Source organism: Mongoliitalea lutea (genome assembly GCF_014652135.1).
In the GTDB taxonomy this organism is placed as follows: Bacteria; Bacteroidota; Bacteroidia; order Cytophagales; family Cyclobacteriaceae; genus Mongoliitalea; species Mongoliitalea lutea.
The window spans coordinates 1-115,343 of the sequence record NZ_BMYF01000011.1 but is presented as its reverse complement, the minus strand read 5'-3'; the positions used below and the strand labels follow the sequence as shown (position 1 = coordinate 115,343).

The window sequence follows — 115,343 nt, the reverse complement described above, 5'->3', positions numbered from 1 at the left end:
CAGTTCTAGAATAAGGCGTACTAATAAATCCTGATTCAAACCTCCATTTCTCAGAATACTGGTAAGCCACATTGAGACCCGCAGGAAATAAAGGGCCACCACCTCCTCTGGTAAAGAGGTATTGATACGAGTCTTCATATTGCCGTAACTCGGATCTTCTTGTAAATTCAAATCCCAAAGCCCACTTCCCTTGTGCAAGGGAGGCGGCATGGGATGACAGAATTAGAAGCATACAAAGTAGACCTCGGTTATCCATCGAATTTCGTTGATATTTGTATTTCACGTGTGGTTGATCCATCTCTTACAAAGTGGCAGCTTTCACTATTTTTAATCTTTACATTTTTAGCTGGCTTCCATTTTGGCTTACACAATCTTTTTGGCTTTTGGCCGGGCTTGGTCGGTATTGGATTTTGACCATTTCTTTCGCGAAAATCATTCGCTGGCTCACACCAATTCGTGATTCCACCCTGTAATAAAGATTGAAGATTATTGGATATTCCTATTTGAGCCGTTATAATTCCGAAACCAAGTTTGGCATTTCTCTCATCGTTAAATCTCAAATAACCATTTCCGTATAGCCATTGGTCAATTTTAATTGGCATATATAATTTATCTGGAAGACCTGGCGTCCCATCTGGTATAGGATAATAAATATTTGCCCTAACGGAAACCGATATCTGATCTGCTTTGTAGCGCCACCAAGCACCAAGTGTTCGCCTTTGATATTTGGTCTCAAATCCACCAGTCGCATGGGTTATATAGTTCGTAGACCACACCTTAACCTTCATCCTTCGTTTATCTTTCACTCCATGGGTTTGTATAATCCTTACGCCGCCATTCCATTTGTTATTTGGGTGAATGTATTGAGTTCTATTGGAAGCCTTATTACAGCCTGGATAATCAAAAAGGGCAGGGCTCCAAGGAACCATACGGGCATTGGTTTGATTAAGGCTCATTTCTTCATAATCATAATCATCACCATGCAACGCCAAACCAAAAATAAAAATCCCAGGCTCTAGCTCATAAAAGGGATCCTCATCAAAATCATGACTGGCATAAATGGCATCGATTGCTTCTTCTGTAGTGGATAGCAGTAATTGCTCAACCCGGTCGGTAAAGTAATCATCATAGACCCAAGTACCAAACTCGGTATATCTGACAACTTTCCCATCGATCATTACTTCTCGTTTTTCATTTACTATGGAGGCAGTAAAATCATCCACGATGATCGGATCTTCTTCCACGTCTTCGTCCAATACCCGAAGCAAAGATGGATTTCTCTCTGCCAATTCCTCGTTTTTTTGACGGAGAGACACAAACTGTCCTTCAAAAAAGACCAATTCTTCGCCTGGCTTGTCGGCATTTTTTTCGACAAAGTCCGAAAAGCTCACAAGGTTGGCAAAGGAGATTCTTCCACTAGGATCTAGGACAGGTGGTAGTACCTGATAGGTGACATCCTCCTGTAATGAAGCCAACTCAGGGCCTTCCCTAAACTCCTGACATGAACCGAGGGCTAGTAATGTTCCCATTAAAAAAACACCTATGAAAAGTCTAACATTTTGAAGGTGTTGAGCTACAAAAACATTCGAATGTAATGTTTTGTAATGTTTTGTAATGTTTTGTAATGTTTCTCATAATTATTATGGATTATAGTTAATACTGCATTTCACGGAAACCCAAAAATTAAAGTTTTAAAATTTGTTAAAAAATTAAGGCCATTCCAGAAATAATTTTAATTGCACATTATCAGGATTTTTTGTTCTATAAATCAAGCTTTTTGAAGCATTTTATTTTGCCAAAAATCTAATAGTATGGCAAGTAAATTGCACTCCATGTTAAGATTCAGCTTGCTAATGCACCTCTATTATTATCTTTCTTCTTGGCGGCTTTGCACCTTTGCGTGACTCCACCTTTACGTCTTCTTACCTTTGTGCCCATAAAAAAAGGGCATTTACTCTCGTAAATACCCCTTTGTCTGATTTTTTAATAAACTATTGCTTGATCTCAATTACTTTAAACTCTGTTCTACGGTTGACCTGATGCTCTTCTTCTGTACGAGCATTTGGTATGATCAATTGCTGTTTACCATAACCTTTGGCTACCAACCTATCTGCATCAATACCTTTGGATACTAGGTAAGCCACCGCAGATTCTGCTCTTCGTTGAGATAGACTGTTATTATAAGCATCGCTAGCACGATCATCTGTATGCGAACTCAATTCAATTCGAATCGCAGGATTATCTTTTAAGATCTGCACCAGTTTATCCAATTCAAGTGCTGCATCAGGTCTGATTTCTGCCCTATCCAAATCATAATAGATATTTTCCAATACAATCGAACGCTCCAAGATCAATGGGTCTAACACAATCGTAGTATCCAAGGTGATATTGGTTACCTCTTGAATCAAATCTTCTGGTCGTGGAGTTTTTCCTCGGGTATCGTAGGTAATACTCTTAGAGAAATAGCCAGACTTACTCGCTATGATGGTAAAGTTAGCATCTGGAGCCAGTGTAAATCTCAGTCGGCCATTTTGGTTGGAGAAATCTCCGCCCAGGTTTTTATTGGCAGCGTCATACAACACAACTCTTGCTTGTGGCAAGGTAGCGGTTGTTCCATCATCTTTATTTTCAAGTGTCGTGACATTGAGCAAGACATTGACAATTTTTGGTTTCGGAGTTTTGTCTTCAAACACATAAATATCATCATCTCCAAGACCTCCATCTCTATCCGAACTTAAGAAGCCTTCGGTAGGATACTTGGTGAAAAAGATTCCAAAGTCATCTTTTATTGTGTTAATGTTTGAGCCCAAATTCTTCACATCCCAGCCTTTATCCGTTCGCTCCGCTACAAATAAATCCAATTTTCCAAACCCTGGATGGCCATCCGAAGCAAAAAATAATTTTCCATCAGGAGCTAGGTATGGGAACATTTCATTTCCAGGAGTATTGATCTGAGGGCCTAGATTCTTGGCATTTCCAAAATCACCATTCGCCAATCGAGTAGCTACATACAAATCTAATCCTCCTTGCCCATCAGGTCTATTGGATGCAAAATAAAGTTCAGAGCCGTCTGGACTAATCATGGGTGTGGTATTGTGCCAAAACTCATCCTCATTCACCGGCATCCAAATGGGCTGTGTAAAACCTCCTCCTCTGAAATACGATGCAAATAGTTGAACCTCTGGAAGGTCTTTATTCGAAGTTGAATTGCCTCTTGCGTATACAATGGTGTTACCATCAGGAGTCATAGTCAACGCCGCTTGATTCAGACCTTCTTCATTTCTAAACTCCGGTAAAGCCTGTACATTTTGTACATCTACTCGAGTGCCTTCGATGCGAGTCCTGAATAATTTGTGGTAAGGTGTGCCAGTACCTTTATAAACTGCTGAACTTTGCCTTCCAGAAGTGAAATACAAAAAGCCACTATTGACAAATGGGGCATAGTCAGCCTGTGGGGTATTGAGCAGTCTGTAATTTTCTAATTCTATGTAAGGGTAATAATCCTCTATGGCCTCAATCTCGTCAAGGTTTTTTAGATCTAGTGCCAATAACTTTTGATGATTATCATCTAAGGTCAAATCCCGAGCTTTTTCAAACGCTTCACGTGCACCTTCATAGTCACCTACACTTTTTCTAGCTCTCCCAAGCTTATACAAATTATCAAAAGACTCTTCCTGTTCAACTAGCTTTTCATAGTAAGGAATCGCTTGTTCGATGCGGTTGGAAAGACGATAACTTTCTGCTACGTATAGATTAGCTGCGGCATTGTCAGGGTCTTTTTCCAAAACCTTAGTATAGGTATTTAAGGCTACTTGATATTCACCTGCCGAATACTGATTCAATCCTTTTTGCATGACAGAGGTGCAGGATGAAACTACCAAAAACAGTAGCAGACTGTAAAACAGGTTTATTGCCTTCATTGATTGCTTGAGATTTTTCGCAGGACTAAATATAAAACATAATTTATAATTAATTCGAGAAGTATTTGTTTAGCCAACTATCTTTTGCTCTAATCAACCATTGCTTACCCAAATCTTCCTTTGTTTTAACGAGCGGATTCAAGATAAGGGTTTCAGAAGTTAGCATTCCTTCCTGAATGTGACTTTTTATTTGAAACGCTGAAGTAACCGCGAGATTATCTGCACCAACCTGATAAGAAACTTTTCCTTGATCCAATAGATTGACTCCAAATCTATCTTCTATTTCTTTCAAGGTACGAACTGAGCTATCTATCGAACAACCACTTGCTCCTAGCCTACTCTCATCCACACTCATGACTATAACTTGATCAAAGAAAATTTCAAAAGAAGTAGGCATCATCGCACCATGAGTATTCCACTGGGCACAAAAAGACTCCAAACGACTCGAAATCCAAGCTGATTCCTCAGGTGTAAACTTTCTATCTGCCTGATATACCCATACCCGAGCGTGTTTAGGCATCTGTTCAAATTCCAAATACATAGTAATAGTGTAATAATTTGCTAAAATAAGCTGATTTTGGGGAAAATAGTTCTTGGTTTGAAAAGTCCACAGTCAACAGACGCTTGGCAACGGTTTCGTTTAGAGTAAAGAAAACGCTATCTTTTTATAATTTAAGTCAACTGTTGCGTCCGCTGCGTTCATTCTTGGCGCCGTTCCGTGAACTCTTTTTTGAAAAAAATGAAGGTGAAGAGAAACTTTGCGTCAGCAAACAACCTGTGTAAATCTGTAAGTATCTTGATTTTTTATCTGTGTTTATATCCAAAAATTATTTTAATCTTGTTTCTGCGTCTAAGAGCGTAGCCCGTAAACATCATAAGTAAAAATCCCATGATTCCTTTCTTTATCAATCAGCCAAGCAACCAAATACCCGAATCCACAACAACAAAAATCCTTCGAGAGCATGAGGCTTTCGGTTATCACCAAAGCTTGCCTATGTATGCAGCTACTCCAATGCTAGCCTTACCATATTTGGCAAAAAAGATGGGGGTTGGGCAAATCTTTATCAAAGATGAAGGACAACGGTTTGGTTTGAAAGCATTTAAAGCCCTGGGTGCTTCTTTTGCTATCCATAAAATCTTACAGGCAAATCCACGTATTCAAACTTTTTGTACAGCTACAGATGGGAATCATGGGAGAGCGGTAGCTTGGGCTGCAATAATTGCTGGTAAGGAATCCGTCATTCTTTTCCCAAAAGATACCACCCCTAAGCGCATACAAGCGATCGAAGCAGAAGGAGCTACAGTCATTCAAATCAACGGCACTTATGACGATGCCTGTGTAGAAGCAGAAAAGCTTAGTCAGGAAAATCACTGGACCTTGGTCCAGGATACAGCTTGGGAAGGATACGAGGAAATCCCCGCTTACATCATGGCAGGTTATCTAACCCACTTCAAAGAACTGGAAGATAGCATTCATCCATTACCTGATGCTTCGATAGACTATGTGTTTTTACAGGCAGGGGTAGGAAGCTGGGCAGCATCCGGCATTTATTACTATCTCAGCCGCTACGGGATAAGGAAGCCAAAAATTGTGTTGGTAGAACCATTGGAAGCCAATGGCTTATGGGCTTCTTTTCATGCAGGAAAAAGAATCCGACCTGATTGCTCCTTTGAAACGATCATGGCTGGCCTCAACTGTGGATTGCCATCCTTGAGTGCTTGGAAAATCATTCAGTCCGGGGCAGATGCCTGCCTATGCATTCCTGATGTGTATGCCCAACAAGCAATGAGACTACTTTATCATCCCTCTGAAACTGACCCTCGAATCATTGCTGGAGAATCTGGAGCTGCTGGTTTGGCAGGCTTGCTCGCCTTAATAGAAGATCCTATTTATAAGGAGTTGAAAAGCAACCTAGGGATCTCAAGCAAAAGCAGGATTTTATTCTTCAACACAGAAGCAGACACAGATACCGACAGTTTTGATACCATCGTGGGTCTCTAGTGATTTTTTAAAAACCAAGCAACATACTGTTCAATCTGAGTTCCTAGGTAGTAGGGCAAATTGAGTAGTTTGTAGGATTTACCTGCGGGAGTTTTTGTTTCTTCCACGTCCAATTTTCCTGCATATATCCGAATCGCATAGCTGTGGTTTGCTGCATCTACGAATTGATGCAATGATCTCAGAGAGCCTGTTGCACCTGATTTGATTTCGATAGGAATTAATTTGCCCTCATAAGGATACACCAAATCTACCTCTGCACTAGATTGATTTTTCTCACGTGTCCAAAAATTAGGTTTTTGGTCTGTTAAATCCTGTATGGAAATTATTTCTTGCGTAACCAAGTGCGGTATCAGCGCACCCTTGAATGCAGCACTTAATTCCTCCATTTTCAATAGTTGCCCTTGAATTCCTAAAGAATAATTGACTAAACCCGTGTCTAAGAATTGAAGTCTTGGAGATTTTTTTACATCTGACTGTACTGGGGGTATCAAGTCTGTAGTGGGATAAATCAATCGGATGATTTTTGCATCATCCAACATTCTAAAGCATTCCCCAACCTCCCGAGATTTATAATTGGAGTTTCCAAAGCCTTGAAATTTAACTCGTTTATCAAGAGATAGAGGAGCAGTATTCATGATATGCTTGATAACTCTAACTTCTGAATCGTTAGATGCATATTTTTCCACATCATTTTTATAAGTTCCCCAGATACTTTCATAGACTGCAATCAAATCAGATAGGCTTTTCTTTTCAATATCTATTTTCACTACTTCGGGCATGCCTCCAATAATCGCATATCGATGAAACAACTCCATCAATAATTTATGAGCGATTGGTTTGACTGGACTGGTTTTCAGCTGTTCTACCATTGCTTCTTGGCCCGTGGCTTCCAAATACTCCTGAAAATTCAAAGGATGCAGGTATAAAAATTGGACTCTACCAACAGGAAAACTGGAAACTTGCTTGATTACAAATTCTAACAAAGAGCCAGCTGCTATCACATGTAAATCAGGAAACTCCTCATAAAAATAGCGCAATAAATGAATGGCCTTCGGTGACTCTTGGATTTCATCTAGAAAAAGAAGGGTGTTAGGTAGCGCACCTATAGACAGGTTTTGAGCCAAAAAAATAGATTCTACTATATCCTGTACTTGATTAAAATCTTCAAAAAAAGATTTGTCCGATGGTTTTTCAAGGTTTAAAGATATAAAATGAGGGTATCTAGCAGCAAAACTTTTGACCAAAGTAGTTTTACCCACCTGTCTTGCTCCTCTTAGTAACAATGGCTTTCTATTGGAAGAAAGTTTCCATTCTAGCAATTTATTGAATATCTGTCTATTAAACCCCATTAATTGAATTATTTGTCACAAAGTAAGGGTATTTTTTTTACTTTTATGTAACAAAATAAGGGTAAATATTTGATTTATGTGTAATAGAATAAGGGTAAATTTAACCAAATCATGTAACAGAATAAGGGCAAACACCTTGATCAGAGATAAAAAAACCCGGCAGGTTTTGAAAATCTGCCGGGTTTAAACCTACTGTAGAAGATTAAATCCCCATATCCTTGGCGATCATTTCTGCCAAATCGTAGACCTTAACATCGTGTTCGCGCTCTTTATTTTTCACACCATCAGTCATCATGGTCAAGCAAAATGGACAACCCACAGCAATCGCTGATGCACCTGTCGCTAATGCCTCTTCTGTACGCTCGATGTTGATGTCTTTTTTGCCATTTTCGGGCTCCTTAAACATCTGTGCACCACCAGCGCCACAACACAAACCTTTGGTACGGCAACGCTTCATTTCTACGAGCTCTACATCCAAGGCTTTTATTACATCTCTTGGTGCTTCATAGACATCATTGGCACGGCCCAAGTAGCAGGAATCGTGGAAGGTGATTTTCTTACCTTTAAATTCGCCCCCACCTTGCAAAACAACTTTCCCTTTGTTGATCAATTCCTGTAAAAATTGGGAATGGTGGATGACATCATAGGTACCACCTAGAGCAGGATATTCGTTTTTAATGGTATTGAAGCAGTGGGGACAGGCAGTTACTACCTTTTTTACCTCATAGCCATTCATTACCTGAATATTGGCAACAGCTTGCATTTGGAATAGAAATTCATTTCCAGCCCTTCTTGCAGGATCTCCCGTACAAGCTTCTTCAGGCCCAAGTACGGCGAAGCTCACGCCTACTTTATTTAATATTTTGACAAACGCCTGAGTAACGGCTTTGTATCGATCATCAAAAGAACCGGCACATCCTACCCAAAACAAGATTTCAGGACTTTCTCCAGAAGCGGCCATCTCGGCCATAGTTGGAACTTTATATGTTGACATTATTTAGACTTTTAGAGTTTAGACTTGCCTGCTACAAGCAGGGATGAGAAGCGAGACAACAAAGACGAGAAACAAGAAATTAGAATACACTTTCTAATCTCTCGCTTCTAAACTTTCGCATCTATTTAACTTCTTCACTTTTCACTTGATCTGCCCAGTTGAACCGATCGGTTGGAGCAAATTTCCATGGAGAGAAGGAGGTTTCCATATTTTGGAACATGGCATTCCACTGAGCAGGAGTACCTGATTCTTCCATGGCCACATACCTTCTCATTTGAAGAATGATAGATAATGGGTCGATATTGACAGGACAGGCTTCCACGCAGGCATTGCAGGAAGTACATGCATTGATCTCCTCTTTGGTAATGTAATCTCCCAATAAGGATTTTCCATCTTCCAAGCCAGGACCTCCTGCATCTATACTCTTACCCACTTCATCCGCACGATCTCTGACATCCATCATGATCTTGCGAGGGGAAAGTTTTTTACCGGTGAGATTGGCTGGACATTCAGAGGTACAGCGACCACACTCGGTACAGCTATAAGCATTCATCACATTGACCCAGCTCAGATCGTTGATATCCTTAGCACCGAATCTTCCGATTTCAGCAGGCGGCTCAGCGCTTGCTTCGCTCGCGATTCCCAGCATCATATTCACCTCATTGGTAACCTCATCCATATTTTGCATTTCACCTTTTGGCTTCAGGTTGGAGTACCAAGTATTTGGAAAAGCAAGGAAGATATGTAAATGCTTGGAATAAGTCACATAAATCGCAAAACCCAAAATACCTACGATGTGAAACCACCAAGCAAAACGTTCGATTGCAATCAGGGCTGCGTCACTCATATTGGCAAATAGTGGCTGAATCAGGCTACTAAATACCAAGCCATTTAATAAGGTATATTTTTCTACTCCACGCTCAGCTAGCAATTGATCGGTAGCATTCATGGTCAGGATGGCAAACATTAAGATGATCTCAATCACCAAAATTAAGTTGGCATCCATGGCCGGCCAGCCTTTCATTTCTGGTTTGGTGAAGCGCTCTACTTTCATCACGTTTCGACGGATCAAGAAAGCCACACAAGAAACCAATACAGCGATTGCCAAAAATTCAAAGACATTCATGGCAACTCCGTAGGCAGCCCCTAAGAAAGGAGCAAATATTCTATGAGAACCAGTTAGACCATCGATGATGAATTCAAGCACTTCAAGATTTATCACCGCAAAGGCAACATAAATCAAAAGGTGAAGGAAAGCAGGCACAAATCGCTTGAACATTTTTTGCTGTCCAAAAGCGACGAGTAACATGGTTTTCCATCGCTTGTCCGACTGATCATTTCGGGTTTCTTTTTTACCCAAGAAGATGTTTCGGCGCAGAAATGATACACGTTTATACAAAATGTACCCAGCTGCACCCAAAATCAGGACAAAAAGGAGTTGAGGTAAAATACTCATATTGTTTGTTTTAGCGTTTTTTGAATGGGTTTATAGTAAATTTTTTATTGAAATGATTTGCAAGAAAACTTCTTATTCCTACCTTTGCATCACTTTATCAGACGGTGATGTAGCTCAGCTGGTAGAGCATCGGACTGAAAATCCGTGAGTCGGTGGTTCGAGTCCACTCATCACCACGAGTCCCGAAGCAATTCGGGACTTTTTTTATTTCTAGACCTTTAGTATTTTCTTCTTTACTAATCTTCATTTCTATTGCAATTAACCCTCGCAAAATACAAAATAGTCTGCTTGCATACTATTTTTTCTTTTTAATTTAAATTCATTCTAAGTTGGAGATTTTTTCGCATTTTTCTGTAACATTTCTGCTTCCCATGCATCATCTACCCGAATGAAGTCATTTTTTGAAACACATATCTGGCCTTTAAAGAGCAAGCTCTATCGAATGGCATATCTCTGGGTCAAGGACCGAGAGGTTGCAAACGATGTGTTGCAGCAAGTTTTCGAAAAAGCTTGGGTCAGGAAAAATGACTTAGAAAGTATGGATAACCCCACAGCATGGATGGTTAAGGCCTTAAAGAATGAAAGCTTGCAGCATTTTCGCTCCACAAGGAAAATTGATCCTTTGGGAGATTTGGACCTAGCGGATGCGACTAAAACCGATGAAGAAGAAAGTGTCGATAGAATGCAGCAGGTTTTGAGGTTTTTGGAAAAACTTCCGGAAAAGCAACGGGAAGTATTCCACCTCCGGGAAGTAGAGGGATTGGCGTATGAGGAAATAGCCAGTTACTTGGAAATAAGTTTAGACCAGGTAAAGGTCAATTTATTCAGAGCACGACAGCAGTTGAAAGTCTATTTAATTGGAAAGAAATGAAAGAGCACATAGATAATTTATTGGAAAAATATTGGGAGGGGGAAAGCACTTTAGAAGAAGAAAAAGAACTGAGATTTCTATTGAGCGAGGTACAAGGTTATGAGTCAGCCAAGGAGTTTTTCCTGGGAATCTCTGAGTTATCTCAATTGGAAGGAAAAGAACCTGTAAAGCCTATAGTAACCTTACCTTTTTGGAAAAGAACTTGGCTGGGTTATGCTGCAAGTTTAGCCTTATTCGTAAGTATCGCTTTTGTAGTTTTTCAACATCAGCAACAAAAAGCCAAACAAGAGGCCTACGAGCAGGTAGTGGCCGCTTTATCTCTCATCCAAGAAAATATGCAAAAAGGAAGTGAAAGCATGGAGGTTTTGCGCGAACTGCGCCATTTACAGACTCCAATTAATTTGTTTGACATTGAACAATGAAACGTATGAAAAAATATTTCTTTACCATTTTCTGCCTTTTCCTTATAGGATCAGCGCAGGCGCAAGATGATGCAATCGTCAAGTTCTTTTCCAAATACATGGAAGATGATCGATTTTCCAGAGTGTACATCAGCCCTAAAATGATGCAAATGGCAGGTGGGTTTTTGAAGTCTGAAAAAGTTTCTGACCAAGAAGCGAAAGACCTTGGGGAGTTGATCTCTAAAATCCGTGGTATCCGGATCTTATCTGCTGATAAGGTCAATGGGAAAACATTTTACCAAGAAGCGATGAGCACCCTGACAAAAAACAAGTATGAGGACCTTATGGATATCCAAGAAAAAGATTCCAGTGTAAAATTCATGGTGCGAGAGGAAAATGGAAGAGTCCGAGAATTGTTGATGATCTCAGGTTCGAGAGAAAGTTTCACCTTACTCAGTATGCTAGGAAGTTTTACGTATCAAGATCTCAATATCTTGGCAGACAAAACAAGTATTCCTGGCATGGAGAAGTATAAAGGGAAATAATCTCGAAATAAAATGAAAATAAAAATCAAGTCTATGAAAAATAAAGTGATTTTACTGTTTTCCATCACATTGATGGCTTTTACAACAGCTATCAAAGGTCAAAACAATCCTTATGAAGCGATCAATAATGAACTTCCTACTCCTGTTGAGGTCAGTGTACTTTGGCCTTGGGAAGATGGAACTTCACTTTTAGGGTTTAAAAATGCTCAAATGAAGGTTTCATACAAAATTGAGTTTAGTGAAAAAGAAAACTCCAACTTGATCATTGATTTCAACAAATTTGATAATATGCAATCTGCTACGTTCTCAAAGAATGAGGTTTCTGGAAAATTCCTTTTGGATAAGCTTAATCAGTCATTGGGGAATGATTTCAATCCAGTTTTTGAACAAATCAAAGGAGAGACGATATACTACATGTTGTCCAATGAAAATGTCCAAGGAGATGATTTATATTTTTTAGCTACAGGAAAAGAGACATATGAGCTATTGTATTTCAAATACAAGCGAAATACAAAAGACAGCAAAAAGCTACAATTTCAATTGAAAGAAATTTTAAACGACTAAACCCAATTATTATGAAAAAACAACTTATCCTAATAGCTCTTTTTTGCGGACTGGCAAGTCAGGGCTTTGCTCAGAGCAAATCAGTAGATGCATTGTTCCAAAAGCATAAATCTAACCCTGAGTTTTTCCACTTGGACCTTGGAGGAAGCTTTATGAATTTGGCTAAAGGGCTCAATATCCAATTAAATGATGATGGGGCTGATATCTTATCGAATTCGATAGATCGGATAAAAATGTTTAAACTTCCTACATCCGCAGCCGCCAGTGAATTTAAGGCACTTGCCAAATCTTTAGAAAGGGAGAATTTTGAGCTTCTAATGGAGGCAGGACAAAAATCCAACGCCGTCCAACTCTACTCCAAAGGGTCAAAGCAGATTAAAGATGTGGTGGTATTGGTAAGTGGAGAAAAAGGTGACTATATGGTTTTTGAACTACTTGGAGACTTTAATTCCAAATCCCTTGCTGCTCTTAGTAAAAGCTTTTAGCAATACACATTTTGCTACCTGTAGCGATAAAGCGTAAAGAATGTCCATGCATAATTTTCTGCGCCTGAACGACCTTTCTCCAAATCACTAGTTGGATGAAAGTTCGCTCAGGCATGTTTTTTTGATGAACAAAGAAGTATGTATCAATTGATTTTTGAGATAAAAAAGACAAACCAAGTATAAACATGAGAAAAAAAATTTTCTTTGGTTTTTGTGTTACAAGTTGGCAAAACTTTTCTCAGGAAACCGATTGCGGAAAAAGAGAATGTGTATTTTTTATTTTTCAATAATAACATTATATTTTTGTCATATCGGCAACAAATAAACATTTTTATTGAAATATTTGCATTTAACTGAAACTTGTACCAACTTTGTATCGTTGTCGCAAAGTGAAAGTCGACGAATCATCCCAAATAACCCGCCCCAATCCTGGGTAGAGGGGTATGTTTTCAAAGAGAATTTCTTAAACCTATTAAACTATCATTAAAATGAAAAAAATGTATTCATTGGTATTTGCCATGCTGATTAGTATGGTGAGTATCGCAGCAAATGGTCCTATTGACCGTGAGAAAGGTACTGTTTCTCTTAGAGAAATAGAAAAAGGTAAACTACAGTTATTGTACGGTGAGAATGCTAGCAGCACATTGGTAGTAAGAATCTATGACGAAAACCGTGTCATGCTTCAAAGAGATGTCATCAATGCCAAGCAGGCATTTGCTAAATACTATGACTTCTCCAAATTGGCATCTGGAATATATAAAGTAGAGGTATTTGAAGGTACTGAACTGGTGAACTCTACATTGGTAGACACTACTCCAAAGGTTTCTAAGCCTGTAATTTTCTCTAAAGTTGAGCGTACAGATTATAATCAATTCAAGCTTTTAGTGAACCCATTGCTTCCTTCCAATATGTCAGTATATGTGTTTGAAAACGACAAACTGATACATGAGGAGCGTCTAGCGGATACACATGGATTCCAAAAGCTTTACAAGATTCAGCGTTTGAACCCTAGAGCAAAGATTGAATTCTTGGTAAAATCAGATGATGGATTCTCTGAATTGATTGCTGTGAAATAATCTTGTGAAGAAAGTTTACTATGTTAATGAAGGCCTCGATTGATTTCGGGGCTTTTTTTTACATAAACAAATCTAATGTATGCTATTGAAATGTTTGATAATCAGTATGAAACCATAAAATATCTAAGCCGTAAGTGATAGTCCATAACCAACTATTCAGGTATACATTCTTTGGATTGTGCACCCGTCAGCAAATTTCCAAACCAACTAAACTTATACAATTATGAAAACTATTGCTCTTCTTATTTGTGCTTTATTTATCAGTGCGCCTATGGTTGTAGCTGATGATGACAAGTTGAATGTACGCATGGTACCAAATGTTACGGCAAAAAGTGCTCAACCTGTGGTATTCTCTCAATTGGAAAAAGTAGACTTTAATCAATTTCGGTTGAAAGTAAATACTTTATTACCCAAAGACATGACTGTTCATGTGTATAAAAATGACAAATTGGTCCATGAATACACAGTAGAAGAAAGTACCGGATTTTTAAAGAGATACAAAATAAAGGGGGTTAATTCGAGAATTAAGATTGAGGTAATCCTGAAATCAGAAGATGGGTTCGCTCAGAGGTTACGACTCTAGTTTAATTGAAAACCCATTTAAAAAATGAACCCTACATCTACTATTTATTTTCACATCTATTCGGATGACGGATTCTATAAAATTGTAAAAGCCAACTAAAAAAAGGCTGTCTCTTTTAAATGGAGACAGCCTTTTTCATTATATGAAGAATTTTAAGCGAATGACTTCTTTCTCTGTAAGGAATCTATACCTTCCTCTTGGTAAATCTTTTTTGTCCAAACCGGCATACATTACCCGGTCAAGTGCGACTACCTCATAGCCCAAGTGAGCAAATATTCTGCGGACGATCCTATTTTTTCCAACGTGAATCTCCAAACCTAAAATAGTTCTGTCCTTGGATAGCACTTGCATATCATCTACCTGCACTTCTCCATCTTCCAACATCAAACCTGCCAAAATAGCTTCTTCGTCACCTTTGGTGATAGGTTTGTCCAAGGTTACCTGATAGATCTTTTTGATCTGATTGGAAGGATGGGAAAGCTTAGCTGCTAATTCTCCATCATTGGTGAAAAGTAGTAACCCTGTAGTGTTTCTATCGAGTCTGCCTACGGGAAACATTCGCTCGTCACAGGCATTTGCTACCAAGTGCATCACTGTCTTACGCTCCATTGGGTCATCTGTGGTCGTGATGAAATCCTTAGGCTTGTTTAATAGCAAATACACAGGTTTTTCGGGATTAATACTTTTGCCATTGTAAGTAACGCGATCTGTTAAGGCTACTTTATAACCCATTTCAGTCACTACTTGGCCATTCACCTTAATCTCTCCTTTGGTAATCAGCTCATCTGCTTCCCTTCTGCTACAAATACCGGAGTTAGAGATATACTTATTCAGGCGGATTGCATCTGTGTTTTTCTGCTTATTATGATTCTTTTCTAAGCGCTCAAAGTTGTATTCAGGCCTCTCAGCAGGAGCATCTTTTTCAAATGGATTTTTGAATTTTTTTTTTCTTGGACGATCTGATGAACCACTTTCTTTTGGTACCCAGTCGAAAACTGGCTTCTCATCTTTTCCTCTTCCTCTATAAACAGCTTTGCCTTCTGGTTTGGCATCATCCGAATTTTTGGAAAAAGCAGGCTTGTCAAAAGAGGTTTTTCGCTCATTGGGTTTAGGATAGCCTTTTCCTTCGCTTCTGCCAAATGTCCTTTTGTCATCAGGCTTATCAGAAGCTCTTGAATCCGTCTTTTTATGATAGCTTTTGCTTTCTTCACCTCTTCGGTCTGAAGATTTACCATACGGTTTTTTATCCCCTGACTTTCCGTAAGGTTTGTCCTCTTTGGAAAACTTCCCGAATGTTGAATTTTCTTTCTTAGGTGATTTAGAATAGGAATCTCTTTGTCCTTCGTTTTTCGTCTTAAAAAATGGCTTTTCGTCTCCTCTGTCAGGTCTTTTGGATCCTGAATCCTCTTTTTGAAAACGTGTATCTGTAGTCTTCTTTCTAGAATAGCTACCGCTTTCTGTTTTTGGGCCTCTTTTACCCTGACCACCACCTGATGGCCTTCTGTTATTATCTCTTTTCATATAGATGCAGCATCTCTGCTGGATTAATTTAACCCCTTCACTCTCAATAACAAGCATATCTGGCAAAGGGATTGCAAAGGTAGATAAAATGTTTGGATTAATTCAATTTGTTGTAAAATGCTTGGACAGCTGCTCTTACAGAACCGTGTGTCAGCAATGCTTCTTTGGCTACGCCTTCGTCCAAACCAGTAGCTTCCATGATCATTTTGGTTCCTCTTTTCACGAGTTTCTCATTTGATAGCTGCATATCTACCATTTTATTCCCTTTGACCCTACCTAGCTTGATCATCACTGTGGTAGAAATCATATTCAAAACGAGCTTCTGGGCAGTTCCAGCTTTCATTCGAGTACTCCCTGTTACAAATTCTGGTCCTACCACAACTTCTATAGGAATCTCAACTGCTGCGGCCAGTGGTGTATGGTAATTACAGGTAATGCAAGCGGTCAATAAACCCGCATTTCTTGCTTCCTGTACGCCTCCAATCACATAGGGTGTGGTACCTGAAGCAGCTATTCCTACAATCGTATCATAGGGATTGAAGCCAAAAGACTGAATATCCAGCCATGCTTGCTTGGAATCATCTTCTGCGTTTTCCACGGCTTTGCGAATCGCAGAATCTCCACCGGCAATGATGCCAACTACCCAATCGTGAGGGACCCCATATGTGGGAGGACATTCAGAAGCATCCAGTATTCCTAACCTTCCACTTGTACCTGCACCGATATAAAATAGCCTACCACCTTTTTCCATCCTAGGAACTACCAGTCCAACCAATTGCTCGATAGATGGGATTGCTTTTTCTATTGCGATAGGTACTTTATGGTCTTCACGATTGATATTTTGTAGCAATTCGGAAATCTCCATTTGCTCTAAATTATCATAGTAGGAAGCACTTTCAGTTGTATTCATAATAGTTGTTGATGATATAAGGCGAGGCCCGAAATGGGTCCTTCCAAAATTAAATTCACGTGTATATCGTGGTCATATGCAGCACTTCGTAAGATGTCACTGTTATAAAATGCTATTGATCCCACAAAATTAGCAGGCTTCTTTTTGTAGTCATCGTACTTCATGATATGTTTTTTGAAAAACTCCACGAAAGCCTGATAATAGAGCATGTAGCAATAAGGCTCATGCTTATGTTCAGTGATAAATCTACAAAAACTCGCCATGTATCTTCCTGGAAACGGCCTTTGATACACATGTTCAATGATTTGTGCATTATCCAATTGAAACTTTTCCAAAACCAAATCTCTGATTTTTTTTGGCATTTCTTCATGGATAAAATCTGCCAAAAACCGCTTACCAATATAGGCTCCTCCCCCCTCATCACCCAAAATGTATCCGGGTGCCGGCCTTTTGGCTATAATCAATTCCCCATCATAATCACAAGAGTTAGATCCAGTACCTAGAATACAGGCTATTCCAGCTCTGCTACCACAAGTAGCGCGAGCAGCAGCCATCAAATCATGGTCCACAACGATTGCTGCTCTTTTGAAAATACTTCTCAAAGCAGCCTCCACTTGCTGCCTATTTTTATGGGAAGTACACCCAGCACCGTAGTAATAAATGATTTCGACTTCTTCACTTAAATTCATTAAAAAATCCACCTGTAGTTCTTGGGCCATTTCTTCAGAAGTCTGATAATTAGGGTTAAAGCCAATTCCTCGAAACTGGGAGATTTCTTTCTCCTTTGTAATCAGTCTCCAATCAGTTTTGCTGGCACCACTATCTGCAATCAATATCATATTAACTGTCCAATCGGTTCAAATTTGAGAAAAACATTTGCTGTATGTGGTGCATCTTCCAATTCTTCCGTCAAATCTTGTCCTGCCCAATGCTCATAGTGTTTGCCATTTTTCCATAAGCGTGAGATACTCACATCATAAATTATTCCTTTGTATGCAACCCAAATTTCTGGTTTATCTTGGCCATTTCTAAGGGCTAATTGCTGTTTGGTATACCCTTTCATCAAAATAGTTTCAGTTGGGCATTGATCCATCGCTCAGGAATTTCTCCCTTTTGAGCTGTTTGATAATCCAAATAACTACACGGGATAATGTGATTCCTGTCGTATTTATTTTCTGTGTGGAATGGAACTTCCATCCACCACTTTTCACTGCGCTTACTTTTATAGAACACTATAAATGCAGGATTATCATCCAAAGATACGGTATATTTTATATAGTCCGAACTTGCAAAGCTCAGGGAGTCTCTACGTTCGTAAAAACCATCTATGAAATACCAAATCATGGTAGCGATAACCGAAGCGGTTTTATTGCGGGCATCATCATAATATGGCTGATATCCGTAAATCCCTATGGAGGAAAGTTTTTCATTCATCCCGGCAAAGCGACATAACTGACAAGCATCTTCTCCTGAAAGTCCAAAAGGTTGTGCATCATACGCCCCAGGAGCATCAGAGGACTGAATAGCAGTCACGTCTATACTTAACATGTCTGCATTTCTTATGACAGGTTCTACTTCTTTGAAATTTCCTTTTAACAATCCCAATCTCAAATGTTCGAAGTTTAACTTTTCCAATGCATTCGTCAACTCTTTGTCTACCAAAAAACTTTGATAGGCCAAATGACTGTAGTTGAAGAGGTAATTGGGCTGATGAAGAATAATGCTTTGGGAGTGACAATCAGCCATTGCTCCCTCATCCTCCATGTCAATTTTGGCATCAACAGTAACTACACTTATAAGTTTTTCTAATGCTTCATATGCTAAATACTGACCAAAATCCAAGTCATGAGAACCCCCAAAAAATATGGGTAGAATTTGTTGACTCATCAAAAAAGCGCCCACTTCTTTGATCAACTGTATGGTGTCCTTATATGATGCACCATTTTTTAGATTCCCTAAATCAGCAATTTTGTATAGGCCATCCCCTTTTTTAAGCGCATAAAGCTTTTCCCGAATCTCGAAAACAGCAGCCTCCATACTGTCACCTTTTGCTACACCTCTTTTTTCAGTCAAACCAATGAGTGCCAGCTGTATCCCTCGCAAATCTGGGAAAATTTCCTGATGCAGTTGAATGGATTTTACAAATGCGTTATTGGCATAAGATACATTGAAAAAAGACTCTGAAATGGGATCAAAATATTCGGATAGATTCATATATAGGGGGACATAAGTCCAAAATAAATAAAAAATACAGTGAAATAAAAAAGTCCCGCCAAAACGGGACTTTTTGTTGATTAACCACCGAAGTCGTCAAATCGTATATTTTCTTGAGGTATTCCCAAGTCATCCAACATTTTAAGAACTGCCGCGTTCATCAATGGAGGGCCGCAAAGGTAAAACTCAATTTCATCTGGATCTTCATGATGTTTTAGGTAGTTATCCCATAAGATTTGGTGAATAAAACCTACATACCCGTCTCCATTATCATCCAAGGATTTCTTTACGTTCCAATTATCTTCTGGAAGGGGCTCTGACAATCCAATGTAGAACTTGAAGTTAGGGAAGTCCTTTTCAATATTTCTAAAATCAGGAAGGTAGAACAATTCTTTTTTGGAACGACCACCATACCAGTAAGAAACTTTTCTATCGGATTTTTCTGTATGGAACAAGTGGAAGATATGAGATCTTAAAGGAGCCATACCAGCACCACCACCAATGTAGATCATCTCTCTTTGGGTAGGATTGATGTGGAATTCTCCGTAAGGTCCAGAAATAGTAACTTTATCACCTGGTTTCTGAGAGAATACATAAGAAGAACAAATACCTGGATTGACATCCATCCACTTATTATTGGCTCTATCCCATGGTGGCGTAGCAATACGGATTGTCAACATGACAATATTACCTTCTGCTGGGTGATTAGCCATGGAATACGCTCGGAATATTTCCTCATCATTTTTCATTACTAGATCCCACATCTGGTATTTATCCCACTCTTCTTTGTACACATCTTGCTTGTGACCCAAGTCAGGATGTGGAGTGATATCAATATCTTTGAAGTTAACAGTTACCGGAGGAACGTCAACCTGAATGTAACCTCCTGGTTCGAAATGTAGGGTTTCACCTTCTGGTAGCTTTACAACAAATTCCTTGATAAAGGTAGATACGTTGTAGTTGGAAACAACTTCACACTGCCATTTTTTGATACCAAAGATTTCATCAGGGATACGGATTTTCATATCCTGCTTCACCTTTACTTGGCAGGTAAGTCTAACTTTTTCTTGCTTTTCTGCTCTGCTTAGGTGACCTTCTTCAGTTGGAAGTACTTCTCCTCCTCCATCTTCAATCACACATTTACACATGGCACATGTACCACCTCCTCCACACGCAGAAGGAAGAAAAACCTTGTTATTGCTCAATGTGTTTAGCAATGTCGAACCAGCTGCTGTAATAATTTCCTTCTCACCATTGATAAGGATTTTTACATCGCCAGAGGCAACAAGCTTAGATTGGGCAAACAACAAAAGGAAAACGAGTAGCAAGATAATAATCGTAAATGCTACAATCGAAGTAATAATTACTGAACCCATTTAATGTTAATTTAACTTTTTTATTTTCAGTACAACCCCAAATTTGGGAACACAAATATATTTACTAAATCCATTAAACCGACCTTTTCAAGGTTAAATTTGTGTTTTTATGGATTTTAAAGTCTTAACGGATATCTCCATTAATTGTTGAGTAAATTGAGCAAAGTTGTCAATCTGTTTTTCAACTGCCTTCTATCGATGATGAAATCCAAGAATCCATGCTCTAGTACAAACTCTGAGCTTTGAAATCCTTTTGGTAAATCTTTCCCAATAGTCTCACGGATAACACGAGGACCTGCAAATCCAATCAAAGCCTCTGGCTCGGCAATATTAAAGTCCCCCAACATCGCATAAGATGCTGTCACCCCCCCAGTAGTAGGGTCGGTCAATAAAGAAATGTACGGAATACCTGCTTTATCTAAAAGTGCCAATTTTGCAGAAGTTTTAGCCATTTGCATCAAGCTAAACCCTGCCTCCATCATTCGGGCACCACCAGACTTGGAAATCATCAAAAATGGTATCTTATTTTTCAAAGAATGATCAATAGCGCGAGCAATTTTTTCACCAACCACAGAACCCATAGAACCACCAATAAAACCAAAGTCCATACAAGCAACAACAATATCCAACCCATTCATTTTACCATAGGCGGTACGGACAGCGTCATTTAACTCTGACTTTTTGATGCTGGCCTCCACTCGTGAGCTATATGGTTTTGTGTCCACAAACTTCAACGGGTCTCCGGACTTCATATTCGCATCCAATTCGGTAAATTTATTGTTGTCAAAAAGTATCTCGAAGTATTCTTTGGATCCAATCTTTACATGAAAATCATCATCAGGACACACATAAGAGTTGTTTTTGAGTTCTCGTGTATGGATAATGTTGCCTTGAGGAGTTTTAAACCAAAGTCCATCAGGAGCATCTTTTTTGTCTTCGGTAGAAGTCTTGATGCCTTTATCTGTTCTTTTAAACCAAGCCATAATTTCTTTTTTTGGGCTGAAATTTCCACTTCAGGGACTACAAATTTAAAGGTATATTCCATTAAATAAAATTCACCCTGAAATATGGATACAAATCGTCCAACGTAGAACCCTAAAAAAAGATGGATTTCATGGGGAAATTAAAGTTTCAATGGAAAATAAAAGAAAGTGTATCCAAAGTGGATTTTTGAAATATATTTTCTGAATTTTAGCTGACAATCAACCCCAATATTCACCATGGCGCTCAGCACCTTATTAGTTGTATCAGGAATCATCCTTTTGGCTGCATACTTTACATATGGAAAATATGTGTACAAAAAATTTAAGTTGAATGATGACAGACCTTCCCCAGCGCATACGTACCAAGATGGGGTAGATTACATTCCGAGCAAACCAATTGTAGTATTAGGACATCATTTTGCATCCATTGCAGGTGCTGGCCCGATTGTGGGACCTATCATTGCGGTTACTTTTGGCTGGGTACCGGCGGTTATCTGGATTTTGGTAGGAGGGATTTTCTTCGGTGCAGTGCACGATTTAGGAAGTTTGGCAGCCTCTTTAAGAAATCAAGGAAAATCAATCGGGGTAATTATCCAAAACAACATCGGGAAAAAAGGGAAGCAGCTGTTTATTTTGTTCAGCTTCTCCACGCTAATATTGATTATAGGAGTATTTGCGGATATCATTGCCAAGACTTTTGTCAATAATCCCGGCGTAGCATCCGCATCAATTCTATTTATTTTACTAGCTGTCAGTTTTGGGTTAGTCAATAAACTCGTTGGCAATAGTAAAAAAGCATTTATCCTCATCTCCGTCATAGGAGTGGTGCTGATGTATTATTTTGTGTATTTGGGAATGCAGCTGCCTTTTGAGTTGGGCTACCAGACATGGGTATATATTTTATTGGCTTATGCATTTGTAGCATCAGTGGCCCCTGTGTCCATGTTGCTACAACCAAGGGATTATTTGAACAGCTTTTTGTTGTATGGATTAATTTTGGCAGCTGTCGTTGGTGTATTTATTGCCAACCCTGAAATCACCATGAGTACAGAGGTGTACATTACAGCAGATAATTTGGGGTACTTGTTCCCAGTATTGTTCGTGACTATTGCTTGTGGAGCAATTTCCGGTTTTCACTCATTGGTTGCCTCGGGCACTACATCCAAGCAATTGGACAAAGAAAGTGATGCAAAAGTGGTCGGATTTGGAGGCATGTTGATCGAGTCTTTTTTGGCGATTATTTCTGTGGGAGCAGTAATTGTCCTGAGCAGAGCTGAATACCTAGAGCGATTAGGCCAGGAAGGCCCTGTACCACTTTTTGCCAGCGGATTAGGAGCAATGATTGCTTCTATGGGTATTCCAGAGAGTTTTGCAGTAGGTTTTGTAGCGTTAACGGTATCTGCCTTTGCATTGACTACCTTGGATACCTGTACCCGATTGGCACGCTTTACCTTGCAGGAGTATTTCGATGATATCAAAAGTCCAACTGCATTGAAATTATCTCAAAACAGATACCTTTCTACGTCCATTGTGGTCATCCTTTCTGTGATGCTTTTGGCTTCGGGAAGCTTTACTACTTTATGGCCTATTTTCGGCTCGGCTAATCAATTATTAGCAGCCTTGGCACTATTGACAATTGCGGTATGGCTAATCCGACAAAAGGTCAATGCTACTTTCGTTACCATTCCCATGTTTTTTATGTTTACCGTCACCTTGACCTCGCTGGGGTTGTTTGCTTGGAAGAATTTTCAGTCAGAAGTCTATGTATTGGCCATAATAGCAAGTTTATTGTTTTTACTTTCTATTGCGCTGATTACGCTAGCATCAAGAAGTTTGAGAAAAGAATTGGAACCAAGCGAGTTGGTGAAATAAAAAAGCCTGAGAAAAATCCTCAGGCTGATAAAAAAATCCCTATGATCTTCCATCCTATTCATCTATTCCATCTGATTTTGCCCTAGCGACAGCATAATTACCTACTTTTTCACCTTGTATGGTACCTTCTACTGCATCAAAGCGGTAATGAATTCCCCCATATAATCTAGACATGGCAGCCTCTTCAGCCCACACACGGAATTGTTGGGCTTGGGTTGGGAAAAAATGTGCCAAAACTTCTGCTCCAGCAGCAGAAAATGTACTATGACCGGAAGTGTAAGCTGGGAAATTAGGAGTACCGAGTATTGTTCTGAAATTTCGAATGGTCTCTACAGGTCTTGGATAGTGATAATAATACTTGATGTCCCAACATGCCACACCGGCATCCATGATGGCTGTATTCATATAAGCAAAGACTCTTGCAGCTCGGAGTGGATTTAGTTTGGCTTGAACAATGGATAGCTTAGCAAACTTATTCCAATGACCTGGCGGAGTATATGATCCCAACCCATCTTCCCACCAATTGGCAATCCTGCGCTGATCCAAGGTCATGTGTCTGGCAAATCGCTCCAGCTCACGCACATCTGCCTCAAACTCAGCTGAGCCAATTGCAGGAGGAGGTGGTGATCTTACTTCTTCTACGGTTGGGACATGCCACATTTTTACTTGACCAAATAAAGGAGTGAGTCCAACAGGACGTTGAGGCACTTCGGTGTTTTGCCACTTCCAGCCAAAGCGCTCAAAAGCGGCATTGGCGATGGAATCAGATACTGGCTTAGATGCTTGAGCTCGTGCCATGCCATCTATTGAAGCACGCATTTTCGCTAATTTGACTACTTCATCACCCAAATACACTCCAGCTTCTAGATCACTTGGAACATTAATCCCTGCGTGAAGCATACTTTGCAAGTGTTGCTGATAGTGATTTTCCAAAACCTGAGCCTCTAAAGGAAACATGAGCGTTAAGATTTCCTTGGAAACCTTAGCAATGACTGCTCCATGAGAAGGGTATGATGGTAGTCCATTCTCTGGATATGCCGATTTTATTGATGAGTCTTGAACGGATGGCCCCATTCTTTTGAATTGAAACTTATATTTCCAAGCGAGAATCAATCCATCATATTGAGCAACACTCAAGTATGCCAGCATTCTACTGGTGTAAGGAGGATGAGCAAAAGGAAAGGCAGGAGGACCGACTGGATTCGCTGGATTGGGCAAGGTGTAAGTGCCATCAGCATTTGGCCCTGGAATCAAATTATACTTAGCGGCCATCTCCAAAGCTATTTCATTCCAACGGATTACAGGATTACTAGTCCAATACTCAACTGCTTTTCTTTCAGCGCTTGTTAAGGTACTGGTCAAGTTTTTTACATCTTTTAATTCTTGCTTGTAGGCAGGTGAGTTGACCGATAGTGGAGCTGCTAGTTGAATTTCTGACGGGTCGATTACTAAAATCGTGGACCAAGTCCCGCCATCTTCATCAACACTACTGAATTCGTAGGACTCAAAGTCATAAAACCGGGGAGTTTCTTCCAAACATGCTTGTAGCCCCACTACCAGCAACATTAAAATGGTAATTTGTATAGTAAATTTTTTCATAACACTTCAGATTTAATACGCCTTAAACTGATAGGTCAAACCTAAACCCATGGTTGCTGCCTTTCCAACATTCCGTCCAGAAACTGTTTGATTGAAGTAGGCAATTGCTCCAAAGCCTCGATCAGCTTTGATGTAATATTGAGCCCAAAAGCCCACTTGGCTCACTTCCATTTTATTGGTGGGTTGTGGGCGGTTGTAAGAGCGAATATCATCACCCGTCAGGCAATTCAAACTCATGTAGGTTGCTTCCAAGCGCAACCGGTTTTCAAGGGTCCAATACCCAATGGCTCCTTGAATATTTACAGCATTGGGTACATTCATAAACGGAGAATAGACTGCCCCATCTTGGTAATAAAAGTCCCGTTCGATTTGAGTTTGCCCTCTCCAGAGATAGGCAGTAGCCAATCGAAAGACCAATCCATTATCCATTTTATAGCCAGTGATGGCGCGCATCCCGATTTCCGGAGCTCCCGCACCAATACTAAAAGGCATATAATCTGACAAATAGGATCCAACTGGGTTACTTAGGTGTGTATTGGTGAGAAAAAGTAATCTTCCGGCTCCCACTCGTTGTTGGAGCCAATCTACTTTGACCGATACACTTAAATCCTGCAAGTCAGCTTGTCCAACCTGTGTGCCTCCAGATGCTTCTGTTTGAATGTAGGGAAGACTGGCAATGATGTTCACCTTTTTTGAGATTCCCATGGCCACCATAGGCATCAACATTTGTCTGGTAAATGTGCCGATGTTGGCATTTTCACGGAAATAATCTCCTTCCCAATAGCGGTTCCAGGAACCATGTTCACCCAGTACCGCTACACATAATTCCCCTTTGGGCATCATGATTTCGTCGAAGGGCATTTGAGCAAAAGAAGGGGAAATACAACTAATATATAAACATGTCAGTATGAAGCCTGACCGGTAAAATTGATTCATGATACATAGGTTTAGTCAATAATATGCTAGAGACTGTTCAAACCTTTTCCATCAAAGTACCTATGAGGTCCCAGTGATAGATGATTTTGTGAGCAATTAGGAAACTGCAAGAACATCTAGCGAAAGCCTCTGATTAGTCTTTTCGAAAATCTGTTGGTTTGTTAATACCTCTAGAAGAAAATGCATGCTTTGAAATCATCGTCTATATACTCTCATAGGAGTAAAGTCCAAGGTCTTGTAGCCATGTATAAAATTATCAAAGCGCCGAAACAAAAAATTATGCTTCCGGAGGAGGGGTGTTAATGTTGAGAAATTGAAAATCATAAGTCGAAAAAATAAACCCTATTGTTGATGTTAATTCCTTCAATAAAACAGGTGCTATCAACTTGTAAATCTCTGTTGGTTGATAGTCTTTCACAAATGATTTGGAAAGTAGAGAATTGGAGCTACCATCAGGAAAATCATCCTGAACCAATGAATTTACCCACTGTTTGATGGTGGATTGGAGATTAGATTTAGCTGTATCGGGCACATAAATTACCTGAAGCGTATCTTTGGTATACCGTTGTTTGATCGCTCGATAGAGTTGCCCATCTTTTTCAAAGACGGTATTCGTTGCTCTAAACTGCTCCTCATCCGCCATGTAAGGCAAAGAAAGAGGGATTTCCATCATTCGTTCCTGCAGATATCCTTGCGGCTCTCCATAGATGGTCTCTACCCAATTTTTTTCGATTTGAATATTGAAAGAATAATACGCCACATAGTACCCAAAATGGTACAATGCAAAACAGCAAAGAAGCAATATGGCACTGAGTTTTTTCAATATTTCGGAATTCGAAATGAAATGTAAGCAAATATTTTGTGAAAATAAAAATTGAGGTAATTCTTTAAAACATTTATTCCCGTTAACAATAGTTAAACTATACCTTTCAATTTTTGATGAAAATTTCAATCATGTTTTGGATCAGGAAATCCCTGAACTCACTAAAACAGGAATACCAAAATATTTTATGAGAGGAGATGCGTTGTGGATGTATATCAATGTATAGGATAAACTTGGGTTTATCCAGATTTGGCTGTAATTATGAATAATTCTTCTTAAATTCTAACCTCAACTCTTATCCTTATTCTTCAACTGCTTTTCCTTCAATTTAGCTTGATCCTCTCCTGTGATGGTACTACGTAAACCCGAAAATATCAACTTCCACCAATAATTAAAAATTGACTTATGAGGTTGTCGAAGAAAATAGACCTCCCCCTCTCGTAACTTTCCCTTTTTGGTAGGATTGGAATCCCGGATTACAAGTTTATTTGCCAAAAATGACCCAATTTTCCTCCATAGATTATTATCTACTTGAAAATCCTGATTGAGCAATTGCAATTCCAAATCATCAAATCTGGCTATCAAATCCCCTGTTCCTTCATATTCATTCCCTGCTATGTTGAAATCCAAGCGCTGAATAAAGCCCGAACGGATACTTGCCTTAGCTTCGGGTTCTATAATATTATTCAGTGATGTCAAAGGCTGATTTCTTAGCGTCCCTCTCATGGTAAAGCGTCCATCAGGATGTACCAAATCATAACGGATCACCGCATTCAAAGCGCCCTGCCCCATGAGTTTGGCATTGGCATCCAAGGTCAACCAATTATTCTCTCCTCTTTTTTCAGGAATATTCGACAAATTTTGGATAGTTCCATTGAGTTCGGAAAAAAACAGGCTTCCAGACCTAGGAGCTGCATTGTCAGGACGCTCTTCGATGATGATTTTGCCATTTTCAATCATCACATGTTCGATATGAAAAGGCTGTGCAAGTTCGGATAATACAGCATGGATCAATTGGGGTCGTTTTTGAAGATTTTCGGTCTTTCGCTTATCCAAAAACGTTTCCAGAATCAAGCCCGTTGCTTTCACCGTGTCGACTTCGATGATGCTTTCTTTGAAGAACTTATGGAAATTAAATCCCTCTAAATCAAGAGCCAGCGAATCCAGGTGAATCCAAGCCTTTCGCTCACCAAATAAGCCTGTGTACGCATATTTACCCAACTTATGCAATAGACCCGCATAGCCAATAGAGAAATGCTGATCTCTTGTATCCAGCTCAATCGCATTGGCTACCAAGTATTGTCGGTAATCATCCAAATGAAGTTCAATCCCTTCGATGGTCCCATGGATATCTTTGACAGAAAAGAGTGATTTGGGATTTTCTATATCTTCTTTCGTAAGCTGAAATTCATGCATGCGCAAATCCAAATCTGTCAAGCCAAGTCGAATAGAATCTATTTCATTATTGTAAGCACGGATGGAGAGGTCTTGCAAATCAAAATAGTCCACTTGAATCAATTCGTAATCCTTTGGAGCATCTTTTTTCTTATCCTTCTTCTGCGCTTGTTGGGTTTGAGCAGCGACAATCAAGGAGTCAAGAGGCGGAGTAAATGAGCGTATTGAAACACCATGCAATAGCGCAGTGTCTACCTGAATGCTATTCTGAAACAAAAAAGCATTCCACTTAAATCCTGTTACTTGTAGCCTATTGATATCAGCAGTAATAACCGTTCTTCCCTTATCCAACTCTTGTGATTGTCCAATACGAATACTGTCGATGGTCAGGTAAGTCCCGGCATAGTTGTAATCCAAGACAATGTTCCCAAAACTAATCTCATGCCCATAAAAGGTATTGGTTCGGGTAAACATATTGGTGACAATCCGATCGGCATTTTCATTCAAATACCAAGTGATCAACCAAGGAATTCCCCTCGCTGCAAAACCCAGCAATAAGGCTATAGCCAGTATAAAAATCAGGAGCTTACGTTTCATAAGAAAATATCTTTCCTAAGGTAACTAAAAAATGGATATTATTTGATAGTTGGATAATGGGATATTGGGGGGCGTATCAAGAAACCTTGCGCTCGTGGCGATAATCGTAGCAGCCTTGGCATGAACTAGTAATTTGAAATAAATGGAAATATTGGGCTGTGGTACCAAATACCAATTTGCCTCAGCAAAGCATCTGTGGTAATCTGTGAAGATCAGTGGCTAAAATAGATATTGATTGATAGTTGGATAATGGGATATTGGAGGGCGTATCAGAAAACCGTTTCGCTCGTGGCGATAATCGTGGCAGGCGTAGCGTGAACTTATTTTTTGAAATAAGGTGGAACTAATGGATGATGTTGTTCAATAACAATTTGCGGCAGCAAAGTATCTGTGTTCATCTGTGAAGATCAGTGGCTAAAATAGATATTGATTGATAGTTAGATATTGATGGATATTGGGGGGCGTTTCGAGAAACCGTTGCGCTCGTTGCGAAAATCGTAGCGGCCGTAGCGTGAACTAGTATTTTGAAATAAATGGAAATATTGGGTTGTGGTAACAAATACCAATTTGCGTCAGCAATGTATCTGTGTTCATCTGTGAAAATCAGTGGCTAAAAAGGATATTGATTGATAATTAGATAATAGGATATTGGAGGGCGTATAAAAAAACCCTTGCGCTCGTGGCGATAATCGTGGCGGTCGTGGCGTGAGCCTTTAAATGAATACAATTTGAGGTGAAAAAGACATTTTTTGCACTTTAATAATGCATTTTTTTTACTTTTTTGCACTTTTACAGTGCGTTTTTTCTATATTTACACAACTAGATTGCCATGGAAACATTATTTCAATACTCAAATAAACTAATATCTGAAGTAAGTGTGGAGTTTGTTCGCCATGCTTACAATTCTATCAATTGGAACAACCGAATGCTTGGCGTAATTGGTCCAAGGGGTGTTGGTAAAACAACACTGCTATTACAATACATAAAAAACAATCTTTCCCTGAAAGAAACACTATATGTCACAGCAGAGGATTTCTACTTTGCCAACAATCGCTTGATTGATGTAGCGAGTGAATTTGTCAAATGGGGAGGTAAGCACCTTTTTATTGACGAAATACATAAATATCCAGATTGGTCAAATGAATTGAAGCTGCTTTACGACTATCATCCTGATTTGAAAATAGTATTTTCAGGCTCTTCCGTGTTAGATATAAAAAAAGGAAGTGCCGACTTAAGCAGAAGGGCTGTCATGTTTTATATGCAAGGATTATCATTCAGAGAATATCTAGCTTTCGCCTACCAGCTACGGATAAGACCTTATACATTGGAAGAAATTCTAGCAAACAAATTACAGCTAAAAGACATCCCACATCCGCTGCCCTTATTTCAAGAGTACTTAAAAAAAGGATACTATCCATTTGCAGCCGAAGAGAGCTTTCAAATAAAACTAATGCAAGTAGTCAACCAGACCTTGGAAGTAGACATCCCTAGCTTTGCAAATATGAATGTCTCTACAGGAAGAAAGTTGAAGCAACTAATGGCGATAGTAGCCGAAAGTGTCCCTTTTAAACCTAATATGAGCAAGATTGCTGAGTTATTGTCAATTTCACGGAATAATGTGGGAGATTATTTCCTCTACATGGAAGAGGCAGGTATGATTATGCAAGCCCGCAATCCAACAGAAGGAATAAGAGCCCTAGGAAAAGTAGAAAAAATCTATCTTGAAAACCCCAATCTTGTTTTTAGTTTGGCTAATCAACACCAAGATAAAGGAAACCTCCGGGAAACATTTTTCATGAATCAGCTTAAAGTAACCCATGCAATCACTTCTTCTCCCATAGCAGATTTTAGAGTTGATGGTATAGACTTTGAAATTGGAGGAAAAAACAAAAGTGGCAAACAATTAAGTCAATCAAAAAATGGATATCTTGTAAAAGACGATATAGAAACAGGTTATCTCAATACCATTCCATTATGGAATTTCGGTTTTTTATACTAGTCTTATTACGTATAGAAATAGATATTGATCGATATTTGGATAATGGGATATTGGAGGGCCTATCAAAAAAACCGTTGCGCTCGTTGCGAAAATCGTAGCGGCCGTGGCGTGAACTTTTTTTCTTGAAATAAGGTGGAAATAATGTTGAAATAAGGTGGAAATAATGTTGAAATAAAAGGAAATATTGGGTTGTGGTAACAAATACCAATTTGCGTCAGCAATGTATCTGTGGTAATCTGTGAAGATCCGTGTCGAAAAAAGATAGTGGTCCATATATCAATTCCTCCTGGCAAATCTAACCGCAGAGAACACAAAGATAAGCGCTGAGAGCGCAGAGTGGGTTGCTAGACTTTGGGTACTTTGCGTGATCTTGGCTTCTTTGCGGTTAAATTATGTGAAGAGTAAATGGATATTATTGAATACTTGGATATTGGAGGGCGTATCAAAAAAAACCTTGCGCTCGTGGCGATAATCGTAGCGGCCGTAGTGTGAACTAGTATTTTGAAATAAATGGAAATATTGGGCTGTGGTACCAGATACCAATTTGCGTCAGCAATGTATCTGTGTTCATCTGTGAAGATCCGTGTCGAAAAAAGATAGTGGTCCATATATCAATTCCTCANAAGATAAGCGCTGAGAGCGCAGAGTGGGTTGCTAGACTTTGGGTACTTTGCGTGATCTTGGCTTCTTTGCGGTTAAATTATGTGAAGAGTAAATGGATATTATTGAATACTTGGATATTGGGGGGCGTATCAAAAAACCTTGCGCTCGTGGCGGTAATCGTAGCGGTCGTAGCGTGAACCTTTATTTTTTGAAATAAGGTGGAAATAATGTTAAATAAATGGAAATATTGGGCTGTGGTAACAAATACCAATTTGCGTCAGCAAAGCATCTGTGAAAATCAGTGGCTAAAAAAGATAGTGGCAAGACATCAAACGGGCAGAAGGATGGTGTAGGTCTTGCCTTTGGAGACATTCAGTTTCGTGGAGCGAAGCCATGGGTTGTGGATTTTTAAATCCTTGTAGCTGCTACCGTGTTTGATCGCCCAATCTGCCAAGTTAGGAATGGAAGAATCCACCGTCAATTCTCTAAACGTCGGACGGTTGTACAACTCCTTTGAAGGAATATCAAATCCATACCGACTAGGATGCTCAAAAAGCTCCTTAAATGCCACAATCCTGAAAATGTAGCGGCTCGTCTCCTCATTCAGCCACAAGTCATAATAATTGTTGTGACGCTGCTCGTTCTTCCGTTTAGAAAGGCCGGAAATTCCCATATTGTAACTCGCGGCCACAGAAGTCCAATTCCCAAAACTCGCATAGGCTTTCTTCAAATACTTGCAGGCAGCTACGGTAGACTTTTCCAAGTGGTAGCGTTCATCTACATCAGCAGAAACCTCCAGATTATATTCTTTGGCCGTCGCATCCATAAACTGCCAAAATCCACGCGCTCCAGCCGGAGATACCACATTCAGCAAATTGGATTCCGCCATCGCTAGGTATTTGAAGTCCTCAGGAACACCATTTTCTTTCAAAATCTTCTCAATAGTCGGCAGAAATTTATTAGCCCGCTTCATCAACAAAATAGCATTGGACTCCCAATAGGCATTCACATAAATCTCCCGTTCAAAGCGCTCCCGAACCTCTGGGTCTTTCAAGGGAAGTTCTTCACTTGCGAAATTTACTTTATCCGGCAGGGAAAAAATATTCACCCGCTTATCGGGAATGGTTATCCGTATTTGATTTCCATCACTCGTATTCACCGTAAACTGTGGCTGCTTAGAAGCCTCTTCCAAGAGCTTAAACTGAAAAAGCACTACCCCTATGAGTAGTGCGATCAAGGTATAAATCACTATAAGATGAAATCGCTGCAAGCTTAATAATTTGGTGTCAGTAAATACTTGGAATAGAAATCATCAATCACCTTCACAGCTTCTACTGCATCATCTACCACATAAAACAAATCCAAATCCGGCTCAGAAATGTATTTATAATCTTCCAAAAGGGTCTTCTTAATCCAGTCAATCAATCCTCCCCAAAACTCTCTTCCAACCAATACGATTGGGAAACGGCCGATTTTGATGGTTTGGATCAAGGTCAATGCTTCGAATAATTCATCCAAGGTTCCAAATCCACCAGGCAACACGACAAATCCTTGGGAATATTTCGTAAACATCACCTTTCGCACAAAGAAGTAATCAAACATGATCATCTTGTCCGGGTCAATGTAGATATTTCCTTTGGCTTCAAAAGGTAGCTTGATACACAAACCAACGGACTTACCATTCTCCGAATTAGCTCCTTTGTTGGCTGCTTCCATGATACCAGGGCCACCGCCAGTGATCACTCCGTAACCATGACGCACCAATTTAGCCGAAATCTCTTCTGCCATGAGGTAATGCGGATGGTCAGCTGGGGTACGTGCCGAACCAAATACCGAAACGCACGGACCAATTTTACCAAGCTTCTCAAAACCCTCTACAAATTCGCTGATTACCTTAAAAATTACCCAAGAGTCCTGACTCTTGATTTCATTCCAATCACGCTCTTTGAACGCTTTACGTATTTTTTCTTCTCTCTTCTCCTCAAAATTCTCAAATCTGCTACTCATAGATATATTTTTTATGTTCAAATGTATAAAAATTCCTTGAATTCGTTGAAACCTCCATCTATTGACGGATTATTGAACGATTTTAGTTTTTAAAAGTTCGAATTTAGAAGTTTTTGAAGAACATCGAATTAAAAACAAACCGAAAAAAACCAGAGACTCTATAGTGTTATTTTTCATTACTTATGAAATCAAACCTTATGACATTAAAATACATATAATCCTCATTGTAGTTTTTATGGTATTCATTATTCATAGATAAATATAATCCATCCTTTCCAACAAAAGCTCTGTAAGAATCCACCTCAAAATCAGGAAATTCAGTTTCTCCTAAATACTTAAACTTTTCATTGAATACCAATATCTTAAAATTGGGACGAACCACATGTAATTCATCAATGGGTAATGGGTAGATTTCAGGGTCCGCAGGCAAGTCAAAAAACCGTTCCGATAGAAAATAATATATTTACTATCACCGACTAAATTAAGAAACCTCAAATAAACATCTCTCATGAAGTTTTTATAGGTGTTTTTTGCTGAATGTCTAAAAGTACCCTAATCCTGAAAGGAATAATTGGGTTTAAATATCTTGAAGATCTTTTAAAAATATACTTTCAAAGTAGGCTTCTGGGTAAAGCTGAAACTTTTCAAGACTTGCGTATGAGCTAAGGTTCTTTGTTGCCACCATGATCATGGTCGAAAAGTCTTCAGCCTCTTTCATCCGCTTATGTAGAACTTTAACCTAGAGGTTGAGTATTAATGCCACCCAAATATGGATTTTGAACCCCTTCTCACTGTCCGCCAAAAATATCTGTTTGAACTGTCCCTCTTTTCAAAGCAGGAATAGCGTGTATTAAATTGTTAAGGGGTTAAAAATTGATTTTCAAAAGTGAGTTGGAATGATTGGTTACTGACCAAATCCAATATATGTAGTCTACCGTTGCCTACATTTGAATTGGTATAGACTATTTTACTACTATCCGGTGACCATTCGGCACTATATGCGTTGCTTAATAGCATTGATTTTCTTTTTTCTGCAAGAAATAGAAGAAATGTCCTTACTATTGTATCGGGGCCATCTCCATTTGCGGTAAATAAAATCCGGTCTTTTCCGGTGGAAATTCTTAAATAACCCAGATAATGAAATGGATCTGAAAGTAGACCCAAAAGGTTTGTTTGCTCAGAAGTAACGTCTATTTTAAGGAGGTCGAATCGGATTGATCCTTTTCCATCCGGAACACCTCTATAAGAAATAATTTCATTCTCGTTATACCATTGAGGATCTCCAATATTTCCCGAATAAACTTGGCGGATTTCTTTTGTTTGCGAATCAAGAATCCAAATACCTTGAACTGAAGCTTTTTCAGGAGAAGTGTAACTTCTCCTGTATACTAAATTACTCGAAAAGCCTTCGAAGTTTGGTGAAAAATTTCTCCCTTCAAAGGTCAGTTGTTCTGAGCTGTCACCTTCCAATTCGGTGATCCAGATTTGGGCACCAAGGGAATAAGCAAGCCATTTGGAATCAGGGCTCCAGGCAGGATTTTGTCCACCGGGTATCCAAAAAGTGTTTTCACTGCCATCAGGCCTAATCCTGTAAATCCCTGTATAGTCGGTTCGGCTGTCCACATGATAATAGGCGATCCATTTGCCATCCGGGCTCCAGGAAGGTTCATAGTCAATCACTTCAAAATTAATGCATCCATCAATACATATAGGATCTTCCTCCAATACATTTGTGCAACAGATTAGCAGGCTAATAAAAATTACTATCCCAATTGAAAGGGTATATTTTTTATAAATCAAATATGCTTTGGATAATCCCATGGCAACTGAATTTTTGTGAGACCCATTAAAGAGGTACTTTTAAAATTAATTAAACTAATATAGTAATTAATTTAAAAAAAATAAATTCTAATTTTTTTTGATGAACTATTACTATCCAATGGGATCTTTATATTTTCAACTATCTGGTATGAAATAGAGATTTATCTGTACTGGTTTTAGATTCACAAGACAAAAAAATAACCGAGAGCAAACCTAAAAAAATATTTTTATATCAGGTTTCTGCATGATTCAAGTTCTTTACATTTAAAATTACAGAAGAATCACCCCCAAATAAAAAAACAGGGTACCTCAAACTATTTCATTTCAACTTATTTACAAAAGAAAAAATTTATTCAATTTAGCTGTACGAGGCGAGAGCCAAAATTTTGATAGTGGGTAATTTTTCTACCGACGATTATTGGAAGTGGGTTAAAACCCACACTCCTAAGTGGCTTACTATTCCGGCCAATGTGTTAAAACCCATGGCAATTGATTGGTTCTACATACGTATTTTTTCTCCAACCTGTTAGCTTTCCTGGATTTTTAGTAGGTTAAAACCTACAAAAGAGGAATGCTTTTTAAAGAACAATTCTTGTATTTACACGCCCTTAAATTATTTCGCCGCATAGCATAGCTCTTCATTTGGGGAAGGTATCAACTTTATCTCGCACTAACGTAATTTGTCTGCCGTAACAAATTCATCCTTCTCTCCTCATTCTTCATCCTTTCTATTTTCTTCATTTACCGATTTTCGGACGAGACTTTATTTCATCCTTCCTCCCTCATCCTTCATCCTTTCTATTTCATTTTTCTCGCTTCTCATCTCTTGCTCCTGCTTGCAGCAGGCAAGTCTAAACTCTCGCTTCTCGCCTCTCACCTCTCCTCTTCTCCCTCAATAAACTGTCGCTGAATCTCATCCTCTTGCTCAACTACCGCTGATTTTTGGTTCTCCTCCTCTTTGAAAAACCTACCTTGGAAAATTAAAATGATAGCTACTCCTACAAAAATGGAAGCATCTGCAATATTAAAAATCGGCCATAAGGCAGTATAACTACCACCCACGAATGGAATCCAAGTTGGCAGATAACCTTCCCAAATATCGATGTAAAACATGTCGATTACTTGTCCATGAAACCAAGGAGTTGGTGCATTAAAGGGCGCATTATTGAACCAAACACCGTAAAAAATACTGTCTATCAGGTTACCAATAGCCCCTCCCAAAATCATGGAGATACAGACGATATACAACGCATGCATTTTTTTCTCAATGATGCTGTAGAGGTAGTAGCCAATCCCAAACATCGCTACCAAACGGAAACTTGTCAACAATAGCTTACCGTATTCATGACCTATCTGCATACCAAAGGCCATGCCTGGATTGGTAGTGTAGTGCAATTTAAACCAATCTCCAAAGACTTTGATCTGTCCAGGTGTGCCAAAATCCATTTGGTAATGGACAATCAACTTCACCACTTGGTCAAGCACAATTACGAGTAAGGCTATGCCAAAATATTTTAAATACTTCATGGATTTCAATTGAAAGCTACAGATTTAAGGATTTTTTGCCAATCCCCCAATCTGTAGCCTTGATTTATTTGTGTTAAGCTTTGGTAACCTTTACCTGTAATTCGAAATCATCCATATCCAGTGCTATCGCACCCTCCACTTGGTCTCTGACTTCCAACGTCAAAGCTTGGGTTTCGGTTTGGATATAGCCAGCAAAGTTTTGAATCGCCGCGTCGGTGAGTGCTTCCTGTTTGCCTACTTGGATGTGAACCTTATCCTGCACTTCCAATCCCATGTCTTTTCGGAGATTCTGAACGCGGTTGACCAAATCTCTGGCAATCCCTTCCTGCTTCAATTCTTCAGTTAAGGTAATGTCCAATGCCACAGTCAAACCTTCGTCCGTAGCAACTGACCAACCTGGAATATCCTCGGAACTGATCAATACTTCTTCCAATAACAATTCGATCTCTTCTCCATCTGCAGGAACCATAATCTTGCCCTGCTTTTCGATGGTATTGATTTCTTCTTGTCCCCAGGATTTGATAGCCGCAACGACAAATCGCATTTTTGGTCCCAACTTTTTACCCAACACAGGTAAATTAGGCTTGGCATTCTTCACCAAGATACCGGAAGTATCGTCGATGTATTCTACCATCTTAATATTCACCTCAGACTTTATCAATTCCTCCACGTGCATGATCTGACGCTTGGTCTGCTCATTCAAGACAGGAATCATGATGCGCTGCAAAGGCTGTCGTACCTTGATGCCGATGTCTTTGTTTTTTCTCAAGGAATGTACCAAGGAACTGATGCGCTGTGCCATATCCATGCTGGCTTCCAATTCTTGATCAATCAAGTCACTTGCTACCGACTTCCAGTCCGTCAAATGAACCGACTCTAACGCATCGCTGGTGGATGCCGTCAGATTTTTGTACAACCAATCTGCATAGAAAGGCGCAAAAGAAGACATCAACTGTGTGATGCTCAATAAGCATTCGTACAAGGTCTCGTATGCTGCCTGCTTATCCTCATTCATCTCCCCTCTCCAGAATCGTTTCCTGGCTAGGCGAACGTACCAGTTGGACAAGTGATCCACGGTAAAGTTCATGATCGCACGGGTAGCTTTGGTGGCATCGTAATTGTCCATCGCACCTTCTACTTCTGCAATCAAGGACTGCAACTTGGAAATGATCCACTGATCCAATTCTGCACGCTTAGCTACAGGGATGGAGGCATTTGTGTCGTAGACAAAAGCATCCAAATTCGCATACAGCGCAAAGAAGTTATAGGTGTTTTGAAGCGTACCGAAGAATCTGCGCTGCACCTCCACGACACCATCCAAATTGAATTTCAAATTATCCCAAGGGTTGGCATTGCTGAGCATATACCAACGCAAAGCATCCGGTCCGTATTCTTTCAAGGTCTTGAACGGATCAATCGCATTGCCCAATCGCTTGGACATTTTGTTGCCGTTTTTATCCAACACCAGACCATTGGCAATCACATTTTTGAATGCTACCGAGTCAAAGAGCATTCCTGCAATCGCATGCAAGGTAAAGAACCAGCCTCTTGTTTGGTCCACACCTTCGGCGATGTAATCTGCTGGATAGTTGGCTTGGAAGATGTCTTGATTTTCGAATGGATAATGCCACTGCGCATACGGCATGGCACCCGAGTCAAACCAAACGTCAATCAAATCCGGCTCTCGGAACATTTTCTCTCCCGTAGAAGAAACCAAGACCACATCATCCACATAGGGCCTATGCAAGTCCATTTCTTTGCCTTCCCAAGGAGATTTTTCCATCACACCAGCAGCTATGGCTTTGTCCATCTCGGCTTGCAACTCCGGTACGGAACCAATGCACTTTTCTTCCAAACCATCTTCTGTTCTCCAGATCGGCAGGGGAGTTCCCCAGAATCGGGAACGGCTCAGGTTCCAATCCACGAGATTTTCCAACCAGTTTCCAAAACGACCCGTACCGGTAGCTTCAGGTTTCCAGTTAATGGTCTTGTTGAGGGCTACCAACTTATCCTTGTAGGCGGTAGTTTTGATAAACCAGCTTTCCAAAGGATAATACAAGATTGGCTTATCCGTTCTCCAGCAATGCGGGTAGCTGTGTTCGTATTTTTCGACCTTGAAGGCCTTGTTTTCATTCTTTAAAATGATGGAAATGATGACATCCGTATTCTTGTATTCCTTGTTGGATTCATCATCATTGGTGTAATTTTTTACAAAGAAATCATCCGGACCAAACTCCTTGTGGGCGCTGATTGCGTGTTCCTTCATTTTAGCAGCTAAATATGTGCCTACTACAGACAAAAATTTACCCTGCTTATCCACCACAGGAATTTCGTTGCCTGCTTCATCTTTTACAAAAACGCCCGGAATGTTATTTTGCACCAAGGTACGGAAGTCATCTGCACCAAAAGCTTTAGCCAAGTGAACGATACCCGTGCCATCTTCCGTAGTCACATAATCACCTACAACTACAGTAAAAGCAGGATAAGGAAGGTTCAATTCTGCAATTGGGAATAACTGTTCATATTCCAGCCCAAGTAAATCCTTTCCTTTGAACTCCTCCACGATTTGGTAAGGAATCAATTTGTCTCCGCCTTTAAAATCCTCCAATGCCAAATCTGCTGCCTTTGGGTTGAAATAGGCGCTCATTCTGGCTTTTGCCAAAATTGCAAACATCGGCTCGAAGGTATAGGGATTGAAGGTTTGGACCTTGACGTAATCCAGGTTTTCTCCCACTGCAAGGGCAGAGTTGGACGGTAAGGTCCAAGGAGTAGTCGTCCAAGCCAGGATATAGGTATTTTCCTGATTTTTGAGTTTAAACTGCGCCGTGATGGAGGTATCCTTCACATCCCGGTAGCAGCCCGGCTGATTGAGTTCGTGCGAACTCAGCCCTGTACCCGCAGCAGGAGAGTAGGGCTGAATGGTGTAGCCTTTGTACAACAAGTCTTTTTTGTACAATTGCTGCAAGAGGTACCACAGGGATTCGATATAGTTGGCCTCAAAGGTGATGTATGGATCATCCAAATCCACCCAATAGCCGATTTTTTCGGTCAGGTCATCCCATTCATTTTTGAAACGCATGACCGTCTCACGGCATTTGCGGTTGTATTCCTCTACGGTGATTTTCTTGCCGATATCTTCCTTGGTGATGCCCAATTCCTTTTCTACCTGCAATTCTACCGGCAAGCCGTGCGTATCCCATCCTCCTTTACGCTTTACTTGGAAGCCTTTCAAGGTTTTGTATCGACAAAAAATATCCTTCAAGGTACGGGCCATCACATGGTGAATGCCAGGCGTACCATTAGCAGAAGGTGGTCCTTCAAAAAAAGTGAAGGTTTCTGCCCCTTGTCGTTGGGTGACAGACTTGTTGAATATGTCGTTTTCTTTCCAGTATTGGAGGATACTTTCTCCTATCTGTGGATAATCTACTTGCTTAAACTCCTGGTATTTTTTCACAGTCTTCTATAGCTTGATGGGGATTGGCCCCAGGATAATTATAATTTAAACCCGCAAAGGATTGGACAAGCCTTTGACACAGCCGCAATTGGTGCAGTATAACACTCGAATGCGGGCACAAAGTTAAGAGATTTTACAGGATTGGAGAGAAATTATTGGGAATTGTGAGGAGAAGCGGTTGCAATAGAGAAAAATAAAGAAATTAATCAAAGCCCCCACAAGCTAACTCCAAATAACTCCTTGACTTTGGTTCTGTTTTTTAGAAATTCTTGGTAAACCAACGGATCATCCAAGACTAACCTTGTTCCGTTACAGAAATATTGAGATTGGTTGGTAGAACTCATTAAAGAAGATTGAAACTCTATGACTTCTTCTGAATTATACCTATAGAGAATAACAGCACTTTGTGGGATATTTTTTATTGATTCGAAACGTGTTTTGAACCATGGCATCTTTTCTAATGATTCAATATCTCCACATTTCATGCTTGTAATATCTTCTGAGTTATCCACACATGAAACTATTAGCATAATGATTGCAATTGAAATTACCTTTAAAAGTCTAATCTTTGGATATTTTTGATTATTTGAATTAAATTTTTCATACTTCATAAAACAAGGTGCCATAATTCAACTATATAAATCTTAGTATAATATCCAAATATCACAAATCCACAATATGCTTGACCTCAACAAGTTGGATAAAATTTTACTTTTCCAAGCCCCAAAAACCAAACATTATTCTAAAGCCTTAGGTCACCCCCCCCTTAAAAACAAACTAATTGATAAGCATTAATTCATTTTTCGGAATTAAAAACTTTTTTCATAGTTTTTTGAAAAAATTTTGGGTGCAATTTTTACTGGTTAGAAAAAAAAGCCTGCTTTTCCTGAGGTTGGCTAACGAACACAGATAAATAGGATTTTCAATCCTGTCTGTCTTTAAGGAAAAAGAATTACAAATTCTTTCTATCTATACTCGAAATTAAAAATTTCGAGTAGCGGCTCCTCGGCCTAAAAGGTAGGAATATCTTAGAAATGGGTACAGCACATTTCATGATGTAGCGAGTATGAATGCCGGGCCTGAAAGGCACGAATAGGGATTATTGACATTTAGCTGAGTCAAAAGAAATGTTTTATAGGTTGTAAGTTTAATTCTAAAGAAATTGACTTTAGGTGGAAGACATGCTTGAACCTATGGAGAAAAAATTAAAGGGGAACTACAACAGTTCCCCCTTCTTCTAAAAATTTGAATTAGACTTTAATCAATCAGAATTTGTTCTCTTATTAATTCCCCATCCACCATTACATGGATAAAGTAAACACCCTTTTTCAGGCTTCTGACATCGAAAACAATTTTTGAACCTTCCCTATAACCTTTGGCCATTTCCCTACCTTCTGAATTTAGCAAGGTGGCGGACTCAATAGCTGGTGCATCTTCCTTAGAAACATCTGCTGTGACAGGCATCATTTCTATATTTAAGATATCACTGGTAGGATTAGGATAAGCTACCATAGCAAAAGAGCTTGGGCACCCCCATGTCTGTCTCGTTAGGAAGAAATTGTAGTTGGCACCTTGTCCACAAGAATTGGAAGCCCTTGCGGAGATAGTAATGGACGACATGTGGGACGGAAAAGTAAAGTCCATCGTATTGTTTCCGATCCAATGAGGAACACCCGAAGGAACTGTCCAGGTGGCTGTTCCTACATTTCCACCGACAGGAGTGACATTTAGAAAATGGTTGCCCGGACATAAGGATACATTCTGACTTGGAAAAACAGGCTGATTGTTAACCCCCATATTGGTTATATGGGGCGTGCCGACCCATACCGTTCGGGAGGACGAAGCTGTACCACAACCATTGGTGATATTGGCAGTGATTGTTATTGGTCCATTATAATTGTTGAGACGTGTGGCTGATCCGGTGGAACTGTTAATGCTTAAGCCTGATGGATTAGATGATACCCACGAAACGGTGGAACCTGTCGGTAAAGTGCCCACAGAAAATCCACCTGTCATTTAATTCTTCGAAGCTTTAACTACAATCACCTGATTAAATAACCATTGCTTGATAAAGTCAGCCATATTAAAGTCTGCCCGACATCTATTAATTTGAAGTTCATGTTCTAAAGCTTTTCGATAGGTAACCTTGATTGGATAATTCTTTATCAAGGAATCGGGATAATATAAGAATTCAGGAAAGTAGGCTGAACCACCGGAATACCTGAATTCATGCTCCGGTATAGTGTAAAGCGGCCTATTTGGATTAAGCCCAACTGGCGCAGGCATTGTGAATTTCTTAGGGGAAAGGCTGTAAGTGGCAATGGTATCAGAAAAATCGTTGGAAATGATCACATAGCCAACCCTATACTGATGATTGATGGTACAGGGATTAAATCCAACTATAAAACCATCCATTTCAAATGTTTCAAAGTCCTCTTTTTCTACACAGGCCAATTGAATCAAAAAGACAAGTACCATAAACACGTATTTCAAGAAACGATTTTGGATATTTTTGATTATTTGAATTAAATTTTTCATACTTCATAAAACAAGGTGCCATAATTCAACTGTATAAATCTCAGTATAATATCCAAATATCACAAATCCACAATATGCTTGACCTCAACAAGTTGGATAAAATTTTACTTTTCCAAGCCCCAAAAACCAAACATTATTCTAAAGCCTTAGGTCACCCCCCCCTTAAAAACAAACTAATTGATAAGCATTAATTCATTTTTCGGAATTAAAAACTTTTTTCATAGTTTTTTGAAAAAATTTTGGGTGCAATTTTAACCACCTACTTCTTTCCAACAAACCGATAAGTAATCCCCAATTGAAGGGCAAGATTCCTATATCGGATTTCATCCTGAATATCATAAGTGATGGATGCAGCCAACGTATTGGTCCAATAGTCATGAGGATGGTCAGAACGGAGGTAGGTGGCTGAAAGGTTCATGGTTAGATTTTTAGATAATTTAGGCTCAGAAAAACCGAAGAAGTGAGATGATAGGTCAAGTGAAATCCAAGACTATAACCCAATTCGGCCTGCCCTCCTTCATTTTTGAGAAATCCCTGAAATCTCCTAGGACTAGAGCCTGATGGAACTGGTTCCAGCGATGGAGCGATAGAAATTGCATTGAATTGAGCAACCGGTACAGCCAATCCACCGGAAAAGCCTAATTCGATTTTTTCGAAGATTTTTGTTTGAGAAAAAGAAACAACTGAGATGATGAAAATTAGGATTATTGTTAAGAATATTTTTTTCATTTTGTTAGCTTGTAAGATATCCCACCTGATGCAGTAAATACTGTAAAATTTATTTCATCCTTAATTTCAAAATTTCGTGACCCCACTAGGGGCACAGTCCAATACTCGTGGCTATGGTCTGATGTTAAATATTTAAATTTAAGATTAATTCCGATTCTATTCGAGATGGATTTTTCTATTCCAACACCCAATCCGTATAGGAGTGCGGGTAACTTATCAGGGACAGAACGCTCTGCAAAAGAAGCAGGACGCAAAATTGTAATTGGCCCGGGGGAGTCAAATGTCCAAGTGTAAAATGGAAAAACCATATGATTAACTCCTACATATGCCTCGCCAAAAAAGGACCAGGCCCCTATGACTTTACGATAGCCAAAACCACCATACCAACCATTAGCTTGATAATTTTCTGATTCGAGCGAACCCAAAATCTGAAATTCATTCCCAAATGAATCCGCTCTGTCCTGTAAATTAGCTACAAAATAGTCCTCCTGCGGGCTAACATCTACTGGGTTTGTAAACCTTGAATAGTTAAGTGAGAAATAAAATGAGGGAGAAATAGTGTATGCTAGAGTTATACCTAAACTGGCTCCGGTTTGAGCCTGCCCTCCTTCCTTCTTTACAAATCCTCTAAATTCTCGATATGGATTTTCCTGATTAAAATTTTGATCCAAGGAGGGCTCAACGGATGAATTGGAAAATGCTCCTATAGGAATACTTGAGCCTACTTCAATTTCCAGCCGAAACTTATTTAGTAGTTCCTGTTGAGAAAAACAGGTAGTATTTACTAAATAATAAAATCCAAGAAGCAAATAAATCTTATTCATATTTTATCAATCTAGATTCCAAAATCCATCATGCCCGCAATTTTGGGCATTGATTTTTATTGCCAGGAAAACTAAAAATAAAATGAAAAGCAGCTTCTTTATAAAATAAAATTTTAACTAACTTACTAATAAAATATTTGTCATCAAACTGATTTCCAGCTTTTTTTGGAACAAAAATTACTTTCAAAATTTATCTCACCCAATGACTTGGGGAAATTTTCAAAATTGGTTAAAAATTAGACAATGACCCATGCAGAACGACTGATCATTGAAACGTATTCCGAGCTTTTGTGAAGTTTAAGCATAAAAAAAAATTAGCGCTTGTAGAACGTTTTACGAAATCTATAAGTAAAGTTGGAAAGTCTAAAGTAAAACGAATAATTACTTAATCATTTGGTTTAGATGATAATGAACTCATGTCCTACCTCAAGCCATTCCTCAATTTCAAAATAATGGACTCGGGATTGAATAAATCTGAAAATGATCCCGCTAACTCAGCTTTAGCTAGACAAAATTTATAAAACCACCTACCTCTTTCCAACAAACCGATAACCAATCCCCAATTGAAGGGCAAGATTCCTATATCGGATTTCATCCTGAATATCATAAATGATGGATGCAGCCAACGTATTGGTCCAATAGTCATGAGGATGGTCAGAACGGAGGTAGGTGCTTGCAAACCTTACCTCAATCCATTCCTCAATTTCAAAATTATAGACTCGGGATTGGGTGAATCTGCAAACTTGCCTGATAATTCTACATATACATCCTTATAGATTCCCTTAGCCCTCGGTATAAAGTACTTTGAAAAATAAATGGGGTAAATTTTTAATTCGCTCATGTCAAACGAAGTTACATGGTAGAACCCATCCTGTCCGCTTCGATAAATCAATAGACATTTGTTTTCATCTAGTAGCTCAACATTGATGATTCTATCTTCAGTAGTCAATGGAAGGACGCCTTGAAAAATCTTTTGTGTACTGCCTGGATTATAAAAGTAAAATCTCCTCTTTTCTTTGTCTATCAATACGATAGTAGCATCCTTAAAATGATGCCCTGTTGGGAATAGACCAAGGTGATATCAGGTCTATCTATCAAAGACCTGTACAAGGTGTCCTGCCTGAATGCATCAAATACCAACTCTTGCGCAAAAAGGCTATTTACGGTCAAAAATATGTTTAACAGTTGTAAACGAGTCATTCACCCGAGCTACCTTTTGTTGACTTCTATCCAAAATAAAATAGTCTCCCTCAAATTCTCTTACAGGTGCATCTATGGTGTAGACACCCAAGGATTCAAAAAGATCAATGCTGACATAGGTCAGACTCTTATCTGTACCTTCTGATGAAGGTTCATTTGTAGAACATGCAGAAATAATTAAGACAAAGACAAAATATACAATGTTACGCATCACACTTTCTAAATTTTAATCAACCCATCCTTTTTTCTTCTATCCAATTCAATAAAAATTTTATCCCTGCAATTTTAAAAATTATTTTTAAATTTGCAGGGATGATAGAGCGATTTATTTATACAGAATTTGAGTTTTCGGTATCCAATTTTCCGGTAACGGGAATTATTGGGCCAAGGCAGGTAGGAAAAACTACCCTAGCAAAAAACTTTGCTTACCAAAAACCTTTTGTTTATTTGGATTTAGAGAAGCTGTCAGACATCAACAAACTCAATGACCCCGAGCTATTCTTTAATTCTATCGCAGACCATACGGTAATACTGGATGAGATTCAACACAAACCCGAGTTATTTCCTTTGATACGATCATTGGTGGACGAACATCGTGTGCCAGGGAGATTTATAATTTTGGGTTCTGCATCTCCCGAACTGCTAAAGCAATCTTCCGAAAGCTTGGCTGGTAGGATAAATTATATGGAAATGTTTCCCCTTAACCTGCTAGAGTTGGACAACACCGTTTCGCAAGAAGATTTATGGGTTTATGGGGGATTTCCAGAACCGATTTTAAATGGAGGAAAAAAATTTATCCAACGCTGGTATAGGAGTTTCATCAATAGCTACATACAGCGGGACTTACCATCACTTGGACTTCCTGCCGACCCTAGTATTTCTAGACAATTGATGGTAATGATGGCTTCTATCAATGGCTCTACGCTTAACTACAGCATGTTGGCCAAGTCTCTTGGTCTTAGCATGCCCACTGTCAAAACCTACTTGAGCTATTTTGTCAATGCATTTCTAGTTACCGAACTTCCAGCTTGGTATGTAAATATTCGAAAGCGGCTGGTGAAATCTCCCAAGCTTTATTTGAGAGACAGTGGTATGTTACATTACCTACTGGGTATCAATGATAGAGATTCCCTTTTTGGAAATATCGCTGTTGGTGCTTCATGGGAATCATTTGTGATTCATCAGGTTCGGTCTGTGCTGCACATTGATGATGAAATCTATTACTACAGAACTCAAGATGGTGCTGAAATAGACCTTTTGATTCGTAGAGAGAACCGATGGTTTGCAGCAGCGGAGATCAAGCTTAGTCTTTCTCCCAAACTGACCAAGGGAAGTTATCTTGCTATGGATGACCTTGGGATTACTAAGCTATTTGTCATAACACCTGGAGAAAGCCGATACTTCTATGAATCAACTATTGAAGTCGTCGGATTGAAGGATTTTCTTTTGGTAATAACAAATTAATCTTCAATTATTAGATTTTGCACACTTTTGAGACGCTTAGGCAAAAAGAATTTCAACGCCCCACGGAATTGCCTGTCAACTATCTAATATTCAGCTTTTCAACAAAACTTTCTCCGTAATCGAAGAATTCATTAAATTTAACGATTATAATCGCTGATTTTATATAATTTTTGCGATTTCAGGAGGGTAGGATAGAAATATCATAAAAATTGGTAGCTTTAAAGTTGCCATTACATTTCCCAAAACCACCTTCTCAAATGAAAAAATCTATCCTCCACCCAGACCATCGCCAAGAACTACTAGACAGAGTTGTCAAGCTTGAAGCAGGAGACCAAGGGCATTGGGGAAGTATGCAGGTGGAGGAGATGCTGGCACATGCTCGGGAGGTAGCGGCGGCGGTATTGAAATCGCCCAAACCTGAGAAGAAAGCAAACTTCAAGCAGGTGCTAGGCAAATACTACTTTTTTTATTTCAAAAAAGAATTTCCCAAGCTGGTCAAAGGACCTAAGCGCTTTGATATGAAAGGGAAAGTGGATCAGGGAAAATTTCAAGAAGAAAAGCAAGGCTTACTCGATACCCTACAAGCCTTCGGGAGCATCAGCCACCAACTCCAAGGCTTTCATCCCTTCTTTGGACCGCTCAGTCACAAGGAGTGGGGGATACTGGTTTGGAAACATACCGATCATCATTTGAGGCAATTCGGAGTGTAGGGGGTTCTCGCGGAAGGCGCGGAAGACACGGAAAAATAGAAAGGAAAATTCAGGGTTGATTTGGGGGAGGAGACTTCCTTGGATTATGGAACAAAAGGGGCGTAGCCATGTGATCTTCGTAGAAAGGTCAACATCCGAAGACCTTTCAGGGGCGTAGCCCTGTGATCTTCGTAGCAAGAATGGAGGTTTGGAATAAGAGGGGCGCTAGCCCTGATATCTTGAGGGGCATCCGGGTGATTTTTTTTGACACCGATTGGAAATAGGATTATCACAGATTGTCACAGATATTTTTTGCTATCGCAAAGTTGGAGCTAGCTCGCAGAAGGCGCGGAAGACACGGAAAAATTGGAAGGAAAATTCAGGATTGTTTTTGGGGAGGAAGCATCCTTGGAGTATGTAACGAAAGGGGCGTAGCCCTGTGATCTTCGTAGAAATATTAACATCTGATGACCTTTCAGGGGCGTTAGCCCTGTGATCTTCGTAGTAAGCATTGAACGTTAGCAATTAGAGGGGCGTAGCCCTGATGTTTTAACTATTTCCGGATTGGTTTTTTGACAAAGATTGGGAATGTGATGATCGCGGATTGAAACAGATAGGTTTGTTGTCGCAAAGTGGGGGTTGGCTCGCGGAAAGCGCTGAAGACGCGGAAAAATTGGAAGGAAAATTCAGGATTGATTTCAGGGAAGAAGCGTCCTTGGAGCATGGAACAAAAGGGGCGTAGCCCTGATATCCTCGTAGAAATATTAACATCTGATGACCTTTCAGGGGCGTAGCCCTGTGATCTTCGTAGCAAGAATGAAGGTTTGGAATAAGAGGGGCGATAGCCCTGATATCTTAAGGGCCATCCGGGTGATTTTTTGGACACAGATTGGAAATGGGATTATTGCAGATTTACACAGATAGGTTTGCTGACGCAAAGTGGGGGTTGGCTCGCGGAAGGCGCGGAAGACACGGAAAATAGGAAGAAAAATTTAGGATTGATTTTAGAAAGGATACATGCTTAGTGGAAGTATCAAAAGGGGCGTAGCCCTGATTTCTTCGTAGCAAGAACGAAGGTTTGGAATAAGAGGGGCGATAGCCCTGATATCTTGAGGGCCATCCGGGTGATTTTTTGGACACAGATTGGAAATAGGATTATCGCAGATTTACACAGATAAGTTTGCTGTCGCAAAGTGGGGGTGGCTCGCGGAAGGCACGGAAGGCACTAAAAAATGAAAGGAAAAGTCGGGGAAGATTTTGGGGGTTGAAAACATGCATAGTGGAAGCATCAAAAGGGGTGTAGCCCTGATATCTTCGTAGAAAGAATAGAGGGTTGGAATAAAAGGGGCGATAGCCCTGGTATCTTAATCTTTGGTAACAATCGCCGGTTTCCTTCATAAAAGTGTGTAATTGAACATTTTTTTCCCTTTGAAAAAGTGTGGCAAGCTACATTTTAATGAAGAAAAAGTAATAATGGCATTTGGAAAGTTGAAAATTTTATGCCGATGTCAAAGAAAACCTACTAAAATAAATTTGATTTAAAACCCATATCAATCCAATACAGCTCAATTTGAAGATACATACCTAAATCCAAAGAAAAATCATTTTTTTAGGTTTTCAGCTCAAGTTTTGGGGGCTTTATCACCTTTTCTTGTTCCGGTTTTTAAATTTATTTTCATTTGTTCTCATACCAACTTGAAAAGCTATGATTCGATTATTAATTATATCTGACTTAATACTATTGATGGTCTTAATTTCCAGTATTGCCTGTGGGCAAGTGATTGATTTAGATGAAGAGCAGGAATCATTAACTCAAGATAAATTTGAAAAAAGCACCATGTACTATATAAGTCCGGGAGATTTTGGATATCAATTAGGTTTGAGAAATATGTATAACTTGATCGAAAGCTCTTTGGAAATAGAGCCAAATGACTTTTCAAGATTCGTAGGATTTGGAATGGGGTTGAAAAGGAAGGCCATGTACTATAATTTTTATGCAGCTTTCCAACCATTTACCAGTCCTATAGTCAAAACTTCAGGAACTCTTCGAACAGTTGCTGATTTTTCTACGGTTTTTGCTGAAATCACCGCAGGCAGGGCAATAATTTCAACTGACCGACATAACGTTGTTTTAAAGGGTGGTTTAGGCCTTTTTGGTAATGAGATACAGGTAAGACGATTTACCACTGACAGTTTTGATCTAAATAGAATTGGAATTGGGCAAGGGACTGCGTGGCCTTTATTGGAGCACTATTCAGGTACTTATGATATCGCTTTGGAGCTTATCCCCCATCCTGTCAGGACCTTGGCAGTAATGGCAAGTTTTCAATTGGGGTATAAAGGCAGTATTGGTTCACCCAATTGGATGAGTCCAGATGCATTTTTGTTCAATAGTATTTCAGATAGGATTAGCATGGTTTATTTGAGAATGTCATTGGTAATTTCCAGACAATATTGATACGGTCATGTTAGGGTTTTTGATCACACTTTTGCTTTTTCCATCTGATTTTGTTTTTTCTAATGAAAAGCTAATCAGACAAAATCAGGAAGAATATGCATCTATTGTTATATATGTTAAGTCAGGAAGACAACTGGCTGTTATAGATATATTGTTTGATGATGTTCCAGTAATTTCAACCTTGCCCAAAAACACATATTTTTTAATAAAGCATCGTCCAGGAAAAGTGTCTTTGAAAACAAAAGGAAGGATGTGGCGCAATTTAATTGAAGAAAGAGATTATAGCCTTACTTTGGAGGCTGGGAATACTTATTACCTTGAAGCAAAAATGGAGTATCAAGTTTTGATGACATCGCTTCATCTTGTTCGAAAATCTTCCCAGGTTGGTGCCAAAGAAACAAATAATATGAGAGGTGAAATTATAGACCTCACAAAGAGCAATTAGTAATGGAGAATAAAGGATTGGCTGTGAAAATAATTATGCCGGTAGGAATACTCTTGTTTCTTGGAGTACTGGCATACTGGCTGTTCCGGATTTTTCAGCTCATCCAAGTGGAGATGTCCACCGGGGAAGAGAACTATTTCGGAAACCTACAGGTGTTTCTTCTTAGCTGGTTAGCCGTTTTCTTTTTGGTCAATTTTCTGGCTTGGGCCAATTTTAAATTTCTCTTCCTGAATTGGAAAGAAGGAAACATACCTTGGTATTTGTTTTGGGGACTTGAGCTTTTGCTGTTAATGGTGTTTTTCGAATTTCTACAATGGACGGTCATGTATGAGGAAGAGATTTTGAAAGATAACCTGATCCTCACAGGGGTTATCGCACTTTATTTTCTTGCCATTACTTGGTTTTTTGACTTGATGTATACTAGGAGAAAACAGGCCGAACTGATACAGCAGAAAGAAAAGGCTGAGCTGAACCTTTTGCAGTCACAGCTCAATCCCCACTTCCTTTTCAATGCCCTGAATTCGACTTACAGTTCCGCAATCCAGGAAGAAAGTCCGCATACCGCCGCTCAGATTCTTCAGCTTTCGGACTTAATGAGGTTCGCTTTGGAAAAATCCAAGAAGGATTTTATCAGCATAGAGGAAGAACTTGATTTTGTGGATAAGTACATCAGGATTCAGAAAAATAGGTTTGGAAGTACGGGAGAAGAGTTAATGGATATAGAGATCAATTGGGATGGTTTTCCTGTGGATATCAGTCCCATGCTGGTACAGCCATTTTTGGAAAATGCATTCAAATTTTCTGAATTTGGTCCGGGTAATCAGAATGGTAAAATCTTTGTCAGGATCTCGGTGGAAGAAGGGGAGTTATCCATTCATATTGAAAATACTTACCTTAAAGGACAGCTTAGGGTTAATAAAGGCACTGGAAATGGAATTGACCTGGTCAAAAAGAGGCTGAAGAGCCTGTACCCGGGAAAACACAGTCTGGCAGTAAAGGATACCGGAAGGGTGTTCACAGTTTTGATGAAAATAAATTTAAAAAAATGACATGTTGATAAATGCTATTGCGATAGACGACGAACTTCCAGCTATAGGAATCATCAAGAGCTATGTGGATAAAGTCCCTTTTATCCGATTGGTCGAGAGTTTTACCGATCCAAAGGAAGGATTGGAGTATATTTATTCCCATCAGCCCGACCTGGTATTTTTGGATATCAATATGCCAGGAATAAAGGGTACTGAGCTGGCCAAGATCATTCAGCCATTTGGTAAAAGTTTTATTTTTACGACGGCCTATTCCGAGTTTGCCCTTCAGGGCTATGAATTGCAGGCCTTGGACTATCTATTGAAGCCCTTCTCTTTCGAAAGGTTCCTGACTTCACTCAACCGGGCTTATCAGGAAATTGTGAGGAAAAAAGGGGAAGAGACCAGTGTTTTCTTTAAAGACAGTTATGATTGGATCAGGGTGAATATCAGCGAGCTTAAGTATGTCAAATCCGATGGTAATCTCTTGTTTATCCACACTAAAACCGGGAGTCTTAGTACGAGGATGACCATGCAGGAATTGATTGCCATACTCCCATCAGATACCTTCATGAGGATTCACAAATCTTGGGTTGTCAATCTCAATGCAATAGAGAAACTGGAAAAGCATCAGGTCTGGATTGAGGGGGATGCGGTTCCTTTGGCCAATAATTACAGGGAAATGGTGGAAAAGAGACTATTGAGAAAATGATAATCATATCATTGATAAAATCTCGCTGTTTCATATTGCTTCGCAAAAGATTTATTAGTGAAGACCATTGAGGGTTGATACTTAATATACCTTATTCCTTTGTGCCTCCGTGCCTTTGTGGCCTCCTTATTCAAAGTTAAATTTTGCTTCTTTTTTCAACTCCACAATCACCACTCCATTTTTTCCTTCTTCTCCATAAAGCTCCCAAGCCGAACTGCCTTTGATAACCGAGACACTATTGATATTGGTTGGATCTAGACCTTCAATAGACGAAACTTTCTTCTCTTTACCTCCAAAACGCACGACATATAAAGGTTGATTTTCATTGGCTGATGAAATGTAGACCGTACTCTTTCTTGTCTGAGCAGCAGATTTTTTGGTACCCTCCACCACAACTCCACGCATACTTGTTGTAGACTTCGGTACTTTGTTAAGAATATTTAATTCAGCCTGCTGGCTTTCTGTGAGTTCATTTTTGATCGCTACCAGCGTTTTGAATTGCTTCTTTTTCAGCTGATTTTCTAGAGCTAGGATGCGCTCCAACTGTTTTTCTACAGCAGCCTCATCCACTTTGGTAGCTGCAAGCATAATTTTCAATTGGGCATTTGCATCATCCAAATCCCATTTTAAATTCCTAAAATTACCCGCTTCCGAACTATGAATTGCCTTGATCTTTTCGGCCTGTTTATCTGTCAGGCCAATGAGCGAGCGGTTACTCATCACCAAATCTGCAGAATACAGATTTTCTTTAAATACATCCTGCGCATGGCTTTGAGCAATGATCAGAAAAAGGGCTACCGCGATTACATATTTCATAGATTCGATTGTTTTAAAATTCGGTTAATAAGGAACTACTCGGTGCTTCCCATACATCAAGCGTGGAAGTCGTCTCAATGATGAATTCTTGCTCTTGGTTGGCATGTTCGATTAATTGGATGATAATGAGGTCTTTTTCCAAGCCAGTTTCCATAGTTGAAGGTTTGAGTAAGAAAAACCCAATCACAAGTACTGCTGCCATCCCAAAGGGGAACAGTTTCCAAGGATTCAAGCGATGCTGTTGACAGATGTCGATATGGGGAATGACCAAATCCTCGTCTTTTTTCTTCCATTCCGAAAAAAAACGCTTCAATTCATCATCTTCCGGTAGGATGCGATTATTCATATGCTTTCTTTTCTAAAATCCATGTTTTAAGACTTTTCTTTGCTCGATCATAATGGGTGCGCACAGTACCAATGTGCAATCCCATCACCTCAGCTGCTTTTTCCAGAGTAAGTTCATGGTAAAATACCAGCGTCAACACTTCCCGTTGTTGGGCGGGAAGCCGGAGCATCAATTGCTCATGATTCAATTGAGTTTCTTCGATTTCTTCTGCAACGATGTCCATTCCATCTTCCAACATTTGCATGGGTATATCCTTTCGATTATGCTCCCATGCAGTGTATCGGATAAGGGAGAAAAGCCAGGTTTTTACAGAAGAATGTCCATTAAACACCGCTTTCCCTTCCAGAATTTTCAGGTATACCTGTTGCAACACATCTTGGGCTCTAGCATCCTGAAAATGGCAACATTGTCTTGCCCATCGGTAGGCATCGGCATGCTGTTCTTTGATCAGTGTTTCCAGTTGCTTGGGCTTCATATACCTCTTAGTGAAGAAATCGAGAGATTATATGACAAGGTGAAAAAGATTTTTTAAAAATTTGGTTTAAGTCAAATCAAAATTCAATTCGAGGTATTTTGGAAACGATTCCGTGGAATATTCGCATCGCTTAAGAAAAATGATATTTTACAGAGTAACTTAGAAATATCTCTAACCCAAATAATCCCATAGACAAATGAAAGCAATAATTGTTGTTTCAATACTTATAGGTTACTCTACTATTTGCTTCGCCCAAAGGACAGAAACTATCAGGCTTTGGGATAGAAAAGCACCATTTACAACTATTCAAGTCGAGGAAGACATTTACAACGAACGCAATTATGTACAGACAGTAGCTCATCCAGAAGTTACTGTTTATTTCCCCAACGAAAATACTGCCAATGGAAGAGCACTATTGGTAATCCCAGGCGGTGGCTATGCTAATTTGGCCTTCAATCATGAAGGAAATCACATCGGAAAATTTTACAGCGAACATGGCTATGTGGTCGCAGTCCTCAAATACCGCTTGCCAGACCCTTCTTACATGGATGAACCCTGGATTGTACCTCTGACAGATGCTCAACAAGCGATCAAAGTTATACGCAGGAATGCTGAAAACTGGAAAATAGACCCAGAGAAGGTTGGTGTAGTGGGATTTTCTGCGGGAGGTCATTTGGCTTCTTCCTTGGCCGTACACGGAAGCAAAGAAGAAGGTACTCACCCAAACTTTAACATTCTGATTTATCCCGTCATCACCATGGACGACGGCTTAGCCCATCAAGGCTCGCGTACACGGCTTCTGAGAAGCAAATTGGGTAGCGAGTGGGAAGTTTTCCACTCCAACGAAAAACACGTAAATGCGAGCACTCCTCCTGCATTTATGGTACACAGTTGGGACGATCAATCTGTAGTAGTAGAAAACTCTATAATCTATGCGAAAGCCTTAGCTTCCCATGGCACTAAAGTAGAACTTCATCTATTCGAAAAAGGAGGACACGGATTCGGCATGGGTAAAGCAGATGTACATGGTACTGTTGCACAATGGCCTAAATTGAGTTTGGCTTGGATGGAGGAATTCTTTAAAACCAATTGACCTTCAAGCAATACGAAAAGAGAATAGCCCCATTTCTTAAAAAAAGGAAGGGGCTAAACTTTTTTACTTGCACCAACAAAATAATTATTGCTGAATCACCTCCACATTTCTGAACATAAAGGAATTGTCACTTACCCTCAAGGGCATCCCGCTTGTAGTTGAAACTCCACTTACTACAACTTTCTTGGTAAGATTGTAGGGATATTTTTCATGAAAAGAACTGTCGGTAAAATCCCTGTTGAAGTTGGTAAAGATAGCTGGGCCCTGGTAGCCCGCTGGATGTGCCCGATCGTCAATGTGCAAGTTTTCGATGATAATTTTTTCGGGCATAAAGCAGGTATATCCAAAGTCATGCTGACCAGAATTGGCACCTCCAAAAAGACTGGCATTCGCAGGCCGACCTGCATCAGGCACAAATACTGTGTTTTTTATGTGCATTTCCCCTTCCCAAGTGCTACCATAATCCTGCCGCAAATTGATCAGGCTCCGGGCATTTACAGTGGAGTTTTCCAATAGAAAAACTCCACTGCCTATTGCATTGATTCCTTGATGGCCCAACGTTGAATTACGGATGGTAGCATTGTATACACCCATATGGGCATCGAAACGGGAAAAAACACAATTATCCAATACTAAGTTTTTGCTGTAATTGGAAGCCATGAGACCCCAATAGGTGCGATCATTGATATCATTGCTCTGGGTACAATTGATAAGAGAAACATGAAGCGCCCGATTGATCGTGACATCATATGTTCCTTTACCAACCTCTACCCCACCTGTACCCATCACCCTAAAAACCTTGTGACCGGTAAAAACGGAATTTTTTATTGTAACAAAAGCAGCTTCAGCAATATTTACAAAACCTGAATAGGGGGCTCCCTGATCGCTTTCCCCTTCAATGAAATGTCTGATTCCATCTATCTCCACATGGGAGCGGCGAATGGCAATTCCTCGATTGAAATAAGGATGACTTGCCTCCAAATTATTTGCTAGGGTTGTAAAAGTTCCGCCCCGAATTTTTAGCAATTTTTCATCTATCGGCATTGCTTTTATGCTGCTGATGGCATCAAAATCCCAGATAATAGGTGTATCTTCTCGCAACATCCCCTCCTTATCCACCAAAAAAATATCTTTTTTTTGATATCCATTATTCTGATTACCTCCATATCGGATATATTGGCGAACACTGCTATCAGTCACAGTTACGATACTTGGACCGGAGAAATTTGCTGATATCTGTGTCTGAAATCTTTTGAGCGATGAAACTCCAGGGATATCAACAGCTTTTTGTTCGGATTTAACGAGGAAGATAAAACTCCGGTGGTCCTCCACGTTCCTATCGTCAATGATAAATTTGGCTGTTCCAAAATCGGTGTCTGTCTGAATAATGGCCGTCAAATTTTTGCCTCCTATATAATACTCAGCTCCATCTTCTGCTTGCACAGGCAAGCCTTCTTGATTGGCAAAGGTATGTGCTCGGACTATAGCAGGCAAATCATCTGTTTTCCCATCTCCAACAGCTCCAAAGTCACGGTAATTGACCACTCCTTTTTCTAAAATTTTGATATAATCAATAGCTGATTCAGGCCTAAACAGATGCTCTCTTGTATCCTTATGAAGTATATCATAGGTATTTAAGAGACTCACTAAAAGTAATCCTGCTAATAAGGACAAAAGATGCTTCATGGTTAATGGGTTTGGGTTTAGCTAACGTACCATATTCAGGTTAAAGGCATAAAAGAAAAACTGAGCTTCAGTTTTTCCTGATGTATATTCGCACACCCGAATTTCAATGGAAATGCCTGCAAGCCTGGTGAAAAATTATAAACCCGATAATCTTCAGAAGACGCAATCAACGGAATATTAGACTGAACCGTAAGAGTACCATTTTTACTGTGACATTTGAACGAATTTGAATCTAGACTTACAACATCATCAGAAGAACAAACAACAGGAAAAATGTACTGAAGTCTACCTTCTAAATGGGCAATATCTGTCGAAATTTCTATCCAAAAATCCTTTTCCGTGACCAAATATTCAACTTTTACAGTAGGTGAGCCTTCATTAGGGACTTCTTGTTGGCCATTGACCAGTTTAGAAAAGGCTGTTATATGCAGTAAATCGGGACTTTCTTTTGAAACTAAGTTGGCGTTTAAATCAGAAATATTCCGATAAACTTTGCCTTCACGTTGCACCAATTCCAACCTTGGAGTCAGATTCATAAAATTGGACAACTTCTTTTCATCCAGCATATTGAATTTCTCCCAGCGCTGATATTCCGTCATACTCGCTGCACTGATAAATCCCTGATTAGTATGGTACAAAACTGTCAAAGCACCTCCACTCGCTTGCCCGTTGATTTCTGTTTTATAAGGCACAGCATAGGCACTGACCGTTCCTCTCCAAGGGCCTTTGGCAAATAAAATGGTGTTAATATCTTCAAATTGTTTCAATCCATCTGCCTTTTCTCTAGGTAATAAGAACTGACCACTTGGAATCTCAGGCTTGGATAAATAAAGAAGGTTAGCCAATGACTTGGCATGATTGAAGGTATGGTGGACTGAAGGATCAACTCCCGCCAAATATTCATGCGGACCTGCATACAGCAACTGATCAAATGTAGAAGCCTCCAATGCCTGAAGATTTCTGTAAACTGCCTCTGCAAAAACAGGTTCTTGATCAGCAAGAATGTAATAGCCTGGATGACATCCGTCGGATGTTCTACTTCCCCAGTAGGTCCATTTGAAACTTCTGGTACCCCAACTGTTATCCCAAGTACCGTTTGGTAGCATAAACTCCAAATGCACTCGCATGGAATGAATGGCTTTATCCAGTAATTCTTGATTTCCTACAGTCTTGGCATACAGGGCCATAGCTGGAAGGCTTTCTTCCACATTATATCCAAGGTCTACAGGGAATTGTCCAGAAGGATGCCTTTCGCGTCCGCCTTCTCCAAAAAATAAGCCTTCTGGAGTAAAATATGACATCAGGTCATTTGCCAGTTCTGCCGCACGATGGATGTATTTTTCTTCTTCAAATAGCTTTCCTAAATGATAAAAAACCCATATACCCGTTGCTGGGTAATTGATATTTCCAAAGCTGATGGTCAAAGTTTCATAGAGATAATCGGCAGCCCGCTTCAACTGTTTTTTCCAATCATCAACTGTCTCTTCTCCGAGCAAATCAGCATAATGATTAATCGCCTCCACCTTAGTCATGGCAGCAAAAACCGTGATTCCCTTCCAACTATTTGGTAAATTAGGATTGTTAAACCAACAACCTAATTCCTCTGACCAGCAGTTATGCTGCTCCCAGGCATATACATCTTTAGCTGCTCGGATATATTTGGGGTCATTGCTGTACTTGGCCATCCATAAGAAAGGAACAATCGCATCTGCGCATCTGCCTTGGTAAGCTTCATCCCCAGGGCTGTAAATTCCCCCATGGGTGATAGGATTTTCGGGGCTGTGAGTTTGATTGGCCAGTAAACCCTCACACCATTTTTCCAATAAGGATGTGCTTAGCTGCCTTATTTGTTGGTCCAATCCGCTAGCTTGCTTAGTTTCGCATGCCCCCAATAAGGATGGGAATAAGAGAATAGATGAACCTCCTAGAATACTCCTTTCGATAAAATCCCGTCTATTCATGTATCCTTAGATTAGATCAAACACCCTTGGCAACCAAAGCGTCAAGTCAGGCCATAAAGTAATGACCACCAAGCCCAGGATCATCGCAATAAAGAAGGGAACTAAAGGTTTGACGATTTTTTGAATACTCAGACCAGATACTTGAACCCCGAGAAATAAGACCGAACCAACCGGAGGCGTACATAAACCAATACACAAATTCAAAATCATGATAATCCCAAAATGTACCGGATCTACTCCTAAAGCCGTCACAATTGGTAAGAATATGGGAGTGAAAATCAATACAGCAGGCGTCATATCCATGAAAATCCCTACAAAGAGTAGAATGAGATTAATCATCAGGAGGATTACAAAAATATTATCACTCAAGCTCAACAAAGAAGCGGAAATGGATTGGGGAATATCCTCGCTTGACATCACCCATGACATACTCATGGAAGTCGCAACCAGTAACATCACGATGGCTGTAGTCTCTGAGGACTTCAACAAAATGGCAGGCACATCTTTCACTTTGAGTTCCTTGTAGAAAAAAGACAATACCAATGTGTAAACCACTGCAATAGCGGACGCTTCGGTAGCCGTAAATACACCAGCCACAATTCCACCAATAACTACAAATAGGAGCATCAAAGACGGTAAAGCCCTCCAAAACTTACTGTTCAATTCTCCCCAGCTAGTCGTCTCTCCTTTGGGTAGCTTATGTTTTTTGATAAAAATTGCAGCTGTGCCCATCAAGACCAAACCAATAAAGATTCCAGGGATGTATCCTGCTACAAATAGAGCGGCAATTGATACCCCTCCAGATGCCAAAGAATATACAATCAGCACATTGGAAGGAGGAATGATCAACCCGGTAGTTGATGATGTAATGTTGACAGCTGCCCCCAAGCCTTTAGGATAGCCTTCAGCATCCATCCGCTTTCCTAAAATACCTCCGATAGCAGAAACAGCCGCAGCGGCCGAACCCGCAATCGCTCCAAAGAGCATGGCCGCTATCACATTCACATACAATAATCCACCGGGCAATTTACCAGTCATGGCTTTAGCCAAATCAATCAGCCGCTGAGCGATGCCTCCCCTATTCATGACTTCTCCTGCCAACACAAAAAATGGAATCGCCAGTAAAGCAAAACTATCCAAACTCGTCCCCATCCGTTGGGCAATGGTAGTTGCTGAGGGCATGGATTCTACTGTTACCAAAAGGGTAAGAAAGCTGGATATCCCCAAACTCCAAGCTACCGGAACTCCTAGAATCATTAAGGTCACAAAGGACAATACCAAGATCAAAATACTGGTCCATTCCATAGCTTATGCAGTTTTGCTGGTTAATAGGGTTTGAATTTGAAGGGCTTGATAAAACACTACCAGCAAGCCACTGAACGGAATGATAGCGTATACATAGGCTAGGGGCACCTGTAAGGTCGCGGATTTTTGGCCTAATAAAAAGGTGATGTAAACTAAGTTAGCACCACCAACGATCATCACCACCAAAGCAAAAACCAAAACCGCAGCAGCGATAAACAAGAGTAGACGCTGTTTGCTTGTCCCTTCTAGTTTGTTGGGCAAGATGTCAATCGCTAAGTGCTGATTTTGTCCAGCTACATAGGCTGAACCCAACATTCCCAACCAAATCAACATGTATCGGGATAATTCGTCGGTAAAAGAGCTGGGGTTTTGTAAAACATACCTGGAAACGACTTGCCAAGTCACATTTAGGACCATTGCTGCCATCAAAAGCATGAGCGCTAGTCCTATGACTTTATCCAATTTTTGTTTCATCGATATAAGGTTTTATGGTTGTGGGTTTATGGTTAATTTTTTCTGTGGCTTTACTTGACAAGCTATTTTCTGACAGCCCGAATACGCTCTACCAGTTGATAGACTTCGGGATTATTTTGTCTTACAGACTCATACAAACTTAGCACTGCTTCCCGAAACGGTGTCTGATCAGGATAACTGATGATTACACCAGCTTTTTCCATTTCTCGCAGGGATTCTTCTACTGATTTTTCCCACAACTGATATTGATAGACAGCTGATTCATCCGCAGCTTCCTGGAGCCATTCCTTTTCTTGATCGGTCAACAAATTCCAGACCTTGGTACTGATGACAACTACATCTGGAACAGCTGTATGCTCATTGATAGAATAATATTTACAAACTTCATAATGACGAGAGGTGTACAAACTTGGAGGATTGTTCTCGGCTCCATCTACGATTCCCTGCTGCAAGGCTGTATATAATTCTCCATAAGAAACGGGCGTAGGAGAACTGCCGAAACTCTTAATCATATTGATCGCCATATTACTTTCTAACGTTCGGATTTTGAGCCCTTTGATATCATCTAGCGTTTCTACAGGCTTTTGCTTGGTATAAAAACTACGCTTGCCAGCATCGTAATAACACAGACCACGCAACCAAAACTGTTCTCCTTCCAACAACAATTCCTTTCCTACTTCACCTTTCAAAACCAAATCCCTATGGTCATCATCTTCAAAAATATACGGCATAGAAAACACCTGTATGCGTGGAGCAAAACTTTCCAAGGTGGCTGCTGAAACCTTTGTCATTCCCAAGCTGCCTATTTGAAGCAACTCTACTAATTCGCGCTCGGTTCCTAATTGGGCATTTGGATAAACTTTGATTTCCAATTGCCCATTGGATTTTTCCCGCACCAAATCAGCCATGTAGACCATTGCTTCATGTACTGGATGTGTTACTCCTAAGCCATGACCCAATTTGATTATTCGCTCACTTCGCTGACCTGTACAGGTCATAAAAAGTGGGATGTAAAGAATTGCCAACCAGTTATTCCACTTACTCATTTGCTAACTTCTTGAATGATTGTCAATGCATTTCTAATACTTGCTTGTAAGGAAACCATATCATTATCCATAATCCACTGAGGGTTGATCAATTGAGACCCCATACCTACACAATGAACACCAGCATCAAACCAAGCTGCCAGATTTTCTTGGGTGGGTTCTACACCACCGGTCGGCATTAATTTGATATCAGGAATTACCGAAAGCACCGCTTTGATAAAACCTGGTCCTAACAAGTTTCCTGGGAAAGCTTTTACCAAAGTTGCTCCCAAACTTTTGCCCTGAAACACTTCGGTCACAGTAGCGCATCCAGGAATCCAAAACACTTGATTGAAATTGCAATAACTGGCCACTTCCGAAACCAGGGCAGGTGATACTATAAAATCAGCTCCCATCAAATGGAATTTTTCAGCATCCGCCGCTGTAAGAATGGTCCCAATACCCAACAACAAATCTGGGTATTGTTCAGCATGTTGTTTCAAAGCCTGAAAAACTTCCGATGCTTCTGCTGTTCTATTGGTAAATTCAAAAACGCGTACTCCCGCTTCGTAAGAAGCATCGAGTACGCGTTTGGATGCATCGATTGAGGCATGGCTAAAAACAGGAATCATTCCTGCATTTCCCATTTGAGCGACAATCCGATTGGTATCCATCATAGTTGTATAGGTTTGAGAGAACATTGGTTAATTTTATCTGAGAAGTTTGCCTACCTGATTACCTGTCACCAATCCATGTACTTCTTCCAAAGATACCAAATTGGCATCTCCAGGAATTCCATGTTTTAAGACAGATGCTGCAAGGGCAAATTCTAAAGCATCCTGGTCTTGCATGTGTAGTAAGCCATAAATCAGCCCGGCCATATATGCATCCCCACCGCCGATTCTATCGACAATCTGTTGCATATCATAGGATTTGGAAGTAAGCAGCTCTTGACCATTCCATAAAATAGCACTTAACTGATTATGGTTAGATGAGATAGTTTCTCTTTCAGTCGTACTGATATAAGCAATAGAAGGATAATCACGCTTCGCAAGATGACAGGCTTCGACATATTCAGAGGCTTGAATATCCATGCAGTTTTCAAAATCTGTGAGGCCGGCAATCACCACATCCGCATATCGTATCAATTCAGGCATGATTTCCAATGGACTCTTGCCATAGTTCCATAGATTACGCCGGTAATTGATGTCAGCACTTACTTTTACTCCGTGCTTTTTTGCTGCTTGAAGTGCCTTCAAAAGAAAATCAGCAGCAGCCTGCGAAAGGGCTGGAGTAATGCCTGTCCAATGAAACCAAGCTGCGTCCTGAAATACCATATCCCAATCGACTTCTAAAGCATCCCAATTTGAAAACGCAGAATCAAAGCGATCATAGATGATTTTGGATGCGCGGTGCATCACCCCATTTTCAAGGTAATACAGACCTAATCTTCCATCTTGTTCATAGACATGGGTACAATCCACTTGGTGTTTACGTAAATAGTTTTTTACAGCAAGGCCTAAATCATGCGCAGGTAGAGCCGTCACGTGTTGTGCGGGTTGACCCCAATGGGCCAAAGAAATGGCTACATTAGCCTCCGCTCCTCCAAAGTGAACCTGAAATTGCGCTGCCTGCACAAAGCGCTCATGCCCGGGCGTAGAAAGCCTCATCATGATTTCTCCTATGGTGATGATTTTATTGCGCATGCCGATTGGTTTGTTTAATTGTTGAAATTACTGACTTTGCTTTTTTTCCTAAAATTATTTACTGTAAATTGTGCAATCGTTTGCGCAATATAAGAAAAAATTACATGAACGCCAGATTTTTAAAAATCCATCCAAGAGATAATGTTTTAGTGGCTTTGACCGATCTGAAACAAGGAGAAATCATTGAGTATGAAGGCAAGACATGGACACTTGCACAGGACGTCCCTGCCAAACATAAATTTACTACCGAATCAATTTCTGCGGGAAATCACATTTACATGTATGGAGTGATTGTAGGAAAAGCAAAGATGAAGCTTTCCGTAGGCCAGGTAATCACCACCCAAAATGTTACTCATGAAGCCAATTCTTTTGGCGAAAAAACGGAGATAGCTTCATGGACGGCTCCAAACATTGAAAAATTTATTAACAAAACATTCAAAGGATTTCACAGAGCAGATGGACAGGTGGGTACTGCCAATTATTGGTTAATAATCCCCTTAGTATTCTGTGAAAACAGAAACGTGGAAGTAATCAAAGATGCATTTTTAGAGGAATTGGGATTTGCCAAGCCAAATCCATACAAGTCTTTGGTGCGGCAAATGAAGGCTCTGTACCAATCTGGCAAGGTGCAAGAAATTGATACGCTAGCAGCAGAACAAAGCATAATTGAAGGAACTCATCCCTTATTTGAAAACATCAATGGATTAAAATTCTTGACCCATCAAGGAGGCTGTGGAGGAACGAGGCAAGATTCGGAGATGCTTTGCACCCTTTTGGCTGGGTACATACACAACCCCAACGTTGCCGGTGCGACCATATTAAGTTTGGGTTGTCAAAATGCACAACCTGCCATCCTTCGGGATAAATTGGAACACTTGCAGACAAATTTCCAGAAGCCAGTTTCTATTCTAGAACAACAGGTAGAAGGGACCGAAAATCAGTTGATCTCTGAAGCGATCAAAAAAACATTTTTGGGTTTGATTGAAGTCAATAAGATTCAGCGCCAAGATGCACCTTTAAGCAAATTAAGCATTGGATTAGAATGTGGTGGTTCAGATGGCTTCTCGGGTATTTCAGCCAATCCTACAGTTGGTCACGTCTCTGATTTGATAGTAGCTTTGGGCGGCAAGACCGTATTATCCGAATTTCCAGAGCTTTGTGGGGTAGAGCAGGAATTGATCAATAGATGTGTAGACAACTCCATTGCAGAGAAGTTTTCGCACCTGATGTCAGCCTATGCATCAGCAGCTGTGAAAGCAGGTTCGGGTTTTGACATGAACCCATCTCCAGGTAATATCAAAGACGGATTGATTACCGATGCTATCAAATCAGCAGGTGCAGCCAAAAAAGGAGGTACTTCACCAGTAGTGGATGTGTTGGACTACGGAGAATACCTTCAAAAAAACGGACTTAACCTATTATGTACTCCTGGCAATGACGTAGAAAGTACCACCGCCATGGCGGGTTCGGGAGCCAACATTATCCTGTTCACCACAGGTCTCGGCACCCCAACTGGGAATCCAATAGTTCCGGTGATCAAAATTTCCTCCAACACCCAACTGGCTGAGCGCATGCCTGATATCATCGATTTCAACACTGGACCGATTATCAATGGGGAAAAATCCATTGAAACTATGAGCGAAGAGTTGCTAGATTATATCATTTCAGTAGCCTCAGGCGACCAACTGACCAAAGCCCAACAATTGAATCAGGATGATTTCATTCCTTGGAAGCGTGGAGTGTCCTTGTAACACTTACGTATCAAATTATCACTAATTGACATACAACGTAACACCAAAACAAACCTATGAAAACAACCTTTGTCTTTCCTTCTTTTGTCATCACTATTTTGATTTTTGGAATTGCATTGACTAGCGATGCACAAATCCTTTCAACTCCAAATGAGTTGCAGAAAAAAATCATCCATGAGGGACGTAATCGTATCATCGAAAATGCCAACCAGTACTTGCAACAGGAACCGGTGACCGTCACTGCAAAAGTGTCCGAGCGCAGTGCAGGAGGACCCAATGATTTTTACTCAGAAGGTGACTATTGGTGGCCGGACCCCAACAATCCTGATGGACCATTTATTCAGAGAGACGGGGAGCGGTTTACGGACCGTTTTGAACATGACCGACTTGTGCTCAGAGATTTTGCTGAATATACTGCTGCCCTCAGCAGTGCTTGGCTACTGACAGGAGATCAGCGCTATGCCGACCATGCACTGACACACCTCAAGGCTTGGTTTACTAATCCTGAGACCCTGATGAATCCTCACATGTTGTATGCGCAAGCCATCCAAGGGCGGGTGACCGGGAGAGATATCGGGATTATCGACGCCTACCATCTGATTGAAGTCGCACAATCAGCCCGGGCATTGGAAATAACGAAAGCTATTCCTGATGAAGATATCAGGAGAATCAAAAATTGGTTTGGGCGCTTTATCACGTGGATGACCACCCATGAATATGGTATCGGAGAAATGAACCGACTGAATAATCATGCAACTACATGGGCGGTTACCGCCTCTGCCATGGCAAGATTTGTAGGTCATGAGGGGATCCTAGATTTGGCAAGAAACCGCTTCAAATACATCCTACTACCAGACCAAATGGCCCTTGATGGAAGTTTCCCCCAAGAACTTGGACGAACAAAGCCTTACAGCTATTCACTTTTCAACTTAGATGCATTTGCCAATTTGGCTTTTATCCTGTCTACACCCGAGGACAATCTGTGGGAGTATTATACGCATGATGGGAAATCCATGCAGTTGGGAATGAGTTTCCTGACTCCTTTTATTGAAGACAAATCAAGTTGGCCCTTTGCAGAAGATATTGATATCCACGAAAAATGGCCTATCCGTCATTCGCTGTTATTGTTTGCAGGTCTGTCTTGGCAGGATGAGCGATATATAGATCTTTTCCTAAGTTTTGATCCCCAACCTACCCACCCGGAAGTTTTACGAAATCATCCTGTGAGGCATCCTATCATTTGGATGGAAGACCTATGGTGAAGGAAAACTTAGCTAAAAGGTCTGGAATCGTACAACCGAAGAAATCATAATAATCCTAAATGAGGCAACTTTGCAACCCATTGGACAGGAAATTCCAAGGCCTGAATTTTGGCAACAAGCCCTACTTATACCCGAATCTGATTTCATCATAGCGCCTATACCCGACTTGCGCCGACTAGGTGGCCCCATGCAGGTGGAACTAATTGCTGGTTCAGGAATCTACCAAGAAAAAAATGTAAAGTATTACCTGCGTTGGGAACATGGAGGAGCCAACCGAGATCGAGAGGTTCCCAAACCTTGGCCCCAGCCAACCATGCTACGTGTTGTCAAGGTAAGTGAAGTCAGATAATTTCTAACGAACACTTATAGAGGTCAGTGAAAAGAGCACAAAGACATTAGTAAATTAAGTGCAACAAAAAGCAATCGTTTGCATACTATATCATCTTTTTTCTCGTATTGTATAGGATGGAAAAGTATATTTGTTTGGGTATTTTCAATCGGTTCAAGAACTAAAAACCATACTAAATTTGTGTTTTAAAGCCAATTTTGGAATATAATGGACAAATTCGAAACCAGCACCTTATTAAAACTTGTAAAATAATCATATATTGCGCAAACGATAGCATAAACTATAACCACGATGCATACCTTTATACATACAAGATATTCCAACCACCCCTCTGATGTTAAAAAATATGATACGGAGCAGCTGCGCGAGCATTTTGTAATTGAATCATTGTTTTCAGCTGATGAGATCCACGGAGTATATTCCTTAAATGACCGTTTGATCGTAGGCGGGATTTTCCCTCAATCCAAATCCCTTGAACTAGAAACTGTAGATCAGTTGAAGTCGACTTCCTTTTTGGAAAGAAGAGAAATAGGAATCATCAATGTGGGAGCAAGTTGCACCATAGATGTCAATGGAGAATCATTTACGTTGAATCATAAAGAAGCCCTATACATTGGCAAAGGTGCAGAAAAAGTTGTTTTTCACCCCTCAGAATCAGGAGACGCCCTCTTGTATTTTAATTCTGCACCTGCCCACACTAGCTTTCCTACTACCAAAGTTGATAAAAGTAATGCTGAAATAGTGGAACTTGGTTCAGCGGAAAATTCCAATGCACGAACTATCTACAAGTTGATTGTAAACTCAGTTGTGAGCACCTGTCAACTTCAGATGGGTATGACAGAGTTGAAAACTGGTTCAGTATGGAACACCATGCCAGCACATACTCATGATAGACGGATGGAAGCGTATTTCTATTTTGATCTGCAAGCAGGACAGACCGTTTGCCATTTTATGGGTGAACCGCAAGAAACCCGCCACATGTGGCTGACTAATCATCAAGCTATAATTTGTCCACCTTGGTCTATCCATAGTGGAGCAGGAACATCCAATTATACCTTCATTTGGGGCATGGCAGGTGAAAACTTGGACTACGGAGATATGGATATTGTTTCACCAGACCAATTACGTTGATTATGGGCGATTTATTCTCATTACAAGGAAAAGTTGCTTTAGTTACAGGAGCTACCCATGGTTTAGGAATGGCAATGGCTAAAGCTTTGGCAAAGAACGGAGCTACCTTGGTAGTCAACGGCCATACTCCCGAAAAAATGATCTCTGCTCTTCAAGAATACGAAAATGATGGAATACAAGCAAAAGGCTATCTCTTTGATGTCACCAATGCAAGTCAAGTAGCAGAAAACATAGAAAAAATCACTACTGAAATTGGCCCAATTGATATTTTGGTCAACAATGCCGGTATGATTATGCGGGTACCTGCTTTAGACATGAATCCTGATGATTTCCGAAAAGTCGTTGATGTAGACCTGGTTTCTCCATTTATCCTATCTCAAGCTGTTGCCAAGGGTATGGTTGAAAGAGGAGGCGGAAAAATCATCAATATCTGCTCCATGATGAGTGAATTGGGTAGGGATACAGTCTCGGCCTATGCAGCAGCAAAAGGCGGATTGAAAATGCTTACCAGAAATCTGGCTACTGAGTGGGCCAAATACAATATTCAAGTGAATGGAATCGGTCCAGGATATTTTGCCACCGAGCAAACCAAACCTATTCGGGTAGACGGTCACCCGATGAACAACTTCATCCTGGAAAGAACGCCTGCCGGAAGGTGGGGAGACCCCGAAGATTTGGCAGGTGTTACTGTCTTCCTAGCATCCAAGGCCAGCAATTTTGTCAATGGACAAATTATCTATGTAGATGGAGGCATACTTGCCACCATTGGTAGACCAAGAGAATAAACCCATGTGATCCATGAAAAAAGGCAAAGCAACCATACACGATATAGCCGATAAACTCAACATCACTGCCTCCACCGTATCAAGAGCCTTGAATGACAATCCAAGGATTTCTGAATCGACCAAGAAGCAAGTGATAAAAATGGCTAAGCAATTAAACTATCAGCCTAACCATATTGCCTCGGCACTTCGCAGTGGGAAAAGCAAACTGATTGGTGTGGTTGTGCCTACAGTGAATAGAAACTTTTTTTCTTCGATCATCAGAGGAGTAGAAGAAATCGCCAATGGACTTGGATACAGAGTTATTATTTCACAGTCCTATGAGGATTATGAAAAAGAAGTTGAAACCATTGAGGCCTTGTTAAATGCGCGGGTAGATGGAATTTTTGCTTCCATTGGGAAAAACACATCCAACTTTGAACATTTCCAAAAGGTATTGGATAAGAATATCCCCTTAATCCTGTTCGACAGGTTTACCAATGAACTGGAAGTCTCCCAAATCGTCATTGATGATTATCAAGCTGCCTATCAAGTGACCAAACATCTCATTACCCAAGGATGCTCAAGGATTGTTCACTTCACGAGTGCTAAAAAAATTAGCATATACAAAGATAGACTTCGTGGATATGAAGACGCCCTGAGAGATCACAACTTACCAATTGATCCTCTCTTGATAGAAGAGAGCAACATGCAGCTGGAAGATGGTCGGATATGCACAGAAAATCTCTTGAAAAAAGCCGTGCAATTCGATGCAATCTTTTCAAGTTCAGATTATGCAGCTATGGGTGCGTTACAGGTGCTGAAAGAAAAGGGCTTCAAAATCCCCCAAGAAGTCAAAATTGCTGGCTTTGGTAATGAACCATTCACCTCATTTACCGACCCTCCAATCACGACGGTTGACCAAAAAGCCATTCCTATGGGTAGAGTGACAGCGGAAACCTTTTTCGCTACTCTTAACAATGAAAAAACAGATGAAACCCAACAAAAGACAGTTCTCAAACCTGAATTGATTATCAGACAATCAACTCAGAACAAATAATCAACGACCAAAAACCTATTAATGCTTATGTTTTCTACCGCAATAACCAAGAAGAGTTTTCTTTGCGATGACTTTTTGTTAGAGTCAGAATTCGCAAAATTACTTTATCACCAATACGCTAAGGGTCTTCCAATCATAGATTATCACAATCACCTTTCTCCTCAGGAAATTGCTGAAAACAAACAATTTAGAAGCATTTCAGAAGTTTGGCTGGCAGGAGACCACTACAAATGGAGAGCTATGCGAACACTAGGGATTGATGAAAAATTTATTACAGGTAATGCCAGTGATCAGGAAAAATTCCAAAAATGGGCAGAGACCGTTCCCTACACTTTGAGAAACCCCTTATATCATTGGACCCATCTGGAACTGAAACGCTACTTCGGTATAGATGCATTATTGAATTCAGAGAATGCGCATGAAATTTACTTCCAAACCACCGAAGCCTTGCAAGAACATGCCTTTCGGGCTCAGGGATTGCTTCAACAAATGAATGTAGAGGTAGTTTGCAGTACAGATGACCCAATTGACAGCTTAGAGTTCCATAAGCTGAGCCAGAAAAATGCTGTTGTGCCCAAATTATTCCCTGCTTTCCGCCCAGATAAAGCATTTGCAGTTGAAAACCCTAAAACTTATATGGCTTATGTAGGCAAACTATCAGATGTAGTCGGGTTTGGGATCAACAATTACTCTGATTTGCTTCAGGCGTTACAAAACCGTGTGGACTTTTTCGCAGCTCATGGTTGTACGATTTCTGACCATGGACTAGAGCAACTGTATGTTTTCAAACTTGGAAAATACTCCCCAGACCTTTTATTCCAAAAACTGCTATATGGTCAAACATTAGGAGAGGAAGAAATCAACTACTTCAAGTTCCATACCTTGCTTGAACTATGTAAGATGTATCATGCCAAGGGTTGGGTACAACAATTTCATCTCGGTGCCCTCAGAAATACCAATGAGCGTATGTTGTCTAAACTAGGGCCTGATACTGGTTTTGATTCGATCGGAGATTATCCTCAAGCTTTAGGTTTGGCTTCATTTCTCAATTTGCTGGACTCTACTGACCAATTGACCAAAACCATCCTATACAACCTAAATCCAGCTTACAATGAAGTACTTGCAACCATGATAGGCAACTTTAATGATGGGTCTGTGAAAGGTAAAATCCAATTTGGTTCAGGATGGTGGTTTTTAGACCAAAAAGATGGTATGGAAAAACAAATCAATGCCTTATCCAATATGGGATTGTTGAGCTGCTTTGTTGGAATGTTGACGGATTCCAGAAGTTTCCTCTCCTTCCCAAGACATGAATACTTCCGAAGAGTTCTATGCAACTTGATTGGCAGAGATGTGGATAAAGGAGAATTACCAGCGGACGAAAAGTGGCTAGGTAAAATCATATCTGATATTAGCTACTACAATGCTAAAGCCTATTTCAATTTCTAAGCTAGCATGACAAGCCTTCAAAACCTGAACAGAACTACAGTCGAAACCACAACCCGACCTATTAAAGTGATCCAATTTGGAGAAGGAAACTTTATGCGGGGATTCTGTGATTGGATGATTGATTGTATGAATGAACGTGCAGGATTTAATGGAAATATTCAGATCGTACAACCACTTCCCCAGGGAATGGGTGATCTATTGAATTCACAAGATGGTTTATTTCATTTACTGTTACAGGGATTCTACCAAGGAAAGTCAGTCAATGAATCCAGACTGATTACCTCTGTACATGGGTGCATTAACCCCCATGAAGATTTTGAAGGTTTCAGAAATTTAGCTAAAAATCCAGACCTACAGCTCATACTTTCCAACACAACGGAAGCTGGGATTGTATTTGATTCGATGGATCGGGTTTTTTACAAAACTCCAAAGACTTTTCCAGGGAAATTAGCACTCTTATTATGGGAGCGCTACAATCATTTCAATGCAGCCCAAGACAAGGGAGTACACATCTTACCATGTGAATTGATTGATAAAAATGGAGAGGTTCTGAAAAACTGCGTGCTTCGATATGCAGATCTCTGGAGACTTCCTAGAGCTTTTTCCGATTGGATACATGAGCACAACACCTTTTACAATACGCTTGTAGATAGAATTGTACCAGGTTTCCCCAAAGAAACTGCCCAAGAAATTCAACAAGAAATTGGGTTCACCGACTCTTTGTTAGTCAAAGCAGAGCCTTTTCATTTGTGGGTCATTGAAGGTCCCAAAAGCATTCAAGATATTCTGCCTATCGAGCAGTCTGGCTTACAAATCAAAGTAGTAGATGACCTGACCCCTTACAGGACACGTAAAGTTAGAATCCTTAATGGAGCACATACGGCAATGGTTCCTTTAGCCTACTTAGAAGGACTAAGAACAGTTAGAGAGTGTATGGAAGATGTCAAGTTTTATCCAGTTTTGGAGAAAATCATCTTTGATGAAATTATCCCAAGTATGGATATGCCAATAAACGAATTGAAAGATTTTGCCAAGGATGTTTTGGACCGGTTTCGAAATCCGTTTATTCACCATGAGCTTGCCAGCATCGCATTGAATGCTGTATCCAAGTTTAAAGTCAGAGTTCTACCATCACTTGTTGGGTATTATCATAAAAATCAACAACTTACCGCTACCTTAGTCAAGTCGCTTGCAGCATTAATTTTGTTTTACAAAGGTGACTACCAGGATATAAAACTTCCGGTCAATGACAGCCCTGAAATCATAGCTTTTTTCAGCTCCGTCTGGAATGAGCCTAGTGAATTATCAGAAAAAGTCGACAAAATTCTATCCAACGAAAGTTTATGGGGAGAAAATTTAGGTGCAATTAAAGGTTTGAAATTAGCAGTGGAACAAGAATTATTGAACTACCTGAGTGAAGTGGAAGCTAATTAAATGTAAAAAGCCAGCTGAAAAGAATTTAGCTGGCTTTTTTACAATAGGATAGGTTGAGTAGTGGTTATTTTACATTGATTGGGTTAGCCAGCATCAAGGCAAATCTCGATAAATAGCTTTCCCATTGCTCTTTGGAGGTTATTTCCTTTGCCTGATCCCAGCCAAAGCCTGCATAGAATACTACCTTGTTTTGATTGGAAGGGCTTAAATTAATAATGATTTGACTTTGGTCTCTATATGTACTCACATGTTCCATTGAAGACTGAATATCAGAAGGTGAAGCAACGAGTCCAGTTCCAATAAATGTATCCTCCATTGGTTCCCAATAGCCAAAATAACCCGCAGCAGCATCGGAGAAAGCAATACCTTGATTATCATGCATGGTCAAACCGGCTGTTAAATACGGTAGTGGCTCAGTAGTTTGAATATAAATCTCAAATTTGGTCAATTGACTTCCGAGATCAAGAGAAATTCTCTTCGTTTCCTTGATAGAAATCCCATTCACTTCATAAGGAGCATAATCCAATTCAAAGACTGTTCTCAGAGGGCCTTCAGCGATGGTTTTGTAGGAAATGAAATTCTCTGCCGCATACAAGGTATCAGCATGCCAAAAGCCAGTTCCGCCGATTCCTCTACTGATTCCTACATGATAGAAATCTGCACCTTCACCTGTATCTTTGTGATAGGAACCCGCACCTGACAGTTCTTTTTCATACCACTTATCAATAATGGAATAAGGCACTTTCTTATGCCAAGCATCTATCCCACTGGAAAAGGTGCCTCCCTTTTCTCCCTCTTTGACTCTTCTGAGTGCCTCAGGTCCAAAGGTTCTAAAAGCAACTTTATCATTTTCCCAAGTATAATCATCCGTTCGCTCAGGCACAAATCGTGAGAAAGTCCTTACCTCAGGTAATTCATAAGGCTCTGAAGATGCAATCAGCTCCAATCGGACAATAGAATTGACAGAAAAATCAACCCCTACCAAAAACTCGCTTGGATTGCCCTGCTCGTCTTCTATCCATTGATGATCCAATAGCTTACCAGTCGCTACATCCTTTATACGATAGGAATCCCAAGAATTTTCATCCAATATTTGTTGCACTTTACCAAGTGGTAGACTTACCACCGCAAAAGCATGATATTCATTGGCCTCAACCGTAAACAGATTGCCCGAATTTGAACCTTGACTGCAAGCAATCAGGGCAGAAAACAGCACTATAAAAGTCCATCGGAAGTTTTTCATGATCTTAACTTTTAGATTAAAACTTGGTCTGAGAAGTAAATACTACTTGATTCCGTCTTTGCAAGGCTTCTAGGTAGTAATAGTCTGCATACACCAACGGTGTGTCTACTTCATGTTCTCCTGGTAGGTGTCCTGTACTATGTACCAGCAAGAAGCCTTTATTTTCACCCAAAGGAGAGCGATAATTCTTTGTCAAACTATCCAACATTTCCTCAGCCTTAGCTCTATAATAAGGTGACTTGCTAGGAACATATTGCTCCAATTCAAACAAGGCAGAAGCAATAATCGCAGCAGCAGAAGCATCCCGAGGCACATTTGGAATATCCGGTGCATCAAAATCCCAGTAAGGCACCAAATCAGCTGGCAGGTTAGGATGACCTAAGATAAAGTCAGCAATGTTTTCAGCTAACTTCAAATAATCTTTGTTTCCAGTTTCCCTGAAGCTCATGGTAAACCCATACAAGCCCCAAGCCTGACCACGGGCCCATGCAGATTCATGAGAATATCCCTGATGCGTATTTTTCTTTCTCACTTCGGTAGTCACTGTATCATAATCAATCACATGATAAGAGCTAAAATCATCTCTGAAGTGATTCTTCATGGTTAGTTGTGCATGGGAGTCGGCAATTTTGTAATAGGTAGAGTCACCAGTTACTTTGGTAGTCCAAAACAAAAACTCCAAATTCATCATGTTATCGATGATCACCGGGTAATCCCATTTATCGCGGTTATGGTCCCAAGACCGGATAGCTCCAATATTTTCTCTGTAGCGCGAAATCAGGGAATTTGCTGCTTCCAACATAATTGGCTTATAGGATTCATTTCCTGTCAACTGATAGCCTTTGCCAAAGCTGTTGAAAAATATAAAGCCTAAATCATGTGTTCCCCGAAAATTCTTAATGGACTCTAAAGGAGCGGTAAATTCCATGGCTTTGGTCTTCCAGAATTCATCTCCTGTGGCTTCGTACATCCACCAAAGATTTCCCGGGAAAAATCCACTGGTCCAATCCCTAGGTTTGACCATAAATAAAGTGTCATTTCTAACCGAGCGAGGCACTACCAATTCCGGGTTTCTTGCTTTTGACTTTTCTATTTCAGCAAACGCAACCTTGAATTGGTCTGCTGCGTAATCCCACTCATTTGGTTCAGAAGTTTCGGTAGGAGAAATGCAAGCGGTCATACTTGCCAAAGCACATGCTGCGATCCCGAGGGATAAAGCAGAGGAGAAATTTCTTAGAAATCTCATGAAAATTGTAGTTAAGATAAAAGGGCCTAGAGGATATCTAGGCCCCAAAATGATTAATAGCCTGGATTTTGAGGAAGAAGGTTTGGATTGTTTTCCAATTCCTGTCTTGGAATTGGCCATAGGTAATCTCTAGCCTCACTGAAGTTTGATCTTGGTTCTAAAGAATTTGGACCCAAGAATACTTCGTTACCCATTCTCCTTCTTTGAATATCATACCACCTTTTATGTTCAAAAGCTAGTTCAAACCGTCTTTCTTCAATGACAAGTCTTATAAATTCATCTTTGGAAATACCAGAGTTCAGATCTGCTGGAAAAGAATTCATAACCCCCGCTTCATTTCTAGCACGTGCTCTTACCTGGTTGACATAGCCAACAGCTTCTGCGGTAGCACCACTGATTTCGCCCAATGCCTCAGCAGCAATTAACAACACTTCTGCATAGCGCATGTCAGGATAATTGTGATCGGATTGCTGAAACTCACCTTGGGCATTACCAGGGAATCTCGTGTATTTTGCGATATGAGGTCTTTGAGTATTTACAAAGTTAGGATAAGGTTGTAATCGGCCCCCCATCATGATTGCAGAATCAAAACTTACCCGCTTACGATAGTCCCCTTCTGGCCATGTTTGGTACACTTTAAGACTTGGAACATTCACACTCCAACCAGAACGGTCAGCACCCCTTATTCCTGTCATGGATGCAGTGAAATCTACATTAATATTACCAGGAGCAGTCTGTAAACCTAAGAAATCAACCGCAAAGATATGTTCTGCCAAACCATCCGCTAAATGTGCTTTATAGAGGTCTTGGAAGTCTTCCATTAATTGATAGCCAAATCGATCTTTATTATCAATCACCCATTTAGCTTCTTCATAGGCTCTTTGCCAATTTTCTAAGGTTAAATGTACATTTGCAAGATAAGCAGCAGCCGTACCTTTAGTAGCTCGTGTTCTTACATTGTTGGGTTGGCGATCAGGAAGCCATTGTTTGGCAAACTCCAGATCCTGAATGATATTTTGGTAGATAGTAGCTACACTTGTCTTAGAGATGTTTTTTACCGTCGCTGGATCACTCACAAAGAAATCTATGTAAGGAATTTCTCCAAAATTTCTTACCAAATGAAAATAACTGAAAGCTCTCATAAATCTAGCTTCAGCAGCAAGTGCATTGATTCTTGCCTCTGAACCGGTAACAATTTCTGAACCGGCTAAGGCTGCATTGGCTGCACTGATAACCTCATAGAATCTTGGCCAAATAGCCAAAACCATCGCATTGTTATCATCCATATTGAAATCGTTCATTTGGATTCGAGCTGCAACAGTACCTCTGTCACCAATATCAACCATATCACTTCTAAGCATTAACGCTGAAGTAAATTGTCTTCCATATAACTGCTCTGTAGCCAAGAGACCCACAGAACCTAATACTGCTACCTCTACATCATTTGCCGTACGAAATATGGCCTCCGGTGCTAAAATACCCACAGGTCTTTCTTCCAAATCCGTACAACTCCACATCATCCCTAGAAGGCAGCTACATGCGAATAGTATTTTTAAACTTTTCATAGCTTTTTTATTTGTTACTTAGTTAAAATGCAATATTCAATCCCAACGTATACGACTTGACATTTGGATAGCTACCATAGTCTATACCCAAATTCAAGTTACCATTTGCAGCACCACCAGAATTCCAGTTTACCTCTGGGTCATATCCTCTGTAATTCGTAAATGTGAGGATATTTTGCGCAGAGACGAAGATTCTAGCCCTTTGAACACCGACTCTTCTTGCAACATCATAAGGCAAGTTATAACCTAAAGCCAAGTTTCTCAATCGTATATAACTTCCATCATAGATAAATCTTGTGGAAACTCTTCTAGCCCTACCCAAAGCAGCTCTTGGTACATCGGTATCTGTATTCTCCGGTGTCCATCTGTTCAATGCCATACGAGTAGCATTATTGATCCCCGAAAGAAGATCCAATTCCATCAAAGTATAACTTAAGATATCATTTCCTTGGGTTCCTTGGAAGAATATATTTAAATCAAAGTTTTTCCAAGTAAAGTCATTATTCCAACCGAAAATGAAATTAGGGTGCGGGTTTCCGATGATATCCCGGTCATTGGCATTTAAAATACCATCTCCATTCAAATCTCTAAAACGTTCACCACCGGGTGCCTGCTCAAAACCTCCACCTGGAATAAAGGTATCACCCACTTGGTAAACACCATCATAAATCCATCCGAAGAAACTACCCACAGGGAAACCTTCCCTCAGGATATGTGTCTGACCTAGGCCGACCATGTGTCCAGGGAATGCACCGTAAAGAATATCATTGCCGTTTGGCAGGGAAAGGACTTGATTCCTGTTAGTAGAAAGATTAAAATCCGTATTCCACTGAAAACCTCTGTCAATGATTCTACCACCAACCGTGATCTCTATTCCCTTGTTTTCCACACGACCTGCATTTTGTAACTGGCTAGTGAATCCTGAATATTGAGGCAATGGTACCTGAAATAAAAGATCCCTCGTGACCATTCTGTAGTATTCAAATGTGGCATAAAATCTATCTGAGAAAAAGGAAAGATCAGTTCCAATGTTTAACTGAGCAGTAGTCTCCCATGTAAGATTATCGTTGGCCACTGTCGTAGGCCGGATAGCATTTGTAGGTCTTCCATCAACTACGGTAAAGATATCCGAAAACCTTGCTAAGGTTTGGAAAGGAGAAATGGCCTGATTACCTGTCAAACCATAACTACCGCGAATCTTAAACATGCTCACGGTTTCATTGTCTTTCAAGAAATCCTCATTACTTACATTCCATGCAAGTGCAGTGGATGGGAAAAACGCCCATTTGTTATTGGCACTAAAGGTGGAAGAACCATCGTATCGCGCATTGAACTGTACTAAATAACGGTCATCATATCCGTAATTTAATCGAGCATAGAAAGAGGACAATACCCAGTCACTCAAGGAAGAAGTCGGGCGCTGCCAAACAGAAGCCGCTCCCAAGTTCCAAAACTCAAACGCATCGGTCACAAAGTTTTGGCCCGTTGCACTCCAATTTTCATTGACCTGAGACTGATAGGAGTAACCACCCATGACCGTCAAATTGTGGACATTGTTGAAAGATTTTGTATAGGTTAAGTAGTTCTCATTCAACAATAAAGTACTTCTTCTACCTGTGATACTTCCCTGTCCACCCACATTTCTACCTGCGTTTAAAAGGGTTGGCAAATAGGTTCCTTCTCGGGCACTGCTTGTCGTTCCTCCGAGAGTAGTTCGGAACGTAAGGTTGTCTGTCAATTGGTAATCAGCCAAAAAATTGACTTGAATCCGATCTGTTTCTGTTTCATTTTGGAATTCACGGGCCACGGCAACAGGGTTGTCGTGCGGGTCATTCATCCTAGCAATGGTATACCTTCCATTTTCATCAAAAACCGGCTGATCAGGTTCAAATTTAAATGCTCCTGCTACTACACCTGTGTTGTTAGAACCTCCGGAATTTTCCTGTGTTCTAGTACCCTCCTGTGCAGATCGCTGCACAAACATATTCATCCCTATTTTTAAACGCTCAGATGCTTTAATATTCACATTACTGGTCACTGAAAACCGGTTAAACCCAGATCCAATAATTACACCTTTTTGATCAAAGAAAGCACTCGAGACATAATAATCTACATTATCACTTGCGCCAGAAATAGAGAATTGATGGTTTTGGATAAATCCTGGTCTGAAAATTTCATCCTGCCAGTTGGTATCTGCTCCAAGAGAGTTAAACTGTGGTCTGATTTCTTGGATGTAATCCATAAACTCACTTGCATTCAATAGATCCAATCGGGCGATTTCTTCCTGAGAAGAGAATGCAGTATTAAACTCAATTCTTGGAGCGCCTTTTTTTCCTCTACGAGTAGTGACCAAGATAACTCCATTGGCACCACGAGAACCATAAATTGCTGTTGCAGAAGCATCTTTCAACACTTCAATAGACTCGATATCTTCCGGTGGTGGCAAAGCGCCCCCGATAAAACCATCTACTACGAAAATTGGATCACTGGAAGCATTAATGGAAGTCCCTCCTCTGATTCTAATTTTAAAGGAAGAACCTGGTGCTCCGTTATTTGCCTGAATGTTGACACCTGCAGCACGTCCTTGAAGTGCCTGAGCCACATTTATCGCAGGAAAAGCAGTCAATTCTTCGGATTTAACTGAGGATACAGAACCTGTAAGGTCTGACCTTCGCTGGGTACCATACCCGACCACAACTACCTCATTTAAGGAAGAAACATCCCTATCCAAGGTTACATTAACAACACTTTGGTTGCCAAGGGCAACTTCCTGGTTTTTGAACCCAACGGATCTAAAAACCAACACTGGATTGGAGGATTCTATAGATAAGGTGTAGCGTCCATCTATGTCCGTTACTGTTCCTATTGTTGTTCCTTTGATTTGTACGGTAGCACCGATAATCGGGTCTCCATTGTCTTCCGATACTGTACCGGAGACAGTCCTTGTCTGTCCATAGCTGAGACTGCTTTGGACCATCACACACATCAACAGCAGAATTTTCAATGCTGTTGAAATCGATAGTAATTTGAATTTCATAGGTTATTTGGTTAGCTGTTATTGTGAATTGCGCAATCGATTACCCAAATATGAAAATCTTAAAATTCACATGCATTCATTCGTCAAAATATCTACGCAATCGATTACATTGACTAAAAATGAGAGTTTTAGCAAACTTTTATTTTGAAGGAAATATTCATTTCAGTTTTTTGCCTGTAAAAATCCATAAACAAATGCTCATTTCTATGGAGAAAAAAATTTCTGTTGCACAACAATCAAAACTAAAATAGGTCTCCCACCAACATGACAAGAGACCTAAGTTGTATGGTAACCTAAAACCCTAAATTTACTTTATGAGCAACTATTTACTTTCAATCTTTAGTTGACAATAATGCATCAGTAGTCAAAATTTAAAAACTGATGCGGCTTCTTGCATTTGTTTTTCTTTTTCTAACTTAAATACAAGACCTGCCTCCACCCCTCTCAATTCAGCCAGCCCCTTCAGCCTTCCTATTCCAGAATATCCAGGATTGGTGACTTTTTTCAAATCATCCAACATCTGATGGCCATGGTCAGGTCTCATAGGCAATGACTCCTGACGTTCACGCTGCCAGTACAATAGCTCTTCAATCACAGCTGGCATTTGCACATCACCATCCAAATGGTCCGCTTCATAGAAATTACCAAGCTCATCGCGCAGGGTACTTCTTAGGTGAATAAAATGGATACGCTCCCCAAACTCCCTTGCCATTGCCGGGAGGTCATTAGACTCTAATACCCCAAAAGAACCCGTGCAGAATGTCAAACCATTATAAGGACTTGGATTGTTGGCAAATATTCTTCTCACATCTTCCGGTATACTGACCACTCTGGGCAACCCAAAAATATCAAATGGAGGATCATCCGGATGGATAGCCAATCTCAATCCATGTTTTTCAGCTACCGGGACTATTTGACTCAAGAAATAATCAAGATTGGCAGCTAAGCGGTCATGGTCAATATCTTGATAGGTATCCAATGCTGCTTGAAACTGTTCTAGCGTGTAGCCTTCTTCAGAACCAGGTAACCCTTTGATAATATTGCTGACAAGTTGGTCTTTAGACGCTTCGGAAGCACTGTCCAAGAAAACCTTCGCTCTTTCGATTGTCTCATCAGTATACGCAGAGGCGGCATTTGGCCTTTGCAAAATAAACATGTCAAATGCTGCAACTTCCGCCATGTCAAAACGTAAAGCCTTGGCGCCGTTTGGTAGCTCAAAAGCTAGATCAGTTCGCGTCCAATCTAAAATAGGCATGAAATTGTAACATACGGTAGCTATTCCTTCCGCAGCTAAATTACTTAAGGACTGCTTGTAATTTTCAATGTATCTCTTGAATTCCCCTGTTTGGGTTTTGATATGCTCATGCACAGGTACTGACTCCACCACATCCCAGGTCAATCCTGCCGATTCAATTAACTGTTTTCGGAGTTTGATTTCATCTCTTGTCCACACCTGACCGTTTGGGATATGATGCAAAGCAGTAACAATTCCTGTTGCGCCAGCTTGACGGATATCCTGTAAAGACACAGGATCCTTTGGACCGTACCAACGCATGGTTTGCTTCATTAAATACTGCTGCTTCATAGATTGGTTATTTTTGTCTAATAAAAGTATGGACTGCTCCGATATAAATTTGGTCTTTTAACCTTTTCCTGTGCAATCGTTTCCGAATTTTTAAGCATATTTAACCATTAAATCACTCCCAAATAGCCCAAAATGTCCGAAATCACTATTAAATACCTCGCTCAAAAACTTAACCTAGCCACCTCCACAGTTTCCCGAGCCCTCAACGATAGTCATGAAATCAGTGAGACTACCAAGAGAAAAGTAACGGAACTGGCAAAAGCACTCAACTTCCAACCCAACGCTTATGCCAAAGGGCTGCGTCAACAAAAGACCAAAACCATAGGCATCATAGTACCCGACCGAGTCAATCCCTTTTTTAACTTAGTCATAGAAGGTGCAGAGAGTATTTGCAGAGCAAATGGATACAGTTTGATTGCATATAATTCCTATGAAGATGTAGAACAGGAAAAGAAAATCGTCTACGGATTACTTGGGGGAAAAGTAGATGCCGTTATCATGTCTTTGGCTGATGAAGAAAAAGAAGCCCAACATTTGGAATGGCTCCGAGAGCGTAATATTCCTGTTATCTTTTTTGACAGAGTAGCACAGCACTTGGAAGGCTTTAAGTTCACCACGAATGATCAGGAATCCTCCTATTTGGGCACCAAACACTTATTGGAAAAGGGATGTAAAAAAGTGATTTATCTTGGCCTTTCGCACACGAGCAGTGTTGGGGCAGCACGCCGCGAAGGCTTTATTCAAGCGCATCAGGAATTGGGGAAAGCTCTTGACCCTGCTTGCCTGATGGAAATGGGGCATAACGATAAAGAAAATCAGGAGATCTTGGAAAAGATGTTTTTTAAACTTACACGCCCGGATGGGGTCTTAGCCGCAGCTGAAAAATTAGGCTTAGCAGCATATCGGGCTTTGATTAAGACCAGAATCAAAGTTCCAGATCAAGTTCGTGTGGTGAGTTTTACCAATATGCAAATGGCAGACCTATTAAACCCTCCATTAAGTACCATTGCCCAACCTGCATTTGATATGGGTAGTGCATGCGCTTTAGAGCTGATTAAGGGCTTGAAAGATAAGAAAGTTGACCTTTCAGAGGAAAAGCGTATTATCATTCCTTCTGTATTTACCCCAAGGGAAAGCTCACGTTAATGGAATCGATTGCGCAAATTTCATCTAAAGAATTGGAGGAGATGGGTTTTATTGGACAACTTTGACTAAACAATAAACCTATTAACGATGCTAGGAATCTCAGGAAAAGTAATAGTAATCACGGGCGGATATGGCGTTTTGTGTGGTGCAATGGCCAAATCCCTAGCTAAAGCAGGGGCCAAAGTTGCCATCATCGGACTTGTGCAACAAGAAGCAGATGAATTTGCACAAACACTCGAAGGTGAAGTATTAGGTTTTGGGGCAAATGTATTGGATAAAGCTTCTATGGAAGCAGTTCATCAGCAAATTCTTGCTACTTGGGGACCTTGTGACATATTAATAAATGGAGCAGGAGGTAATCATCCTCAAGGTACCACGGATAAACCTTTTATGGATGTGGAAGACCTCAACGATGATAGTATCAAAACATTTTTTGACTTAGATCCTGCCGGATTCAAGTTTGTTTTCGAATTGAACTTATTAGGGACCTTGATTCCTACACAAGTTTTTGCCAGAGATATGGTGGGGCGAAAAGGCTGCTCCATCATCAATATTTCATCCCTCTCAGCATTCAAACCACTGACAAAAGTTTCGGCTTATAGCGGGGCAAAGGCTGCCGTCTCCAACTTTACCGAGTGGCTGTCGGTACACTTTGCCAAAACAGGTATCCGTGTCAACGCCATGGCACCAGGTTTTTTCCTTGCTGATCAAAATAGAGCTCTTTTGACCAACCCAGATGGTTCTTTGACCGCAAGAGGGCAGCAAATCATCAATCAAACACCTATGGGAAGATTTGGTGAACCGGAAGACCTGCTTTCTACGCTTTATTGGTTACTGGATGAAGGTTCAGCCTTTGTAACCGGCGTAGTCATTCCCATTGATGGAGGCTACACTGCTTTTTCGGGAGTTTGATTTATGACTCCCAAAACTCCAATAAACGGAATCGTTTTCGTAAGAATGCCTTTATTCAGGCTTTTTTTCCACAATATTTCAAGAAATTGTATCACAGTACTAAAACTCAATTAACCAATGACCTCACATAACAAACAGATTGCTTTCCTGTTTTTGGGACTCATCTTATCTCTTTTTGCTTGTAAGCAGACCGAAAATTCCGAAGAACAAGAAGCTTGGGTATCTATTTTTGATGGTGAAACACTGAACGGCTGGAAGTCTGTGATGGGCCAAGCAGCATTTGAAGTAAGCGATGGAGAAATCATCGGCATTGCCAAGCATGGCACACCCAATACCTTCCTGATAACCGAACAGCTTTACGATGATTTTATACTAGAGTTTGATTTGAAAATCAACCATATCTCCTCTAACTCCGGGGTTATGATCCGCGGACAGTTTGATCCAGAAGCGATGGATGGCAATGGCTTAGTGTATGGCTACCAAATCGAAGCTGACCCAACTGACCGTGCTTGGTCAGGAGGCTTGTTTGATGAGCGTAGAAGAGGTTGGATGTATCCGCTGGACCTCAACCCAGCAGCCAAAGCCGCTTTCAAAATGGGCGAATGGAATACCTATCGCATTGAAGCCATTGGAAACACCATCAAGTCTTGGGTCAATGGTCAAGAAGCAGCTTATGTGGTGGACGACATGGATAGTAAAGGCTTTATTGGTTTGCAGGTACACTCCATTAGAAACTTGGAGGATGAAGGACAAAAAACCTATTTCCGTAACATCCGGGTGCAAACTGAAAACTTACAACCAACTCCATTTACAGGAGATGTATTTGTAGTAAATACAGGAGTAAATGAATTGACAGAATTTGAAAAAGCAAACGGCTGGAAGCTATTGTTTGACGGTCAGACTTCCAATGGTTGGGTTGGTGCTTATAAGGACCACTTTCCAAAAGAAGGATGGCATATCAAAGAGGGAATATTGATGGTGGAAGCATCAGATGGGTCAGAATCCATGAGTTTTGGAGACATAGTTACAGTGGACAAATTCAGTGCTTTCGACTTAGCGTTTGACTTCAATATATCGGAAGGGGCTAATAGTGGTGTGAAATATTTTGTAACCTTATCCGAAAACAATGTAGGTTCTGCTATCGGCTTAGAATATCAAATCTTGGATGATGAAAATCATCCGGATGCAAAAAATGGTCGAGATGGTAACAGAACTTTGGCTTCTTTGTACGACTTAAAAACTGCTGATAAGCAGCCTAGGTATGTGCGCAAGCCTGGTGAATGGAACCAAGGCAGAATAGTTGTACACCCTGACAATAAAGTAGAGCATTTTATCAATGGAGTGAAAGTGTTGGAATATGTGCGTGGATCTGAAGATTTCAGAAGAATGGTCAGTGAAAGCAAGTATAAAATCTGGGAAAACTTTGGAGAAGCACCTGAGGGACACCTCTTACTTCAAGACCATGGAGACGAAGTGAAATTCAAAAATATCAAAATCAAAGAATTAAACTAACCCAAGATACACATGAACAATCATAATCAATCCAGAAGGGATTTTCTAAAAAAAGGTACACTTCTGAGTGCTGGATTAAGTTCCTTGGGAGCTGTAGGTTTCTCTGCCAAAAGCTATGGCAAGATCATTGGCGCCAATGACCGAATCAATGTAGGTGTCATAGGCCTTGGCCGAAGATTAGGTGCTTTTGTACCAGCCTTAACCAATACATCCAACAACGTGCAAGTCGCTTACTTGTGTGACGTGATGCGCTCACAACGTGAAAAAGCAGGAAAGCGATTTTCAGACTTACTGAGCTATAGCCCGAAACTGGAAAATTCTTTTTTCAAAGTGGTGGAAGATAAATCCGTAGACGCCATTATCAATGCTACGCCTGACCATTGGCATGCTCCCGGTACATGGTTGGCTTTGGAAACAGGAAAACATGTGTTTGTAGAAAAACCTTGTAGCCACAATGCCAGAGAAGGGGAATTGTTGGTGGAATATCAGCAGAAATATGGAAAAGTGGTGCAAATGGGCAATCAGCAACGCTCTTCCGACCATACCATTGAAATCATCCAAGAAATCCATAATGGAGCTATCGGCAACCCATACATGGCCAAAGCCTTTTATAACATGGCTAGAGGCAGAGTCCCTAACCCAACAGCTGCGCCTGTGCCCGATGGATTAGACTGGGATTTATTCCAAGGACCGTCTCCGCGTAAAGCTTACATGCATGATACCTGGGATTATAATTGGCATTGGTACGGTTGGGATTTTGGAACGGCTGAAACGGGCAACAATGCTACCCATGAACTGGATGTGGCTCGTTGGGCATTACAGGTAGATTTTCCAAACCACGTAGCGGTAGATTCAGGAAAATACCATTTCCAGGATGATGGTTGGGAAATGTACGACACCATGCTGGCAACTTTCAAATTTGAAGGAGATAAGACGATTATGTGGGATGGAAAAAGCCGCAACAATTACGATATGTATGGAGGTGGACGTGGTACCATAATTTATGGAACAGAGGGCTCTGTATTTGTCAATAGAGAATTGTATCGTCTTTTTGACAGAGATGGCAAACTCATACGAGAAGTAAAGTCAGCCAATGATGAAGGGGGAACTGCACTCGGTGGGGGAGGCGATATGAGTACCTCACACGTAGTGAATTTCTTTGATGCTATCAGAGGGCAAGCTGTGCAAAGATCGCCTATTGAAGTGGGAAGAATCAGTACACTCCTTTGTCACTTGGCAAATATCTCTTCCCGAATCGGGGAAAACTTTGATTGCAATCCAAGCAATGGCCATATCTACAACCGTAGAGGAATGGCACTATGGGGAAGAGCATACGAACCGGGCTGGGAACCCAAACTTTAAGGTTAAAAAATCAGCGCTGAGCCCAAATTCAGCGCTTTTTTTAGCTTTTCAACCATTTATCAAAGTTGGTTTGGGAGGTGAAAATGTTTCACTTACATTTAAAAAAAAGAGTATCCTTGAAAAGACGTGATTTTATAAAGACAAGTGCTGTACTAGGATTGGCAAGTACCATTCCTGTATTCGCTATTCATAAGGGACTTCAAAAAAAGTACCGCATAGGAATTCTTGGCTATGGAGATAGAGGTACTGGACTACATGCAGTGTTCAACGAACTCCCGGATTTATTCGAGGTCACAGCCGTATGCGATACCTTGGATTTTAGATTAGCCAATCTAAAAAACTACGCTGATGAGTCTTCTGTAAAATCGTACAAAGATTATCGAGCGATGCTGGAAGACAGATCAATTGATGCAATTGTCATCAGTACTCCCCTATATCTACATTTTGAACAAGCCAAAGCTTGTTTGGAAGCAGGGAAACATGTCTTCTTGGAGAAGGCCATGACCCATACGGCAGAACAAGCGCTTGAACTTCAAAAAATTGCCACCAAGTACTCTAAGCAAACCATACAAATTGGCCATCAATACAGGTATTCACCACTATACTTCAAAGTCAAAGATTATATCCGCTCGGGTTATTTGGGAAAAGTTACCCAGATAGAAGTTCGCTGGGATAGAAACACCACCTGGAGAAGACCTGTGCCGAGCCCTGAATTTGAGAGACAGGTCAATTGGCGCATGTATCATGAATACTCTGGTGGATTAGCAGCGGAACTATTATCCCATCAGATAGATTTCATTGATTGGGCTTTTGAGACCAAACCACAAACACTATTTGCAACCGGAGGCATTGACTACTTCAAAGATGGGCGGGAAACCTTTGATAATGTCCAAGTATTAGCACGTTATGAAGAAGCCGGTATGGTGGGTAATTTTGGTGCTACTTGCAGCAATGCCCACGAGGGATATGTTTTCAAAATCCGAGGCAGTAAAGGAACTGTCTCATTGTTTTTCAATGATGGCTACTTCTATCCTGAGGCAGACCAATTAGCCGAACTCCAACAAGTGGATGGGGTCTCTGGGGCTACCAAACTCAACTGGATGGCAGACAAAAAAGGCATTCGCTTGATTGATGAACCCCTGAAAGATGGTAGTTTTTATGCTTTAACAGACTTTTATCGCTGCATGGAAGAAAATGCCTTGCCACATTCCAATGTCATGAACGGAGGTGACACCGCGATCATTGTGGCGCTAGCTAATGAGTCTTTGAGGGATGGACAAATCAAAAGATTGGATTCCTGACATTTCGCTGTTGGATTCATACAAATACCTATAACCTACATTCGAAATATTTTTTGAGGCATTCTCGATATGCTTCGAATTTATCTTTTCAATTGATTTATACAGAAATCAAATTCATTGTATTTTTTATTTGAACACAAATCAATTTACAGAGTTTATTGATTCCCCATCCAATCAACAGTCCGCATGGGTAGAACTGATGACCGAACAACTTTTTTAAAAAAATGAGTTAATCAACTAATAGTCATACTCTTGATTATTCAATTCAAAGATCCTCAAATCCAAAAACTCCAAATTTCAACTCATCCTCATTTTCTTGATAAGCTTTTAGGTCAACCAAGTGGTACTTATTGTTTAATACAAATGATTGATAACAGGTATAATGGTCATCAAAAAACGCATGGCTTGATAGAAAATTAAACTCTTTATCAAATTTATATACCTCAAATCTAGGTAAATCTGCTTCCGAATCAGGTTGCAGAACCTCAACTAAAAAGCCTTCCTCCATTTCAAGGATTTTCCAAACTTTTTGCTGCTGACCACTGTAAGCTCTTAATTCATATATAGCCTCTTGACTTAAAGAAGCGAGGTCTTCATAGTTGAATTCTGTTGGTATAGGTTTCTTCCAGTTTATAAGATCTAACTGCAATTCTTTGAGCAAGCTGCCTTGCAAATTATAAATCCTAAGAATATTTGAAATTGAAAAGCCTGTTATCAAGCCTTGGTAATATGTTGAATAAATACCAAAAGGACCTGGTAACATGTGTCCTTCTCCCCAAAATTTTTCTACATTTTCTTCGGGAAGTGGGGCCATATGCTTGTATGTTTTATCTTCTAAGGAAAGGCTCAGTATACTATGATACGTTTTATTAGGGTTCCTACTAGGATATAAACCAGCAAAATAATTGAGATAAAGCTTATTGTTTTGGTTGAAAAAAAGCTTGTTGCCATCAGAAAAGTAGAAATATCCATGGTCCTCTTCAAAATCAGGAAGATTGAGTGTTTCTATCAAATCTCCCCTTTTATTAAATAAATAAACTACTGATCCTGCGTTTGAAATAAGGAAAACGCCATCATCCCCAATGTAGGTATTCACTAAAAAGTGCTCGGGAATTGAGTTTGGCCCTTCCAAGGGAATAGATATTTTAAAGAAATCCTTTCCAGTTTGTAAGTTGCTCAATCTCAACTCACCATTCCACATATTGTAGACCGCAACCACCGCTTCTCCATCGATGATTGACACACTTATTGAAAGATAATAAAAGTTTTCTTTTTCTGTAAGTGGTATGACTATTTCCGTTTTGGAGACTGTACCCGCACGTTCCTGATGGCCTGAACAGGATACGAGGAAAAGAATAAAAATTAGATAATGAAGTTTCATGTTATTTTATTGGAAAACTACCTTAAAATTTATGGTTATGGTATTTTACCTCACAAAGATAAAAGTGTCAAAATTAAACTTGTAAGGTAGTTTTCTTCTGTTGTTATAACTATTAAAGAACAGAAACGGTACCATCACAATTTGGACCAATTGTTCCACTAGTCCTTGGAGTACATCGATCTGATGTGAAAAAACGAACACAATAACCCACATTGTTAGATGGATTAGAACTTACTGTACACTTAGTTTTCGCTGATATACTTGGAGGGTCTACATCTCCTGCTGTAGAGAAACCCGACACAACAAACAAAAACACGGTAAAGAGACCAAATGATAATTTTTTCATAATTGCAATGTTTTAGTTATAACAATTTTTTAACGGCTTTAAAGTATTTCAACTACTAAAGTTTTCAAAGAAAGAAAGAAAGAAACAAGTTTATATAATAAATTTTACATCAAAATATTTAATAAATTAATTATAGTTTTAATTAATTAAATACACATTAAAAATACTTTTTCAAACTACCTCTATTCAACCTTACTTATAAGTAAAATTTCTTTTGAAACTAACTAAAGCTGCTGTATTTAACGGGAATGATTTTTAAAATGAGAATACAAATAGAGATTTAACTAAAAGAGGAATTAATACAAAAACCCAAACACCCACAATGGAATTTTATTTCCCATGCCATATTCAATATCGTCGAGCGCAAGATATGCCTGTTCCACACCTTGGATTTGGCTTTGATCTTTACTTCTTCCACCTATTTCAAAAGTGTACACTTGATTTACTAGGAAATCCGCTTTTTTACTTAGACTCACCTGGTGTCCGCTGTTTCTAAGTTGATTAAGGAAAAATGTTTCTCGGATAGTTCCTACCGAAGGATTCGACTGTAAGCAAAAAAGAAAGTTAGTGTTTTCTAAATAGATTTTCCCAGGTTTCTGTAATTGGCTAATTCCGCCCACTTGTTCATACAATAAGTTGAGAATCTTGGCATCTTCTAAATGCTTAATAAAGACATTAACAGTTTGTCTTCCCAACTGCATTTTTTCAGCAATTTTCGAAATATTCGGTTCAAAAGGTACACTTGTGGCAATTACCCCTAATAGCTGCTTGACCTTGGTAACATTGGAGGCGCTGTATCCTTGGATTGATGCAAGATCACTTTCAAGCACTGTATTGATGATTTGAATCAATCGCTGCGGTACTCTTTCTGGCCTAAGGTCTTTGGCAAAAGGAAAGTAGCCTTTTTGAAGGTATTCTTTAAAAAGCGGTAATACTGGCTTGTCTATCTTTTTCACTAGCGCTGTTGAAACCTGATAAGGATCCTTAAGCATATCCTGTAAGCCTATTGCCTCTGTGTGTATTTGATAATACAAGGAAAGATATTCACGAAACGAAAGCCCATGTAGCAATTGGGTTTCTAATCTTCTGCTCAAATCTGCTTCACCTCTATATAGGTCCAATGCTGAAGAACTGGTAAATGCTACCCGCATAGCTGGGAAGCCATCGTAAATCAATTTCAGTTCTCTAGACCAATCTGGATATTTATGAACCTCATCAATCAATAAAGCTTTTCCACCATAACTATTCCAAAGTGATGCCAGGTTGAATAATGTTTCAGTATAAAAATAAGGATGCTCTGCTGTTACATAAATCGCTTTCACACCTGCTTCCATTAACTGTTGTAGATATTGCAACAATAAAGTGGTCTTACCAACTCCACGAAGACCCTTGATCCCCACTAACCTTTCGTCCACTAATATCTCCGGGTACAAATACCTGTACCAATTGCTGTGAAAAAACGTTAAGAGGCTTCCTTGATATGCTAACAGCTCTTCCATTGATTTATTTTCAAACCAAATATAGAAATATTTTGATTTGAAAGCAAATCAAATTTTGATATTATTGATTCAGATATAAATCATTTTTATATTAATTTTGATTTGAAAGGAAATCAATTTAATCAAATGATAAGAAAATCAACCCACCTTTAATCGCACAAACCCCAATTCATCATCCACATTTTCATGGATCCAAACTGTCCCATTTTTCACAAAATACACCCCGGGCCTTTTGCGGTAGTCAGGAAGCAGGGTCTCTCCAAGCATCTGAAGGTCTTTATCAAAAACCGTTAGCACAACTTTATAGTAAGTTTCTCCTTCCTGATTTTCAGACTGTTGTTGGATACTCGACAAGCGATAGAAGCGCTCGGTGCTATCATCCCAAGCCCATCTCCCAAAACTCACTTGGGAACTTAAAATTTTGGATTGCTCAGTAAACTCTTCCCTACTGTTGACTTTTTGCTTTTGACCCCCCACCTTCTCGTTAGGGGTAAGTGAACTGTTATATTCAATTAAGGAATAATTAGTAGTTAAAGGATCAAAGACCAGCGTTTCATTGAACATATCCGAATGAATCAAGACTTTATCTCCGTATTTCTGCTTGTATATCGCACCCATAGAGGCCATTTTCATCCCATCTCCATCTAAAATGATTGAAAACTTCTCGAGTTTTTGTGGATACTCAAAATCAACCATTTCTACGGTTTTTTCCTTTAAATCTAGCTTAGCCATGAAAGGAATATGCTCAAACATATTCATAAGGCCTATCAAAACGGTTTGCTCATCTAAAAACACATATTCCGTCTTAAAAGAATAGCTCGTCTCTGCATCCGGAGCAAAATAATCTGTAGGATGCAAACTCACGGACTCTGTCAGGTTACCTTCCAAATCAAACAAACCACTTTTGTCAAAACCATGGAAAAATATTCTTCCATCGGGAAAAGCGCGAATGGCCATCGGGTAAGCAGATATCGCATTGGGCCCGTCATTAGCAAATGCAACTTTCTTAACCAAGGCTTGCTTATTCAAATCAAAGACCTCCAATTTCATGGATTTTCTATCATAGTTGTAGAGAAATCGTTTATCAGGGCTGAGGGTATAGGTAAACATACTTGCCCCTGCCATGACCAATTCATTACCAGAATCAATCAAGACTGTATCCTGTAGGATGGTCAATTGAAGGTCTCCCGAAACTCTGGAACCCTCTTGAGAAGAGCAAGAAAAGAACACACATACAAGTGTGGCAAACAGTAAGTATCTCATAAACCTAGAATTTTGAACAAATTATTGTTTTAGTTTTAAAAATGCAAGTGATTGCCTGCTTTTTTAAGAATTATGGAATTTTTAATAGTTTGCAGGATGAAAGATACCCTTTAAAAGCAAAAACCCGGAAGGTTTTAAAAACCTGCCGGGTTTGGTGCCAATCCTACTTTTAGGTAGTATGATGCACTTATTTACACACTAACAGCATAAAGCTCCTTAATTTTATCGACTGCGTATTTTACTTCTTCCAAAGTATTGAATCGGCTAAAGGAAAAACGAACCGATTCGCGCTCTGGATTATGGTTTAAGGCACGTAATACATGCGAACCAACTGTTGCTCCACTGCTACATGCTGACCCACCGGATGCTGATATGCCGTTCAAGTCCAGATTAAATAGTAACATGCCTCTGTTTTCCTCCGAAGGTGGCAGGCTAACATTTAATACTGTATACAAACTATTATCCAAATCAGCAGAAGCTCCATTGAACCCTAAGCCCGGGATTGCTTCCTCTAGTTGAGATTTAAAAGCTTTTTTAATGGCTGTAATATGGTCTCTATGGGCAGCCATATCTTCATAAGCCAACTCTAAGGCTTTGGCAACACCTACAATACCAATCACATTTTCTGTTCCTCCACGCATATTGCGCTCTTGGGCACCACCGTAGATAAAAGGATGTATCTTCTTTTCTTTTCTGACAAATAGAAACCCTGCTCCTTTTGGTCCATGAAACTTATGTGCACCCGCGACTACTGAATCCACAGGTAAATTCTTCAAATCGTGTACATAGTGACCCATGGTCTGTACTGTATCGCAATGAAAAAAAGCTCCATGCTCTCTCGCCAATTGACCGATGGCTTCCAAATCATTGATAGTTCCAATCTCATTATTCGCATGCATCAAAGAAACTAAGGAATTTGGATGCTTTTCCAAAAGTGCTTTCAACTGGTCTAAGTTGACTTCCCCTTTTTCATTGACTTCTAATAAGGATAGTTTGACCTTCCCTTTTTTGGCACATTCTTCCAAGGTGTGTAAGACAGCATGATGCTCAATGGGAGAAGTGATGGCATGGGTGATGCCGTGTGTTTCCATTCCACATACGAGCGCAGTATTATCCGCTTCTGTACCACCCGAAGTAAAAAATATTTCAGCCGGAGAGGCATTTAATAGCTCAGCAACTTTCTTTCTTGCTTTTTCGATGGCAGAACGAACTTCACGCCCATGACTGTGCACTGATGATGGATTGCCATAATGTTGCTTCATAAACGGCAGCATGGCTTCAATCACTCGATCGTCCATGGCAGTCGTTGCCGCATTGTCAAAATACACTCTCATTGCTTCCTAGATTTGGGTTTATAAAGAAAGGCGCTACAGAGAATCTCCATAGCGCCTGCAAGTTAGCAATTTCTTTTTTTATGATTCAGTAATTACCTCTTTGATATCAGAGATGATTTTGTTTGCCAAATGCTCAGCAGTTGCTTGAGAGGCAGACTCAGAATAAATCCGGATGATAGGTTCCGTATTGGACTTACGCAAGTGAACCCATTCCTTGTCAAACTCAATCTTCACTCCATCGATGTCATTGATCGGTTGCTTGCTGTATTTTGCTTTAATCGCTTCCAATACTTTATCCACATCAATTTCTGGAGTCAATTCAATCTTGTTTTTGGAGATATAGTAATTTGGATAGGTAGCTCTCAACATGGATATACTCTTACCAAATTTCGCCAAGTGCGTCAAGAAAAGTCCAATCCCAACCAAGGCATCACGGCCATAGTGAGACTCAGGATAAATCACCCCTCCATTGCCTTCACCTCCGATGATAGCATTGGTCTCCTTCATTTTGTTCACCACGTTCACCTCACCGACTGCTGCTGCTTGGTATTCGCCTCCCCTTTTTTCAGTCACATCGCGCAGAGCTCGGGTAGAACTTAAATTGGAAACGGTATTGCCAGGCGTTTGGGAAAGCACATAATCTGCTACGGCCACCAAGGTATATTCCTCTCCAAAGGCACTTCCGTCTTCATTCATGAAGCAAAGCCGATCAACATCAGGATCTACCACGATTCCCAAATCATATTTTCCTCGGTTAAGCTTTTCAGCAATGTCCCGTAAATTTTCAGGTAATGGCTCCGGATTATGAGGAAAATGGCCATCAGGTGTACAGTACATTTCTTCGATTTCCTCCACGCCTAAAGCTCTCAACAATTTTGGTAAGGCTATCCCACCTGTTGAGTTGACACAATCAATCACCACCTTAAACTTGCGAGCCGCAATAGCCTCTTTATCCACTAAGGGCAAAGAAAGCACATGCTCAATATGCTTGTCAATGTAATCGTCTTTGACCGTGTAAGAGCCTAATTTTTTTACTTCCGCAAAAGAAAAATCTTCCTTCTCTGCACTTTCCAATATAGCCTTTCCTTCAGCGTCGGAAATAAACTCGCCTTTATCGTTCAATAATTTCAAGGCATTCCACTGAATGGGATTATGGCTAGCCGTAAGGATTATCCCACCACCTGCCTTTTCTAGAGGCACCGCTAATTCCACAGTTGGAGTAGTACTGAGTCCCAAATCGATTACATCAATCCCCAAACCTTGCAGGGTTGCTGCCACCAACTTCGAAACCATTTCACCCGAAATGCGGGCATCTCTACCAATCACGACCTTTGGATTGTTGGTATGGTTTTTCACCCAATACCCATAAGCGGAGGTAAATTTAACAACATCCAATGGGGTTAAGCCCTCACCAGGTTTGCCTCCGATAGTTCCTCTGATACCGGAAATAGATTTTATTAAAGCCACGTTCTAAAATTTGTTTGGATAAAGAAAAATCCTGGATTACCCAGGAAACGTAAGTGTCGCTTATTTAAATTTTGCAAGCACCTTATCTACTTCATTGTCTGGATTGGCGCAGCTGCTATCTGGACTAACTTCTTTTCCACAATAGCTGCACGTTCCTCCATCTTTATTCAAATAAGGATTCTGAGATGCACAGGTACCTTTAAATTCACCATTTTTGATAAAAATCAAACGCACAGACATCAAAATGAAGAAAAGCGCTAGAAATCCTAAAGTCAAATATAAGGTTGCCATATCAATTTTATTTCCGCAAATTTACACAATACTTTCAAAACGTTTCTACTCTTCGAATAGTTTCCCTTCTTATGTCTGAATTATCACAAAGACCCGGCCAACTCCAAGCTTTTGACAAATTATTGACTATCATGGATGAATTGCGGGAACAGTGCCCTTGGGATCGCAAGCAGACCTTGGAAAGCCTTCGACATCTGACTATAGAAGAAACCTTCGAATTATCTGATGCGATATTGGATAATAACCTCGAAGAGATCAAGAAAGAGCTAGGGGATATCCTGCTTCATATCGTATTTTATGCCAAAATCGGATCAGAAAAAGGAGCGTTTGATATTGCGTCCGTAATAGATTCTTTATGCGAAAAATTAATTCGACGACACCCACATATTTATGGCGATGTAAAGGTTGATGACGAAGAAGCAGTCAAGCAAAATTGGGAAAAAATCAAGTTGCAGGAAAAAGGGAATGTATCTGTCCTAGGTGGAGTTCCGAAGTCCCTTCCAGCATTGATCAAAGCCATGCGGATTCAGGAAAAGGCAAGAGGAGTGGGTTTTGATTGGGAAGAAAAGCATCAGGTTTGGGAAAAAGTGGAAGAGGAGATGCAGGAGTTTAAAGAAGAGTTCAATGCGGTGTCCGAAGACGCCATAGATAAAGAAAAAGCAACAGCCGAATTTGGGGATTTATTGTTTTCGCTCATCAATTACGCAAGATTTATTGATATCAATCCCGAAGAAGCCCTGGAGCGAACTAATTTAAAATTCATCAAACGTTTTCAATACTTAGAGCAAGCCGCCAAAACAGCCGGTAAAAGCCTCGACCAAATGAGATTAGAGGAGATGGATGTATATTGGGAAGAAGCGAAGAAGTTAGGGAAGTAAAACTCCGAAAGGAAATAAACCCCAACTCCGAGAGGAGTTAACTACCGAAGGTCATTAGCCCCGAGTCGCAACCCGGGGTGAAACGACACACCAAATCCCAATTACCCAACTCCGACAGGAGTTCATTTCAAATTTCAACCAACAATTTAATTCAACCCCTACCGGGGTTGGGATTATCCAAACGGTTATCCACATTGAAACCCCGGGTAGCAACCCAGGGCTAATATCCTGCGGAATAAACCCCTATCGGGGTTTTTGTTCAACATGTACATTTTGCAAAGAATGGTGGTTTTATACCTTACAATAACACAGTATTGTAGAGAACACCTAACAGGCTATTACTCCAAAACAATTCCCAAAAGACCTTCTATTAGGTGCCAATATTCTAGAAAATGAGTTGGCAAAAGATATTATGACTTATCAATGAAAACTCTGCTGAATATCAATTTCAATCTCCTAACTCCGAAAGGAGTTGACTACCGAAGGTTATTAGCCCCGAGTCGCAACTCGGGGTGAAAACGATAAACCAAATCCCAATTGCCCAACTCCGACAGGAGTTCAATTTCAACCCGCGATTTGATTCAACCCCTATCGGGGTTGGGATTGCTGAAACGGGTTGTCCACATTGAAACCCCGGGTGGCAACCCGGGGCTAATATCCTGTGGAATAAACCCCTTGCGGGGTTTGAATTCATCGTCTACATGTTCCAAACAAGCTGCTTTATATCTTAAAACACCTTCAGATAATATGGAACAACCAATAGGAGATGATTACTTCACATTTCCCAAAAAAACTCCTGTTAGATACAAAAATTTAGGAAAATGAGCTAGCAAAAAATATTGCGACCTACCAATCAATATGTAACAGGGAATAAATCCCAACTCCGACAGGAGTTGACTACCGAAGGTTATTAGCCCCGAGTCGCAACTCGGGGTGAAACGATACACAAAATCCCCAATAGCCCAACTCCGACAGGAGTTGAATTCTTTTCAGAGGACAAATCATTTTATATACCCGATTATAAACGTTTAACTCCCGACTACAGGTACGAATCTGCCTAAATTGAACTATCAAAATTCAATCATATGGCAAGCACCTACACATCTATTCACTACCACATTGTTTGGACAACTTACAAGAGGGAGGCTGTCCTAGATGCATCAAAAAAAAGAGACCTGTTCAATTATTTTTACGGAATATTGAAAAATAAAAAATGTCATATGCACAAAATAAATGGGGTAGAAGATCATTTGCATATGGCAATTTCCCTGCACCCATCAATTGCACTTGCAGACCTTGTCAAAGATATGAAACTCGCATCAAGCAAAATGATCAAATCAACAAAATTATTTAGAGATTTTAATGGTTGGCAAGAAGGATATGGTGCATTTACATTTAGTTATTCGGCTCTTGATGGCATTGTTAAATACATCGTAAACCAAGAAGAACACCATAAAAAGGAGAGCTTTTTAGATGAATTTATTGTTTTGCTCGAGGAAAATGGGGTTGAATATGATCCTCGGTACTTGCTTTAATTCAACCCCTACCGGGGTTGGGATTACCGAAACGGGTTATCCACATTGAAACCCCGGGTGGCAACCCGGGGCTAATATCCTGCGGAATAAACCCCTGCCGGGGTTTGTGTTCAACATCTACATTTTGCAAAGAAGCTAGTTTATATCTTAAAACACCTTCGGATAATATGCAACTACTACTAGGAGATGATTAGTTAACATTTCCTAAAAAAACTCCTGTTAGATACAAAAATTCAGAAAAATGAGCTGGCAAAAAAATGTTTAGACCTACCAATGAAAATTCAACAGGAAATAAACCCCAACTCCGACAGGAGTTGACTACCGAAGGTTATTAGCCCCGAGTCGCAACTCGGGGTGAAACGATACACCAAATCCCAATTGTCCAACTCCGACAGGAGTTGAATTTCAACCCACGATTTGATTCAACCCCTACCGTGGTTGGGATTGCTGAAACGGGTTATCCACATTGAAACCCCGGGTGGCAACCCGGGGCTAATATCCTGCGGGATAAACCCCTATCGGGGTTTGTGCTCAGAATCAACATTCAAGTAGAAATGTAAATTTCCGTTGAACTATTATCCAACGATACAATAAGTTATTATCTAATTGAAAAATTATAACAGTATTACCAGCAGAACCCAACTCCGAAAGGAGTTGACTACCGAAGGTTATTAGCCCCGAGTCGCAACTCGGGGTAGAACGATACACCAAATCCCAATTGCCCAACTCCGAAAGGAGTTGAATTCTTTTCAGAGGACCAAGCAGTTTATCAACACTAAATTAGGGTAAATCGGATATGTTTATAACTTGCAGCCATGCGTCAAACATCCTATTTAGAAATCAGTCAATCCGCTTACCAATCCAATATTGAATTTTTAAGAAAAGACCTTGGACCGCAAACGGAAATTTCGGTGGTCGTCAAAGGCAATGCCTATGGTCATGGAATTGAAAACATCGTAGCTTTGGCAGAAAGTAATGGAATCAGACACTTCTCCACATTTTCAGCAGACGAAGCTTGGCGGGTTTTTCAAACAAGCAAGCACCAAAGTACCGTCATGATTATGGGAATGATCAATCCAGATGACTTAGCGGATGTAATTGCTACCGGAATTGAATTTTATGTATTCGACTTTGAAAGATTAGAACAGGCCATATCCATTTCAAAAAAAATCAATATTCCAGCCAAAATCCACATTGAAGTAGAAACAGGTTTTCACCGTACGGGCTTTGAGTGGGATGAGTTGGATTGGTTAGCATCTCTCGTGAAAGAAAACAAGGAATACATAGAGTTGAAAGGTTTATGCACACATTATGCAGGGGCGGAAAGTATTAGCAACTATGTGCGGATACGCAATCAAATCAAGCAATACCGCAAATTCAAAAAGTGGTTTAGCAATCAAGAAATACTTTTCGAAAAATACCATACCGCGTGTTCCGCCGCTAGTTTACTCTATCCCGAAACAAAAATGGACTTGGTAAGGATCGGAATTGCTTCCTATGGCTTTTGGCCTACACAAGAAACCTATATGTACCGCTTCCAATCCTTACCTGTGGATAACAAAAACCCCTTGAAAAGACTGATTTCATGGAAAAGCAGCATCATGAACACCAAAAAAGTCAAAATGGGGGACTTTATTGGCTATGGCTCAAGTTATATGGCCCCAAGAAATATGACCATCGCTCTTGTTCCGGTAGGCTATTGCCATGGCTTTAGCCGCATGCTGAGCAATCAAGGGAAGGTTTTGATTGGGGGAGTGATTGTACCCGTTGTAGGCACCGTCACCATGAACAGCATTGCTGTTGATATTACAGACTTGGAAAAGGTTCAAGCAGGAGACGAAGTTGTATTGATTGGCAAGCAAGGAAACCAAGAAATCTCTGTAGCATCTTTTGGCGAATCTTCCCAACAGGTCAATTATGAGTTGTTAACACGCTTACCTCAAAATATTCCCCGAAAGATTGTAGATTAAAAAAATCCTTAAAAAGAAAAACCTAACAAGTTATGGAAACATGTTAGGTTGATCTATATTCTTTATTCACAATTTAGCGTCTGCCAAACTCCGCTTTAGCCTCATCCAAGAAATTGACAAAATTCTGGATATTGGTATCATAAGCCTTCGGTCTTACCAACAATTGCTCTTGATGATCCAAAATCACATAGTATGGTTGTGCATTGTTATTGAAGCGTGTGATTTGAAAATCCGCATTTTGCTTACCGATGGTATTTTTCACTTTTCCATCAAATTCAGAGGTATACCACTCTGACTCCGGAAGTTGAAAACGCTCATCGATGTACAAAGCCACTATCACAAAATCTTCTTGTAGTCGCTGCAATACCTGTGGATCAGACCATACACGAGCCTCCATTTCTCTGCAATTCACACATCCGTGCCCTGTAAAGTCAATAAACAAAGGTTTTCCCGAACGCTTAGCTGCTGCCAAAGCTTGTTGATAATCAAAGTATCCTTGTAATCCATGAGGTAAGTGAAGGAAGTCTGCATACTTAGGCACGTCATCCAAGGAGGTTGCTTTTGATGCTCCCCCACGATTTTCCATGATATTGAAATCGTGAGTGGCCATTGGAGGAAGGTAACCACTCAAGGCTTTCAAAGGCGCTCCCCACAAGCCAGGTATCAAATACACTACAAAAACAAAGGTAACTATGGCCAACATCAGCCGTGGCACGGACAGGTAGTCCAAGGGAGAATCATGCGGCAGTCGGATTTTTCCAAGTAGGTACAACCCTAACAAGAAGAAAATCACAATCCATATCGCTAAGTATATGTCTCTATCCAACAATCCCCAATGATACACTTGATCGGCTACAGAAAGGAATTTGAAGGCAAGTGCTAGCTCTAGGAACCCCAAAACCACCTTCACAGAATTCAACCATCCACCGGATTTTGGTAAGGAATTTAACCATTCGGGGAAGATTGCAAACAGGGTAAATGGAATAGCAAATGCCAACGAAAATGAGAACATTCCCAGAATCGGTTTCACCAACGCGCCTCCTGCTGAGGAAATCAAGATAGAACCCACAATCGGACCTGTACAGGAAAAAGAAACCAACACCAAGGTGAAGGCCATAAAGAAAACACCTGCTAATCCCCCTTTATCGGCTTTTGCGTCTATTTTGTTGACAAAGCTACTCGGTAGCGTCAATTCAAACATCCCCAAAAATGCAAAAGCAAAGAAGATGAACACCAAGAAGAAGAATACATTAGGCACCCAATGTGTGGATAACCAATTGGCAAATTCAGGCCCTTGGATTGCTGCAACTGCCGTACCTGCAATGGTATAAATCGCAATGATTGAAAAACCGTACAAAAATGCATTTCTAATTCCTGTTGCCCTTGATTTGGCACGACCCGTGAAAAAAGTCACCGTCATTGGAATCATCGGAAACACGCAAGGTGTCAATAAAGCCGCCAAACCAGCCAAGAAAGCAATGATCATAAAACCAATCAAACCTTCTTGTTCCTCATCGGCTGTCAAGTCAATAAAGGTTGGTGCATCCGTAACCACTTCTTCGGCAATGCGATCAGCTGTGGCTTCTTGCATCTCAGCATCTTCCAACACTTCCTCCACAGATTCTTCCAAAACCACGGCTGATGCAGCAGCATCATTGACCGCTACTGTTCCGGTCGCTGTCGCAGTGATAGTGAAATCCTCTTCAAAAGGAATGCATTGACCTGTGACGTCGGAGCACATCTGATAATTGACAGAACCAACCAATTTGATAGTGTTGCCAGTTACTTTTACCAGCTGTTCAAATGTTCCTGTGCCCATGAAGTAGGTCACATCTCCTTCCCAGATTTCATCAAACTTTTTTCGTGGATTAATTGCCTTCAGACCATTTACTAATTGTACCCCATCGGTAGTTTTCAATTCCAACTCCGTCAACATGGGACCTAAATCCGGATCGAAATCATTAGAATAAATGTACCAATCTCTTGGAATCGTAGCCTTGAAGGTAACTTTCACTTCCGAACCCACACTCGGACTTTTTTCTGCCAGCTGTATACTCCACTTAGGTGGGGCAATCAACTGAGCAGAAGCTTGAAAGGATAGAAGTGTTACAAAGAAAAGAAGAAGAAAACTTTTCAGGTATGTTGACATGGTTATATACTTTTCCGCTGTAATAATGAGGAAATTAGGCAAATAGTTCAGTAATCCTTGGCACAAAAGGCCGATTGACTACTTGAAAGGATTAAAAACAAGTTGCGGTAATCACGCTCGAAAGGATATCAAGCATGATTGACCGCAATTTCTTTTTCTAACTAATTGTCACAAACAGTTTGCATCAAGCACTTGCCTGATCTTTGAAATGCTTGAAGAAGAAGGCAATGGTTTCGATCCCCATCAGGTAGTTGGCCACACCGTAGTGCTCATTAGGTGAATGCAAAGCATCAGTATCCAAACCAAAGCCCAATAAAATCGGATCTAAACCCAATTCCTGCTGGAATAGCGCACAAATAGGAATAGAACCACCCTCTCTCGTAGGAATGGCTTTTTTACCAAAAGCTTCTTGAATAGCTAAGTCAGCAGCACGATAACCCGGTGTATCAGTAGAAACCACCGCAGGTGCACCTCCATGATGAGGAGTCACTTTTACTTTTACAGAGGCTGGCGCGATGGATTTAAAGTGCGCTTCAAATAAGTTGGATATCTCTCTAAAGTCTTGGTTTGGAACCAAACGCATGGAAATCTTCGCATAAGCTTTGGAAGGGAGTACAGTTTTGGCGCCTTCTCCGGTATAACCTCCCCAGATTCCATTCACGTCTAATGTTGGACGGATACCTACACGCTCAATGGTCGTGTATCCTGCTTCACCGTGCACATCTGCCACATCCAATTTCTTTTTGTAATCCTCTAGATCAAACGGCGCTTCATTTAAAGCCTTTCTATAGGCTGCACTGTATTCCTCCACTTTATCATAAAAACCAGGAATGGTGATATGGTTGTTTTCATCCTGCAGGGAGGCAATCATTTGGCACAAGATATTGATAGGATTGGCAACAGCACCACCATAGGTTCCTGAGTGAAGATCCCTGTTAGGTCCAGTTACCTCCACTTCCATATAGGCTAAGCCTCTTAATCCTACCGTCACAGAAGGATCCTGTAGGGAAATCATATGCGTATCGGATACCAATACTACGTCCGCTTTTAATTTTTCTTTATTGGCTTTGACGAAAATATCCAAGTTTGCTGAACCCACTTCTTCTTCTCCCTCGATCATGAACTTCACATTACATGGCAAGGAGTTATTGGCCATCATCGCTTCAAAGGCTTTCACGTGCATGTAAAACTGACCTTTATCATCGGCCGAACCTCTGGCGAAAATAGCTCCTTCCGGATGTCTGTCAGTGGTTTTGATAACTGGTTCAAAAGGTGGAGAGTCCCATAATTCATACGGATCCGCAGGTTGCACATCGTAGTGGCCATACACCAAAACAGTTGGAAGTGCAGGATCAATGATTTTTTCTCCGTAAACTATTGGATAGCCTGCTGTCTGACACAATTCCACCTTATCCGCACCAGCTTTTTCCAACTGCTCCTTTACAAAGTCCGCAGCGGCAAACACATCGTTCTTAAACTTCGGATCGGCACTTACGGAAGGGATGCGAAGCAAATCAAACAACTCATTTAAAAATCGCTCTTTATTGTCTTGAATGTAGGTTTTTACTGACATTATGTATTGGGTTAATATTCGTAGTAACAATTATTTTAACTGATTCTTGAGTTTCGTTTTTTTCACATAACTCGTGGGCAAAATTACATTATTAAAGAGGATTTGCCTATTTTGAGCCAAACTTTTGATTATGAAAGCAATTATCTGTGAATCATACGGGCTACCCGATAGCCTTGTTTACAAAGAAGTGGCAAACCCAACTCCTGGAGAAAAAGAGGTTATCATTGAAGTGGCTGCCTGCGCAGTCAATTTTCCTGATGTGTTGATTATTCAAAACAAATATCAATTCAAACCTGAACTCCCTTTTTCGCCTGGAGGAGAAGTCTCGGGTGTAATTAAATCCGTGGGAAGCCAAGTGAAACATCTACAAGTTGGGCAGCGAGTATTGGCTTTGTGTGGCTGGGGTGGATTTGCAGAAGAGGTGAAAGTTGCTGCAGATCGGGTATTTCCAATTCCTCCCTTTATGGATGATGTAACTGCAGCATCCACGCTCTACACCTTTGGCACTTCTTATTTTGCACTAAAAAATCGTGCGCAATTAAAATCAGGGGAAACACTCCTCGTGTTAGGTGCTTCGGGCGGGGTTGGTTTGGCGGCTGTGGAATTGGGCAAGGTCATGGGTGCGACGCTCATAGCCGCAGCATCGACAGTGGATAAGTTGAATAGTTGCCACGAAAAAGGAGCCGATTACCTAATTAATTATGAAACAGAAGACCTCAAGGAACGTGTCAAAGAATTAACCAAAGGAAAAGGAGTGGATGTGGTCATAGATGTGGTAGGGGATAAATATGCAGAACCTGCACTCCGTAGCATGGCTTGGAAAGGCCGTTACCTGGTAGTTGGATTTGCCGCTGGAGAAATCCCTAAATTTCCCCTTAACTTGATTTTGCTCAAAGGTTGCTCGGTGATGGGTGTGTTTTGGGGAAGGTTTTCCACAGAGGAAGTACAAGCTAGTCAGCAAAATTTGATGGAATTGGTGGGGATGATTCAGGCTGGAAAAATCAGTCAGCACATACATCAGCTGTACAGTTTGGAAGAAAGCCCGAAGGCCTTGCAGGAAATGATGGATAGAAAGGTGGTGGGGAAAGCGGTAGTGGTCGTGAGGGAGGAGAAGCGAGAGACGAGAAGCGAGAATTTAGACTTGCCTCATGCAAGCAGGAGCAAGAGACAAGAACCAAGAACGGATAAAGCTAATGAAGAAAAAAGAGTGTTTCAGTCGGTGGGGGATTTGAGGGAGGCTGTGGGGACTTCTTTGGGGGTAAGTGATTGGGTGTTGGTGAGTCAGGACTTGATTCATCAATTTGCGGAGACCACAGATGATAAGCAGTGGATTCATGTGGATACGGAAAAGGCCCAAATGATGCTTCCAGGTGGAAAAAATATCGCCCATGGATATCTGACCTTATCACTGATTCCTAAATTACTTTATGGGTTGCTCCCGCTGGAAGGAGTGCAAATGGCGCTAAATTATGGTACGGAGAAAGTTCGTTTCCCGGCACCATTGTACTCGGGTGATTCCATCCGTCTTCATGCATCAATCATCAAAGTAGAAGACAGACCCGACGGGGCAGTAAGTCTGCATATACAGGCCACTATGGAGGCACAAAACTCAGAGAAGCCAGTTTGTGTCGCGGAGATTATTACAATTGTAAGGTTTTAAAACGCCTCCCCAATAAACAAATAAAACCCAGTGCCCTCTCTAGTAAAAGCCACATCCAATCGTGTATAGATATCCTTTTTTGGAAACAGCAAAAACCGGGCACCTGCACCGGCAGCCCAGGCTACTTTGTTGATGGAGGCTTGGGAAAAATCGGGGACGACCGTGGCGGCACTGGCAAAAACTGCCGCACCCAAGCGGTCTGTAAAGCCTAAAGGCAATGGAAGCATGCGGTATTCTACCTGTGTGGCTACTTGATTGCGGTCTCGAAATCTTCCCAAATAATACCCCCGCATCATACTTTCACCTCCCATCAAGGCCAATTGATTGAAAGGGACATCACCTGCCATAAATTGACCCAATAACTGAAAAGCCAATACATTATTGGCACCAACCGGTCGAAATAAGCGGGAGTCCAGCAAAAGTGCATTGAAATTAAACGTACTTAAGGCAGGGAAATAGCGAATTAAGGCCAACTCAGCAAAGTGACCATCCCGCACATTCAAAACATTGTGCCGATCATCGTACACAAGACCTAGCCCCAAACCCAAATTTCGAGAGCCTTCAAAGCCCAAAGGCAAATCGAAGGCGGGCGCATTTTCAGCCTTTTGGAAGTCTACTCGGGATAGTTGATTGTATTCCGCTTCCAAACCCCAATAGAGGTTGGGGCTGATTTCACGCAAGACCCGCTCCTTTATCCAAATTTGATTGGCATCGACCAAGGCCAAGTAATCCCTTGGGCTGTCCATCCCAATACCGTGATACTTCAAAGGAAAACTTTGCAAACGAATTTTCCCCAAAAAGAACCATTTGTTTTGATCCGTATAAATCGCATGGTCAAACCAAATTCCGTATTGGTTTTCCAAGGTTATGAAAGTAAAACCATTGATTTCACTCAAGCGATTTGTTGTATCGCGCTTGGGGTAATAGACATACAAAGAGGAAAAACCAATCTCCCAACTTGTCTCCGGTGCATAGGCTAAGGTCGGGTACACCAAAAACTGCGGCCTACTGATATCGGTGGTGTCATTCAACACCTTATTCAAATATTTTCTTGCAAATGACTGGGCAGTCAAATCTTGCATCAAAAAAAAGAATACCAAACACAGCAGGAACCGTTTTCCCTTCATCCCAATAAAATTTAAGTCCGAAAACTACTTAAACTTTACGATTTTACCATGCGCTTTGGAAGTCATGCTTTGAGGAATGTTTTCGGTGATTTCGTTAAAGAGCAACTCCACCAACTTTTTCTTAAGATAACTTCTGTTCAGCACAATACTTACCTCCCGCATGGGTTCCTCTCCTTCAAAGGGTCTCAAACGCTGCTTTTCTTCAGCAGACAAATCAAAGGTGGCCAATTCCGGAAGCAGGGTCATGCCTTCATATTCGTTGACCATATTTTTCAAGCCCTCTAGAGAACCGCTTTCGTAGTGGAAATTCATGCGCTGAAACTTGGTTTGGTCACACAACCTAAAAACCTGATCGCGGAAACAATGTCCTTGCTGCAATACCCACATATCATCAGTCTCTAGGTCACCAACCACTAGTTTTGGTTTGTGTAACAAGGGATGTCCTTCGGAGAGGTAAGCATAAAACTTTTCGTAAAACATGGGCTTTTCTACAATCCCATTTTCCTCCAAAGGAGTTACCACAATGCCCAAATCCAACTCATCATTTTTGAGTTTGCGGACTATTTCTTCGGTCACAATCTCCTCTACCTGTACTTTTACATGCGGGTATTTTTCCAAAAAACTTCTGATAAACCGATGCAAAAGGTACGGTGCCAGGGTTGGGATAATTCCGATTTTGATCAATCCGGAGATATCACCCTTCAATTGTGCAACCAATTCAAAAATTCCTTTACTCTCTGAAACAACTTTTTTTGCCTGTCCAATAATCTGAATCCCAATCTCCGTAGGAATCACCGGCATTTTACTTCTATCAAACAAAATAACCCCTAATTCATTCTCCAATTTTTGAATTTGGGCACTCAAGGTAGGTTGCGTTACAAAGCAAGACTCAGCTGCTTGGCCGAAATGCCGAAACTTGTCAACAGCTAATACATATTCTAATTGTTGAATAGTCATAATGAAAAACTTCAGGGTTGATGAACTTCTGCTAGCAAATATAAAATCTTTTTTGTGTTTATTTAGATTTGATTTAAATAATGATTAATTTCGCCCTCTCAAAATAACGAACTATGCTTAAAGCACTTATTCAATCAACATTTGTAGCACTTGCCGGGGCTTTTTTGATTGCCTGTGGAAGCGCCAACCAAGAAGAAGTTGTCAATGTCTACACACACAGACATTATGAAGCCGATCAGCAACTCTTCGACATGTTTACCGAAGCCACTGGCATCAAAGTAAACGTAGTGTCTGCCTCAGCGGATGAATTGATCCAGAAATTAGAATTGGAAGGACCTAACTCCCCTGCCGATGTATTGATCACTGTCGATGCAGGAAGACTGTACCGTGCACAAACCAAAGATTTGTTGCAAGCAGTATCTTCTGATGTGTTAAACAGTAACATTCCTGCAAAGTTTAGAGAGCCTGCCGGAAACTGGTTTGGATTGACCTACAGAGCTAGAATTTTAGCTTACAGCGTGGACCGAGTTAGTCCAGAAGAATTGAGTTCGTATGAAGCATTAACCGAAGAAAACTGGAAAGGCAGAGTATTGACCCGCTCGTCTGAGAACATCTACAATCAATCCTTGTTAGCTTCTGTCATTGCACATAAAGGCAGTGAAGGTGCAGCAGAATGGGCTTCAGGCTTGTTGGCTAATATGGCTAGAGTACCCAAAGGTTCTGACAGAGATCAAGTAAAAGCAGTGGCATCGGGTGAAGGAGATGTTGCCATCGTCAATACATATTATATCGGGATCATGTTAAATGATGCGAATGAGGAAGAGCGCAAAGCTGCTGAAAAAGTGGGCATCTTCTTCCCAAATCAGGATGACAGAGGTACACATATCAACATTTCAGGTGCAGGTGTAACCAAATATGCTCCAAACAAAGACAATGCAATCAAATTGCTAGAATTCCTTTCTTCTAAAGATGCACAGGAGTTTTTGGCAAATATCAACTTTGAATACCCTGTCAATCCTGCTGCTGCTTTCTCAGAGCAATTATTGAAGTGGGGTACCTTCAAAGCAGATGATATTAACCTTTCTGTGTTGGGTGAAAACAACAGTGAGGCAGTGGTAATCTTTGACAAAGTAGGCTGGAAATAAGGTTTGGAATTAGTCAAACGAACGTATTACTGGTGGAATAAATGGACTGGCTACTCGCTGCTGATACTGCTGCTGGTAGCCACTCCTTTGTTAACCATTTTTTTTAAAATCTTCGATAGCCCTGGAGATAGCTGGAAGCATATTTCCGAAACACTCCTGTGGGGATACTTCCAAAACACCGTTTTCATTCTAATCGGTGTGGCTTTTTTCACTTTTTTATTAGGAGTCAGCACGGCATGGCTGGTTTCCAATTACGAATTCCCCGGAAGAAAATACTTCGAGTGGTTATTGATTCTACCGCTTAGTTTTCCCGGTTATATCATGGCCTACACTTATGTAGGTTTATTGAGTTATACAGGACCCATCCAAAGTTTTCTAAGAAACAATTTCGACATCACTTTCAAGGGGCCTTTGATTGATCTGATGAATTTACCCGGGACAATTTTTATTCTCTCGGTTACGCTGTTTCCATATGTTTTTCTGATCAGCCGTACATCTTTTTTACAGCAATCCAAAAGTTTGCAGGAAGCTTCCTTCTTGTTGGGAAGCAACCGCTTTCAGACCTTCTTCAAAGTAGCTTTACCAATGGCAAGGCCTGCTATCGTGGGCGGCATCGCTTTGGCCTCCATGGAGGTGCTCAACGATTATGGAACGGTAAAATATTTCGGAGTCAACACCTTTACGACTGGGATTTTCCGTTCTTGGTTTTCATTGGGAGACTCCACTACTGCAATCTATCTGGCAGCCATCTTGATGATATTTGTCTTCACGATTCTTTATTTGGAGTCCTGGCAACGGGGCAACCGTCAATATGCTTCCCTCAAAGGGACCCATAAACCAACGGTGAGATTAGAGCCTACGAAACCTAAACAATTCCTGTACACCAGCATCTGCCTAGTAATCTTCCTAGTAAGTTTCCTGATACCATTTTTCCAGATATTGCATTGGGTAAGTATGACTTATCAAAAAGTCATCAACCAGGATTTCTTCTTGTTGATCTATAGAAGTTTCACCTTAGCAGCAATCACAGGAGTGGTGATTGTCATCCTCTCCGTGATTTTGTTGTACACCCTTCGTTTGAGTCCATTCAAATGGATCAAAAACATTACAAAAATCTCCACTTTGGGCTATGCCATCCCCGGTGCTGTTATTGCTGTGGGAATTATGATTCCGTTTTTAGCGTTTGACAAATGGGTGTACAATACCTTCCTGACTGCTAAAACAGCCGGTCTATTCCTTTCTGGAACACTCTTCGCATTGGTCTTTGCCTACGTGGTCCGCTTTATGGCCGTGGGTTACAATCCTGTAGAATCAGGATTTCAAAAAATAGGCATTCATGTGAATGAGGCTAGCCGATTGCTAGGAAGCAGGAGTACCAAAACACTCTTTAAAATTGACCTTCCACTGATCAAAAACTCCCTTGTTTCGGGGGTATTATTGGTATTTGTGGATGTGTTAAAAGAATTACCCTTAACTTTGATCCTGCGACCGTTTAATTACCAAACGCTGGCGACCAAGACATTTGATATGGCCACCAACGAAATGATCGCTGAATCATCAAATGCTGCGTTGATCATTATCTTGACCGGAATTATTCCCATAATTTTGCTCAACCGCTTGATCAACAAAAAAATTGGATAGACCCGAGATTGGATGAGTATTCTTTCACTTACACACGTCAATAAAAAGTACAGCCAAGCAAAAGATTTTGCTGTTAACGATGTCTCTTTTGAAGTAGCAGAAGGCGAGATCTTGGCATTGGTGGGAGAAAGTGGCTCGGGAAAAACTACCTTACTCCGACTGATAGCTGGATTGGAACACCCTGATGATGGTGTAATTTCCCTCTCAGGACAGGTAATTGTGGAAGGTAAAAAATCTGTCCCTGCACATGAACGCAAGGTCGGCATGGTATTTCAGGATTATGCCCTCTTTCCCCATTTGACGATTTTGGAAAACATCAAATTCGGATTGGATAAAAAGCTTCCCAACAAAGATGAAGTGGCGGAAGAAACCCTTCGCTTGGTAGGTCTAAAAGAAGATTTTAGCAAATATCCACACCAACTTTCCGGAGGTCAGCAGCAGCGTGTGGCTTTGGCACGGGCCATAGCCCCAAATCCGAAAATATTGTTGATGGATGAACCATTCAGTAATTTGGATACCGTATTGAAGGATCAGGTACGGGAGGAAATCCGCCAAATTATCAAAAAAACAGGGATCACGGCTATTTTTGTCACCCATGATACCCGTGATGCACTATCCACAGCAGACCGGATTGCAATCTTACACAAAGGCTATCTCCAACAAATCGATATTCCAAAAAACTTATACGAACATCCCGTCAATGCCTATGTAGCCAACTTTTTCGGTAAGTTGAATGTGATGATGGCAACACCAACCAAAGATGGTTTTTACACATCCTTTGGTTTTATTTCAGACCCAGAGGCCAGTAAATACCATGAGCAAGTGCGCATCACCTTCCGTCCTGAACATGGGGAAGTGGTGCAGCGGGAAGGACAGCAATTGATCGGAAGAATCGCCAAAGCTTCCTATTTTGGAGATCACCAAATCGTAAAAATTGCAGATTCCGAAGGTAAGCGCGTGAGTATCCGGACCAACCCGGGGAGAAGTTTTGATGGGCAGGACCGGGCACATTTCTTTTTATGGAAGTATTGTATAGAGGAAGCGTTTTAGGCCTACTTCTTTACCCATTTCAATAAATCGTATTCTACGCCTTCATTGATGTAGTTAGTTTCGGCAGCCCCACCGCCGATGTAAGCTTCCCCATTCAGCACAAAAGCAAAACCACGGTATCTTCCCTTATGACCTACAGGGGGGCCATGGGACCAAGTATTGGTCTGAGGGTCATATACATGGGATTCGGGAGAACCCGAACCTACCACAGATGAACCAATCGCGGTATAGCCTTTCCCATTCAAAGCAAAACCAACAGAGTACAATCGAGCATACGCTTGATCTGCCATCCTAGTCCAAGTATCAGCTGGATCGTAGCGCATCATATCCACTTCACCCGTATTGCTCGCACCATCCGTAATATAGGCTTTACCGTCGATCACAAAAGTTACCGCCTTAATTCTTCCGGCAGCTAAGGGTTGTGCAATCGGCTTCCATTGGTTGGAGGTTGATTCATAGCTGTAAAAATCCTGATAAGAGGTATTATCTCGCATGCCCATACCCAAATAAACTTTCTGACCGATGGCAAACATGGAAGAGTTAACCCGATAGGGACCTATGAAGCGCGCACGTTCCTTCCAAGAAATCCCATCAAATTCCCAGACTTCATTGCGATCATTGGCTGTATATAGGTATCCTTTGTTACCTGTCGAAGCAGTATTCCCAAAATGGCTCAGTTCAAAAGGTAATTCATGCTTTTTCCAAGACAGATTTGTAGGATTAAACTCCCACATATACAATTTTTGGAAATCATTTTTCCCCACTGCAAATACATAGGCCTTATTGTTGACGACAAATGTGCCTGGCCCTCCATAGTAAGCAAATGGAAGTGTTGTCGAAATCAAGAGCCACTCATCTTTAATACACACATCTGTTTGGCCTTTGGTAGAAGCTCCAGCTACTATCACCTCCACCGTCATCTTTCCTCTAGGGAAAGGACCTTGGGGTACCATAGCGTATAGCTTATCTGGGTAAACATCCATCACTTCCGCTTCCACTCCTTCCAACAAAACCATGTTTTTATGGGAAATCGGGTGAAAGTTTGAACCAAAAATCTCAATCATTTGATAGGTATCCATGCATTCATCATAAGATTCAATGATGGGGGCTTTGATTTCGAAAAACTCCTCCGAAATCACCGTCTGCCGTTGAGCTTTCACGGTAATCTTACTTTTGGCTATATCCAAATCATCCGGCACTATTACAATCAATTTATTTCGCTCAGCACCAATAACCTGCGCAGGTACTTCCCCAAAATACACTTCATTTTCACTCGGTTGGTCTCCAAAATGCGCTCCTTCAATGATCACTTCCTCACGAAAAGTAGCCGTCAATGGAGATATTTTGTTAATCTCAGGGGTTGCCAATTCATAAGGGTATTCCACAGCTTTGCCATAAACTACCGCACGGATGACAAACTTTGCACTTGTGAGATTAGGTGGAATGACCGTAGTGATGACACTGTCCTGAGCAGTAAATGTTTCTATGGGCTGTTGGTCAAAATAAAGGGCTGTACTTTCACGGCTTATTCCCAGATTTGTTCCCACAATTTTTATGGTCTCATTGAGGTGACCTTTCGTAGGATCTACGCGCGAGATTTGAGGAGCCACACTTCCGTTGGAAAAAAAAGAAATGATTTTACCATAAAACATTCCGCTAGCAGACTCCCCATATGCACGAAAATAATATTTTTGCTGGTCCTGAATCCCTGATAGTACTGCTGCAGAAAACTCTCCCTTCCCCTCCGGCGTACCCAAAGAGATCTTTCGTTGGGCCAGATTCCATACGTTGGTGTCTTGGGTGTACATAAAACCATGTTCCGTGAGCCCCTTTTCCTGAATGATTTCACCAAAAAAGCGTGCACCTCCATCCGCCAAAATTTCAACACGGCTTGATCGCACCGCATCCACTCGGATATCCGGACCATCATTTTCCGAACAAGCAAACAAGGTAATTGCCAGCGAGGTATATAAGAAAAGCTTCTGAAACTTCATAGGGAAAGGCTAAGGGTACAAGATGTTAAAATAAATCAAAGAAAAATTACAATCCTAGCAATTACCAAAAGTCTTAGTCAAAAAACATATGACGGATTTCATGAAGTGGTAATTCCTCCAAGACCTCTCGTTCAGAGATTCCATTCAAATTGTGCCAAGAGACTAATCGAACCGCTCCATCCGCTATCTCTATTCCTGTAATACTATGGTCACTGAAGCAGCAGCAACCCGCATTGAAATAGGTTGGGCGGTACTTTCCGTTGGTATTTGCCGCTACCCGACATTGCTCTGGATGTCGGTCTATTTTTTCTTGCAATTCATGGATTTTTTTGATTTCCCCATGCACTTCAGCCTCTGCCAAGGCTTCTTTCAATGACTGCAAATGACTATACGAATGAAAAATCGGCTGATGCGTATGGCCTGTAATTAAAATCAGGTTTTCCTGTTGCTGACTCCATTCGTACATGATCCGATTATGGAGTGTTTTCTCCGTTTGAGTACTGGCAGGACTGTTGATGTTAATTTCCAGAAAAGATTGAAAAGGTCCCCAGATATAGGTGACAAACCACTTGGAAAACGCATTCCCATCTGAATTTTGATCCCCCTGATGCCCATGGGTGCAAAAGACATCTACATTTTTCCCGTTTTCCAATGCTACGCGTATGACAATTCCACCGTAGATGTTGATTGCCTTCCCATAGAGTTGCCGAAGATACATTTCTGCAAAGGGGTCTATTTTCCAAAAAAGATCATGATTGCCATAGATTTTATAAAATGCATTACGCTCCACAAACATGCGCTCTCGTTCAAAAGTAGCTTTATTGTGCTTCATGATAGAAAAGATATTAAACTTCCAAAACTCCTCTGAATCTCCCAGATTGATATACATTGCCCCTTTACCATTGTAATAATCCAAGGCTGCCAAATAATTCTTTTCTGCATTCCTAAACTCGTCGCCGGTACCTCGATTCCCTTTATGATGGTCCGAAAAAATAATAGTAGTTCCTCCCCTAAGGTCCAATTCATACAACGCACCCTCATTGGAATTTGGGTTATCCACAATTTCACGATAAATTTCTGTCAAGCGTTTAAATACCTGCTCTTTATCCGGAGAAGAAGACACCCTCCTAGCCAACCAAATCGTCGGTTTCCTCAACAAAAAAATAATCGGCTGTTTCAACTTGTTCAAAAAATTCTTCATGCTATTTGAATTTTCCTGAAAGTAACAATTTCTGTATACATACCCAAATGATTGGGAACGCAGATGAGGCGGGTGCAGGCAACGCTGATTATAGACCGGTTTTTTTATGAACAAAACTCACTCGTGGCGAGCGCAGCGACAAAACGTTGCGCTCGTTGCGAGAAATAGCCCCTGTAAAGAATAGTGAAGAAGGCTTTTGTGAAAATCCTCAAGCCTTGTGTCAAATTAAAAACCATGCTATTGAACATAATCTCATAGGCTACCAAAGCAAAAACCTTCTGTGTTAATCTGAGCAATCTGTGGACATTTTTTTCAGATTAGATTTCGGTCAATATTTTCATTGCGCCCGTGGCGCCCATTCGTTGCGCCCGTTGCGTGAAACCAACATGTCGAATGATGTAGGGAAGGGAATGCGGATCAAACGGGCCCTGGCATCGCAGATGTTAACCAGAATTTTTTATATGTTATAGGGTCAAAAAATAGACTTTAATTCTTACTAATTAAAATTAAGCGATTATAAGTACTTAATAATTGGATATCGACCAATTTTTGAAAACTTATTTTTTTTTGTGGCGTGAAAAGTGGTATTAACTCTAGACCCCACTAATTATGAGTACTTTACAGTACATTCACAAACATGACAAAACATTAAGAAATTATGTTTTGAAAAAATTCTTCAACAGATGCAAACCATATGTCGCTGTTTGCATGTTGACTGGTTTGCTATTCTTAGGGTCCTGCCAAGAATTAGAGCAGGTTGAGCCACTTGTGGAAGAAAGCATCGATACTTCTTTTGATCGAGCTAAGTTTTTGAATGCAGTTAACTTAGCTGCTGGAAAATATATCGCAAATTCTAACAATGATTATACCTCCTTAAATTTTAGAAGAGTTGAAAATTTAGAAGAACAAGGCATTCAGTTTATGAATGATATAGCATCAGAGTTTAATAATGAGAATCATTGGTTCAATGCATATTCATCAACCAACTTTGATCAAATATGGAACAACAGTAATCATACCTATCTTTCAAAAAAAGATCTCCCATCACCTGTAAAAAAGCATATTGAAGATTTTGAAAGTGTTGTAGACAAAATAGCTTTTGATTATGAACAAGGAAACTATCATAACGAAGACGAATTGATATCAAGGCTCAAATCAGAACTTACAAGAAAAGGCAACCAAATCTCTGGCGATAATAATATATCCTTGGATGTTAGATTAGGGATATCTGAAACATTCTTTCTTCTAAATGAAACCTTCGATGACTTAGGATCCATGCTAAAGGCAGAGGAATTAGAGAATGGATTCGTTAATTTTAAAAATAGGTGGGTCAGAGCTATTGTTAGAACAATTATTTTTGTTGCTGTAACTACTGCTGTTATTTACTCAGCTGGCACACTTCTTACGAGTATGAAACTTGGTTCAATTATAAGCGGACACAAGGTGGGAGTATCATTAATTAAAAATGGTATTACACTCAGTAATGGATTAAAATTATACTCGTTTAAATACAGTATAGGGTTTGGAATAATTTATGCTGGCAAGAGTTGGGACAAATCGTGGAAAGGTCTGCCGCAAGAGTTAACTTTTGGTGTCAAATTATCTCAATAATGAAATCTTTAATCTTAACTTCATTCATTCTGTTTTTTGTTCCAAACTTTCTCTTTGCCCAATGGCCAAGAGAAGAGGGGGATATAACAAAAACACCATATTACAAAAGGGGACTGGGGCCATATTTGGTGGCCCCTTCATTTACCTATACCCATACTATCAATCTCAACAGTTTCCTTGCTGAAAATGATTTTCCTACTATACCGTCTGGCGCATTGAATGTTGGATTTGGTTTTAATTGGAGATTTAATCGATTGGAAGTCGGGCCTCAAGTTCTTTTAGGAAGACAGTCAAATGAATCTTTAAATCCA

General features: G+C 40.4%; 98 protein-coding genes and 1 tRNA gene (1 of these 99 running past the window's edge). 40 read left to right on the top strand and 59 right to left on the bottom strand.

Features of this window, described 5'->3' with window-relative positions:
• From IE080_RS10435 to IE080_RS10420, 4 genes are all read right to left on the bottom strand, one after another.
• Nucleotides 1-232, bottom strand: partial view of a hypothetical protein gene (locus tag IE080_RS10435; protein WP_189581787.1) — the beginning only. It extends 551 nt beyond the left edge of the window; 232 of the gene's 783 nt are visible here — the first part of the coding sequence; its start codon is at nucleotides 230-232; its stop codon lies off the left edge, out of view.
• A gap of 16 nt (nucleotides 233-248) precedes the next feature.
• Nucleotides 249-1,529 carry a hypothetical protein gene (locus IE080_RS10430; RefSeq protein WP_189581784.1) on the bottom strand — a complete coding sequence of 427 codons (1,281 nt, stop codon included), beginning with the start codon at nucleotides 1,527-1,529 and terminating at the stop codon, nucleotides 249-251.
• A gap of 462 nt (nucleotides 1,530-1,991) precedes the next feature.
• On the bottom strand, nucleotides 1,992-3,920 hold the full coding sequence (locus tag IE080_RS10425; RefSeq protein ID WP_189581781.1) for a CHU_0125 family OmpA-like outer membrane integrity protein: 1,929 nt from the start codon (nucleotides 3,918-3,920) through the stop codon (nucleotides 1,992-1,994).
• Nucleotides 3,921-3,969: 49 nt separating this feature from the next.
• Nucleotides 3,970-4,461 (bottom strand): hypothetical protein, encoded by a 492-nt coding sequence (locus IE080_RS10420; protein WP_189581778.1) that lies wholly within the window; start codon nucleotides 4,459-4,461, stop codon nucleotides 3,970-3,972.
• Between the two features lie 348 nt (nucleotides 4,462-4,809).
• On the opposite strand from IE080_RS10420, the gene IE080_RS10415 reads away from it, so the two are divergent.
• Nucleotides 4,810-5,922 carry a diaminopropionate ammonia-lyase gene (locus tag IE080_RS10415; protein WP_189581775.1) on the top strand — a complete coding sequence of 371 codons (1,113 nt, stop codon included), beginning with the start codon at nucleotides 4,810-4,812 and terminating at the stop codon, nucleotides 5,920-5,922.
• Here IE080_RS10415 and IE080_RS10410 read toward each other — a convergent pair.
• From IE080_RS10410 to IE080_RS10400, 3 genes are all read right to left on the bottom strand, one after another.
• Entirely contained in the window at nucleotides 5,919-7,271 is a 1,353-nt protein-coding gene (locus IE080_RS10410; RefSeq protein WP_189581772.1) for an ATP-binding protein, read from the bottom strand. The two genes, IE080_RS10415 and IE080_RS10410, sit on opposite strands and share 4 nt — an antisense overlap.
• A gap of 202 nt (nucleotides 7,272-7,473) precedes the next feature.
• The gene (locus IE080_RS10405; RefSeq protein ID WP_189581769.1) at nucleotides 7,474-8,265 is read right to left on the bottom strand and encodes a (Fe-S)-binding protein; all 792 of its coding nucleotides are present in this window, start codon (nucleotides 8,263-8,265) and stop codon (nucleotides 7,474-7,476) included.
• A 121-nt stretch (nucleotides 8,266-8,386) separates the two neighbouring features.
• Entirely contained in the window at nucleotides 8,387-9,721 is a 1,335-nt protein-coding gene (locus IE080_RS10400) for a 4Fe-4S dicluster domain-containing protein (protein WP_189581766.1), read from the bottom strand.
• Between the two features lie 103 nt (nucleotides 9,722-9,824).
• Here IE080_RS10400 and IE080_RS10395 point away from each other — a divergent pair.
• The 8 genes from IE080_RS10395 (at nucleotide 9,825) to IE080_RS10360 (ending at nucleotide 14,246) form a co-directional block, all read left to right on the top strand.
• A tRNA-Phe gene (locus IE080_RS10395) sits at nucleotides 9,825-9,897 on the top strand.
• Nucleotides 9,898-10,163: 266 nt separating this feature from the next.
• A complete protein-coding gene (locus tag IE080_RS10390; protein WP_373295125.1) occupies nucleotides 10,164-10,592 on the top strand; it encodes a GFO_1088 family ECF-type sigma factor in 429 nt (142 codons plus the stop codon).
• Nucleotides 10,589-11,014, top strand: a complete 426-nt coding sequence (locus IE080_RS10385) for a PG0215 family putative anti-sigma factor (protein WP_189581760.1) — start codon at nucleotides 10,589-10,591, stop codon at nucleotides 11,012-11,014. Before IE080_RS10390 ends, IE080_RS10385 begins: the two co-directional genes overlap by 4 nt.
• A gap of 5 nt (nucleotides 11,015-11,019) precedes the next feature.
• Nucleotides 11,020-11,538, top strand: a complete 519-nt coding sequence (locus tag IE080_RS10380; protein ID WP_189581757.1) for a DUF4252 domain-containing protein — start codon at nucleotides 11,020-11,022, stop codon at nucleotides 11,536-11,538.
• Between the two features lie 33 nt (nucleotides 11,539-11,571).
• Complete coding sequence (locus IE080_RS10375) at nucleotides 11,572-12,102, top strand: hypothetical protein (RefSeq protein WP_189581755.1); 531 nt, start codon at nucleotides 11,572-11,574, stop codon at nucleotides 12,100-12,102.
• Nucleotides 12,103-12,113: 11 nt separating this feature from the next.
• Complete coding sequence (locus IE080_RS10370) at nucleotides 12,114-12,587, top strand: DUF4252 domain-containing protein (RefSeq protein WP_189581753.1); 474 nt, start codon at nucleotides 12,114-12,116, stop codon at nucleotides 12,585-12,587.
• Between the two features lie 488 nt (nucleotides 12,588-13,075).
• Nucleotides 13,076-13,663 (top strand): hypothetical protein, encoded by a 588-nt coding sequence (locus IE080_RS10365; RefSeq protein WP_189581751.1) that lies wholly within the window; start codon nucleotides 13,076-13,078, stop codon nucleotides 13,661-13,663.
• A gap of 223 nt (nucleotides 13,664-13,886) precedes the next feature.
• Nucleotides 13,887-14,246 carry a hypothetical protein gene (locus tag IE080_RS10360; protein ID WP_189581749.1) on the top strand — a complete coding sequence of 120 codons (360 nt, stop codon included), beginning with the start codon at nucleotides 13,887-13,889 and terminating at the stop codon, nucleotides 14,244-14,246.
• 138 nt (nucleotides 14,247-14,384) lie between these two features.
• Here the strand turns inward: IE080_RS10360 and IE080_RS10355 are convergent, their stop codons facing one another.
• The 7 genes from IE080_RS10355 to accD all read right to left on the bottom strand — a co-directional run bounded on the left by IE080_RS10355 (nucleotide 14,385) and on the right by accD (nucleotide 21,250).
• The gene (locus IE080_RS10355) at nucleotides 14,385-15,767 is read right to left on the bottom strand and encodes a pseudouridine synthase (RefSeq protein WP_189581747.1); all 1,383 of its coding nucleotides are present in this window, start codon (nucleotides 15,765-15,767) and stop codon (nucleotides 14,385-14,387) included.
• 97 nt (nucleotides 15,768-15,864) lie between these two features.
• A complete protein-coding gene (murQ, locus tag IE080_RS10350; RefSeq protein ID WP_189581745.1) occupies nucleotides 15,865-16,677 on the bottom strand; it encodes an N-acetylmuramic acid 6-phosphate etherase in 813 nt (270 codons plus the stop codon).
• Nucleotides 16,674-17,516: an N-acetylglucosamine kinase gene (locus tag IE080_RS10345; protein WP_189581743.1), complete on the bottom strand. Its 843-nt coding sequence runs from the start codon at nucleotides 17,514-17,516 to the stop codon at nucleotides 16,674-16,676. The genes murQ and IE080_RS10345 overlap by 4 nt, the downstream gene beginning before the upstream one ends.
• Nucleotides 17,513-17,740 carry a cytochrome b5 domain-containing protein gene (locus IE080_RS10340; RefSeq protein WP_189581740.1) on the bottom strand — a complete coding sequence of 76 codons (228 nt, stop codon included), beginning with the start codon at nucleotides 17,738-17,740 and terminating at the stop codon, nucleotides 17,513-17,515. The genes IE080_RS10345 and IE080_RS10340 overlap by 4 nt, the downstream gene beginning before the upstream one ends.
• A complete protein-coding gene (locus IE080_RS10335; protein ID WP_189581737.1) occupies nucleotides 17,740-18,891 on the bottom strand; it encodes a formimidoylglutamase in 1,152 nt (383 codons plus the stop codon). Before IE080_RS10335 ends, IE080_RS10340 begins: the two co-directional genes overlap by 1 nt.
• 80 nt (nucleotides 18,892-18,971) lie before the next feature.
• Nucleotides 18,972-20,267, bottom strand: a complete 1,296-nt coding sequence (gene nqrF / locus IE080_RS10330; protein WP_189581734.1) for an NADH:ubiquinone reductase (Na(+)-transporting) subunit F — start codon at nucleotides 20,265-20,267, stop codon at nucleotides 18,972-18,974.
• Between the two features lie 140 nt (nucleotides 20,268-20,407).
• Nucleotides 20,408-21,250 (bottom strand): acetyl-CoA carboxylase, carboxyltransferase subunit beta, encoded by an 843-nt coding sequence (gene accD, locus IE080_RS10325; protein WP_189581731.1) that lies wholly within the window; start codon nucleotides 21,248-21,250, stop codon nucleotides 20,408-20,410.
• 237 nt (nucleotides 21,251-21,487) lie between these two features.
• On the opposite strand from accD, the gene IE080_RS10320 reads away from it, so the two are divergent.
• On the top strand, nucleotides 21,488-23,122 hold the full coding sequence (locus IE080_RS10320) for a carbon starvation CstA family protein (protein WP_189581728.1): 1,635 nt from the start codon (nucleotides 21,488-21,490) through the stop codon (nucleotides 23,120-23,122).
• A gap of 54 nt (nucleotides 23,123-23,176) precedes the next feature.
• Here the strand turns inward: IE080_RS10320 and IE080_RS10315 are convergent, their stop codons facing one another.
• The 4 genes from IE080_RS10315 to IE080_RS10300 all read right to left on the bottom strand — a co-directional run bounded on the left by IE080_RS10315 (nucleotide 23,177) and on the right by IE080_RS10300 (nucleotide 28,472).
• The gene (locus tag IE080_RS10315) at nucleotides 23,177-24,721 is read right to left on the bottom strand and encodes a vanadium-dependent haloperoxidase (protein WP_189581725.1); all 1,545 of its coding nucleotides are present in this window, start codon (nucleotides 24,719-24,721) and stop codon (nucleotides 23,177-23,179) included.
• A 12-nt stretch (nucleotides 24,722-24,733) separates the two neighbouring features.
• Entirely contained in the window at nucleotides 24,734-25,657 is a 924-nt protein-coding gene (locus tag IE080_RS10310; protein ID WP_189581722.1) for a transporter, read from the bottom strand.
• 277 nt (nucleotides 25,658-25,934) lie between these two features.
• Entirely contained in the window at nucleotides 25,935-26,480 is a 546-nt protein-coding gene (locus IE080_RS10305) for a hypothetical protein (RefSeq protein ID WP_189581720.1), read from the bottom strand.
• A gap of 288 nt (nucleotides 26,481-26,768) precedes the next feature.
• Entirely contained in the window at nucleotides 26,769-28,472 is a 1,704-nt protein-coding gene (locus IE080_RS10300; RefSeq protein WP_189581718.1) for a DUF748 domain-containing protein, read from the bottom strand.
• A gap of 829 nt (nucleotides 28,473-29,301) precedes the next feature.
• Here IE080_RS10300 and IE080_RS10295 point away from each other — a divergent pair.
• Nucleotides 29,302-30,471 (top strand): ATP-binding protein, encoded by a 1,170-nt coding sequence (locus IE080_RS10295; protein ID WP_189581716.1) that lies wholly within the window; start codon nucleotides 29,302-29,304, stop codon nucleotides 30,469-30,471.
• A 931-nt stretch (nucleotides 30,472-31,402) separates the two neighbouring features.
• Here IE080_RS10295 and IE080_RS10290 read toward each other — a convergent pair.
• From IE080_RS10290 to IE080_RS10225, 14 genes are all read right to left on the bottom strand, one after another.
• Nucleotides 31,403-32,344 (bottom strand): lytic transglycosylase domain-containing protein, encoded by a 942-nt coding sequence (locus tag IE080_RS10290; RefSeq protein WP_189581714.1) that lies wholly within the window; start codon nucleotides 32,342-32,344, stop codon nucleotides 31,403-31,405.
• A 2-nt stretch (nucleotides 32,345-32,346) separates the two neighbouring features.
• Nucleotides 32,347-33,081, bottom strand: coding sequence for an LOG family protein (locus tag IE080_RS10285; protein WP_189581712.1), 735 nt, complete (start codon nucleotides 33,079-33,081; stop codon nucleotides 32,347-32,349).
• Between the two features lie 166 nt (nucleotides 33,082-33,247).
• Nucleotides 33,248-33,511 carry a hypothetical protein gene (locus IE080_RS10280; RefSeq protein ID WP_189581710.1) on the bottom strand — a complete coding sequence of 88 codons (264 nt, stop codon included), beginning with the start codon at nucleotides 33,509-33,511 and terminating at the stop codon, nucleotides 33,248-33,250.
• A 428-nt stretch (nucleotides 33,512-33,939) separates the two neighbouring features.
• Nucleotides 33,940-34,902, bottom strand: coding sequence for a DPP IV N-terminal domain-containing protein (locus IE080_RS10275; RefSeq protein ID WP_189581708.1), 963 nt, complete (start codon nucleotides 34,900-34,902; stop codon nucleotides 33,940-33,942).
• 873 nt (nucleotides 34,903-35,775) lie between these two features.
• Nucleotides 35,776-36,429 (bottom strand): lipoprotein signal peptidase, encoded by a 654-nt coding sequence (locus IE080_RS10270; protein ID WP_189581706.1) that lies wholly within the window; start codon nucleotides 36,427-36,429, stop codon nucleotides 35,776-35,778.
• Between the two features lie 73 nt (nucleotides 36,430-36,502).
• On the bottom strand, nucleotides 36,503-39,883 hold the full coding sequence (gene ileS, locus IE080_RS10265; RefSeq protein ID WP_189581702.1) for an isoleucine--tRNA ligase: 3,381 nt from the start codon (nucleotides 39,881-39,883) through the stop codon (nucleotides 36,503-36,505).
• Between the two features lie 206 nt (nucleotides 39,884-40,089).
• A complete protein-coding gene (locus IE080_RS10260; protein WP_189581699.1) occupies nucleotides 40,090-40,413 on the bottom strand; it encodes a hypothetical protein in 324 nt (107 codons plus the stop codon).
• Nucleotides 40,414-41,140: 727 nt separating this feature from the next.
• Nucleotides 41,141-41,899 (bottom strand): T9SS type A sorting domain-containing protein, encoded by a 759-nt coding sequence (locus IE080_RS10255; RefSeq protein ID WP_189581696.1) that lies wholly within the window; start codon nucleotides 41,897-41,899, stop codon nucleotides 41,141-41,143.
• Nucleotides 41,900-42,361 (bottom strand): hypothetical protein, encoded by a 462-nt coding sequence (locus IE080_RS10250; RefSeq protein WP_189581693.1) that lies wholly within the window; start codon nucleotides 42,359-42,361, stop codon nucleotides 41,900-41,902.
• Between the two features lie 319 nt (nucleotides 42,362-42,680).
• A complete protein-coding gene (locus IE080_RS10245) occupies nucleotides 42,681-42,839 on the bottom strand; it encodes a hypothetical protein (RefSeq protein ID WP_189581690.1) in 159 nt (52 codons plus the stop codon).
• A 2-nt stretch (nucleotides 42,840-42,841) separates the two neighbouring features.
• Nucleotides 42,842-43,150: a hypothetical protein gene (locus IE080_RS10240; RefSeq protein ID WP_189581687.1), complete on the bottom strand. Its 309-nt coding sequence runs from the start codon at nucleotides 43,148-43,150 to the stop codon at nucleotides 42,842-42,844.
• Nucleotides 43,147-43,974 (bottom strand): hypothetical protein, encoded by an 828-nt coding sequence (locus IE080_RS10235; RefSeq protein WP_189581685.1) that lies wholly within the window; start codon nucleotides 43,972-43,974, stop codon nucleotides 43,147-43,149. Before IE080_RS10235 ends, IE080_RS10240 begins: the two co-directional genes overlap by 4 nt.
• Nucleotides 43,975-44,002: 28 nt before the next feature.
• A complete protein-coding gene (locus tag IE080_RS10230) occupies nucleotides 44,003-44,161 on the bottom strand; it encodes a hypothetical protein (protein ID WP_189581682.1) in 159 nt (52 codons plus the stop codon).
• Between the two features lie 969 nt (nucleotides 44,162-45,130).
• A complete protein-coding gene (locus IE080_RS10225; RefSeq protein ID WP_189581679.1) occupies nucleotides 45,131-45,385 on the bottom strand; it encodes a hypothetical protein in 255 nt (84 codons plus the stop codon).
• Between the two features lie 101 nt (nucleotides 45,386-45,486).
• On the opposite strand from IE080_RS10225, the gene IE080_RS10220 reads away from it, so the two are divergent.
• The 6 genes from IE080_RS10220 to IE080_RS10195 all read left to right on the top strand — a co-directional run bounded on the left by IE080_RS10220 (nucleotide 45,487) and on the right by IE080_RS10195 (nucleotide 51,967).
• Nucleotides 45,487-46,638, top strand: a complete 1,152-nt coding sequence (locus IE080_RS10220; RefSeq protein ID WP_189581676.1) for an ATP-binding protein — start codon at nucleotides 45,487-45,489, stop codon at nucleotides 46,636-46,638.
• A gap of 257 nt (nucleotides 46,639-46,895) precedes the next feature.
• Entirely contained in the window at nucleotides 46,896-47,348 is a 453-nt protein-coding gene (locus IE080_RS10215) for a DUF1569 domain-containing protein (RefSeq protein WP_189581674.1), read from the top strand.
• Between the two features lie 1,684 nt (nucleotides 47,349-49,032).
• The gene (locus tag IE080_RS10210; protein ID WP_189581671.1) at nucleotides 49,033-49,785 is read left to right on the top strand and encodes a hypothetical protein; all 753 of its coding nucleotides are present in this window, start codon (nucleotides 49,033-49,035) and stop codon (nucleotides 49,783-49,785) included.
• A gap of 7 nt (nucleotides 49,786-49,792) precedes the next feature.
• Entirely contained in the window at nucleotides 49,793-50,230 is a 438-nt protein-coding gene (locus IE080_RS10205) for a hypothetical protein (protein WP_189581668.1), read from the top strand.
• Between the two features lie 2 nt (nucleotides 50,231-50,232).
• Nucleotides 50,233-51,279 (top strand): sensor histidine kinase, encoded by a 1,047-nt coding sequence (locus tag IE080_RS10200; protein ID WP_189581666.1) that lies wholly within the window; start codon nucleotides 50,233-50,235, stop codon nucleotides 51,277-51,279.
• A gap of 1 nt (nucleotide 51,280) precedes the next feature.
• On the top strand, nucleotides 51,281-51,967 hold the full coding sequence (locus IE080_RS10195) for a LytR/AlgR family response regulator transcription factor (RefSeq protein WP_229800579.1): 687 nt from the start codon (nucleotides 51,281-51,283) through the stop codon (nucleotides 51,965-51,967).
• A gap of 126 nt (nucleotides 51,968-52,093) precedes the next feature.
• On the opposite strand, the gene IE080_RS10190 is transcribed toward IE080_RS10195, so the two are convergent.
• The 3 genes from IE080_RS10190 to IE080_RS10180 are packed head-to-tail and all read right to left on the bottom strand — an operon-like array spanning nucleotide 52,094 to nucleotide 53,604.
• Nucleotides 52,094-52,783, bottom strand: a complete 690-nt coding sequence (locus IE080_RS10190; protein ID WP_189581663.1) for a Spy/CpxP family protein refolding chaperone — start codon at nucleotides 52,781-52,783, stop codon at nucleotides 52,094-52,096.
• Between the two features lie 13 nt (nucleotides 52,784-52,796).
• Nucleotides 52,797-53,129 carry a hypothetical protein gene (locus tag IE080_RS10185; RefSeq protein ID WP_189581661.1) on the bottom strand — a complete coding sequence of 111 codons (333 nt, stop codon included), beginning with the start codon at nucleotides 53,127-53,129 and terminating at the stop codon, nucleotides 52,797-52,799.
• On the bottom strand, nucleotides 53,122-53,604 hold the full coding sequence (locus IE080_RS10180; protein WP_189581659.1) for an RNA polymerase sigma factor: 483 nt from the start codon (nucleotides 53,602-53,604) through the stop codon (nucleotides 53,122-53,124). The genes IE080_RS10185 and IE080_RS10180 overlap by 8 nt, the downstream gene beginning before the upstream one ends.
• 196 nt (nucleotides 53,605-53,800) lie before the next feature.
• Between IE080_RS10180 and IE080_RS10175 the strand changes: the two genes are divergently transcribed.
• Nucleotides 53,801-54,697 carry an alpha/beta hydrolase gene (locus IE080_RS10175; RefSeq protein WP_189581656.1) on the top strand — a complete coding sequence of 299 codons (897 nt, stop codon included), beginning with the start codon at nucleotides 53,801-53,803 and terminating at the stop codon, nucleotides 54,695-54,697.
• A gap of 84 nt (nucleotides 54,698-54,781) precedes the next feature.
• Here the strand turns inward: IE080_RS10175 and IE080_RS10170 are convergent, their stop codons facing one another.
• From IE080_RS10170 to IE080_RS10140, 7 genes are all read right to left on the bottom strand, one after another.
• Nucleotides 54,782-56,383, bottom strand: a complete 1,602-nt coding sequence (locus IE080_RS10170; protein WP_189581654.1) for a hypothetical protein — start codon at nucleotides 56,381-56,383, stop codon at nucleotides 54,782-54,784.
• 35 nt (nucleotides 56,384-56,418) lie between these two features.
• Entirely contained in the window at nucleotides 56,419-58,344 is a 1,926-nt protein-coding gene (locus IE080_RS10165; RefSeq protein ID WP_189581651.1) for an ulvan lysase-like protein, read from the bottom strand.
• Nucleotides 58,345-58,350: 6 nt separating this feature from the next.
• Nucleotides 58,351-59,649, bottom strand: coding sequence for a TRAP transporter large permease (locus tag IE080_RS10160; protein ID WP_189581648.1), 1,299 nt, complete (start codon nucleotides 59,647-59,649; stop codon nucleotides 58,351-58,353).
• A gap of 3 nt (nucleotides 59,650-59,652) precedes the next feature.
• Nucleotides 59,653-60,123, bottom strand: coding sequence for a TRAP transporter small permease (locus IE080_RS10155; RefSeq protein WP_189581645.1), 471 nt, complete (start codon nucleotides 60,121-60,123; stop codon nucleotides 59,653-59,655).
• A 62-nt stretch (nucleotides 60,124-60,185) separates the two neighbouring features.
• A complete protein-coding gene (locus IE080_RS10150) occupies nucleotides 60,186-61,169 on the bottom strand; it encodes a TRAP transporter substrate-binding protein (RefSeq protein ID WP_189581642.1) in 984 nt (327 codons plus the stop codon).
• Nucleotides 61,166-61,825, bottom strand: a complete 660-nt coding sequence (locus tag IE080_RS10145) for a beta/alpha barrel domain-containing protein (RefSeq protein ID WP_308428168.1) — start codon at nucleotides 61,823-61,825, stop codon at nucleotides 61,166-61,168. Before IE080_RS10145 ends, IE080_RS10150 begins: the two co-directional genes overlap by 4 nt.
• Nucleotides 61,826-61,858: 33 nt before the next feature.
• Entirely contained in the window at nucleotides 61,859-62,854 is a 996-nt protein-coding gene (locus IE080_RS10140) for a sugar kinase (RefSeq protein WP_189581639.1), read from the bottom strand.
• Nucleotides 62,855-62,958: 104 nt separating this feature from the next.
• On the opposite strand from IE080_RS10140, the gene IE080_RS10135 reads away from it, so the two are divergent.
• The 8 genes from IE080_RS10135 to IE080_RS10100 all read left to right on the top strand — a co-directional run bounded on the left by IE080_RS10135 (nucleotide 62,959) and on the right by IE080_RS10100 (nucleotide 72,051).
• Complete coding sequence (locus IE080_RS10135; protein ID WP_189581636.1) at nucleotides 62,959-64,605, top strand: UxaA family hydrolase; 1,647 nt, start codon at nucleotides 62,959-62,961, stop codon at nucleotides 64,603-64,605.
• A gap of 56 nt (nucleotides 64,606-64,661) precedes the next feature.
• Complete coding sequence (locus tag IE080_RS10130) at nucleotides 64,662-65,867, top strand: alginate lyase family protein (RefSeq protein ID WP_189581633.1); 1,206 nt, start codon at nucleotides 64,662-64,664, stop codon at nucleotides 65,865-65,867.
• A 70-nt stretch (nucleotides 65,868-65,937) separates the two neighbouring features.
• Nucleotides 65,938-66,216 carry a hypothetical protein gene (locus IE080_RS10125; RefSeq protein WP_189581630.1) on the top strand — a complete coding sequence of 93 codons (279 nt, stop codon included), beginning with the start codon at nucleotides 65,938-65,940 and terminating at the stop codon, nucleotides 66,214-66,216.
• A gap of 291 nt (nucleotides 66,217-66,507) precedes the next feature.
• Entirely contained in the window at nucleotides 66,508-67,347 is an 840-nt protein-coding gene (gene kduI, locus IE080_RS10120) for a 5-dehydro-4-deoxy-D-glucuronate isomerase (protein ID WP_189581627.1), read from the top strand.
• Between the two features lie 2 nt (nucleotides 67,348-67,349).
• Nucleotides 67,350-68,132, top strand: a complete 783-nt coding sequence (locus tag IE080_RS10115) for a gluconate 5-dehydrogenase (protein ID WP_189581624.1) — start codon at nucleotides 67,350-67,352, stop codon at nucleotides 68,130-68,132.
• A 13-nt stretch (nucleotides 68,133-68,145) separates the two neighbouring features.
• Nucleotides 68,146-69,168: a LacI family DNA-binding transcriptional regulator gene (locus IE080_RS10110; protein ID WP_189581621.1), complete on the top strand. Its 1,023-nt coding sequence runs from the start codon at nucleotides 68,146-68,148 to the stop codon at nucleotides 69,166-69,168.
• Nucleotides 69,169-69,195: 27 nt separating this feature from the next.
• Nucleotides 69,196-70,617 (top strand): glucuronate isomerase, encoded by a 1,422-nt coding sequence (gene uxaC, locus IE080_RS10105; RefSeq protein WP_189581618.1) that lies wholly within the window; start codon nucleotides 69,196-69,198, stop codon nucleotides 70,615-70,617.
• Between the two features lie 6 nt (nucleotides 70,618-70,623).
• Entirely contained in the window at nucleotides 70,624-72,051 is a 1,428-nt protein-coding gene (locus IE080_RS10100; protein WP_189581614.1) for a tagaturonate reductase, read from the top strand.
• Nucleotides 72,052-72,115: 64 nt separating this feature from the next.
• On the opposite strand, the gene IE080_RS10095 is transcribed toward IE080_RS10100, so the two are convergent.
• From IE080_RS10095 to uxuA, 5 genes are all read right to left on the bottom strand, one after another.
• Nucleotides 72,116-73,294 (bottom strand): BT3233 family polysaccharide utilization protein, encoded by a 1,179-nt coding sequence (locus IE080_RS10095; RefSeq protein WP_189581611.1) that lies wholly within the window; start codon nucleotides 73,292-73,294, stop codon nucleotides 72,116-72,118.
• 16 nt (nucleotides 73,295-73,310) lie between these two features.
• Nucleotides 73,311-74,540, bottom strand: a complete 1,230-nt coding sequence (locus IE080_RS10090; protein WP_229800578.1) for a glycoside hydrolase family 88 protein — start codon at nucleotides 74,538-74,540, stop codon at nucleotides 73,311-73,313.
• A 53-nt stretch (nucleotides 74,541-74,593) separates the two neighbouring features.
• The gene (locus IE080_RS10085) at nucleotides 74,594-76,105 is read right to left on the bottom strand and encodes a RagB/SusD family nutrient uptake outer membrane protein (RefSeq protein WP_189581608.1); all 1,512 of its coding nucleotides are present in this window, start codon (nucleotides 76,103-76,105) and stop codon (nucleotides 74,594-74,596) included.
• A gap of 22 nt (nucleotides 76,106-76,127) precedes the next feature.
• Complete coding sequence (locus IE080_RS10080; RefSeq protein WP_189581605.1) at nucleotides 76,128-79,142, bottom strand: SusC/RagA family TonB-linked outer membrane protein; 3,015 nt, start codon at nucleotides 79,140-79,142, stop codon at nucleotides 76,128-76,130.
• 364 nt (nucleotides 79,143-79,506) lie between these two features.
• Complete coding sequence (uxuA, locus tag IE080_RS10075; protein WP_229800577.1) at nucleotides 79,507-80,727, bottom strand: mannonate dehydratase; 1,221 nt, start codon at nucleotides 80,725-80,727, stop codon at nucleotides 79,507-79,509.
• A gap of 132 nt (nucleotides 80,728-80,859) precedes the next feature.
• Between uxuA and IE080_RS10070 the strand changes: the two genes are divergently transcribed.
• The 5 genes from IE080_RS10070 to IE080_RS10050 all read left to right on the top strand — a co-directional run bounded on the left by IE080_RS10070 (nucleotide 80,860) and on the right by IE080_RS10050 (nucleotide 86,960).
• Entirely contained in the window at nucleotides 80,860-81,873 is a 1,014-nt protein-coding gene (locus IE080_RS10070; protein ID WP_189581601.1) for a LacI family DNA-binding transcriptional regulator, read from the top strand.
• 87 nt (nucleotides 81,874-81,960) lie between these two features.
• Nucleotides 81,961-82,785 carry an SDR family oxidoreductase gene (locus IE080_RS10065; protein WP_189581597.1) on the top strand — a complete coding sequence of 275 codons (825 nt, stop codon included), beginning with the start codon at nucleotides 81,961-81,963 and terminating at the stop codon, nucleotides 82,783-82,785.
• Nucleotides 82,786-82,902: 117 nt separating this feature from the next.
• Nucleotides 82,903-84,297 carry a 3-keto-disaccharide hydrolase gene (locus IE080_RS10060; protein ID WP_189581594.1) on the top strand — a complete coding sequence of 465 codons (1,395 nt, stop codon included), beginning with the start codon at nucleotides 82,903-82,905 and terminating at the stop codon, nucleotides 84,295-84,297.
• A 12-nt stretch (nucleotides 84,298-84,309) separates the two neighbouring features.
• A complete protein-coding gene (locus IE080_RS10055; RefSeq protein ID WP_189581591.1) occupies nucleotides 84,310-85,659 on the top strand; it encodes a Gfo/Idh/MocA family protein in 1,350 nt (449 codons plus the stop codon).
• A gap of 116 nt (nucleotides 85,660-85,775) precedes the next feature.
• Nucleotides 85,776-86,960, top strand: coding sequence for a Gfo/Idh/MocA family protein (locus IE080_RS10050; protein WP_189581588.1), 1,185 nt, complete (start codon nucleotides 85,776-85,778; stop codon nucleotides 86,958-86,960).
• A 265-nt stretch (nucleotides 86,961-87,225) separates the two neighbouring features.
• Here IE080_RS10050 and IE080_RS10045 read toward each other — a convergent pair whose 3' ends face one another.
• From IE080_RS10045 to IE080_RS10020, 6 genes are all read right to left on the bottom strand, one after another.
• Nucleotides 87,226-88,341 carry a DUF4221 family protein gene (locus IE080_RS10045; protein WP_189581585.1) on the bottom strand — a complete coding sequence of 372 codons (1,116 nt, stop codon included), beginning with the start codon at nucleotides 88,339-88,341 and terminating at the stop codon, nucleotides 87,226-87,228.
• A gap of 642 nt (nucleotides 88,342-88,983) precedes the next feature.
• The gene (locus IE080_RS10040; RefSeq protein ID WP_189581582.1) at nucleotides 88,984-90,186 is read right to left on the bottom strand and encodes an ATP-binding protein; all 1,203 of its coding nucleotides are present in this window, start codon (nucleotides 90,184-90,186) and stop codon (nucleotides 88,984-88,986) included.
• Nucleotides 90,187-90,324: 138 nt separating this feature from the next.
• A complete protein-coding gene (locus tag IE080_RS10035; protein WP_189581579.1) occupies nucleotides 90,325-91,449 on the bottom strand; it encodes a DUF4221 family protein in 1,125 nt (374 codons plus the stop codon).
• Nucleotides 91,450-91,640: 191 nt separating this feature from the next.
• Nucleotides 91,641-92,783, bottom strand: coding sequence for a cysteine desulfurase family protein (locus IE080_RS10030; RefSeq protein WP_189581576.1), 1,143 nt, complete (start codon nucleotides 92,781-92,783; stop codon nucleotides 91,641-91,643).
• 78 nt (nucleotides 92,784-92,861) lie between these two features.
• On the bottom strand, nucleotides 92,862-94,250 hold the full coding sequence (gene glmM / locus IE080_RS10025; RefSeq protein WP_189581573.1) for a phosphoglucosamine mutase: 1,389 nt from the start codon (nucleotides 94,248-94,250) through the stop codon (nucleotides 92,862-92,864).
• Nucleotides 94,251-94,310: 60 nt separating this feature from the next.
• Nucleotides 94,311-94,541 (bottom strand): hypothetical protein, encoded by a 231-nt coding sequence (locus IE080_RS10020; protein WP_189581571.1) that lies wholly within the window; start codon nucleotides 94,539-94,541, stop codon nucleotides 94,311-94,313.
• Nucleotides 94,542-94,612: 71 nt separating this feature from the next.
• Here IE080_RS10020 and mazG point away from each other — a divergent pair, with 71 nt between their 5' ends.
• From mazG to alr, 3 genes are all read left to right on the top strand, one after another.
• Nucleotides 94,613-95,419, top strand: coding sequence for a nucleoside triphosphate pyrophosphohydrolase (gene mazG, locus IE080_RS10015; RefSeq protein WP_189581568.1), 807 nt, complete (start codon nucleotides 94,613-94,615; stop codon nucleotides 95,417-95,419).
• Nucleotides 95,420-96,504: 1,085 nt separating this feature from the next.
• Nucleotides 96,505-96,954, top strand: coding sequence for an IS200/IS605 family transposase (gene tnpA / locus IE080_RS10010; protein ID WP_189581565.1), 450 nt, complete (start codon nucleotides 96,505-96,507; stop codon nucleotides 96,952-96,954).
• Between the two features lie 815 nt (nucleotides 96,955-97,769).
• Nucleotides 97,770-98,924, top strand: coding sequence for an alanine racemase (alr, locus tag IE080_RS10005; protein WP_189581562.1), 1,155 nt, complete (start codon nucleotides 97,770-97,772; stop codon nucleotides 98,922-98,924).
• Between the two features lie 73 nt (nucleotides 98,925-98,997).
• On the opposite strand, the gene IE080_RS10000 is transcribed toward alr, so the two are convergent.
• Both IE080_RS10000 and IE080_RS09995 read right to left on the bottom strand, forming a co-directional pair.
• Complete coding sequence (locus IE080_RS10000) at nucleotides 98,998-101,073, bottom strand: protein-disulfide reductase DsbD family protein (RefSeq protein ID WP_189581559.1); 2,076 nt, start codon at nucleotides 101,071-101,073, stop codon at nucleotides 98,998-99,000.
• Between the two features lie 184 nt (nucleotides 101,074-101,257).
• Nucleotides 101,258-102,646 (bottom strand): dipeptidase, encoded by a 1,389-nt coding sequence (locus IE080_RS09995; RefSeq protein ID WP_189581556.1) that lies wholly within the window; start codon nucleotides 102,644-102,646, stop codon nucleotides 101,258-101,260.
• 130 nt (nucleotides 102,647-102,776) lie between these two features.
• Between IE080_RS09995 and IE080_RS09990 the strand changes: the two genes are divergently transcribed.
• Complete coding sequence (locus IE080_RS09990; RefSeq protein ID WP_189581553.1) at nucleotides 102,777-104,306, top strand: zinc-binding dehydrogenase; 1,530 nt, start codon at nucleotides 102,777-102,779, stop codon at nucleotides 104,304-104,306.
• Here the strand turns inward: IE080_RS09990 and IE080_RS09985 are convergent.
• A complete protein-coding gene (locus IE080_RS09985) occupies nucleotides 104,303-105,433 on the bottom strand; it encodes a BamA/TamA family outer membrane protein (protein ID WP_189581550.1) in 1,131 nt (376 codons plus the stop codon). The genes IE080_RS09990 and IE080_RS09985 overlap by 4 nt on opposite strands.
• Nucleotides 105,434-105,457: 24 nt before the next feature.
• Nucleotides 105,458-106,390 carry a hydrogen peroxide-inducible genes activator gene (locus tag IE080_RS09980; protein WP_189581547.1) on the bottom strand — a complete coding sequence of 311 codons (933 nt, stop codon included), beginning with the start codon at nucleotides 106,388-106,390 and terminating at the stop codon, nucleotides 105,458-105,460.
• A 113-nt stretch (nucleotides 106,391-106,503) separates the two neighbouring features.
• Here IE080_RS09980 and IE080_RS09975 point away from each other — a divergent pair, with 113 nt between their 5' ends.
• From IE080_RS09975 to IE080_RS09965, 3 genes are read left to right on the top strand one after another with little or no spacing between them, the layout of a single operon-like run.
• Nucleotides 106,504-107,535: a Fe(3+) ABC transporter substrate-binding protein gene (locus IE080_RS09975; RefSeq protein WP_189581544.1), complete on the top strand. Its 1,032-nt coding sequence runs from the start codon at nucleotides 106,504-106,506 to the stop codon at nucleotides 107,533-107,535.
• Nucleotides 107,536-107,538: 3 nt separating this feature from the next.
• A complete protein-coding gene (locus IE080_RS09970) occupies nucleotides 107,539-109,176 on the top strand; it encodes an ABC transporter permease (protein ID WP_189581541.1) in 1,638 nt (545 codons plus the stop codon).
• A 12-nt stretch (nucleotides 109,177-109,188) separates the two neighbouring features.
• Entirely contained in the window at nucleotides 109,189-110,226 is a 1,038-nt protein-coding gene (locus IE080_RS09965) for an ABC transporter ATP-binding protein (RefSeq protein ID WP_189581538.1), read from the top strand.
• Between the two features lie 2 nt (nucleotides 110,227-110,228).
• On the opposite strand, the gene IE080_RS09960 is transcribed toward IE080_RS09965, so the two are convergent.
• Both IE080_RS09960 and IE080_RS09955 read right to left on the bottom strand, forming a co-directional pair.
• Nucleotides 110,229-112,220, bottom strand: a complete 1,992-nt coding sequence (locus tag IE080_RS09960; RefSeq protein WP_189581535.1) for an IPT/TIG domain-containing protein — start codon at nucleotides 112,218-112,220, stop codon at nucleotides 110,229-110,231.
• A gap of 73 nt (nucleotides 112,221-112,293) precedes the next feature.
• Nucleotides 112,294-113,421 (bottom strand): metallophosphoesterase, encoded by a 1,128-nt coding sequence (locus IE080_RS09955; protein WP_189581532.1) that lies wholly within the window; start codon nucleotides 113,419-113,421, stop codon nucleotides 112,294-112,296.
• A 609-nt stretch (nucleotides 113,422-114,030) separates the two neighbouring features.
• Here IE080_RS09955 and IE080_RS09950 point away from each other — a divergent pair.
• Entirely contained in the window at nucleotides 114,031-115,032 is a 1,002-nt protein-coding gene (locus IE080_RS09950; protein ID WP_189581529.1) for a hypothetical protein, read from the top strand.
• Nucleotides 115,032-115,343 (top strand): hypothetical protein (locus tag IE080_RS09945; protein ID WP_189581526.1); only part of this gene is annotated, 312 nt, incomplete at its 3' end. The genes IE080_RS09950 and IE080_RS09945, both read left to right, overlap by 1 nt.

What these genes read in the sequence shown, in the direction of transcription:
- IE080_RS10345 (WP_189581743.1), bottom strand. Translation starts at nt 17,516, where the DNA reads ATGATATTGATTGCAGATAGTGGTGCCAGCAAAACTGATTGGAGACTG.
- IE080_RS10155 (WP_189581645.1), bottom strand. Translation starts at nt 60,123, where the DNA reads ATGAAACAAAAATTGGATAAAGTCATAGGACTAGCGCTCATGCTTTTG.
- IE080_RS10365 (WP_189581751.1), top strand. Translation starts at nt 13,076, where the DNA reads ATGAAAAAAATGTATTCATTGGTATTTGCCATGCTGATTAGTATGGTG.
- IE080_RS10215 (WP_189581674.1), top strand. Translation starts at nt 46,896, where the DNA reads ATGAAAAAATCTATCCTCCACCCAGACCATCGCCAAGAACTACTAGAC.
- IE080_RS10385 (WP_189581760.1), top strand. Translation starts at nt 10,589, where the DNA reads ATGAAAGAGCACATAGATAATTTATTGGAAAAATATTGGGAGGGGGAA.
- IE080_RS10080 (WP_189581605.1), bottom strand. Translation starts at nt 79,142, where the DNA reads ATGAAATTCAAATTACTATCGATTTCAACAGCATTGAAAATTCTGCTG.
- nqrF (WP_189581734.1), bottom strand. Translation starts at nt 20,267, where the DNA reads ATGGGTTCAGTAATTATTACTTCGATTGTAGCATTTACGATTATTATC.
- IE080_RS10250 (WP_189581693.1), bottom strand. Translation starts at nt 42,361, where the DNA reads ATGGTACTTGTCTTTTTGATTCAATTGGCCTGTGTAGAAAAAGAGGAC.
- IE080_RS10315 (WP_189581725.1), bottom strand. Translation starts at nt 24,721, where the DNA reads ATGAAAAAATTTACTATACAAATTACCATTTTAATGTTGCTGGTAGTG.
- IE080_RS10040 (WP_189581582.1), bottom strand. Translation starts at nt 90,186, where the DNA reads ATGGAAGAGCTGTTAGCATATCAAGGAAGCCTCTTAACGTTTTTTCAC.
- IE080_RS10055 (WP_189581591.1), top strand. Translation starts at nt 84,310, where the DNA reads ATGAACAATCATAATCAATCCAGAAGGGATTTTCTAAAAAAAGGTACA.
- mazG (WP_189581568.1), top strand. Translation starts at nt 94,613, where the DNA reads ATGTCTGAATTATCACAAAGACCCGGCCAACTCCAAGCTTTTGACAAA.
- IE080_RS10405 (WP_189581769.1), bottom strand. Translation starts at nt 8,265, where the DNA reads ATGTCAACATATAAAGTTCCAACTATGGCCGAGATGGCCGCTTCTGGA.
- IE080_RS10115 (WP_189581624.1), top strand. Translation starts at nt 67,350, where the DNA reads ATGGGCGATTTATTCTCATTACAAGGAAAAGTTGCTTTAGTTACAGGA.
- IE080_RS10165 (WP_189581651.1), bottom strand. Translation starts at nt 58,344, where the DNA reads ATGAATAGACGGGATTTTATCGAAAGGAGTATTCTAGGAGGTTCATCT.
- IE080_RS10205 (WP_189581668.1), top strand. Translation starts at nt 49,793, where the DNA reads ATGTTAGGGTTTTTGATCACACTTTTGCTTTTTCCATCTGATTTTGTT.
- IE080_RS10360 (WP_189581749.1), top strand. Translation starts at nt 13,887, where the DNA reads ATGAAAACTATTGCTCTTCTTATTTGTGCTTTATTTATCAGTGCGCCT.
- IE080_RS10085 (WP_189581608.1), bottom strand. Translation starts at nt 76,105, where the DNA reads ATGAAAAGTTTAAAAATACTATTCGCATGTAGCTGCCTTCTAGGGATG.
- IE080_RS10235 (WP_189581685.1), bottom strand. Translation starts at nt 43,974, where the DNA reads ATGAATAAGATTTATTTGCTTCTTGGATTTTATTATTTAGTAAATACT.
- IE080_RS10095 (WP_189581611.1), bottom strand. Translation starts at nt 73,294, where the DNA reads ATGAAAAACTTCCGATGGACTTTTATAGTGCTGTTTTCTGCCCTGATT.
- IE080_RS09990 (WP_189581553.1), top strand. Translation starts at nt 102,777, where the DNA reads ATGAAAGCAATTATCTGTGAATCATACGGGCTACCCGATAGCCTTGTT.
- IE080_RS10140 (WP_189581639.1), bottom strand. Translation starts at nt 62,854, where the DNA reads ATGCGCAATAAAATCATCACCATAGGAGAAATCATGATGAGGCTTTCT.
- IE080_RS10320 (WP_189581728.1), top strand. Translation starts at nt 21,488, where the DNA reads ATGGCGCTCAGCACCTTATTAGTTGTATCAGGAATCATCCTTTTGGCT.
- IE080_RS10060 (WP_189581594.1), top strand. Translation starts at nt 82,903, where the DNA reads ATGACCTCACATAACAAACAGATTGCTTTCCTGTTTTTGGGACTCATC.
- IE080_RS10225 (WP_189581679.1), bottom strand. Translation starts at nt 45,385, where the DNA reads ATGCGTAACATTGTATATTTTGTCTTTGTCTTAATTATTTCTGCATGT.
- IE080_RS10100 (WP_189581614.1), top strand. Translation starts at nt 70,624, where the DNA reads ATGACAAGCCTTCAAAACCTGAACAGAACTACAGTCGAAACCACAACC.
- murQ (WP_189581745.1), bottom strand. Translation starts at nt 16,677, where the DNA reads ATGAATACAACTGAAAGTGCTTCCTACTATGATAATTTAGAGCAAATG.
- IE080_RS09980 (WP_189581547.1), bottom strand. Translation starts at nt 106,390, where the DNA reads ATGACTATTCAACAATTAGAATATGTATTAGCTGTTGACAAGTTTCGG.
- IE080_RS09955 (WP_189581532.1), bottom strand. Translation starts at nt 113,421, where the DNA reads ATGAAGAATTTTTTGAACAAGTTGAAACAGCCGATTATTTTTTTGTTG.
- IE080_RS10245 (WP_189581690.1), bottom strand. Translation starts at nt 42,839, where the DNA reads ATGAACCTTTCAGCCACCTACCTCCGTTCTGACCATCCTCATGACTAT.
- IE080_RS10200 (WP_189581666.1), top strand. Translation starts at nt 50,233, where the DNA reads ATGGAGAATAAAGGATTGGCTGTGAAAATAATTATGCCGGTAGGAATA.
- IE080_RS09960 (WP_189581535.1), bottom strand. Translation starts at nt 112,220, where the DNA reads ATGAAGTTTCAGAAGCTTTTCTTATATACCTCGCTGGCAATTACCTTG.
- IE080_RS10400 (WP_189581766.1), bottom strand. Translation starts at nt 9,721, where the DNA reads ATGAGTATTTTACCTCAACTCCTTTTTGTCCTGATTTTGGGTGCAGCT.
- IE080_RS10210 (WP_189581671.1), top strand. Translation starts at nt 49,033, where the DNA reads ATGATTCGATTATTAATTATATCTGACTTAATACTATTGATGGTCTTA.
- IE080_RS10000 (WP_189581559.1), bottom strand. Translation starts at nt 101,073, where the DNA reads ATGTCAACATACCTGAAAAGTTTTCTTCTTCTTTTCTTTGTAACACTT.
- IE080_RS10070 (WP_189581601.1), top strand. Translation starts at nt 80,860, where the DNA reads ATGTCCGAAATCACTATTAAATACCTCGCTCAAAAACTTAACCTAGCC.
- IE080_RS09950 (WP_189581529.1), top strand. Translation starts at nt 114,031, where the DNA reads ATGAGTACTTTACAGTACATTCACAAACATGACAAAACATTAAGAAAT.
- IE080_RS10275 (WP_189581708.1), bottom strand. Translation starts at nt 34,902, where the DNA reads ATGGGATTATCCAAAGCATATTTGATTTATAAAAAATATACCCTTTCA.
- IE080_RS10390 (WP_373295125.1), top strand. Translation starts at nt 10,164, where the DNA reads ATGGCATATCTCTGGGTCAAGGACCGAGAGGTTGCAAACGATGTGTTG.
- IE080_RS10270 (WP_189581706.1), bottom strand. Translation starts at nt 36,429, where the DNA reads ATGAAGTATTTAAAATATTTTGGCATAGCCTTACTCGTAATTGTGCTT.
- accD (WP_189581731.1), bottom strand. Translation starts at nt 21,250, where the DNA reads ATGGCTTGGTTTAAAAGAACAGATAAAGGCATCAAGACTTCTACCGAA.
- IE080_RS10355 (WP_189581747.1), bottom strand. Translation starts at nt 15,767, where the DNA reads ATGAAAAGAGATAATAACAGAAGGCCATCAGGTGGTGGTCAGGGTAAA.
- IE080_RS10170 (WP_189581654.1), bottom strand. Translation starts at nt 56,383, where the DNA reads ATGAAGCATCTTTTGTCCTTATTAGCAGGATTACTTTTAGTGAGTCTC.
- IE080_RS10375 (WP_189581755.1), top strand. Translation starts at nt 11,572, where the DNA reads ATGAAAAATAAAGTGATTTTACTGTTTTCCATCACATTGATGGCTTTT.
- IE080_RS09965 (WP_189581538.1), top strand. Translation starts at nt 109,189, where the DNA reads ATGAGTATTCTTTCACTTACACACGTCAATAAAAAGTACAGCCAAGCA.
- IE080_RS10135 (WP_189581636.1), top strand. Translation starts at nt 62,959, where the DNA reads ATGAACGCCAGATTTTTAAAAATCCATCCAAGAGATAATGTTTTAGTG.
- IE080_RS10370 (WP_189581753.1), top strand. Translation starts at nt 12,114, where the DNA reads ATGAAAAAACAACTTATCCTAATAGCTCTTTTTTGCGGACTGGCAAGT.
- IE080_RS09975 (WP_189581544.1), top strand. Translation starts at nt 106,504, where the DNA reads ATGCTTAAAGCACTTATTCAATCAACATTTGTAGCACTTGCCGGGGCT.
- tnpA (WP_189581565.1), top strand. Translation starts at nt 96,505, where the DNA reads ATGGCAAGCACCTACACATCTATTCACTACCACATTGTTTGGACAACT.
- IE080_RS10380 (WP_189581757.1), top strand. Translation starts at nt 11,020, where the DNA reads ATGAAAAAATATTTCTTTACCATTTTCTGCCTTTTCCTTATAGGATCA.
- IE080_RS10035 (WP_189581579.1), bottom strand. Translation starts at nt 91,449, where the DNA reads ATGAGATACTTACTGTTTGCCACACTTGTATGTGTGTTCTTTTCTTGC.
- IE080_RS10090 (WP_229800578.1), bottom strand. Translation starts at nt 74,540, where the DNA reads ATGAGATTTCTAAGAAATTTCTCCTCTGCTTTATCCCTCGGGATCGCA.
- IE080_RS10425 (WP_189581781.1), bottom strand. Translation starts at nt 3,920, where the DNA reads ATGAAGGCAATAAACCTGTTTTACAGTCTGCTACTGTTTTTGGTAGTT.
- IE080_RS10335 (WP_189581737.1), bottom strand. Translation starts at nt 18,891, where the DNA reads ATGAATCTATCCGAATATTTTGATCCCATTTCAGAGTCTTTTTTCAAT.
- uxuA (WP_229800577.1), bottom strand. Translation starts at nt 80,727, where the DNA reads ATGAAGCAGCAGTATTTAATGAAGCAAACCATGCGTTGGTACGGTCCA.
- uxaC (WP_189581618.1), top strand. Translation starts at nt 69,196, where the DNA reads ATGTTTTCTACCGCAATAACCAAGAAGAGTTTTCTTTGCGATGACTTT.
- IE080_RS10310 (WP_189581722.1), bottom strand. Translation starts at nt 25,657, where the DNA reads ATGAATCAATTTTACCGGTCAGGCTTCATACTGACATGTTTATATATT.
- IE080_RS10190 (WP_189581663.1), bottom strand. Translation starts at nt 52,783, where the DNA reads ATGAAATATGTAATCGCGGTAGCCCTTTTTCTGATCATTGCTCAAAGC.
- IE080_RS10145 (WP_308428168.1), bottom strand. Translation starts at nt 61,825, where the DNA reads ATGATGGATACCAATCGGATTGTCGCTCAAATGGGAAATGCAGGAATG.
- IE080_RS10410 (WP_189581772.1), bottom strand. Translation starts at nt 7,271, where the DNA reads ATGGGGTTTAATAGACAGATATTCAATAAATTGCTAGAATGGAAACTT.
- IE080_RS10180 (WP_189581659.1), bottom strand. Translation starts at nt 53,604, where the DNA reads ATGAAGCCCAAGCAACTGGAAACACTGATCAAAGAACAGCATGCCGAT.
- IE080_RS09995 (WP_189581556.1), bottom strand. Translation starts at nt 102,646, where the DNA reads ATGTCAGTAAAAACCTACATTCAAGACAATAAAGAGCGATTTTTAAAT.
- IE080_RS10295 (WP_189581716.1), top strand. Translation starts at nt 29,302, where the DNA reads ATGGAAACATTATTTCAATACTCAAATAAACTAATATCTGAAGTAAGT.
- alr (WP_189581562.1), top strand. Translation starts at nt 97,770, where the DNA reads ATGCGTCAAACATCCTATTTAGAAATCAGTCAATCCGCTTACCAATCC.
- IE080_RS10110 (WP_189581621.1), top strand. Translation starts at nt 68,146, where the DNA reads ATGAAAAAAGGCAAAGCAACCATACACGATATAGCCGATAAACTCAAC.
- IE080_RS10130 (WP_189581633.1), top strand. Translation starts at nt 64,662, where the DNA reads ATGAAAACAACCTTTGTCTTTCCTTCTTTTGTCATCACTATTTTGATT.
- IE080_RS09985 (WP_189581550.1), bottom strand. Translation starts at nt 105,433, where the DNA reads ATGAAGGGAAAACGGTTCCTGCTGTGTTTGGTATTCTTTTTTTTGATG.
- IE080_RS10160 (WP_189581648.1), bottom strand. Translation starts at nt 59,649, where the DNA reads ATGGAATGGACCAGTATTTTGATCTTGGTATTGTCCTTTGTGACCTTA.
- IE080_RS10030 (WP_189581576.1), bottom strand. Translation starts at nt 92,783, where the DNA reads ATGAGAGTGTATTTTGACAATGCGGCAACGACTGCCATGGACGATCGA.
- kduI (WP_189581627.1), top strand. Translation starts at nt 66,508, where the DNA reads ATGCATACCTTTATACATACAAGATATTCCAACCACCCCTCTGATGTT.
- IE080_RS10255 (WP_189581696.1), bottom strand. Translation starts at nt 41,899, where the DNA reads ATGACAGGTGGATTTTCTGTGGGCACTTTACCGACAGGTTCCACCGTT.
- IE080_RS10045 (WP_189581585.1), bottom strand. Translation starts at nt 88,341, where the DNA reads ATGAAACTTCATTATCTAATTTTTATTCTTTTCCTCGTATCCTGTTCA.
- IE080_RS10285 (WP_189581712.1), bottom strand. Translation starts at nt 33,081, where the DNA reads ATGAGTAGCAGATTTGAGAATTTTGAGGAGAAGAGAGAAGAAAAAATA.
- IE080_RS10175 (WP_189581656.1), top strand. Translation starts at nt 53,801, where the DNA reads ATGAAAGCAATAATTGTTGTTTCAATACTTATAGGTTACTCTACTATT.
- IE080_RS10150 (WP_189581642.1), bottom strand. Translation starts at nt 61,169, where the DNA reads ATGAGTAAGTGGAATAACTGGTTGGCAATTCTTTACATCCCACTTTTT.
- IE080_RS10020 (WP_189581571.1), bottom strand. Translation starts at nt 94,541, where the DNA reads ATGGCAACCTTATATTTGACTTTAGGATTTCTAGCGCTTTTCTTCATT.
- IE080_RS10430 (WP_189581784.1), bottom strand. Translation starts at nt 1,529, where the DNA reads ATGGGAACATTACTAGCCCTCGGTTCATGTCAGGAGTTTAGGGAAGGC.
- IE080_RS10220 (WP_189581676.1), top strand. Translation starts at nt 45,487, where the DNA reads ATGATAGAGCGATTTATTTATACAGAATTTGAGTTTTCGGTATCCAAT.
- IE080_RS10185 (WP_189581661.1), bottom strand. Translation starts at nt 53,129, where the DNA reads ATGAATAATCGCATCCTACCGGAAGATGATGAATTGAAGCGTTTTTTT.
- IE080_RS10340 (WP_189581740.1), bottom strand. Translation starts at nt 17,740, where the DNA reads ATGAAAGGGTATACCAAACAGCAATTAGCCCTTAGAAATGGCCAAGAT.
- IE080_RS10240 (WP_189581687.1), bottom strand. Translation starts at nt 43,150, where the DNA reads ATGAAAAAAATATTCTTAACAATAATCCTAATTTTCATCATCTCAGTT.
- IE080_RS10420 (WP_189581778.1), bottom strand. Translation starts at nt 4,461, where the DNA reads ATGTATTTGGAATTTGAACAGATGCCTAAACACGCTCGGGTATGGGTA.
- IE080_RS10065 (WP_189581597.1), top strand. Translation starts at nt 81,961, where the DNA reads ATGCTAGGAATCTCAGGAAAAGTAATAGTAATCACGGGCGGATATGGC.
- IE080_RS10260 (WP_189581699.1), bottom strand. Translation starts at nt 40,413, where the DNA reads ATGCTAATAGTTTCATGTGTGGATAACTCAGAAGATATTACAAGCATG.
- IE080_RS10415 (WP_189581775.1), top strand. Translation starts at nt 4,810, where the DNA reads ATGATTCCTTTCTTTATCAATCAGCCAAGCAACCAAATACCCGAATCC.
- IE080_RS10300 (WP_189581718.1), bottom strand. Translation starts at nt 28,472, where the DNA reads ATGAAACGTAAGCTCCTGATTTTTATACTGGCTATAGCCTTATTGCTG.
- IE080_RS10195 (WP_229800579.1), top strand. Translation starts at nt 51,281, where the DNA reads ATGTTGATAAATGCTATTGCGATAGACGACGAACTTCCAGCTATAGGA.